The sequence below is a fragment of the Mycobacterium sp. 1081908.1 genome (assembly GCF_001673535.1).
In the GTDB taxonomy this organism is placed as follows: Bacteria; Actinomycetota; Actinomycetes; order Mycobacteriales; family Mycobacteriaceae; genus Mycobacterium.
Genome location: NZ_LZLY01000121.1, coordinates 1 through 109,886 on the forward strand (window position 1 = coordinate 1; position 109,886 = coordinate 109,886).

The window sequence follows — 109,886 nt, forward strand, 5'->3', positions numbered from 1 at the left end:
TACAGGTCCATCCCGGTCGCCCCCACCACCACCCGTCTTCCGCACCCGCGAGGAGTGCGAGCGGGTGCTCGGACTGATCTGCGCGTTCGCGCCGTAGTGTGGAGGGCTCCAAATGCGTTTCGTCGCAACGAAAATCATGGCAATCGTGGTGGCCGGGCTGGTGGCCGGCGCGCCGGCGCCGGCGGGCGCCGACGTCGCGGTTCAACCGGCACCGGGCCGCGTTTACCCGCTGCGGCCGCCGCCCGCTCAGGGGGATCCGTTCGCGGAGGCCGACGAGCTGCGGCGCCAGATCGCCGACCTCGACGCCAACTGGGAGGGCCTGACCCCGGCAGAGCGAAACCAGCGGATCAAGGGCCTGCAGGACCAGGTCACCATGGTGGATCTGGACAGCCGCAACCTGCCCCAGGACCAAAAGGCGGGGGTGGACGCGATCCTGTTGCCGTCACTCGTCCATCTGGCGGACCTGCTTAGGAAGGTTCAGACGCCGCCCACCTCGCCGTGCATCTTCCCCGCGTGCCTGCCGGGGCTGTAGGCGTCGCGCGCGCCGAGGTTGGTGGCCCCGGTGATGATCGCCCGATCGATCTGGCGAAGCGCGTGCACCGCGGTGAGGAACCGCCGGGCATCGGCGCCGAGCTCGCCCTCGCCGTCGTGCTGCCGCGCCGCGGTCTCGGCGGCGTCGAGATCGTCGGTCGCGGAGTTGACGGTCACGCCCTCGGCTCCGTCGATGACTGCGCACAGTGCGCCGATGTTGCTGCGGGTCCGCGCGGCCGCCGCAATGAAATCCGTTGCCGGCCCGTCTGATCCGATGGGATCGGAGTACTGTTCGGCGCTGCGCGCCAGGCTTCGCCCGTAACGATCGCAGGCGGCGAATATCCGCAAGGCGCGCCGGATGCTGCGCCGGCCGGCGAACCCTGCGACCCCCGCCAGCAGCGGCTTGGCGCTGACCCGGAACTGCTGCAGCGCCCGATCGAGTTGGCGCGCCTGCTCGGTCGGGCTCACCGCCTCGTCCCCGCCGAACATGGTCGCCGTGGAGATCTCGATCAGCGCGGACAGGGTCGTCAAAACGCCGCGGCTGTCCTTGCGGATGGTGGTCCGGGTGTGGGTGGGCAACACCAGGATCGCCACCGCAACGCCGATGACGGCCCCGATCGCCGTCTCTTCGATCCGCAGCATCAGCACGCCGAAGGAGAATTGGCCCAGCAAGCCATACAGCAGCGCCAGCATCGTGGTGATCCAGAAGGTCATCAGGCTGTACGTGACGGTCATGAAATAGAAGGCGCAGAACAGGCAGACGAAGATCGCAACCAGCGAGGCGGTCGTGTTCCCGGCGAACAGCGTGGCCACCAGCACGCCGCAGGGCACGCCCAGCAGCGTGCCGAGCAGCCGCTGCCAGCCCTTCGTCAGCGTTTCGCCCCACGAGTTCGTGCCCGCGAAGATCACGAACGCCGCGATCACCGCCCAGTACCACCGGGCCGGTGACACCAGCTCACCGGTGAGGATGGCCAGCGACGCGGCGACCGACACCTGGATGGCCTGCCGGGTGGTCGGGCGCAGGCCCGGCTCGGAGGTGTCGGCCGCCGGGGGCGGCGCGCTCGCCGCTTGCAGCACGCCGGCTCTGCCGGCGGCGGCGCCCTCGACGATGGCCCGGACCTCGGCCGTCGCCTTCGCGGCGTTGATGATCGCCAGCGCCAGGCGGCGCACGGCCGGGTCGTCCGCCGCCGTGTCCTGCCGGTCGAGGATCCGCTGCGCCCGGCTCGCGGCCCGGCCGAGGCCGCCGGCCCGCGGCGTGCGGATCGCCCGCGCCAGCTGCGCCAGCGCCGCGACCAGTTCGGCGCGGGTGCCGGCGGGGATGTCCGCGGCCTGGGCGGCCGCCCGGCGACCCGCGGTGGCGACCCATTCGATGGCCAGCTCGGCGTCGAACAGCCACGGCGCCAGTTGTTCGCTGGTCACCCCGGGCCACAGCACGGCGGGATCGGCCTTGTCCTCGATCTGGCCCTGCACCATCAGCGCGGTCTCGTTGAGCCGGATGGTGCGAGCGCGCATCCGGCGGCGGCGCCGTTCGTCGAGCCGGCCGGTGCGCACCGCGTCGGCGGTCGTGTCGACCACGATCGCCATCCGCGCCCGCAACGCGCGAACGGTGGCCCGCAGCACGCGTTCGGGCCGTTCGGGCAGGACGTAGGCGCTCATGACGAACGTGCACAGCGTCCCCACCACGACCGCGCCGATCATCCAGGGCAACTCCGAAATGCGCGCTCGCAGATACAGAGTGAAGAAATAGGACATGAACGCGACCATGCCCAGCGCCCGCCCGCGTGGCCCGAAGCGGCGGATGTACACGGCGGCGAAGACGATGGCCACGAACGCGGCGTCGCCGGCGATGGGGTGCGGCGCGAGCAGCGTGGCGGTGGTGATGGACGCCGCGGCCGGCAGCGGCAGCAGCGCCATGGTGACCCGGTGCCGACGCGGGTCGGGCTCGTTGACGGATCGCGCCGCGACCATGGTGATGACGACGCCGAGCAGGGCCACCGTCAATGGCTGGCCCGCCGCCCTGGTCACCAGGTACATGATCAGCAGCGAACAGCCCAGCGCCGCGGTGGTTCGCGTCGCCATTCGAAGCCGCAGCAGGCCGGGGTCGGACCCGATCCACCAGTCCCGGGCCCGTTCGTAGAGAACAGTTATGGGGTGACCCCTCTCGTCCGCCGGACATCACATGGTTACCCGAACCTCCCCGGGCGGCCCAGGCTAGTCTTCGACGTCGTGACAGCGCCTACGCGGGCAACGCTGGCCGACGGCCGCGACCTCCTGTTCTTCGCGCTGCCCGGGCACCGTCCGGCGCCGGTCGTGGACCGCAGGCCGTTGCCGCCGCGCTCCCCGGACCAGTCGCAGCTGCGGTTCGACCGGTCGACGGGGCAGTGGGTGATCGTCGCGGCGCTGCGCCAGGACCGCACCTACAAGCCGCCGGCCGACCAGTGCCCGCTGTGCCCGGGACCGACCGGCCTGACCAGCGAGGTGCCCGCCCCGGACTACGACGTGGTGGTTTTCGAAAACCGGTTCCCGAGCCTGTCCGGCGGCGGGCAGCCCGTGGGCGCGCCCGGCGGCGACGGCTTCGTGTCCGCCCCGGGGAGCGGCCGGTGCGAGGTGATCTGCTTTTCCAGCGACCACGCCGGGTCGTTCGCGCAGCTGGAACCCGCGCACGCCCGGCTGGTCGTCGAGGCGTGGCGGCACCGCACCGCCGAGCTGATGGCCGCACCGGGCATCGAGCAGGTGTTCTGTTTCGAAAACCGCGGCGAGGAAATCGGGGTGACGCTGACCCACCCGCACGGCCAGATCTACGGCTATCCCTTTCTGACGCCGCGAACCGCCGCCATGCTGGCGCAGGCGTGCGAGCATCGAATGCGCCACGGCTCCAACCTTTTCGCCGACCTGCTGGCGCGCGAGGTCGCCGACGGCTCTCGCATCGTCGCGCGCACCGAACTGTTCACGGCGTTCGTGCCGTTCGCGGCGCGCTGGCCGGTCGAGGTGCACATCTACCCGAACAGGTTCGTGCGCAACCTCGTCGAGCTCGGCGAGGACGAACTGGCTGCGTTCGCGGACATCTACCTCGACGTGCTGGGCCGGTTCGACCGGATGTATTCGACCCCGCTGCCCTACATTTCGGCGCTGCATCAGTTCGCCGACACCGACGCCCAGGCCGACGGCTACTTCCACGTCGAGTTGATGTCGATCCGGCGCAGCGCGACCAAGCTCAAGTATTTGGCGGCCTCCGAGTCGGCGATGGACGCGTTCATCAGCGACGTCACGCCCGAGGCCGTGGCCGCGCGGCTGCGGGAGCTCGGATGACGGTCCGCTACGCCGCCCCCGGGCGGGTCAACCTGATCGGGGAGCACACCGACTACAACCTCGGCTTCGCGCTGCCGATCGCGCTGCCGCAACGCACCATGGTGACGTTCGCGCCCGACCGCACCGATGCGATCACCGTGCACAGCCAGCGCGCGCAGGGCGCGGTGCGGTTTCCGATCGACACCGTGCCCGGCCAGGTGACCGGCTGGGCCGCCTACGTCGCCGGGGTGGTGTGGGCGCTGCGTCAAACCGGCCAACCGATCCCCGGCGGCACGATGTCGATCACCAGCGAGGTGGAGATGGGATCGGGCCTGTCCTCCTCGGCGGCGCTGGAATGCGCGGTCCTGGGCGCGATCGCGGCGGCCGCCGGCATGCGCATCGACGAAAAGGAGCAGGCGCGGCTGGCCCAGCGCGCCGAGAACGACTATGTCGGCGCCCCAACGGGTTTGCTCGACCAGCTGGCCTCGCTGTTCGGGGAACCGTCGACAGCGCTGTTGATCGACTTTCGCGACCTCACCGTCACGCCGGTGGCCTTCGACCCGGAATCGTGCGGTGTCGCGCTGCTGCTGATCGACTCCAGGGCCCGGCACAGTCACGCCGGCGGCGAATACGCTGCCCGCCGCAAATCGTGCGAGCGGGCGGCCGCCGACCTGCGGGCGTCGTCGCTGCGTGAGGTCTGGGATCGTGGGCGCGCGGAGTTGGACGCGGTCGGCAACCCGATCGATGCCCGCCGCGCGCGCCACGTGCTCACCGAGAACGGCAGGGTGCTGGATTTCGTTGCGGCATTGCGCGATTCGGACTTCGTCGAGGCCGGCCACATCTTGACCTCCTCGCACGTCTCGATGCGCGACGACTTTGAGATCACCACCGAACACATCGACCTGATCGCCGACACCGCGGTGCGCGCCGGCGCTCTGGGCGCCCGGATGACCGGCGGCGGCTTCGGCGGCTGCGTGATCGCGTTGGTGCCGGACCGCCGGGCGGACGCGGTCGCCGATTCGGTGCGACGGACGACGCTCGCGGCGGGCCACCCGCGGCCGATCATCACCCGGACCCGCGCGGGCGCGGGCGCGGCGGAGGAGGGCGCGTGACGCAGCCTCTCGCAACGGCCGACCACGACGGTATCCGGGTGCTGACCCTCAACCGGCCCGATGCGCGTAACGCCCTGAGCCGCAGCCTCGTTGAGGCGCTGTTCGACGCGCTGTGTGCCGCCGACGACGACGGCGGCGTGTCCGTCGTCGTCCTGACGGGTGCCGATCCCGCCTTCTGCGCGGGAGTCGATCTGAAGGAGGCCGCGCGGCGGGGCCGGGACTACTTCGAGGTGTACGAGTCACACAACTGCGTCACCCGCGTCGGCCAGATGCGCACACCCGTGATCGGCGCCGTCAACGGCCCGGCGTTTACCGGCGGTCTCGAGATCGCGCTGGGTTGCGACTTTCTGATCGCCTCCGAGCGCGCCATCTTCGGCGACACCCACGCGCACGTGGGCATCCTGCCCGCCGGTGGCATGACCGCGCGGCTGCCGCAACTCGTCGGCGCGGGGATGGCGCGCCGAATGTCGATGACGGGTGAAATCGTCGACGCCCGCCGCGCCTTACAGATCGGGCTGGTCACCGAGGTCGTCGCCCACGCCGACCTGCTCCCCCGCGCGCTCGAGCTCGCCGCGCAAGTCGCCGCCGTGCCGAGGACGACTATGCGGGGGCTCAAGGAGATCTACCGGCGCGGATCGGCGCCGGTCATCGAACCCGCGCTCGCCGCCGAACAGAGCATCGCCGGCACGCAAGCGCCCGCCGACGATCTCGACCAGGCCTATCGCCGGGTGGCCGAGCGCAATCGCCGACAGCGGTGACCCCGGCGGGGAGTCAACTGCGATTTCCCGACGTTAGCCGTAGCTCTTGGAACAGCTGTAACGTGAGGCTATGGCTCTGACGGCGTCCCGCGACCTGTGTCGCTCCTCGGAGCGCCGTCTGCGGGAACATGACGCACTCTTGCAGCTACGCGACGCTAACCAAGGGAGTCGTGGGGACGTCCGAAGCGCGTGCGATGGCCTGGGGACTAGACGGCGAAGCGGCGGCCGTCGAACAGGCGCTCGCGGCCGGCACACCGCAGCGCGCGGGCTGGTTCCGCTTCTATTTCGAAGACCAACGCTGGGAATGGTCCGAGCAGGTGCAGCGCATGCACGGCTATGAGCCCGGCACGGTGACTCCGACCACCGAGCTGGTGTTGTCGCACAAGCACCCCGACGATCGTCGACAGGTGGCGGCGACCATCGACGACATGGTCAAGAATCGTCAGCCGTTCAGCGCGCGGCATCGCATCGTGGACACCGGTGGCGCGGTCCACCAGGTGGTGGTGGTGGGCGATCAACTTTGCGACGACGGCGGCGAGGTGATCGGCACCCACGGCTTCTACATCGACGTCACGCCGGCGTCCAGCAGCAAATCCGAGGAGGCCATCACGGCGAAAGTCGCCGCGATCGCGGAGCGTCGCAGCGTGATCGACCAAGCCAAGGGCATGCTGATGCTGGTCTACGGCGTCGACGAGGACGCGGCGTTCAATCTACTCAAATCGCTGTCCCAGGCGCGCAATATGAAGCTATGGCCGCTCGCGCGGCAGATCGCCGAGGACTTCGCCGCGCTGGGCAAGGAGGTCATCACCGCGCACGCGCGATTCGACCAGCAGTTGCTCACCGCGCACCTGCGCGCGCCTAACCGGTCGCAGTGAACCGGACCGCCCCCAAGTGCATCCGGTCGACGGCTTCGGCGAACTCCTCGCGGGTCGGTATCCGCTGGTCGCGAAACTTCAGTCCGATCATTCGCTGCGCGCGCTGCACGCCGTAGGACTCGGCGCAGCGGTGGAACAGGTCGGAGACGGTGGTGCGGTCGCGGATGAGCTCGCCGCGCATGGCCGTCGTCTTGCCGTCGTACACGACGCTGGCGGCCGCGCCGCCCCGGAAGTTCTGCTTCCACGGGGCGCCGGTCAACGCATACAGATCATGGTCGATTACGTGGGCGCTCACGGGAATTGTGAACGGCCGCCCCGTCTTTCGCCCGGTGAAGCTCAACACCATCAGCTGCTTGCGTGCCGGGCCGGCAAGCGGGGTGCGGAGCAGAAACCCGAGCACCGGGTTGACGAGACGCAGTAGTGCCGACGGCGGGTGTCCGGCGTCTATCGCATGCGACTGTTCAGGCATGCCAACACCGTAAGGCCAATCGGGCGCCGCGGCGTAGAGATTTCATCGCCGCGGCGTCCCGAAGGGCGGCCGACGATCAGGGGGTGATGGTCGTCTGGTCGTCGATGATGTTGGCGGCGTCCATCAGCGGCGCCTCATCGGCCTGCAGCGCGTCGGCGTTGAGCTGCAGCACGAACACCGCGTCCTGGCTGGGGATCACCACGGTCTTCTGCGCGACGGCCCGGGTCTTGCCGTCCTTTTGGTAAGAGCCCTTCAGCTGCCAGGCCTGGAAACCCCCGAGCGTGGAGGCCCGGCCGTTGCCGGTGCCCTGATAGCCGGGCAGCCCCAACAGCTCGTTGGGGGCGTACTGGATGATCTTCGCCGGGTCGACGTCACCGGTCAGTTTCGAGTAGAGCGCCGAAATGGTCGGGGGGTCTGACGGATTGGCCGGCTGCGCCAAGACGATGCCGCCATAGGACGTGCCGGCGTTCTGGTTGATCTGCCATCCCGCGGGCACCGGCAGGTCGACGTTGGGTCCGGGATCGCCGTGATGCACGGGGGTCTCCGTGATGTGGGCGTCACGGATGTAGTCGGCGATCGTCGGGCCGCCCGCGCTCGGCGTCGCGGAGGTCTTCGAAGTTGTCGTCGAGGTCGAGGTGGACGTCGACGTGGACGTCGACGTCGACGGCGATGACTTGTTGCTAGAGCCGCACGCCACGAGCGCCAGACTCAGCGCCACGGTAACGGTTGCTGCGGTCAAGTGTTTCATCAATCAAATCTCCCAAAGATCGGGCCGGTACCAGCGCCAGCCACGCGGAATGAGACTAGCCGAAGAAGGCGTCAAACGTTGCTAGCGGATTTCCGCGAACTCCCGGCATCGCCGAAATAACCCGCTACGAGGCGGTTATGCAGTAAGAGAACAGCTATGCGGTCACGCGCCCGACTTCGGGTCCTCATCGCGGTGGTCGCGGCGGGCGCGCTCTTCCTGACCTTCGTCGCGGCGGCCCCGCCCGTCGCCTACGACGGTGAGCCGCCGCTCGTCACCAATCCCGTCGACCACGTCGACACCCTCATCGGCACCGGGACGGGCGGTGAGACGGTGGGCGAGATCAACGGTTTTCCCGGCGCGTCCGAGCCGTTCGGGATGGTGCAGTACTCGCCGGACACCGTCGGCAACTACGCCGGCTACAACTACGACAACCCGCGCTCCACCGGGTTCAGCATGACGCACGCCTCGGTGGGCTGCCCCGCCTTCGGCGACATCTCGATGCTGCCGACCACGACCGGCCTCGGCGCGCAGCCGTGGAACGCCTGGGAAAGGATCGCCCACGACGACAGCGAGCAAGGCGCGCCGGGCTACTACACCGTGCGATTTCCCGGCACCGGCGTGACCGCGGAACTCACCGCCACCACGCGCACCGGCGTCGGCCGCTTCCGTTACCCGCGCAACGGCCGGCCGGCGTTGTTCCACGTGCGCTCCGGCGCGTCGCTGGCGGGCAATTCGCGCGCCACCATCCAGATCGGCGAGGACAACACCACGATCACCGGGTGGGCGACCAGCGGCGGGTTCTGCGGCAAGAGGAACACCTACACGGTGTATTTCGCCATGAAGTTCAGCCAGCCGTTCACCTCCTACGGCACCTGGGACGGCTACGCCGTCTACCCCGGCGCCCGCGGCGCGGCGTCGCCCTACAGCGGCGGCTACGTGGAATTCCCGCCCGGGGCGGCGCTCGAGGTGCGGACGGCGATCTCCTACGTCGGCATCGACGGCGCGCGCGCGAACCTCGCGGCCGAGGGCAACGCGAGCTTCGACCACGTGCGTGCCGCCGCGGCATCCACCTGGAATGCCACGCTGTCGCGTATCGCGGTGGCCGGCAGGAACGTTGGCAATCTGGACGCCTTCTACACCTCGCTGTACCGGTCGCTGCTGCACCCCAACACGTTCAACGACGCCGACGGGCGCTACATCGGTTTCGACGGCGCCATCCACACCGTGGAGCAGGGGCGCACCCAATACGCCAACTTCTCCGACTGGGACACCTACCGGGGCGTGGCCGCCCTGCAGGGACTGCTCTTCCCCAAGCAGGCCAGCGACATGGCCCAGTCGCTGGTCAACGACGCCGAGCAGAGCGGGTCGTTTCCCCGTTGGGCGCTGGCGAATTCGGCCACCGGCGAGATGAGCGGGGACAACGTGGTGCCGCTCATCGCGAACCTGTACGCCTTCGGCGCCAAGGACTTCGACGTCCACACGGCGTTGCGCTACATGGTCAACGCGGCGACGAAGGGCGGCGCCGGGCTCGGGGGCTACCTGGAGCGGCCGGGCATCGCCACCTACCTCGGGCTGGGCTACGCGCCGCACACCGTTGAGTTCGGCGGCGGGTGGATCTCCGATGCCTCCATCACCCTGGAGTGGTCGGTCGACGACTTCGCCATCTCCCGATTCGCCGAAGCGCTGGGCGACACGGCGACCGCCGCCGAATTTCAGGTCCGGGCGCAGTACTGGCAGAACCTGTTCAATCCCACCACCCGCTACATCTCCCCGCGCAGCACGATGGGATTCTTCCGCGACGGCCCCGGATTCGTCGATTCCCCTTCGGGTTTCGGCCAGGACGGGTACGACGAGGGCAACGCCGAGCAGTACGTGTGGTGGGTGCCGCAGAACGTCGCCGGCCTGGTGACGGCCCTCGGCGGCCGCGCCGCGGTCGTCGCGCGTCTCGACCGGTTCACCGAGAAACTCAACGAGGGCCCCAACGAGCCCTACCTGTGGGCCGGCAACGAGCCGGGCTTCGGGGTGCCCTGGCTGTACAACTACGTCGGCCAGCCCTGGAAAACTCAGCTCACGGTCGACCGGGTCCGCGGTCTGTTCGGCCCGACGCCCGACGGCGCGCCGGGTAACGACGACCTCGGGGCGCTGTCCAGCTGGTACGTGTGGGCCGCCCTCGGCCTGTACCCGAGCACCCCGGGGACGCCGATCCTCACCGTTGCCACACCGCTGTTCGACCGGGCCGTAATCGCCCTTCCCCAAGGTGGATCCATCCGGATTTCGGCCCCGGGCGCATCCGGGCCGCACCATCTGCGCTACATCGGCGGGCTGTCCGTCGACGGGGAGGCGACCGACCGCACGTGGATCCCGGAGCGGGTCATCCGCGCCGGCGGCGATCTGAAGTTTTCGCTCGCCGCTTACCCGAACAAGGTCTGGGGCACCGCCGAGGACTCCGCGCCGCCGTCGTTCGGCGCGGGCAGCTCGGCGGTGACCGTCAACGTCTCGCGTCCCATCGTCGCGATCGCGCCGGGGCGGACCGGCACCGTGAAGGTCGACCTGCAACGGATGGTCGACGGCGTCGCCGGCTACCGCATCACCGGCACGTCGTCCGACGCCGGGGTCACGGTGGCACCCGCGTCCGGGACGTTCGGCGCCGACGGGTCGGCCGGCACGGACGTCGGGATCACGGTGGCGCAGTCGGTGCCCGACCGGTACTACGCGGTGTACCTCAGCACCGCGGCCGGCGAAACCGTGCGGGGCTCAATCGTTTTCGTCGCCGTGCACAGCGGTCCCGACGAGCCCTGACCCGTCAGATCATCTCGTTCTCGGTCAGCCATCGCATCACCGGCCAGCCGGCGAACACGGGCAGCCAGCAGGTGAGCACGCGATACAGCAGGACCGACGGCACGCCGACGGCCGCGGGGATGCCGAACGCGGCCAGCCCACCGATCAGGGCGGCCTCCACGGCGCCGACACCGCCGGGCGTCGGGGCGGCCGAGGCCAGCGTCCCGCCGACCATCGTCACCACCGTGCAGGTGACGAACGTCGCCCCTCCGCCGAAGGCCTGGACGCTGGACCATAGCGCCAGCGCGGCGCCGAGAGTCGTGCCGCTGCAACCGAGTACGAGCAGCCCCAAGCGTTTCGGCTCCCGGGCCACCTCGAGGAGGTCGGCGGCCACCTCCTTCAGCCTCGGGCGCAGGTCCGTCGCCAGCCACCGCCGCAGCCGCGGCACCAACAGAAACGTGCCGACGGCGCCCAGCGCCACACCCGCGATCAGGTACAGCACCGTGGCGCTCGGGACGTAGTGCGAGAGGTCCATCTGCGCGCCCGCGAAGATACTGAACAGGATCAGCAACACCAGATGCATGACCACCTGCACCGCTTGCTGCAGCGCCACCGCGGTGGTGGCCCGCACCGCGGACAGCCCCCCGCCCTTCTGCAGGTACCGCGTGCTGAGCGCGAGCCCGCCGACCCCGGCCGGTGTCGTGGTCGCGGCAAAGGTGTTGGCCACCTGGGCTATCGACAGCTTCCAGAAGACCACCGATTCGTCGGCGCTCGCCCACAGGGCGGCCGCCGCGCCCACATACGTCAGCGCCGATATCAGCAGGCCCAGCAGCGCCCACCACCAGTTGGCCCTGCTTACCTGGGAAACGAAGGTCGGCACGGTGCTGATGAACGGGTAGGCGACATAAACGAGCGCCACCAGCAGCACCAGCTGAATGACCTGCCGGCGGGTGAACCGGGTGATCGTTTCGGTCTTGATCTGATCCGCCCCGGTTTGACGCTTCACCTCGGCGCGGGCGCCGGAGATCACGGCACCGGCGTCGGCGATCGAGCGCCGGACTTGTTTGGGCATGGCCGATTTCGTGAGCCGGCGCGACGCGGTGAGCACGGTGTCCTTGCCGAACGCGTCGATCGCCGCGGCCACCGCCGACTTCGCGTCGTACAGCGCCGACGTCGTCACCAGCAGTTGGGCGATGTCGGATTGCAGCTGGGTCTCGGTGGCGCCGTACTCGGCGTTGCCGAACCCGCCGAAGAGCACCGTGCCGTCGTCGACCGTGATCGTGGTGGCGCGCAGGTCGCCGTGGGAGACCTGGTGGTCGTTGAGGGTTCGCAGCGATTCCCACGCCCGCTCGACCGGGATCGTCTTGACGCATTGGTCGAGCGTCGTCCCCCGAATGGGCCTGTGGGAGTACAACATCCAGCCCCGGTCCAGGGGGGCGACGGCGATGGCCGACGTGTTTGCCAGGCCCAGGTCGCCGACGGCGATGGCCATCAGCGCGCGGTGTTCGACGGCGCGGCGCATCGACGCGACCAGGGGCGCGGTCTCCCTGGCGCGCAGCCGAAGCTTGCGCCACAGCTGAAGCAACGCGCCGCCGCTGCGCTCGTGCGGGCCGTACAGCTCGATCAGCGCCTCGTCGGCGGGAGAATCGGAATTCATGCAGGCGGCCGACAACACCAGCGGCCCCGGGCCGGCGGGCCGGACCACCTGAAGCCCGGAGACCACGCATCCGCGTTTGGCCAGCGCGCGCACCGTGGCCTCCAGCGGCACCTCGAGGGCGGGGGTGCCGACGACCAGCACCACCAGCGCGCCGACGAACCACCCGACCGCCAGGCCCAGCAGGGAGCGCGCCGGGACTATGGCGCTGATGAACAGGTGGATCGGCACGAAGGCCAGAAGCAGCGTCCACCACCAGTGCCGCCAGCGCGCGGGCAGCCAGGGGCCCGACACGGTCAGGACGGCCGCGAGCAGCGCGATCCACCGCGGGTCGTCCAGGATCTGGGCCAGCACGGTCTGCGGCCGATCCGTGAGGTCGAAATGCCATCGCGGCGCCGAGAAGCCGTTGCCGCCGATCGAGAGGGGCAGCACCGCCAGCAGCCCCGCGGCCGCGTAGGCGCCGAGCAGCTTCCATTGCCGCGCGGCGATCAATCCGATCAGGATCGCGAACGGCAGCGCCAGGATCGCGATGCCGTACACCAGATACACGAGATCGGATTGGGTGGGCGTCAGCACCCCGACGATCTCCGATATCGACTTCTCCAGCGCCACCCACTGCGGTCGGGTGATCAGCGAGCCGGCGATCACGATCGCGAAGAACACCACGGTCGCGGCGAGCCGGAGGATGTCGTTGGTCCGCCGGGTGAGCGGTTGCAGCAAGTTGCCCGAAACGCTGATTTCGCGCCCGTCAACCCGCATGTCGAGACCTTAACCGGATACCTGGCGGCCAGCGCGCATGAACTTGGCGGACAGCTGGTTCACATCCGACGCGCGTAGGGTCGGCGGAGATATCTAGGTAGTTGAGCTATTCGAATTGGGGGACACGACGGTGGCCAGAACCGACAACGACACCTGGGAGATCACCGAGAGCGTGGGCGCCACGGCACTGGGCGTCGCGGCGGCCCGCGCGGCGGAAACCGAAAGCGAAAACCCGCTGATCAGCGACCCTTTCGCGCGGATCTTCCTCGACGCCGCGGGCGACGGGATGTGGAACTGGTTCGCCGCCCCGGACCTGCCCGCCGAGATCGCCGAGGCAGAGCCGGACCTGCAGCCGCGGATGCGGGGAATGGTCGACTACATGGCCGCCCGGACGTCGTTCTTCGATGGGTTCTTCCTCGACGCGACCCGCGCCGGCGTGTCCCAGGTGGTGATCCTGGCCGCGGGCCTGGACTCGCGGGCGTGGCGGCTGCCCTGGCCGGACGGTGTCACGGTGTACGAGCTCGACCAGCCCCGCGTGCTGGAGTTCAAGTCCTCGACGCTGGCTGAACACGGCGCGCGGCCGACGTGCAACCTGGTGCACGTCCCGATCGACCTGCGCCACGACTGGCCGGCCGCGTTGCGGCAGGCCGGCTTTGACGCCTCCGCGCCGAGCGCCTGGTCGGCCGAGGGGCTGCTGCCGTTCTTGCCGGCGGCCGCCCAGGAACTGCTCTTCGAGCGCGTCCACGCGCTGGGCGCGGCCGGCAGCCGGATCGCGGTGGAGGCGCCGGGCCCCGACTTCCTCGACGAGGCCGCGATCGCGAAACGGCGCGCGGACATGCAGCGGATCCGTGACCTGATGGCCAAGCTGCAGCCCGAACGCGACATCCCCGACGTCCACGACCTGTGGTACTTCGAGGAGCGCGAAGACGTCGGCGACTGGCTGCGCCGGCACGGCTGGGACGTGACGGTCACGCCGGCCGAGGAGCTGATGGCCCGCTACGACCGCCGGCCCGCGCAGGACATCGAGGACGCCGCCCCGAAAACCCTTTTCGTGGCCGCCGAGCGTAGCGAGAGGGAGTGAGCGTGGCCAGGACCGACAACGATAGCTGGGAGATCACCGAAAGCGTGGGGGCGACGGCCCTGGGTGTGGCCTCGGCGCGCGCCGTGGAAACCGAGAGCGACAACCCGTTGATCAGCGATCCGTTCGCGCGGGTTTTCCTCGACGCCGCCGGCGACGGGCTGTGGAACTGGTACTCCGCGTCGCAGCTGCCCGCCGAGGTCCTTCAGGCCGAACCCAGTCTGCGGCTGCAGATGACGGCGATGGTCGGCTACATGGCTTGCCGCACGGCGTTTTTCGACCAGTTCTTCACCGACGCGGGCGAGGCCGGAATCCGTCAGGCGGTGATCCTGGCGGCGGGTCTGGACTCGCGGGCGTGGCGGCTGCCCTGGCCCGACGGTGTCACGGTGTACGAACTCGACCAGCCGCGCGTGCTGGAGTTCAAATCGTCGACGCTGGACGAGCACGGGGCCCGGCCCGCCTGCGACCGCGTCGCCGTCCCGGTGGACCTGCGCCACGACTGGCCGACGGCGTTGCGGCAGGCGGGTTTTGACGACTCGGCGCCCAGCGCCTGGTCGGCCGAGGGCCTGATGCCCTACCTGCCCGCCGCGGCCCAGGACCTATTGTTCGAACGCGTTCACGGGCTCGCCGTCCCCGGCAGCCGGGTCGCCGTCGAAGCGCTGGGGCCGAAGTTTCTCGACCCGGAATTCCGCGCGAACCGTCGCGCGCGGATGGAGCGGATCCGCGCGCTCGTCACCAAGTTGGACCCGCAGCGCGAGATCCCGAACAACGAGGAGTTGTTCTACTTCGAGGAACGGGAAGAGGTCGGCGACTGGTTCGGCCGCCACGGCTGGGACGTGACGGTGAAGTCGGCCGACGAGCTGATGACCGGGTACGGCCGCATGGCGCCCGAAGAGGTCGCGGACCAGGTTCCGGGCAACCTGTTCGTCGCCGCGCACCGGGCGCCACGTCACGCCGGCGGAACGGTCTAGGTACGGAGCGGATCCCGGCCCGCGCGTAGCCGGAGTTTCGTCCGGACGAGCGCATAAATCGCGACGAGGTCGAGCCCGATGGACGCGATGTTGAACCAGTGGTAGGTCGGCACCCATACGGCGGAAATCACCAGCGACGCGACCGCCGCCAGGAGTGCGATCGCTGACGCACCCGGCGCGCGCAGGAGCAACATCGCGGCGCTGCCCGCGACGACGATTCCGGTGACGACAAACAGCCAGCCCTGCCAGTAATCAATGGTGTACAGGCCCTGTACCAACGTGTTCAGGCCGGAAATAACCAGCACGACCGCGGCGGCGAACGGCAGCCGCGACACGTCGTCCCGCCTCATTCGTTCGTCCCGCCCCTGCGGACCCTGACCGGTAGCCATCGTGGATGGGCTACCCGGGTCGCGCGGCGATAAACGGGCCATCTCCGGGCCGCCGTGGGGACCGGCGGGCTGATTCAGCTATGCCTTCTCGTCGACGGCTGCCCGGGCCTGCGCGCGCCATTTCCGGAATCCCTGCCGCGCCGCGAACGCGCCGATGACGGCGCTCACGCACCACACCGCGATCGCCGCATAAGCCAGCGGCGACGACAGGTGCTTGATGGAGGCGCCCAGCGCGGTATAAGCGAAAGCCCGTGGCGCCGAACCGATCAGCGAGCCAACCGCCATCTGCCACAACGGAACTCCGAACGCCCCGAACGCGTAGGAGGCAAGCGCATCGGAGATGCCCGGGACGAATCGCTGACCCACGACCGCCCAGAGCCCCCGCCGTTCGATCAGCGCGTCGATGCGGTCGGCGCGTTGCCGCCCCAGCAGCGCCCGGGCGCTATCCCGGCCGGCGCGGCGCCCGACGCGACTGGCGACCATCGCGGTGCCGACCGTCGCCCCCAGCGTCACGAAGACCCCCAGCAGCGGACCGAACAGCATCCCGCTGCCGGCCGCCAGGATCGAGCCCGGCACGAACAGCGCGCCAAGGACCGCGGACACCACGACATAGGCCAGCGGCGCCGCCGGGCCGGTCGCCGAGACCGCGCGCCGTATCTCTTCGATGTCGATGACCCGCGTCACGGCCACCAGGTAGAACATCGCGGTCAGGAAGGCGGCGAACACCGCGAGCCGCACGATGTGGCGGCGTCGGGATATCGGAGCGGACTCGTCGTTGTCGGCCATGTTGACCGCGAGTCTAAGGCCGCTGAGCCACGACGATCGTCTAGCCCGCCGCGTCAGGGGCGCCCATGCCGCGATGCTCGAGGAAGCCATCCAGGCGCCGATCGAGCGGCCAGTTCGCATACTCGTCGCTGCCGTAGGGGCAGTCCAGGAATCGGCGTGCGAGCTCGTCGATGTCGGTGTCGATCGGCGCCGGGGAGACCAACCGGCCCGCTGGTGCAATAGGTTTGTGCCGCACAGTCTTTCGCTTGCCGCGTGCCTCTGGCCTCGCTCCGTCTGACCGCGGCGAGCATGGGCTCGCTGAGATCCGGGCATTCCCGCTCCGCCGCGCCCCCGTCCACCGAATACCCGAGCTGGCGCACCTCGATGGCGAATTGGCGTAGGTCATCACACAGCTGTTTCACGGCAGCTTCTCCCCGAAAACGAAATCGACATGCGCCCCGGACGCCCACGTCACGCCGAGCTTTAGACCCAATCCCGGACGCTGCGTCCCGCCGAACTGGGGTGCAAACCGCAAGTTTTACCGCTGATTTGGGTGTTTGCCTAATGTTCATTTCGACGCTGCGGCCTGCAGCCGCTGGCGTAGCCCGCTCGCCCGCACCGCCCGCCGCCCGATCGCGGCGCGCACCGACTCCTCCGAACCGGCCACCCGGACCTTCGCCTTGGCGCGGGTCACCGCGGTATAGAACAGCTCGCGGGTCAGCAACCGCGAATCTTCGGGCGGCATGAGAACGGTCACCTCGGCGGCTTGGCTGCCCTGGCTCTTGTGGATCGTCATCGCGTGCATGGTCTCGATGTCCGCCAGCCGGCTGGGGGCGAAGTCCAGCGGGCCGGTGGCGCCGGCGATGACGGCCCGCAGTCCCTCCTCGCGGGCGACGACCACCCCGGTGTCGCCGTTGTAGACCTTGAGCCCATAGTCGTTGGCGGTCACCAACAATGGCCGCCCGGCATACCACGCCGAGAACGCCGGCTGGCCCGTCTCCTCGGACAGCCAGCGCTCCACCTGCCGGTTCCAGTGCGACACCCCGTACGGGCCGCGCCGGTGCGCACACAGCAGCCGGTGCTCGTCGAGCGTCGCCAGCGCCTCGCCGGCGGCGCCGAGCGCCGCGGCCTCCCGCACGCGCAGCGCGTGGGAGACCAGCACGTCGCGCAGCCGGTCGGCCGGGCGGTCGGAGTCGATCCACTCGACGTGCTCCCCGCCGGCGCGCAGCAGCCCCAGCACCCGGTCGTCGTCGCCGGCCCGGATCGCCTCGGCCAGCGCGCCGATCGACTCACCGAAGCGGTGGGGCGTGCGCAGGGCGGCCACCCGGATGTCCTGGCGGGCGGCCAGCCCCTCGACCAGGTCCGCGAGCACCGCGCCGGCTTCCACCGAGGCGAGCTGGTCGGGATCGCCCACCAGGATCAGCCGCGTGTCCGGGCGCACGGCCTCCAGCAGCCGGGCCATCATCGTCAACGACACCATCGACGTCTCGTCGACGACGATGACGTCGTGCGGCAGCCGGTTGCCGCGATTGTGCTTGAACCGCACCGACGTATCCGGCCGCGATCCCAGCAGCCGGTGCAGCGTGGTGGCCCGCAGGGCGGCCAGCCGCGCCCGGTCCGCCGTGTCGAGCTTCTCGACCTCGGCGGCCACCGCCTCGGCCAGCCGCGCCGCGGCCTTGCCGGTCGGTGCGGCCAGCGCGATCCGGGGCCGCGGGGCGCCGGCGAGTTCGGCCTGGCCCACCAGCAGCGCCAGCAGCCGCGCCACCGTGGTGGTCTTGCCGGTGCCGGGCCCGCCGGTCAGCACCGTAACCGCCTGTGACAGCGCGATTTCGGCGGCCGCCCGTTGCTCGTCATACTCCGGCCGGGGAAAAAGTCGCGCCACGGCGGGCACGTCGCCCACCGCCCCGGACACCGACAGCGCGAGCAGATCGGCGCACACCTGCTCTTCCTCGAGCCAGTACCGATCCAGGTAGAGCAGGTCACCGAGCAGCCGCAGGGCGGGCGGCGATCCGAGCAACGGGCTGGCCCGCACCGCGGCCAGCCAATCGTCGGCGGCGGGCCAGGGCAGGCCGGCCACGCCGAGCTGCGCCTGCACCGCCCGCAGGTCCACGCATACCGAACCGCCCCGCAGCGCGCGCACCGCGAGCGCGATCGCCAGCGGCACCCGCTCGTCGGGCTCGCCGGCGAGCGCGGTGAGGCGCTGCGCCACATGGACATCCGCCGCCTCGAAGACGTCGGCCTCGCCGAACGCCCGCAGCAATCCCGCGATCGCCTGCACCGTCATGCGACCGCCCTGCCCGCGTCGAGCAGATCCGACAACGCCGCGACCAAGGACGGGGGCGGGCGCCAGCTGAACACCCCGGACGGATGCCCGTCGATCGCGGGCGTGTGCGCGCCGCACATCCCGCGCACGAAGAGGTAGAGGATACCCCCGAGGTGCCGGGCCGGATCGTAGCCCGACACCCGCCACCGCAAGAACCGGTGCAGCACAACGCTGTACAACAGCGCCTGCAGCGGATAGTCCGAGTGCAGCATCGCCTCGACCAGCCGCGGCCGGTCGTAGTCGGCCGACGTCAGCGGCCGCTCCGGATCCCCCAGCCAGTTGGTCTTGTAGTCCACCACTAGATAGCGATGCCCCGGGCCGTCGGGAATGCGTAACACCGCATCGACCGAGCCGGTGAGGTAGCCGCGCAACGACTGGACGCCCAGCGCCGGGCCCGTCAACCGATCGGCGTAGGAGGCCAGCGCATCGTCGGCGGGCAGGTGCTCGCGCAACAACGTCCCCATGTCCGCCAGGAGAATCTCGGGTGTCGTCGCGCGCAGGTCGCCGCCGGCCAGCGGAAACTCGAAGTCCAACTCCCGCAATCGATCACGTAGGCCGATCCGCCGCAGCGTCAAACCGCCGGCCAGCGGGCCCAACGGGGTGTCGTGCATCGGCACCAGCGCCGCGGCCAGCACGTCGGGCGCCACGTCGACCGGCCACCATACCGAGTGCTCGCGGATCTGCGACTCCAGCTCCGCGCCCAGGTCGGCGGCCAGCGGGTCGGCGGTCTCCAGCACCGCGTGCACCAGCGTGCCGAACTTTGCGCCGGTAGGCAGGTCCGCCATCGGCGAGGGTATCGCCGGCCCGGATGCGTTCTGGATCAACGGGACCGCGCCGGATTCGTCGTCCAGCTCGGTGACCTCGGGCTCGCTGCTCACCCCGGTGGACTCGGCCACCCGGATCAGACCGGAGTACGAGGTGCGCCGCCAGCCGGTGTCGATGGTGCGGTGGAAGTGGCGGTAGTCCAGGTTCGGGGGCACCGGCTCGGGCGGCATCGAGGGCAACGCCTCGGCCACCACCGACTCCTCGATCACCGGACCGCCCGCGGCCTCCCACTCGCGCAGCCGGGCCATCGCGTCGTCGTCGGAGATCTTCGCGGGCTCGCAGCGGTCGGGCACGCACGACTCTCCCGGCCGGCGGCCGCGCAGCAGCCGTGACAGGCCGCCGTTGGGTTCGTCGTAGGCCGGCGACCACCACGCCACCACCTGCGACTGCGCGCGGGTCAACGCGACGTAGGTGAGCCGGCTGGCGTCGCCAGCGTCCTCCTGGCGTCCCAGCGCCTCGACCCTCGCGAAGTCGGGACTGTCCCTGCCGCCGACGTGCAGGCAGCGGACCCTGTCGTCGTGGTACAGCACGATGTCGCGTTTCGGCACGCTGCGGTTGAAAGCGAACGGCAGGTACACGATCGGGTACTGCAGCCCCTTGCTCACGTAGACCGTCATGATCTGAACGGCGGCCGCGTCGCTGTCGAGTCGCCGGTTGCGTTCGGTCGAGCCGCTGCGTTCGTCGCGCTGTCGGCGCAGCCAGTCGCGCAGCGCGGGCAGGCCGCAGTGCTCGCGGTGCGCGACGTCCTGTAGCAGCTGCGTGATGTGCGCCAGGTCGGTCAGGTGGCGCTCGCCGCCCTGCCAGGACAACACGCGATCACCCATGCCCCGCAACTTCGCGGCCTCGTAGATCGCCGCGACGCCGCGTTCGCGGGCGTGGCCCGCCCACTCCCGCAAGGTTTCCGCGACCCGATCGGTCAGCGCATCACCGCCGGCCGCCAGCGATTCGGCGGTCTCGCCGAAGAACATCGTCGCCGCCGCGGCGCGGACCATGCCCGGGCGATGCGGTTGGTCGAACGCCTCCAGCAGGCAGAGCCAATCCTCGGCGGCATCCGACGTGAAGACGTCGGAGTCGCCGGTGTACACCGCCGGAACGCCCGCGTCGCACAGCGCGCGAAAACATGCGCTGGCGTCCTTGTGCCGCTCCACGATCACGGCGATGTCGCGGGCCTGCAGCGGCCTACCGGCGAAGGTCGCGCCGCCGGCGAGCAGGGCGCGGATGTCGGCGGCCAGGTCCGCGCCGATGTGCCGCCGCAGATCGTCGATCGGCAGGTTGGCCAAACCCCTGCGCCCCAACGTCGTTCGCCGCACCACCCGCAACCGGAACGGATCGTTGCGCGGGGCGCCGGCGAAGCGAAGGTCCCGGTGATGCGCCTCGACCTCGTTCACCACGATCGCGGGGTCGCCGAGCTGGGCGCCGCGCAGCACCACCTGCAGCCGGTCGACCAGCGCCGCGTCGCTGCGCCAGTTGGTGCCCAGCGTCTTCTTCTCGCCCGCGGTTTCGGCGGCCCGCAGGTACGTGTCGATGTCGCCGCCGCGGAACGCGTAGATAGCCTGCTTCGGGTCGCCGATCAGGACGACGGTCGAGCACCCGCTGAACGCGCGATCGATGACCTGCCACTGCACCGGGTCGGTGTCCTGGAACTCGTCGACCATCACGATCGGCCAGCGTTGATGCATCCGCACGCGGGCGGGCGACCCGTCGGTGGCCAGCGCGTCCGCCAGCCGACTCAGCAGGTCATCATAGCTCAGGACCCCCAGTTGCCGTTTGCGGGTATCCAGCTCGGCCAGAACATGTTTCGCGAATCCGACGCACACCGCCGCCCGTGATCCGGGGGCGGGGTCGACGGGCCGCAGCTGCGCCGACGGGTTGTTGGCCACCTCGCGCGCCAGGCGCAGCGCATCGCGGTAGGCCAGCAGCGGATCGTCGCGCTGCTGACCGAAGTGGGCCAGGTACAAGTCGTCGACGATCTCGGTTACGAGCTCGTCGAGGCTCTCGATCAGGGTCACGCTCGCGGCGGTGTCGCCGGCCACACCGAGCGAGCGCAACACCAGCTGGCAGAACTGGTGGGTGGTCGCGATCGTCGCCGCATCGAACCCGGCCAGCGCGTCACGCAGGCGCTGCTTGCGCAGCTCACGCTCGTCGTCGGTGCCGTCCAGCAGGTAGGCCACCAGTTCGTTGGCGCCCGCGCCGTCATCGAAAGCGGCTACGGCGTCGACGATTTGACATCGCACCCGCTCCCGCAGCTCCTGGCTGGCGGCCCGGCCGAAGGTGATGAGCAGCATCTGGTCCAGCGTCGCCGCGCCCTCGGCGAGGTAGCGGGTCACCAGGCCGGCCAGCGCGAAGGTCTTGCCGGTGCCCGCGCTGGCCTCCAGGACCGTCGTCGAGCGGTCGGCGGGCAGCGGGCCGAGCAGGTCGAAGCGCTCCATCTAGCTCGGCCTCCGCTCGGCGCGCAGCATCGGCAGCCAGAGCCGGGCGGCGTAGGCGCCGAGCCGGTTGTCTTCGCCGTCGTACTCCTCGCCGGGGCGCGGAGCCTGCATCAGGGCCTCCAGTCGCGCGTCCCTGCCCCAGGCCCGCACGTGGGCGGGGGCCTCGTTCTCGCCCGGATAGGTACCGGATTTCCACCGGTATTCGGCCTCGCGAACGGGATCGTCTCCGCAATGCCGGGCGGCCGCCCAGGCATAGGATGTCTTGACGGGCAACGGGATCGGCTCCCGGCGCCCGGCGTCGTAGATCGCGACCAGCTCACGCAGCACCTCGACCGCGTCCCCGGGCGGCCGCCCCAGCCCCTCCGACCGCGGGGCGGCCCCGCGCCTGGCGCGGCCGATGCACACCGCCGACCAGTCGCGGCCCGGCTCACGAGCGATCAACGCCAGCAACGGAATCCACGACTCGAGCAGGTGCTTGCCGTCCAGCCGGGAATAGGTGACCGACACCAGCCGATCGCCGTACACCGGCGACACCGTGCCGGTGAGCCGCCGCCCGGAGCCGAGCTCGATGTCGACGTCGTAGGCCCGGGCGTCCGCCCGGCGGAGCCGCAGCGCCTCTTTGGCGAGCACGGCGGCCTGGTCGCGAATCTCGGTTGCCTTGCGCCACCCCAGCTGGCCCGGCGGCAGCGTGCCCCGGCGCCACTCGGCCTGCCGCGCGTCGTCGGGCGTCATGCCGCGCAGGATGTCGCCCAGCATCCGGTCGCCGACCGTCCACTCCTCGAGGGCGTTGAGGTCGACGGGCATGGCGTCCTGCACGCCGTCGACATCGCGGGGCAGCGTGAACTCCAGGGCGCGGAAGAAGCCCTTCACCGGGTCTTTGAAGAAGTCGACCAGGTCGGCGAGGATCACGTCCTCGGCGGAGGATGGCGGCAACGGCCCGGAGATGAACCGGGGCCGCTCGCCCCGTTCGGCGCCGGCCACCCGCGCCGCCCGCAGCACGGTCGGGTCGAAGCTGAACGGAACCCTCGGCACCAGCTCGCCGGGCGTGACGTTGCGAATGTCGAACGGCTGCAACGGATGTTCGACGAGGACGCGCTCGCGGGCGCCGTCCGGCACCGTCACGTCGAGCGTGTCCAGCAGTTCGGCCAGCGGCACCGCCGGCGGGCGCGGCTGACCGGAGTACTCGTTGGCGCCGGTGTAGGTGATCACCAGTTTTTCGGTGGCCGCGCCGATGGCGTCGAGGAGCAATTGCCGGTCCTCCGAACGGATGTCGCGCTCACCGGTCATCGGGTTGCGGGCCAGCACGTCGTCGCCGTCGACCACGCCCAGGCGCGGGAACACGCCGTCGTCGAGCCCGACCAGGCACACCACCCGGTGCGGCACCGAACGCATCGGCACCATCGTGCACACCGTCAGCGTGCCGGTGCGGAAGTTGGCCCGGGTCGGTCGCCCGGAGAGGTGCCCGGCGAGCAGCGCGCTGACATCGGGCAGCCGCAACGCGGTGTCCGCGCGCGCCCCGGCGTCGGCGAGCACCTGGGCGAACTCACGGTGCAGCTGGCTGGTCTGCCACAGGTCCGCATCGTCGACGCGCGCCAGCAGGGCGATGCCCTCGGCCAGGGCGGCCAGCCACTCGCGCAACGGGCGCGCGCCGGCCAGCGAGTCGACGACATGCTGGAGCCGGCAGACGAATTCGGCCAATTGTCCGGCCAACTGGACGCGGTTGCTGCTGACATCGTCGAGGGGCAGCGTCGCGTCGATCCACGCGTGCGAGTCGTCGGACATCGCGACGCCGGTCAGCACCCGGTCGATGCCGAAACGCCAAGTGTTGTGCACGAAGTCGACGTGATAGGGCCGCCGGTGCTCCTGGTCGAAGCCCCACCGGATGTTCGCCTGCCGGACCCAACGGGCGATGGCCTCGAGGTCGTCATCGGTGAAACCGAAGCGGGCGCGCACCGGCGCGGCCTCGGCGAAGTCGAGCACCTCGCTGGCGGTCACCCGGCTGCCCGCCAGCGCCAGCAGCTGCGCGGCCACGCCGAGCAGCGGATTGGTCTGGATCGGTGAGCGGTCCGCGAGCCGAACCCTCAGGCGGTGGGCGGGATGCGCGCCGTACACCACGTCGCCGAGCCCGAAGTCGGCCACGATCAGCGGCGCGTAGGTCTCGATGTCCGGACACATCACCAGGATGTCGCGCGGCTGAAGCGTCGCGTCGTCCTGCAGCAGGCCGAGCAACACCTCGCGCAGCACGTCGACCTGGCGGGCCGCGCCGTGACAGCTGTGTATCTGGACGGAGCGGTCGTCCGCGGCGAGCGTGCGCCCTTGGGGCCGAACGGCATTGGCCGCGATGTCGGACTGCAGCCAGCCGAGCAGGGTGTCGGGGCGATCGCGGCCGGGCAGGTATTCGTCGGTCCGCGGATCCGCCGGCAGGCCGCGTTGCAGTTCGCGCAGGTCTCGCCCGAGCGTCGCCAGCAGCGGATGCCGCACCTCGCGGTGGCTGAAATCGGCACGGCGTGGAACCCCGCCGCGGGCGCCGGCCAGCGCCCGCCACATGCCGTCGCTGGGGTGGGGCAGCCACAGGTGCAGGTCGTGGTGGGTCGCCAGCGCGTCGAGCAGCTGCATGTCGGTGCACGCCAGGCGGGTGTGCCCGAACAGCGACAGCCGCGCCGGCAGGTCGCTCGGCCCTTCCCGCAGCCGCTCGACCGTCTTGCGGTGACGCACGTGCGGGGGATCGCTCGGCACGCGCCCGACCAGCGCCCGCCACAGTTCCGGCTGCCAGAGCAGGTCCTCGTCGAGGTCGCCCGCGTCGCCCTCCAGCCAGTCGGTGAGCAGCTGCGGGCGCTGCCGGGCGTACGACGCGAACAACCCCGCCAGCCGGCGCGCCGTCGCATACCGCCGGGCCCGGCGCAGCTCCGACTCCTCGCCGGTGTGAAAGTGGCCCAAATGCGTTGCCAGCGTTGCACACCAAGGCTCGTCGAGGCTGCAGTCGATGACCTCCAGCAGCGGCCACGTCATTGCCCCCGGAGCCCACGGGTCGTCGGGTGTGCCGGTGACCTCCGCGATCAGCGACGCCGGGCTGCGGAACGCCACGCCCGCGCACACCCCGTCGCCGCCGGTGGGACCCGACCCGAGCACGTGCGAGAGCCGCTGGCTGAGCCAGCGCTCCACACCCCGCGCGGGCACGAGCACCAGTTCCTCGGCGAACGGGTCGGTCTGGGGGGTGTTCAGCAGGGCGCCGAGAGCGTCGGCGAGCAGATCGGTGCGTTCGGCGCGGTGGAGATGGAGGGCCATTGCGCTGCCACCATAGAACGCCGCACCGACGGGCGGGGATGATTCCGCGCCGACATGCCGTTCGACATGGCATGGAAGCTTGGGACGCGATCAGCGCGCGGCGCAATGTCCGGCAGTACCAGCCACAGCCGGTGTCCGAAGAGGACCTGAACCGCATCGCGGAGGCCGGCTGGCGGGCGCCGTCGGCGAAAAACCGGCAGCCGTGGGACTTCGTCATCGTCACGGATCGCGATCAGCTGCGCGAGCTGTCCACGGTCTGGCAGGGCGCCGGTCACATCGCCGCGGCCCCGGCCGCGATCGCGATCGTCGTGCCCGAGCCGCCGGACCGGCGCCGCCTCGTCACCGACACCTACGACATCGGCCAGGCCACGATGGCGATGATGATCGCGGCCACCGACCTGGGCATCGGGACGGGCCATTCGTCGGTGGGCGACCAGGACAAGGCCCGCGCCATCCTGGGCGTCCCCGACGACCACCAGGTGGCCTTCCTGCTCGGCATCGGGTATCCCGCCGACCGTCCGCTCACCCCGATCCGCAAGCCGAATCGGCGCCCATTCGCCGAGGTCGTTCATCGCGGGCGCTGGTGACCCCGAGGGTCGAACCGAGCCGAACATGCTTGTGCTCGTGCATGATCACCGGGCCGACTATGGAATCGATGGATCTTTCCACACCATCTCGGCGCTGGCGAAACATCAAGCGCCGCAACTTCGGATGGTGCATGCGGTATGGCGGACCGTGGCTTTCGACTCGCCTCGTCACCGCCACCAAACCGGGCTGAGGTTCGCCGCCGAATTTGATAGCGCATGCGATATCAAATTCGCGGAGCGTCTAATGATCCCGAGATCGCTGGGGCCGGCTACGGCTCTGGGCGTGCGCTGACACGAACCCACCAAACTGCAATCCTGATACGCATGACCAGAAACGAACTCACCGAACAGGTCGTCGTCGCGCGGTTGGCCAAAGGGCTGACGTGGCAGGAGCTGGCCGACGCGATCGGCAGGCCGGTGCTATGGACCACGTCGGCCTTGCTCGGTCAGCACCCGATACCCGCCGAGCTCGGCAAGGTCCTCGTCGAAATGCTCGGTCTCGACGAGTCCGCGGTGCCCGTGCTGGCGGCCCCGCCGATGCGCGGCGGCCTGCCCACCGCCGTGCCGACCGATCCGACCATCTACCGCTTCTACGAAGCCCTGCAGGTGTACGGCGGTGCCATCAAGGAAGTGATCCACGAGCAGTTCGGCGACGGCATCATGAGCGCGATCAACTTCAGCGTCGACCTGCAAAAGAGGCCGCACGCGTCCGGTGACCGGGTGGTGGTGACATTCGACGGGAAGTTCCTGCCCTACCAATGGGTCTCGGCGCAAGGGTGAAGTGACGGCACGTCGCATACGTGCCACACTTGCCGCGAGGAGGCGAGCAACGCGGTGGCCAGGTCTTTTACCTGCCACCGCGTTCGCCTCCTCAGTTCATCAGCGCCCGCGCCTCAGAGCCCGAACTCGGCCTCTATGCCGTCGATTCCGGCGCGGATGGCCGCCAGCGCGTCGGCGCGGGCGCGCAATTTGGTTGCGGCGTGGGCGTGCTGGTGCAGGCCGGCGAATTCGCGCGCGGCCTCCTCGGCGCGGCTGACCACCATCTCGGGCAGCACGATTTCGTCGACAAAGCCCGCCGCGAGGGCGGTTTCGCCGAAGAACGTCTTGGCCAGCCCGGCGGCCTGCTGATATGCGGACTGCGTCAGCCGCAGTTTCATGATCTCCAGCGCCGCGTAGGGGATGACCATGCCGATCGCGACTTCGTTGGCCTGGATGTTGTACGCGTGCGCGGCCACCCGGTGGTCGCCGGACGACAACAGGAACGCGCCCATCGCGATGGCATGGCCGGTGCAGGCCATCACCACCGGCTTGGGGTAGGACAACAGCCGGTACGCCAGCTCGAAGCCGCCTCTGAGCATGTCGATCGCGGGCTGCGCCTGGCCCGAGGTCAGGATCTTCAGGTCGAAGCCGCCGCTGAACACCCGGTCGTTGCCGGTGATCACCAGCGCCCCGGCGTTGTCGCCGTCGGCCCGGTCGATCGCCTCGTTGAGCGCCTGCTGCATGGTCGGGCCCAGCGCGTTGACCTTGCCGTCGTCCATCTTGATGACCGCGATGGAGTCCTGCTGGGTGTAGATGACCGGGCCGCTCATTGGTGCTCCTTTGATCCCGCGTCAGACGTGCTGGCTGCGGTGTTTGGCCAGATCGGCTTCGGCGTTACCCCAGCGCAGGCTGACGTCGGTGGGCTGGTCGAGCAGCCGGGTGCGCCACCGGTCCTGGGTCTCCTGCACGGCGCCGTTGATCCGCTCGATCTCGCTGCGGAACACGTCCGGGCGGGTTTCCTTGCTCGCGTAGTGGAAGTAGGTCAGCAGGCCGCGCAGCAGCTCCAGCTTCTGCTTTTCCCGTTTCGCCAGGTCGTGCGTCGTCATCAACTCGATGCGCTGAACCGGCGGCAGCGCATCCCAGTCCAGCACCACGCTCGTCTGCAGGACGGGTCGCTCGCCCTGCCAGAACCGCCAACCGCGCGGCTTGTCCGGGCGGTCGTAATAGATCACCGACCCGGCGAAGCGAGATTCGATGCCGGTTCCGATTTCGGCGCGGTCGAGCGCCGAGTCCCACACCATGCGCCATTCCTGCCCGGGCGCGAGCACCGGCAACTCGCGCGGAAGCTGCAGTTCTACGACGTCGGCGTAGCCGTCGGCGGCGTTTTCGTATTCGGCCACCGTCGGCGGATTCGGAAATGAAAAACGGATGTCGTAGGCCGCGGTCTGGCCGAAATTCCGGACTACGAGTTCGATCACGTGCCAGTCGGCCGAATGCGGCTCCATGAACATCGCGACGTGGGGGCGGGTCCGCTCCGCGGCCACCCGCCGGTTGAGCCTGAGCTGGCGATTTGTGAAGATCAGCGCGACGACACCCAGCAGAATGGCGGCCCACGCCGCCCACGCCAACCAGGTGCTGGACCCCGCATTCGTCACCCCGTGCCAGCCGTCCTGGATCCACCCCATTGAATCCACCTTCCGCTTATATCACAGTGATCTTCGGCGGGAAATTTCGCTGGAACCGATCGTAGAGGTATTCGGCACATATTGCCGACCGCGCCATCGGTGCATCGAAAATTCGCCCGGTCAATTAGCCGCCCATCAACATTCGCCACTGATCAAGATCCGCGGCGCGGTACACATAGTTGGAGCGTTTGACCTCCGACAGCGACGCGCTCGGCTCGGCCGAATACCAGTGTCCCGGAAACACTGTCGGGTCGCCCGGCAGCGCGGCGAGCCGCTGCAGACTGCGATACATCTCGTCGGAGTCGCCGCCGGGGAAGTCGGTGCGCCCGCAACCGTCCAGGAACAGCGTGTCACCGGCGACCAGGCGGTCCCCGAGCAGGAAGCACTGGCTGCCGGGCGTGTGCCCCGGGGTGTGCAGCAGCTCGATTTCGATGTCGCCGATGCTGACCTTGTCGTGGCCCTCGTGGGTGGTCAGATCGCCGAGCCCGATCCCGGTCACCCGCGAAACCCACTGGGCCTCATGGGTATTCACGTGCACCGGGACGGCCGCCCGCTCCAGCAGCTCGGCCAGGCCCTCCATTTGGAAGCCCATCATCGAACCGCCCACGTGGTCGGGATGGTGGTGGGTGACCAGCACCCCTGACAGGTGCATGCCGTCGGCCTCGAGCGCGTCGAGCAGATCGCCGGCGGCGTAGGCGGGGTCGACCACCAGGCAGTCCCCGGTCTGGCGGTCCCCGATCAGGTAGGCGAAGTTGCGCATCTGCGTCGCGAACATGTCTCCGGCGGCGAAATCGCGGCCCGAGAGCAGTTGGCGGAAGTACAGCCGGTCCTCTGACACCCGACCAGACTAGGGCTTGCCCGCGACTCGTCGCTCGGTTCAGCCAATGCTGAGTGGGTATTGTTGGCCCATGAAGAAGACGGTCGAGATCGAAGTCGACGACGATCTGGTCCAAGAGGCGATTCGTCGGTTCCATCTGGCCGACACGCGTGAGGCCGTCCATCTCGCGTTGCGGACCTTGCTCGCTGAGTCGGACCCGGCGGAAGAGGACGACGAGGAGTACGACGAGTTCAGCGACCTCAGCGCGTGGCAACCCCGCCGCGACGCGGGTAGTTGAGGAGCCGCCCCTGGGCCGCTTCGGTGGTTTGGTGACGTTGTGCGCCAGGCTGTACCCTCTTTTAGGCCCCGCGGCAGGACTGTCGCTTGGGTGAACGGCCCCCTTAGCTCAGTCGGTAGAGCGTTTCCATGGTAAGGAAAAGGTCAACGGTTCGATTCCGTTAGGGGGCTCGGCGGACGCCGAGCAGGCAGGCGGCCCACACCCCAAAACGGGGTGGCCCCGAGGCGATGTAGCTCAGTCGGTTAGAGCGAACGACTCATAATCGTTAGGTCGCCGGTTCGAGTCCGGCCATCGCTACAAGGCAAACGCGCGACTTGAGAGAGATTTGAGAGAGAACGGACATGGCTTCCAGTACCGATGTGCGGCCCAAGATCACCTTGGCATGCGAGGTGTGCAAGCACCGTAACTACATCACCAAGAAGAACCGCCGCAACGACCCCGACCGCATGGAGCTGAAGAAGTTCTGCCCGAACTGCGGCAAGCACCAGCCTCACCGCGAGACACGGTAGGGCCTGCGGCACTTATTGAGATTGACTAGGTAGGTTTTGGACCTGTGTCTTTGAGCGCAAAGATCGTCGGGATGCACTACCGCTATCCCGACCACTATGTGGTGGAGCGGGAGAAGATCCGCGAGTACGCGGTCGCGGTGCAAAACGACGACGCCATGTATCGCGAAGAGGACGCAGCGGCCGAACTCGGCTACAAGGGCCTGGTGGCCCCGCTGACGTTCATCTGCGTGTTCGGTTACCAGGCCCAGTCGGCGTTCTTCGAGCACGCCAACATCGCGGTCGAGGACGCGCAGATCGTCCAGGTCGACCAGGTGCTCAAGTTCGCCAAGCCCATCGTCGCGGGCGACAAGCTCTACTGCGACGTGTGGGTGGACTCGATGCGCGAGGCGCACGGCACCCAGATCATCGTGACCAAGAACATCATCACCGACGAAGCCGGTGACGTTGTGCAGGAGACCTACACGACCCTGGCGGGCCGTGCCGGCGAGAATGGAGAAAAGGGATTTTCTGATGCCACTGCGTGAGTTCAGTTCGGTCAAAGTCGGCGATCAGCTGCCGGAGAAGACCTACCCGCTGACCCGTCAGGACCTGGTGAACTACGCGGGGGTCTCCGGCGACTTGAACCCGATCCACTGGGACGACGAGATCGCCAAGGTGGTGGGACTGGACACCGCGATCGCCCACGGCATGTTGACCATGGGGCTGGGCGGCGGCTACGTCACCTCGTGGGTGGGTGATCCCGGCGCGGTCACCGAGTACAACGTGCGATTCACCGCGGTGGTGCCGGTGCCCAACGACGGCAAGGGCGCCGAGCTGGTGTTCAGCGGCCGGGTGAAGTCGGTCGATCCGGACAGTAAGTCGGTGACCATCGCCCTCACGGCCACCACCGGGGGCAAGAAGATCTTCGGCCGGGCCATCGCGTCGGCCAAACTAGCGTAGGCGGGCTAAGCCCATGGCTCTCAAAACCGACATCCGCGGAATGGTCTGGCGCTACCCGGACTACTTCGTCGTGGGCCGCGAGCAGCTGCGCGAGTTTGCCCGGGCCATCAAGTGCGATCACCCGGCCTACTTCGACGAGGACGCGGCCGCCGAGCACGGCTACGACGCGATCGTGGCCCCGCTGACGTTCGTGACGATCCTCGCCAAGTACGTCCAGCTGGACTTCTTCCGCAACGTCGACGTGGGCATGGAGACCATGCAGATCGTCCAGGTCGACCAGCGGTTCCTGTTCCACAAGCCGGTGCTGGCCGGCGACAAGCTGTGGGCCCGGATGGACATCCATTCGGTGGACGAGCGCTTCGGCGCCGACATCGTCGTCACCAAGAACATCTGCCATGACGACGACGGTGAACTCGTGCTGGAGTCCTACACCACGCTGATGGGCCAGCAGGGCGAGGAATCCGCCCGAATCAAATGGGACAAAGAGTCCGGCCAGGTCATCAGAACGTCGTAGTTCGCGCCGGATTTCCTGCGCTTAAGGGGTATCGAGTACACTCGAACCTCGGGGTTTTCCCAGCATCAGCGCGCTTTCCGGGATTCGAGTAATCGGGGAGCGCGCGTGTCATGTAAGCCCCGGCAGGTAAGCGCAGGTTGGCCTGCCAACCGCGAAGGGGCGTAGCTCAACTGGCAGAGCAGCGGTCTCCAAAACCGCAGGTTGCAGGTTCAAGTCCTGTCGCCCCTGCTGACGGCGATCCGTGCCATGGTGGACACTGGAAGAAGTGCCCATCATGCGGGACGGCTCGCGGGAAACTAGCAAACAAAGGAGCATGCGGTGAGCGACGAGGGCGACGCAGCCAACGACGCCGCACGCGACGGCGGCGAGACTGAGGAAAGCCGCGACAGCGGCGGTCGGACGGCCGTGGTGACAAAGCCTGCGCGACCCACCGGCAAGCGGACGCGGCAGCGCGTGGCCGACGATTCGACGTCCGTCGACGCGGAGTCGGCCGACGAGGTCGAGGTCGCCAAGGAGGGCAAGGCCAAGAAGGGCCGGACGGCCAAGGCGGCCAAGAAGAAGCCCGCCGGTCGTTCGGTCAATCCGTTCGCGTTCGTCTACAACTACCTCAAGCAGGTCGTTGCGGAGATGCGGAAGGTGATCTGGCCCAACCGCCGGCAGATGCTCACCTACACCTCCGTGGTGCTGGCGTTCTTGGCCTTCATGGTGGCGCTGGTCGGCCTGGCTGATTTCGGCCTGGCCAAGCTGGTGCTGCTGGTGTTCGGCTGAGCTTAGAGAGTTACAGGAAGGACCGAAAACCGTGACTACCTTCGACGGTGACACGTCCGCGGGTGAAGCGGTCGACGTGCAAGACGTCGCCGAGACCACCGAGACCCCCGAGACCACCGAGGCCCCCGGCGACGAGGCTCACGCCGAGCCGGCCGAGGAGGTCGAGGACGACCCCGCCGCCGCGCTCAAGGCGGATCTGCGCAGCAAGCCCGGCGACTGGTACGTCATCCACTCGTACGCGGGATACGAGAACAAGGTGAAAGCCAACCTGGAAACCCGCGTGCAGAACCTGGACGTCGGCGACTACATCTTCCAGGTCGAGGTGCCCACCGAAGAGGTCACCGAGATCAAGAACGGCCAGCGCAAGCAGGTCAACCGCAAGGTGCTGCCCGGCTACATCCTGGTGCGCATGGACCTGACCGACGACTCGTGGTCGGCGGTGCGCAACACCCCGGGCGTCACCGGGTTCGTCGGCGCGACCTCGCGCCCGTCGGCCCTCTCGCTCGACGACGTGGTGAAGTTCCTGCTGCCGCGCGGGGCGGCGAAGAAGGCCGCCAAGGGCGCGGCCAGCACCGCCACCGTCGCCGAGGCGGGTGGCCTGGAGCGTCCGACCGTCGAGGTCGACTACGAGGTCGGCGAATCGGTGACGGTCATGGACGGGCCGTTCGCGACGCTGCCGGCCACGATCAGCGAGGTCAACGGCGAACAGCAGAAGCTCAAGGTGCTGGTGTCGATCTTTGGCCGCGAAACCCCCGTCGAATTGACGTTCAGCCAAGTCTCGAAGATTTAGTCAGGAAGGAACGAACAACAACTCATGGCCCCGAAGAAGAAAGTCGTCGGGCTGATCAAGCTGCAGATCCAGGCCGGGCAGGCCAACCCCGCCCCGCCGGTCGGGCCAGCGCTCGGCCAGCACGGCGTCAACATCATGGAGTTCTGCAAGGCGTACAACGCCGCGACAGAAAACCAGCGCGGCAACGTGATCCCGGTGGAGATCACGGTCTACGAGGACCGCAGCTTCACCTTCGCGCTCAAGACACCGCCGGCCGCCAAGCTGCTGCTCAAGGCCGCCGGTGTCGGCAAGGGCTCCGCGGAGCCGCACAAGACCAAGGTCGCCAAGGTCAGCTGGGATCAGGTCAAAGAGATCGCCGAGACCAAGAAGGCGGACCTCAACGCCAACGACATCGACGCCGCCGCCAAGATCATCGCCGGTACCGCCCGGTCGATGGGGATCACCGTCGAGTAGCAACTCAAGCCGTGGGAGGGCCAGCTTCGGCCCGCCGTAACCACGACCCAACACCGGATTGGATGAATCAATGAGCAAGAACAGCAAGGCATACCGCGCCGCCGTCGAGAAGGTGGACCGCAACAACCTCTACACCCCGCTGGAGGCGGCCAAGCTCGCCAAGGAGACGTCGTCGGCCAAGCAGGACGCGACCGTCGAGGTGGCGATCCGGCTCGGCGTCGACCCGCGCAAGGCCGACCAGATGGTCCGCGGCACGGTCAACCTGCCGCATGGCACCGGTAAGACGGCCCGGGTCGCGGTGTTCGCTGTCGGCGACAAGGCCGAGCAGGCGCAGGCCGCCGGCGCCGACATCGTCGGCAGCGACGACCTGATCGAGAAGATCCAGGGCGGGTTCCTGGACTTCGACGCCGCGATCGCGACCCCCGACCAGATGGCCAAGGTCGGGCGCATCGCCCGGATCCTGGGTCCGCGCGGCCTGATGCCGAACCCCAAGACCGGCACCGTCACGCCCGACGTGGCCAAGGCCGTGTCGGACATCAAGGGCGGCAAGATCAACTTCCGCGTGGACAAACAGGCCAACCTGCACTTCGTCATCGGCAAGGCGTCGTTCGACGAGAAGAGCCTGGCGGAGAACTACGGCGCCGCCATCGACGAGGTGCTGCGGCTCAAGCCGTCGTCGTCGAAGGGTCGCTACCTGAAGAAGATCACGGTGTCGACGACCACGGGCCCGGGCATTCCGGTGGACCCGGCCGTCACCCGTAACTTCGCGGAGGCCTAGCCGCCGCACTCGGCGATGCGCCGGCGCAGGAACTCGCGGCCCGGCTCGGAGCCGTTGGACTGCAACGCCTTTCGATACCACGTCACTGCCTCGGCGGGTCGCCCCGCGCGCCGAAGCAGGTCGGCCCGCACCGTCGCGACGAGATTCGAGCGGCCCAGCCGCGGGTCGTCCGCCGCCCTGTCCAGGGCGGCCAGGCCCGCGTCGGGGCCGTCGCGGAAACCGACCGCGATCGCGCGGTTTGCGCGCGCCACCGGGGAGTCCGTCATCGACAGCAGCCGGTCATAGGCCGCGCAGATGGTGACCCAATCGGTTTGCTCCCAGGACGGCGCCGTCGCATGCAGCGCGGCGATCACCGCCTGCGGCAGGTACGGGCCCGTCGATCCCTCGGCCCGTCGCAACCGGTCCAGCCCGCGGGCGATGCGGCCGCGGTCCCAGCGCCGGCGGTCCTGCTCCTCGAGCGGCACCAGCATTCCGTCGGCGTCCACCCGGGTGGCGCGCCGCGAATCATGCAGCAGCACAAGGGCGGCCAGCGCGTGCGCCTCCAGCTCGTGGGGCATCAGCCCGCACAGCTCCAGCGCCAGCCGCACCCCTTCGTCGCACAGTTCGTCCCGGATCGCCGACGGGCCCGCGGTCGACCAATAGCCCTCGGTGAACACCGAGTAGATGCAACTGAGCACGTGCGGTGTGCGCTCGGGCAGCAGCTCGGCGGGTGGCACCCGCAGCGGGATGTTGGCGTGGCGAACCTTGTTCTTGGCCCGCGTGATTCGCTGGCCGACGGCCACCTCGCTCTGCAGCAGCGCGCGGGCGATCTCGCCGACGGTCAGCCCGGAAACCAACCGCAGCGTGAGCGACAGCTGCGACGGCCGGTCCAGCGCCGGGTGCGCGCAGGTGAACATCATCCGCAGCTCGTCGTCGACGACGGGGTGCGGGTCGGTGCGATCGGTGCGCGCCCGAATCTCGTCAACCACTGCCGCCAATTCCTTTCCGGGACGCACGGATTCGCGGCGCAGCCGGTCCCGGGCGCGGTTGCGCGCGACGGTCACCAGCCAGCCGCCGGGGCTGTCCGGCACGCCGTCGCGAGACCAGGTGCGCAGCGCCTCGGCGCAGGCTTCCTGGACGGCGTCCTCCGCGACCGTGAGGTCGCCGGACCACCGCGCGAGCGCGGCGACGGCGGGACCCCACTCCCGGCGGAAGACGCCGTCCAGGCCTGTCATCGGCGATCTACAGCGCGGAGATCCCGGCCAGCTGCCGCAACTGCACCGTCGAGGCGGGGATCATCGACGCCAGCTTGACGGCCTCGTCGCGATCCGCCGCGCTGATCAGGTAGATCCCCGTGGCGATTTCGGCGCCCTCGACGTACGGCCCGTCGGTGATCAGGACCTCGCCGTTGCGCACCCGCACGGTCGTCGCCGTGGACTGGTCGTGCAACGCGGCGCCGCCGATGATGTGATCGCCCGCCGCCGCGTGCAGGTCAACGTGCTTGGCCGCCACCGCTTCCCACTCCGGCGTGCCGGGCGTGTGTGCGGATTCGGCCGGTTCCAGCAGCAGCGCGAGCCAGTCGTTGCCGGTGAGCTTGCGGGACAGCTCAACCGAGTGGACGGTGGGCCACAGTTCCACGGCCCCGAACGTGGCGAGCGGGACGTCGCGCGCCAGCGCCAACGCCTCGTCGAGGTTTTCCGCTTCGAACAGGTAGTAGCCGCAGGCCACCTCCGCGGCCTCGGCGAACGGTCCGTCGGTGACGACCGGCGCGTCCGGGCCGCCGGTGATGACCACCGCCGCGGCTGCCGGAGCCAACGCGTCTCCGGACCTGATCGCGGGGCCGGCCTTGGCGTGGAAGTTCTCCCACGCCGCCATCGCGGATTCGGCGTCCTCGGGTGCGCGCTCTTGTTCCCTGCTGATCAACAAGGCGAAATATTGCATGTCGTCTACCTCCGGTAGTGAGCGAAACCCTGTGTTCCACTCTCTACGTACTCGACGAAAGGCGCAGCCCCGATCCGACAGTTAGGCGGCGCCCGGCTTCAGGTAGGTCACCAGGCTGCAGTCCAGCATCTCGTCGGTGAAGTAGTGCTCGCAGCCGCGCAGGTATTTCATGTACCGCTCGTAGACCTCTTCGGAGGTGACCTCGATGGCCTTGTCCTTGTTGGACTCTAGCGTGTCGCCCCAGATGCGCAGCGTCTTGATGTAGTGCGGCCGCAGCGAAAGCGGTTCCGGCACTACGAAACCCGCCTTCTCACCGTGCTCGACCATCATCTCGGTGGACGGCAGCCGGCCGCCCGGGAAGATCTCGGTGATGATGAACTTGATGAAGCGCGCCGTCTCGAAGGTCAGCTTTTTACCCCGGGCCGCCATCTCGAAGGGGTGGTAGCTGACGCTGCTCTGAATGGTCATCCGGCCGTCGTCGGGCATGATGTCGAAACACCGCTTGAAGAAGTCGTCGTAGTTCTCGTGCCCGAAGTGCTCGAAGGCCTCGATGGACACGATCCGGTCGACGGGCTCGGTGAAATCCTCCCAGCCGTGCAGGCGAACCTGGCGCGAGCGGTTCGTGTCGAGCGCCCCCAGCACCTGCTCGCTGCGGGCGTGCTGGTTCTTGGACAGCGTCAGGCCGACGACGTTGACGTCGTACTTCTCGACCGCGCGCTTCATGGTGGTGCCCCAGCCGCAGCCGATGTCCAGCAGGGTCATGCCCGGCTTGAGGTCCAGCTTGTCCAGGTTGAGGTCGATCTTGGCGTACTGGGCCTCCTCGAGCGTGATGTCCCACGGCTCGAAGTACGCGCAGCTGTAGATCCGGGACGGGTCCTGGAACAGGGCGAAGAAATCGTCGGAGACGTCGTAGTGCGCCTGAATGTCTTCGAAGCGCGTCCGCGTCTTCGTCGGGCTCGGTTGATCAGCCATTTTCTGCTTGTTCTCCTGGATGAAGTCTCGGCCCTGCCACGATACCGAAGCTCACTTCTCCAGCGTGAACTGGTTGCAGTCGATGTAGCCCATCCGGAACGCCTTGGCGCAGCCCGTCAGAAACTTCATGTAGCGCTCGTAGACCTCTTCGGACTGGATCGCGATGGCCTCGTCCCGGTGCGCCTCGAGCGCCTCGGCCCAGAAGTCGAGGGTCCGGGCGAAGTCCGACTGCAGCGACTGGATGCGGGTCACGTTGAAACCGACCTTCGCCGAGTGCTCCTCGACGGTCTCGATCATCGGCAGCCGCCCGCCCGGGAAGATCTCGGTGACGATGAACCGGATGAACTTGGCCATCTCCATCGTCAACGGGATGCCGCGCTCCATGACCTGCTTGACGTGCAGGCCGGTGATGGCGTGCAGCGCCATCACACCGTCGGCGGGCATTGCCTCGTAGGCGAACTTGAAGAAATCGTCGTAGCGGTGAAAACCGAAGTGCTCCAACGCCTCGATGATGACGATGCGGTCGACCGGGTCGGTGAACTCGGCCCAGTCGGTCAGCAGCACCCGGCGCGAGCGGCCGCTGTCGATCCCGTCGAGCAGCTGCTGGCAGTAGGCGTGCTGGTTCTTCGACAGGGTTACCCCGACGACGTTGACGTCGTAGCGCTCGACGGCCCGCTTCATCACCGAGCCCCAGCCGCAGCCGATGTCGAGCAGGGTCATCCCCGGCCGCAGGCCGAGCTTGTCCAGCGTCAGGTCGATCTTGGCGAGCTGCGCCTCCTGCAGGGTCATCCCCTCGCGCGGGAAGTACGCGCAGCTGTACGTGCGGCTCGGGTCCACGAAGAGCGCGAAGAACTCGTTCGACAGGTCGTAGTGCGACCGGACATTGTCGGAGTCAGACCGCATTCGCGTGGCCCCCACCCGATTCTCAGCCATTTGTCCTCCCGACTGGACAAGCACCTTGGCCAGGTAGCTGTCCCCGGCACCCTACACGGGGCGGGGCGCATCCCCGGCATTTAAGGTCGCATGCCCCGCTATTTCTCCAGCGTGAACTGGTTGACGTCGATGTAGCCGATCCGGAATGCATCGGCGCAGCCGGTCAGGTACCTCATGTAGCGCTCGTAGACCTCTTCGGACTGGATCGCGATGGCCTCGTCCCGGTGCGCGGCGAGGGCCTCCGCCCACAGGTCAAGGGTCCGGGCGTAGTGCGGCTGCAGCGACTGCCGGCGGGTCAGGGTGAACCCCGCCCGCGCCGAACGCTCCTGCACCATCTCGATCGACGGCAGCCGCCCGCCCGGGAAGATCTCGGTGACGATGAACTTGATGAAGCGGGCCATCTCGAACGTCAGCGGTATGCCGCGCTCGACGCACTGCGGCCCCGTCAGCCCGGTGATCGTGTGCAGCAGCATCACGCCGTCGGCGGGCAGCAGGGTGTGCGCGAGCTTGAAGAAGTCGTCGTAGCGATCGTGGCCGAAGTGCTCGAACGCGCCGATCGACACGATGCGGTCGACGGGCTCGTCGAACTGCTCCCAGCCGGCCAGCAGCACGCGCTTGCCGCGCGGGCTGTCCATGGCGTCGAACGACTCCTGCACATGGGCCGCTTGGTTTTTCGACAACGTCAGGCCGACGACGTTGACGTCATACTTTTCGATCGCCCGGCGCATGGTGGCGCCCCAGCCGCAGCCGACGTCGAGCAGCGTCATGCCCGCCCGCAGGCCCAGCTTGCCCAGCGCCAGGTCGATCTTCGCGAGCTGCGCCTCTTCCAGCGTCATGTCGTCGCGCTCGAAATAGGCGCAGCTGTACGTCTGGGTGGGGTCGAGGAACAGGCGGAAGAAGTCGTCGGACAAGTCGTAGTGCGCCTGCACATCGTCGAAATGCGGCGTCAAATCCTTGCTCATGGCGTTATCTCCCCCTCCCCCCGGGGCGGATCACCTCACTTGGTGAGGGTGAATTGGGCGACGTTGATGAGGCCCCTGCGGAACCGCACCGCGCACCCGGTGAGGTAGTGCATGAATTTGTTATAGACCTCTTCGGACTGGATGGCGATAGCCCGCTCCCGGCTGGCCTCCAGGTTGGCCGCCCACGCGTCGAGGGTCTTCGCGTAGTGCTGCTGCATCAGCTGAGTTTGCTCGACGGCGAAGCCCGCGGCGCGCGCGTTGTCGACGATGTCGGGCTCGGACGGCAGCTCGCCGCCGGGGAAAATCGACTCCCGCAGGAATTTCAAGAAGCGCAGGTCGCTCATCGTCAGCGCGATGCCCTGCTCGTGCAGCCAGCGACGGTCGTAGGTGAACAGGCTGTGCAGCAGCATCCGGCCGTCGTCGGGCATGATCTCGTACGAGCGCTCAAAAAACGCGCCGTACCGCTCCTTGTGGAAGGCGTCGAACGCCTCGAAGGAGACGATCCGGTCGACCTTCTCGTCGAATTCTTCCCAACCCTGCAGCCGTGCCTCGGCGCGCCGCGTCGTCGGGATGGCGGCCAGCCTGGCCTTGCTGCGCTCATAGTGGTTGCGGCTCAGCGTAAGTCCGACGACGTTGACGTCGTACTTCTCGACGGCGCGGACCAGCGCCCCGCCCCAGCCGCACCCGACGTCGAGCAGCGTCATGCCGGGCTGCAGCTTCAGCTTGTCCAGCGCTAGATCCAGTTTGGCGAGTTGCGCCTCTTCCAGCGTCATGTCGTCGCGCTCGAAGTATGCGCAGGTGTAGACCCAAGTGGGATCGAGGAAGAGCCCGAAGAAGTCGTCCGAAATGTCGTACGCAGCTTGCGAGTCTTCGTAGTAGGGTTTCAGCTCCGCCATTATTAGACATCCTCCCAACGACTAACCGTACAACGCGGTGAGAGTGTCCGTGAAATCACAAGGGCACTCCGAAAACCGCCCGAGCCCGGCCTCTAGCTGGCGTCGGCGAAGTTGCTAGTAAGCACGCTGATCAGCCGATCCCACAATTGCTGAGGCAGGTCGTGGCCCATGCCGTCAAACAAGACTAGTCGAGCGCCGTTGATGGCGCGCGCGACGGCACGCCCGCCGGAGGGCGGCATCAGCTTGTCGGCGCGGCCGTGGATGACCACCGTCGGCGCGACCGTGCGCCGGTTGTAGCCGAGCAGGCTGCCGCTGGCCATGATCGCGCTGAAGTGCCGGGCGACGCCCCACGGGTAATAGCTGCGCTCGTAGCCCTCGACGGCCTCGGCGCGGACCTGCTCCTCGGGGGCGCGGTAGCGCGGGCTGCCGGTGATCCGGGTGACGCGCACGACGTTGTCGACGATCACGTCGAGCGGCGAACCGGGCGGGGGCCCCTTGAGCACCGCCAGCAGGGCGCGCGGCGCGGGCGGCGGCAGGAACGGGCGATTGTTGCTGGAGAAGATGACCGCCAGGCTCCTGGTCCGCTCGGCGAAGCGCGCCGCGAAGACCTGCGCGATCATGCCGCCCATCGACGCCCCGACGATGTGGGCGCGCTCGATGCCCAGGTGGTCCAGCACGGCGGCCGCGTCGTCGGCCAGGTCCTCCAGCGCGTACGCCGCCTCGGCGCGCATCCCCAGCCAAAACCGCAGCAGCCGCGGAACCAGGGGCTGCCCGGAGCCCGCCCTCGGCGTCTTGCTGGACAGGCCGACGTCGCGGTTGTCGTACCGAATGACCCGCAGTCCCTGCCCGACGAGCCGCTCGCAGAACGCGGTCCGCCACAGCAGCAGCTGCGCGCCCAGCCCCATGATCAGCAGCACGGGCGGGTCGTCGACGTCGCCCATGTCCTCGTAGTAGAGCTTGAGGTCGCCGGATATCGCGGCGCCGGTGCGGATTTCCATCCGGGAGCCCCTAGACCTCCACGTCGGTCTGATGCTCGCGGCCGACCTCGACCATGAAGTTGGCGAAGTAGCCCGTCAGCTGTGGGTCCGACATCATCTGCCACTTCGGTGCGAGCAGCTTCATGTACCGCTCGACGTAGAGGAACTGCTTGCCGATGAGCACCAGCTCCCGGGGCAGCTTGACGTCGTAGGCGTCGGCCAGCGTCGACAGCTGGCGCCCGATGTCGGCGTAGGACATGTCGCCCAGCGTCTGCATGGTCAGCGGGGTGGCGAATTTCTCCAGGTCCTTGGCGGCCTGGGCCTCGGGCTTCATGGTGCCGACGGCGCCCATCAGCACGACGATCTTGCCGGCCGAGGCGTGGTCCTTCTTCACCAGCAGCGCGTACACCAGCTCGCGAAGCAGCCAGCGGGTGCGGGGGTCGATGCGGCCCATGATGCCGAAGTCGAAGAACACGATGCGCCCGGCGTCGTCGACGTAGAGGTTGCCGGCGTGCAGGTCGCCGTGGAACAGCCCGTGCCGCAGCCCGCCCTCGAAGAGGGAGAACAGCAGCGCCTTCACCAGCTCGGTGCCGTCGAACCCGGCCTTGCGGATGGCGGCGACGTCGTCGATGCGGATGCCGTGCACCCGTTCCATGGTCAGCACCCGGTCGCTGGTGAAGTCCCAGTGCACCTGCGGCACCCGGATGTTCTTGCCCAGCGGGGAGGCGTGCAGGTGCGACACCCAGGCCTCCATCGACTGGGCCTCGAGGCGGAAGTTCAGCTCCTCGGCCAGGTTGTCGGAGAAGTCGGCGACGACGTCCTGCGCCGAGAGCCGCCGGCCGAGCTTGGCCAGCTCGACGGCCTGGGCGAAGCGCTTGAGGATCTGCAGGTCGGCGGCGACCCGGCGGCGGATGCCCGGCCGCTGAATCTTGACGACGACGTCCTCGCCGCTGTGCAGGGTGGCGTAGTGCACCTGCGCGATGGACGCCGACGCGAACGGCGTTTCGTCCCACTTGGCGAACAGCTCGGCGGGGTCGGCGCCGAGCTCCTCGACGAAGAGCTTGTGCACCTCTTTGGCGTCGGCGGGCGGCACCCGGTCCAGCAGGCCGCGGAATTCGCGCGACAGCGACTCGCCGAACGCGCCGGGGCTGGACGCGATGATCTGCCCGAACTTCACGTAGGTGGGCCCCAGGTCGGCGAACGTGGCGGGAAGCTGCTTGATCACCTTCTGCTGCCACGGCCCCTTGGCGGGCAGCTTGGTGAGGATGCTCGCGGCGGCGCGGGTGACCTGCCAGCCGGTGGCTGCTACCCGGGCCGCTTCGACCGGCAACGGCACCCGGTCGAGCTTGGACACCTCGCGGTGTTTGGTAGTAGTCATCTCAGCAGTCTGCCAAATCGAGCGTGTCAAGTCCCAATTCCTGTGAGCGCGCTCACCGCGTGTCAGCGAGCGCGAAGTGCTCGGTAAGGGTCTCGACGATCGGCCGCCAGACCGGTTTGGGGAGGTCGTGTCCCATCCCGTCGATCACCACGAATCGCGCGCCGGGGATGGCGGCGGCGACGGCCCGCCCGTTGCGGGGCCGGACCATCGGGTCCGCCGAACCGTGCAGCACGACGGTCGGGGCGGTGATCGCCCTGCTGTAACCGAGCAGGCTGCCGGTGCCCAGCATGGCGTCGAACTGGCGCAGCATGCCCGGCGGGTAGCTGCAGCGGTCGGCGAGTTGGCGCACCCGGTCGCGCAGCTCGGCGTCGGGCGGCAGGAAGTTGGGGCCGTTGAACACCGCGACGTTGCGCACCTCGACGGCCAGTTTCTCCTCGGGCGAGGCGTCCTTGGCCGGCGGGTCGAAGGCCAGCCTGATGACGCGCCAGGCCGGCGGCGCCGCGAACGGCTTGCCGGTGCTCGACATGATGATGCCCAGCGACGCCACCCGGTGCGGCTCGGTGGCGGCCAGGATCTGCGCGATCATCCCGCCCAGCGAGGCGCCCACCACGTGCGCCCGGCCGACTTCCAGGTGGTCCAGCAACGCCACCACGTCGCCGGTCATGTCGATCAGCGTGTAGGGCACCGGGCTGGGCCGGCCCAGCAGGTAGCGCCCGACGCGCCGGTACACCGAGCCCCGGGCCCGCAGTCCGTGCATCTTGGCCGACAGCCCGGTGTCGCGGTGGTCGAAGCGGATGACGCGGTAACCGGCGTCGAGAAGCCGCGCGCAGAAGCCGTCGGGCCACATCGGCAGCTGGGCGCCCAGGCCCATGATGAGCAGCGCGGGCGGCGCGGCCGGGTCGCCGAGGTCCTCGTAGTAGAGCTCGACCGGGCCGTGCGGTGTCTCGCGGCGCGCGATGCCGCTGCGGACGTGCGCTATTTCCGCCAGGGCTGCACCCATCCTTCGATCTGCCAATTTTCCAGCCCGGCGATCAGCTCGTACATGGTGGCGCCGTCGATCGATTCCCGGACGATGTCGGCGTGCCCGGCGTGGCGGGCCAGCTCGTTGATCACGTGCAGGATCACCCAGCGCACCGACCAGGCCTTCTGGTCCTTGGGGAACCAGGGGATGTCCTGCGGCACCGGAACCGTGGCGTCCAGGTCGGCGGTTTCGACCAGGCGCAGCGATTCCGCGTTCTGGGTTTCGAACGCCTTCAGCAGCCCGGCCAGCGTCTCGTCGGGCCGCATCACGTGCTGGTCGCCGAACTCCTTGGCGATCTGCTCGAACGGCCGGGGATCCTTCGGCGGCAGCTCCGGGGCGGCGGCGACCCGCGCCATCCAGTTGCGTTGCATGGCCGTGGCGTGCTTGACCAGCCCGCCGACCGACAGGGCGCTGACCGACGGCGCCGAGCGGGCCTGTTCGTCGGTGAGGCCGTACGAGACCGCGAAATACGCGCTCTGGTGAAACGCCAGGAATTCGCGCAGGGCGTTGCGTTCGTCGGTGACCGGCGGGGCGAGTGCGGGCATGTGTCAGTCTCTCTTGTCGACGGTTCGGCTGTGCAGGTAAAGGTCGCGCAGGCATGCGATTTCGGCACCATGGTGAATCGCTTCTCGATTGATGTGCAAGACCAGCTCGCTGAGCGGGTAGTCGGCGTACGGCCCTTCGGCCGGCCCGCAGCGGCGGGTCAGGTCCGCGGCCGAAAGCGACCGCACACCGGTCATCCACGCGGCGTATGCCTCGTCGAGCTGCCCCAGCGCGGTGGCGGCGTCGGTGGCGTACTCCCAATCCTGATAGCTCGCGGGCGGCCCGCCGAAATGATTGTGGGCACGCACGGCGAACACCCCGACGATGACGTGGGCCATGCGCCACGCGATGGTGGTGAATGGTGTCGGAATGGGCGGGGGATACGCGAAGTCCACCGATCCCCCCGGATGCACGGTCCAGCAGTCGGGCACCGGCTGCCAGAGGTACTCATCGTCGGTGAGGCCGTCCAGCCGAGGGCGCAGCTGTTCGCGCCAGTGCCAGTCGAGCTGATCCGCCAGTTGAGTCGTCAGGTCGGCCATGTCCCCGAGCTTTCCACCACGGGGTGACATGCTTTTGGCATGCGGGTGGTTTCGGCGGAATCGACCGAACTGTTTGTCGGGCCACCGGACGCGCCGCTGCAGCTGGCGCGCATCGGCGTCGAAGGCTGCGCCGAGCCGACGCCGATCCGCATCGACGGCGACGGGGTGAGCGGCGAGGCGCTCGCCCGGCCCGGAACCGGCGCCGTCGAGGTCCCGGTCACGGTGGACCGGCCGGCGGTCGGTCAGCGCCGGGCCGCGCGGGTGCGCGCCGGACGCGCCGGCGAGTCGTTCGAGTTCACCGTCGCCGAGCCCGGCTGGACCATGTTCATGGTCAGTCACTTTCACTACGACCCGGTCTGGTGGAACACGCAGGGCGCCTACACCAGCGAATGGGCCGAAGACCCGCCGGGCCGGCAGGCCAACGGCTTTGAACTGGTCCGCGCGCACCTGGAGATGGCCCGCCGCGAGCCCGAGTACAAGTTCGTGCTGGCCGAGGTCGACTACCTCAAGCCGTACTGGGACACCCACCCCGAGGACCGCGCCGACCTACGCCGGTTCATCGCGCAGGGCCGCGTCGAGGTGATGGGCGGCACCTACAACGAGCCCAACACCAACCTCACCAGCCCGGAGACCACGATCCGGAACCTCGTGCACGGCATGGGGTTTCAGCGTGACGTCCTGGGCGCCGACCCGGCCACCGCGTGGCAGCTCGACGTGTTCGGCCACGACCCGCAGTTCCCCGGGCTGGCCGCCGACGCCGGCCTGACATCGAGTTCGTGGGCGCGCGGACCGCACCACCAATGGGGTCCGGGCCATGACGTCGAGGCCATGCAGTTCTGCAGCGAGTTCGAGTGGATCGCGCCGTCGGGCCGCGGCCTGCTCACCCACTACATGCCCGCGCATTACGGGGCGGGCTGGGGGATGGACGAGTCGGTGTCGCTCGCCGACGCGGAGGACGCCACCCGCGCGCTGTTCGAGCGGCTCAAGAAGGTCGCGCTGACGCGCAACGTGCTGCTGCCGGTCGGGACCGACTACACGCCGCCGAACAAGTGGGTCACCGCGATCCATCGCGACTGGGCCGCGCGCTACACGTGGCCGCGGTTCGTGTGCGCGATTCCGCGGGAGTTCTTCGCGGCGGTGCGCGCCGAGCTCGCGCAGCGCGGTTGCGAGCCGTCCCCGCAAACCCGGGACATGAACCCGATCTACACCGGCAAGGACGTCTCGTACATCGACACCAAACAGGCCAACCGGGCCGCCGAGAACGCCGTGCTCGAGGCCGAGCGCTTCGCCGTGTTCGCCGCGCTGCTGACGGGCGCCGAGTACCCGCAGGCCCCCCTGGCCAAGGCGTGGGTGCAGCTGGCGTACGGCGCGCACCACGACGCCATCACCGGCTCGGAGTCCGACCAGGTCTACCTCGACCTGCTGACCGGCTGGCGTGACGCGTGGGAGGTGGGCCGCACGACGCGCGACAGCGCGCTGGCGTTGCTGTCCGGCGCGATCGGGGGCGCCGTGGTCGTGTGGAACCCGTTGGCGCACAATCGGACCGACGTCGTCACCGCGCGGCTCGGCGCTCCTATCGGTGCCGGGGTGCGCGTGTTCGACCCCGACGGCACCGAGCTGCCGGCGCACGTGGCGGACGACGGGCGGTCGGTCACCTGGTTGGCGCGCGACGTGCCGTCGCTGGGCTGGCGGGCCTACCGGCTGGTGCCGGGGGGCGAGGCGACCGGCTGGGAACCGATGCCCGGCTTGGCGATCGCCAACGAGCACTACCGGCTCGAGGCCGACCCGGCGCGCGGCGGGGGGATCGTGTCCCTGGTTTCCGGCGGCCGGCAGCTGATCGCCGCCGGCCGGGTGGGCAACGAGCTGGCGCTCTATGAGGAATACGCGTCGCATCCCAGGCAGGGGGAGGGACCCTGGCACCTGCTGCCCAGGGGTCCGGTGCTGTGCTCGTCGGCGTCGCCGGCCCGGGTGCGGGCCTACCGCGGCCCCCTCGGTCAGCGACTGGTTGTGCGCGGCCGCATCGGCGGGCAGCTGCGCTATACCCAAACCCTCACGCTGTGGAACGGGCTGGCGCGGCTCGACTGTCGCACGGCCATCGACGAATTCATCGGGGAGGACCGCTTGTTGCGGCTGCGCTGGCCGTGCCCGGTGCCGGGCGCCATGCCGGTCAGCGAGGTCGGAGACGCCGTCGTCGGGCGCGGCTTCGCGCTGCTGCACCCCACTCCCGGTGGGGATCGCTCGGTGGACACCGCCCAACACCTGTGGACGCTGGACAACCCGGCCTACGGCTGGTTCGGCCTGTCGTCGGCGGCGCGGGTCCGGGTCGGCGCCGACGTGCGGTCGGTGTCGGTGGCCGAGGTGGTGTCGCCGGCCGCGGCGGTGTCGGGGCCGCTGGCGCGCGAGCTGATGGTGGCGCTGGTCCGCGCCGGCGTCACGGCGACCTGCAGCGGCGCCGACAAGCCGCGCTACGGCTGCCTCGACGTCGACTCGAACCTGCCCGACGTGCGCATCGCGCTGGGCGGGCCGGCTCGCAACGCGTTCACCAAAGCCGTTCTTGCGCAAGCCGGTCCGGAGTACTCCGCCGAGCTCGAGCGCCAGCTTGCCGATACCGGGCGGGCCAGAATCTGGGTGCCGGCCGAGACGCCGTTGGCCGTGGCGTGGGTCCCCGGCGCCGACCTGCGCCCGCCGCGGGCGCTGCCGGTCCTGGTGATCGATGGCCGTGACGAGGGTGGCCTGGCCGCCGCGATCGCATCGGTGGTCGACGACCTTGCGACCGCGGAGATCCCGGTCAACCAGCGGGCGCCGTCGGGCATGCAGCGCTTCGAATCCCGCACCGTCGCGCTGCTCAACCGCGGGGTGCCCAGCTTCGCCGTCGAGACCGACGGCACGCTGCACACCGCGCTGATGCGGTCCTGCACCGGCTGGCCGTCGGGAACCTGGATCGACGATCCGCGCCGCACCGCGCCCGACGGCTCGAACTTCCAACTCCAGCATTGGACCCACGCCTTCGACTACGCGCTGGTCTGCGGTGACGGCGACTGGCGCGAGGCCGAGATTCCTACGCGCAGCGCGGAGTTCGGCCATCCGCTGCTTGCCGTCGTGCCCGGTAAGCCGGGCGGCGCGCTGCCGCCGACCGGGTCGCTGCTGCGCGTCGAGCCCGCCGGCCCGGTCCAGCTGGCGGCCCTCAAGGCGGCCGGCAACCCGCTGGCGTCGGGCCGCGCCCGGCCCGTCGAACCGGGCGCGGTGGCTCTGAGGTTGGTGCAGACGACCGGGACGCGCACCCGCGTCACCCTCGGCTCCGAGCTGGCCGCGGTGCGCGGGCTTGCGTTCGCCGACCTGCTGGAAGAGCGGCACCGCCCCGCGGAAACGATCGAGCTGCACGGCTTTCAGGTGGCCACCGTGCTGGCCCGCCTCGAAACGCCATGCGCGGCAACGGGTTACACGCGACTGGCCCCGGACGCTGAGGCCGCGCAGCCCCTGTACGCGCGCTACTGGCTGCACAACCGCGGACCCGCGCCGCTCGGGGGGCTGCCGGCCGTCGCGCACCTGCACCCGCAGCGCGTGACCGCCGAGCCGGGCGGCGAGGTGGCGTTGCGGCTCACCGTCGCCGGCGACTGCAGCGACGCCACGCTGGACGGCGAAGTGACGGTGCTGTGCCCGGACGGCTGGTCGGCGACCCCGGCGGAGCTGCCGTTCACGCTGGGCGTGGGCGAACACCGCGAGGCCGACGTGACGGTGACGATCCCGGCCCGCGCGCGGGCCGGGATCTACCCGCTGCGCGCGCGGCTGTGCCTGACCGGGGACGGCGTCCCGGCGGCGTGGCGGCAGGAGGTCGAGGACGTGTGCGTGGTCGAGGTCGGGCGCGCCGGCGAGGAGAAGCTGCTGTACCTCGCCGACGCCCCCGGCGACGTGGAGCTCGCGGCGGGCGGGACCGCCCGGCTGACCGTGACGGTCGGCACCCACGCCCGCGCCGCCCTGGCGCTGGAGGCGCACCTGATCAGCCCCTGGGGCACGTGGGAGTGGATGGGCCCCGCCGCGCTCGGCGCCGTGCTGCCCGCCCGCGGCACGGTCGAGCTCGGCTTCGACCTGAGCCCGCCGGCGTGGCTGGATCCCGGTCAGTGGTGGGCGCTGGTCCGCGTGGGCTGCGCGGGCCGGCTGGTGTACTCGCCGGCGGTGCAGGTGACGGTGACGTGAGCGTCGGTGCGGTGGCGACCGTGGGCGGCGACCCGGTACCCGTCGGCGAGGTCGACGCGGCCGAGGCCCGGCTGCGCCGGGGCCCGGCCGCGGCCGCGCTGCCGGCGCCCGGCACCGGGGAGGGCCGGCAGCTGCGGCGCTGGCTCACCCAGCTGATCGTGACCGGGCGGGTGGTCGCCGCCGAGGCCGCCGCCCGGGGCCTCACCGCGGCCGGCGCGCCCACCGAGGACGAGCTGCTGCCCGACGCGACGGCGCGGCTGGAGATCGGCAGCGTGGCCGCCGCCGCGCTGGCGGATCCGTTGGCGCGGGCGCTGTTCGCCGACGTCACCGCCGCGGTCCGGGTCGGCGCCGACGAGGTGGCCGACTACCACGCCCGCAACCCGCTGCGCTTCGCCGCGCCGCACCCCGGCCCGCACGGGTGGCGGACCCCCGCGCTCGCCGCACCGCCCCTGGCCCAGGTGCGCGGGGCGATCGCGGACCACCTGCGGGGTGCCGCGCGCCGCCGCGCCTTCCGGGTGTGGCTGGACGCGCGACGGGCCGCGCTGGTCCGCCTCGCCCCCGATTATGAGCACCCGGGCGACCCCCGCCAACCCGACAACACGCACCGCCACTGATGGCCGCCCTCACGCTCAGCCTCGATATCGGCGGCACCAAGATCGCCGCCGGGCTGACCGATCCCGGTGGCGCGCTGGTGCACACCGCGATCCGGCCCACCCCCGCCGGCGGCTCCGCGGAGGAGGTCTGGGCCGAGGTCGCCGCGATCATCGCCGACACGCTGCGCGTCGCCGGCGGCGCCGTCACCGCGGTGGGCATCGCGTCGGCCGGGCCCATCGACCTGCGGGCCGGAAGCGTCAGCCCGGTCAACATCGCATCCTGGCGCGGCTTCGCGCTGCGGGACCGGGTCGCCGCCGCGGTCCCCGGCGTCCCCGTACGCCTCGGCGGGGACGGCGTGTGTATGGCGCTGGGCGAGCACTGGCTCGGGGCGGGCCGCGGCGCCCGCTTCATGCTCGGCATGGTGGTGTCCACCGGCGTGGGCGGGGGACTGGTGCTCGACGGCGTTCCGTACACCGGGCGCACCGGAAACGCCGGCCACGTCGGTCATGTGGTGGTCGAGGAGGACGGCCGGCCGTGCGCGTGCGGCGGGCGCGGCTGCGTCGAGACCGTCGCGTCGGGACCGTGGATGGTGCGCTGGGCGCGGGAAAACGGCTGGGCCGCGCCGCCCGGCGCCGGCGCCCGGGACCTGGCCACCGCGGCCGCCGCCGGGGACCCGGTGGCGCAGCGCGCGTTTCGGCGGGGGACCACCGCGCTGGCGGCGATGATCGCGTCGGTCGGGGCGGTCTGCGACCTCGACCTCGTCGTCATCGGCGGCGGCGTGGCCAAGTCCGGGGACCTGCTCTTCGACCCGCTGCGGGCGGCGCTGGCCGGCTACGCCGGACTGGAGTTCCTCGCCGGCCTGCGCGTGGTGCCCGCGGCGCTGGGCGGCGAGGCGGGCCTGGTCGGCGCCGCCAGGCTGGCCGGGCTCGGGTAGCCGCACCGTTTTGGCTGACCGCGGGGGGTCAGGCTATCCTGGTTGCCGATCCACCGAAGACCGTCGGTCACCGAGCAATCGGTTGAAGGTCCGGGAACATCCCGGCGGCCCACGCAGGAGGACGAGGCACAACGCCGGCACACGCCGGTGAATCTGTACGCCCCGGCCGCTTCCTGCGCCGGGGCGTTCGTCGTTCCCGCGGTGAATCACCGACAAACTTTGACCTCAGGAGGTATGCATGGCCAGGGCTGACAAGGCCACCGCCGTTGCAGACATCGCGGAGCAGTTCAAGGACTCGACGGCCACCCTGATCACCGAGTACCGCGGTTTGACGGTGGCCAACCTGGCCGAGCTGCGCCGCTCGCTGGCGGGATCGGCCACCTACACGGTGGCCAAGAACACGCTGATCAAGCGGGCGGCCGCCGACGCCGGCATCGAGGGCCTCGACGAGCTGTTCGCGGGCCCCACGGCCATCGCGTTCGTCAGCGGCGAGCCAGTCGACGCCGCCAAGGCGATCAAGACCTTCGCCAAGGAGAACAAGGCGCTGGTCATCAAGGGCGGCTACATGGATGGCCACCCGCTGAGCGTCTCGGAAGTCGAGCGCATCGCGGACCTGGAGTCCCGCGAGGTGCTGCTGGCGAAGCTGGCCGGCGCGATGAAGGGCAACCTGGCCAAGGCGGCCGGCCTGTTCGCCGCCCCGACCTCCCAGATGGCCCGCCTGCTGGCCGCGCTGCAGGAGAAGAAGCCCGCCGAGGCCGCCGCACCGGCCCCGGCCGCCGAGGCCCCGGCCGCGGAAGCGCCCGCCGAGACCGCTGAAACCGCTGAAGCCCCGGCCGAAGCCGAATAACAACCGACCGCAACTTAGGAAAACAAGGAAGGACCCACACCATGGCAAAGATGACTGCCGACGACCTGCTCGACGCGTTCAAGGAAATGACCCTGCTGGAGCTCTCGGACTTCGTCAAGAAGTTCGAGGAGACCTTCGAGGTCACCGCGGCCGCCCCGGTCGCCGTCGCCGCGGCCGGTCCGGCCGCCGGCGGCGCGCCCGCCGAGGCCGCCGAGGAGCAGTCGGAGTTCGACGTCATCCTCGAGGCCGCCGGTGACAAGAAGATCGGCGTGATCAAGGTGGTCCGCGAGATCGTCTCCGGCCTGGGCCTCAAGGAGGCCAAGGACCTCGTCGACGGCGCGCCCAAGCCGCTGCTGGAGAAGGTGGCCAAGGAGGCCGCCGACGACGCCAAGGCCAAGCTCGAGGCCGCTGGCGCCACCGTCACCGTCAAGTAGCACCCACTTCGCGAAAACCCCCGGAAGCGCCCTTCCGGGGGTTTCGTGCGCTCAGCGGGCGCCGAAGGCCGCCCGTTGCGAGCTTCGCACGCGTTCATGCGAATCTCCCAGAGCCACCAGGAAATTCGACGTCAGCGAGCCGAGCACCGGCGCGACGGCCGCGTCGTCGTCGCCGTAGAAGCCGGCCAGTTCGAGCATCACGAACCCGTGCACCAACGCCCAGAACTGAGCCGCGGTGGCCACCACCGCCGCGTCGTCGGCCGCGGAACCCACGGTGATCCGGCCGGCCACCATCGACCGCCGCACCGCGCGCACCACGTGCGCGAAGCTGGGGATGTGCTGCTCGATCTCGGCGACCGTCAGCTTCAGGACGTTGCCCGCGGGCGCGTTGATGCCGTGCGCGCTGGTGCTGCCGAACATCAGCCGGTACATGTGCGGACGCTCGATGGCGTAGCGCCGGTAGGCGGCGCCGACGGCGAACAGGTCGGCCACCGGGTCGTCGGTCTCGGGCACCGTCAGCGCCGCGTCGAACTGCCGCAGGCCTTCCTCGGCGACCTCCGCGATCAGGCCGCGCATTCCGCCGAAATGGGTGTACACCGCCATCGTCGAGGTCCCGGCGGCCCCGGCCACCCGGCGGGTCTGCAGCGCATCGGGTCCCTGCTCGTCGAGCAGGCCGACGGCGGCGTGCAGCATCTCATCGCGAACACCGCGAACGCTGCGCTCGGTTTCCGAAGTCATCCTTGCCATCTTCTCATCGCGGGCGTACGGTTCCCATAACGCTGAAATATCAATGTTATAGGAGCTTAGCAGTGACATCCACGCAAGCCGTCCGATCCACCAATCCGTATCTCGAGGGCTTTCTGGCGCCGGTGGCCGCCGAAGTGACCGCGACCGATCTGGAGGTCACCGGCCACATCCCCGAGCACCTCGACGGGCGCTATCTGCGCAACGGGCCGAACCCGGCCGAAGAGGTCGATCCGGCCACCTATCACTGGTTCAGCGGCGACGGCATGGTGCACGGCGTCGCGCTGCGCGACGGCAAGGCCCAGTGGTATCGCAACCGCTGGGTGCGCAGCCTCTCGGTGTGCGCCGCCCTGGGCGAGCCGGCGCCGGGCCGCCTCGACCCGCGGGCGGGCATGCTGTCCTTCGGCGCCAACACCAACGTGCTGAGCCACGCCGGGCGCACCGTGGCGCTGGTCGAGGGCGGGGCGGCCAACTACGAGCTGACCGACGACCTCGACACCGTCGGCACGTGCGACTTCGACGGCACCCTGCGGGGCGGCTACACCGCGCACCCGCACCGCGATCCGCACACCGGCGAATTGCACGCGGTGTCTTACTCTTTCGCCCGCGGGCGCACCGTGCAGTACTCGGTGATCGACACCCGCGGGCGGGCCCGCCGCACGGTCGACATCGAGGTGACCGGGTCGCCGATGATGCACGACTTCTCGCTGACCGACAAATACGTGGTGATCTACGACCTGCCGGTGACGTTCGACGCGGTGCAGGTGCTTCCCACCAACATCCCGCGCTGGCTGGGCGTGCCGGCCCGGCTGGCGCTGCAGTCGCTGGTGGGGCGCGTCCGGGTGCCCGGCCCGATCACCGCGATGATGAACCGCAACCCGAAACACGACGACCGGATGCCGTACGCCTGGAACCCCGGCTACCCGGCGCGCATCGGGGTCATGCCCCGCGAGGGCGGTAATTCCGACGTCCGCTGGTTCGACATCGAAGCCTGCTACGTCTACCACCCGCTCAACGCGTATTCCGAAATGCGGGACGGCGCAGAGGTTTTGGTGCTCGACGTGGTGCGCTACTCGCGGATGTTCGACCGCGACCGGCGCGGCCCCGGCGACACCGCGCCCAGGCTGGACCGCTGGACCGTCAACCTGGCGACCGGCGCGGTGGCCACCGAATGCCGTGACGAGCGCTCGCAGGAATTTCCGCGGATCAACGAGACGCGCCTGGGCGCGCGGCATCGCTTCGGCTACGCCGTCGGCATCGAGGGCGGGTTCCTCGCCGCGGGGGGCCCGGAGATGGCGACACCGCTGTACAAGCACGACTACGCCACCGGGTCGGCCACGGTGGCCGCGCTCGACCCCGGGCTTTTGCTCGGCGAGATGTCTTTCGTGCCCAACCCCGGTCCCGAGGATCAAGCCGAGGACGACGGCATCCTGATGGGCTACGGCTACCACCGCGGCCGCGACGAAGGGCAGCTGGTGCTGCTGGATGCGCAGACCCTCGAATCGGTGGCTACCGTGCACCTGCCGCAGCGGGTACCGATGGGCTTCCACGGAAATTGGGCGCCCGCTAGCTAACACTCGCGTCAAATAACCCCGACGCCGGCGGTCTCAGCTCGGCCAATTTTTCCCAGCGGTCCGATCCAAGCCTGATGCCGGGTGCCTGACGTGCGCTACAGTGACTGATGCCACACAAAAGGGCAGGTGGCGGGCACGAGCGTCGACGGAAGGATTCCCCATGGGCGTCGCTATCGAGGTGAGGGGACTCACGAAGTCCTTCGGTCCCTCGAGAATTTGGGAAGACGTGACGTTGGATATCCCCGCCGGGGAGGTCAGCGTCCTGCTGGGGCCGTCGGGTACCGGCAAATCGGTGTTCCTGAAGTCGCTGATCGGTCTGCTGCGTCCGGAACGCGGCTCGATCATGATCGACGGCACCGACATCCTCGAGTGCTCGGCCAAGGAGCTCTACGAGATCCGCACGCTGTTCGGCGTGATGTTTCAGGACGGCGCGCTGTTCGGTTCGATGAACCTGTTCGACAACGCGGCGTTCCCGCTGCGCGAGCACACCAAAAAGAAGGAAAGCGAGATCCGTGACATCGTCATGGAGAAGCTGACCCTGGTGGGCCTCGGCGGCGACGAGAAGAAGTTCCCCGGTGAGATCTCCGGCGGTATGCGCAAGCGCGCCAGCCTGGCCCGGGCCCTGGTGATGGACCCGCAGATCATCCTCTGCGACGAGCCCGACTCCGGTCTGGACCCGGTGCGTACCGCCTACCTGAGCCAGCTGATCCTCGACATCAACGCCCAGATCGACGCCACCGTCCTGATCGTGACGCACAACATCAACATCGCCCGGACCGTGCCGGACAACATGGGCATGCTGTTCCGCCGCAAGCTGGTCATGTTCGGCCCGCGGGAAGTGCTGCTGACCAGCGATGAGCCCGTCGTGCGGCAGTTCCTCAACGGCCGGCGCATCGGGCCGATCGGCATGTCCGAGGAAAAGGACGAGGCCACCATGGCCGAGGAGCAGGCCCTGCTCGACGCCGGTCACCACGCCGGCGGCGTCGAGGAGATCGAGGGAGTGCCCCCGCAGATCGTCGCGACGCCCGGCATGCCGGAGCGCAAGGCCGTCGCGCGGCGCCAGGCCCGGGTCCGCGAGATCCTGCACACCCTGCCCAAGAACGCCCAGGCCGCGATCCTCGACGACCTCGAAGGCACCCACAGGTTCAAGGCCAACGAGTTCGGCGGCTCGTAAAGAAATTTGCGATAACTCGGTGCAACTTGCCGCCCCGCCCTCTTGACGACCGGGCCTAAACGGGTCAGTCTGTTGGGCAGCATGAACCCACGGGAAGTCGAGATCGCGAGCCAGCGCCGATGTCCCTGGGCTGATTGTCGTGGGTAGTTGAGGAATGCGCGGTCCTGCGCTATTGTTGGACGTTGCGCTGGCTACTTCCTGCCCACCTCACCCGCCACCTGACACTGTGGTCTTAGCCTGAGCCCCTTCCCGCGGCTTAGCTATTTAGTTGTGCGCGTGAGATCTGGGCAGATCGTTCGCCGGCCGAACCGACAAAATTGATGCGGCGAACGCAGCCGGTGCCCCCGGAGCCCGTGAGTCGCACGAGGTGCTGGAAGGATGCATCTTGGCAGATTCCCGCCAGAGCAAGAGTCGCCAGAGTTCCAAAAACTCAAGTTCCACCAACGGCTCCGTGCCCGGAGCACCCAACCGAGTTTCCTTCGCCAAGCTCCGCGAACCGCTTGAGGTTCCGGGGCTTCTCGACGTGCAGACCGACTCGTTTGAGTGGCTGATCGGGTCGCCGCGCTGGCGCGAGGGCGCCGGCAAGCGCGGGGACGCCAACCCGGTGGGCGGCCTGGAAGAGGTGCTCTACGAGCTGTCGCCGATCGAGGACTTCTCGGGCTCGATGTCGCTGTCTTTCTCCGACCCCCGCTTTGACGAGGTCAAGGCGCCGGTCGACGAGTGCAAAGACAAGGACATGACCTACGCGGCCCCGCTGTTCGTCACGGCCGAGTTCATCAACAACAACACCGGCGAGATCAAGAGCCAGACGGTGTTCATGGGCGACTTCCCGATGATGACCGAGAAGGGCACCTTCATCATCAACGGGACCGAGCGCGTCGTCGTCAGCCAGCTGGTGCGCTCGCCCGGCGTCTACTTCGACGAGACGATCGACAAGTCCACCGAGAAGACGCTGCACAGCGTCAAGGTGATCCCGAGCCGCGGGGCCTGGCTCGAGTTCGACGTCGACAAGCGCGACACCGTCGGCGTGCGCATCGACCGCAAGCGCCGGCAGCCCGTCACGGTGCTGCTCAAGGCGCTGGGCTGGACCACCGAGCGGATCACCGAGCGGTTCGGCTTCTCCGAGATCATGATGTCGACGCTGGAGAAGGACAACACCGCCGGCACCGACGAGGCGCTGCTGGACATCTACCGCAAGCTGCGTCCGGGCGAGCCCCCGACCAAGGAGTCCGCGCAGACCCTGCTGGAGAACCTGTTCTTCAAGGAGAAGCGCTACGACCTGGCCCGGGTGGGCCGCTACAAGGTCAACAAGAAGCTCGGCCTGAACACCGAGAACCCGATCACGACGACCACGCTGACCGAAGAGGACGTCGTCGCCACCATCGAGTACCTGGTTCGCCTGCACGAGGGACAGTCCGTGATGACCGTTCCCGGCGGCGTCGAGGTGCCGGTGGAGACCGACGACATCGACCACTTCGGCAATCGGCGGCTGCGTACGGTCGGCGAGCTGATCCAGAACCAGATCCGGGTCGGCATGTCCAGGATGGAACGCGTCGTCCGGGAGCGGATGACCACCCAGGACGTCGAGGCCATCACGCCGCAGACGCTGATCAACATCCGGCCGGTGGTCGCCGCGATCAAGGAGTTCTTCGGCACCAGCCAGCTGTCGCAGTTCATGGACCAGAACAACCCGCTGTCGGGTCTCACCCACAAGCGCCGCCTGTCGGCGCTGGGCCCCGGCGGTCTGTCCCGTGAGCGCGCCGGCCTGGAGGTCCGGGACGTGCACCCGTCGCACTACGGCCGCATGTGCCCGATCGAGACCCCGGAGGGTCCGAACATCGGTCTGATCGGCTCGCTTTCGGTGTACGCGCGGGTCAACCCGTTCGGGTTCATCGAGACGCCCTACCGCAAGGTGGTCGACGGTGTGGTCAGCGACGAGATCGTCTACCTGACCGCCGACGAGGAGGACCGCCACGTGGTGGCGCAGGCCAACTCGCCGATCGACGCCGACGGCCGGTTCGTCGAGGGCCGCGTCCTGGTTCGCCGCAAGGCGGGCGAGGTCGAGTACGTGCCCTCGTCCGAGGTGGACTACATGGACGTGTCGCCGCGCCAGATGGTGTCGGTGGCCACCGCCATGATCCCGTTCCTCGAGCACGACGACGCCAACCGCGCCCTGATGGGCGCCAACATGCAGCGCCAGGCGGTTCCGCTGGTGCGCAGCGAGGCGCCGCTGGTGGGCACCGGCATGGAGTTGCGCGCCGCGATCGACGCCGGCGACGTCGTCGTCGCCGACAAGGCCGGGGTGATCGAGGAGGTCTCCGCGGACTACATCACCGTGATGGCCGACGACGGCACCCGGCACACCTACCGGATGCGCAAGTTCGCCCGCTCCAACCACGGCACCTGCGCCAACCAGTCGCCGATCGTCGACGCGGGCGACCGCGTCGAGGCCGGCCAGGTGATCGCCGACGGCCCCTGCACCGAAAACGGTGAGATGGCCCTGGGCAAGAACCTGCTGGTCGCGATCATGCCGTGGGAGGGCCACAACTACGAGGACGCGATCATCCTCTCCAACCGCCTGGTCGAAGAGGACGTGCTGACCTCGATCCACATCGAGGAGCACGAGATCGACGCCCGCGACACCAAGCTGGGCGCCGAGGAGATCACCCGGGACATCCCCAACGTCTCCGACGAGGTCCTCGCCGACCTGGACGAGCGCGGCATCGTGCGGATCGGGGCCGAGGTCCGCGACGGCGACATCCTGGTCGGCAAGGTCACCCCGAAGGGTGAGACCGAGCTGACCCCGGAGGAGCGGTTGCTGCGGGCGATCTTCGGTGAGAAGGCCCGCGAGGTCCGCGACACCTCGCTGAAGGTGCCGCACGGCGAGTCCGGCAAGGTCATCGGCATCCGGGTGTTCTCCCGCGAGGACGACGACGAGCTGCCGGCCGGGGTCAACGAGCTGGTCCGCGTGTACGTGGCCCAGAAGCGCAAGATCTCCGACGGCGACAAGCTCGCCGGCCGGCACGGCAACAAGGGCGTGATCGGCAAGATCCTGCCGGTCGAGGACATGCCGTTCCTGCCGGACGGCACCCCGGTGGACATCATCCTGAACACCCACGGTGTGCCGCGACGGATGAACATCGGCCAGATCCTGGAAACGCACCTCGGCTGGTGCGCGCACAGCGGCTGGAAGGTCGACACCGGCAAGGGCGTTCCCGACTGGGCCGCCAACCTGCCCGAGGACCTGCTGCACGCCGAGCCCAACGCCATCGTGTCCACGCCGGTGTTCGACGGCGCGCAGGAGGCCGAGCTGCAGGGGCTGCTGTCGGCCACGCTGCCCAACCGTGACGGCGAGGTGCTGGTCAACGACGACGGCAAGGCGGTGCTGTTCGACGGCCGCAGCGGGGAGCCGTTCCCGTACCCGGTGACGGTTGGCTTCATGTACATCATGAAGCTGCACCACCTGGTGGACGACAAGATTCACGCCCGCTCCACCGGCCCGTACTCGATGATCACCCAGCAGCCGCTGGGCGGTAAGGCGCAGTTCGGTGGCCAGCGGTTCGGTGAGATGGAGTGCTGGGCCATGCAGGCCTACGGCGCCGCGTACACGTTGCAGGAGCTGTTGACCATCAAGTCCGACGACACCGTCGGCCGGGTCAAGGTGTACGAGGCGATCGTCAAGGGCGAGAACATTCCCGAGCCGGGCATCCCCGAGTCGTTCAAGGTGCTGCTCAAGGAGCTGCAGTCGCTCTGCCTCAACGTCGAGGTGCTGTCGAGTGACGGCGCGGCCATCGAGCTGCGCGAGGGCGAGGACGAGGACCTGGAGCGGGCCGCCGCCAACCTGGGAATCAACCTGTCCCGCAACGAATCCGCCTCTGTTGAGGACTTGGCTTAATTAGTTACTAAACCCGCAAGGGGAAAGGGAGTTACGTGCTCGACGTCAACTTCTTCGATGAACTCCGTATCGGCCTGGCCACCGCGGAGGACATCCGGCAATGGTCTTACGGCGAGGTCAAGAAGCCGGAGACGATCAACTACCGCACGCTGAAGCCCGAGAAGGACGGCCTGTTCTGCGAGAAGATCTTCGGACCGACTCGGGACTGGGAGTGCTACTGCGGCAAGTACAAGCGCGTCCGCTTCAAGGGCATCATCTGTGAGCGCTGCGGCGTCGAGGTGACCCGCGCCAAGGTGCGCCGCGAGCGGATGGGCCACATCGAGCTGGCGGCGCCCGTCACCCACATCTGGTACTTCAAGGGTGTGCCGTCGCGCCTGGGCTACCTGCTCGACCTGGCGCCGAAGGACCTCGAGAAGATCATCTACTTCGCCGCGTACGTGATCACGTCCGTCGACGACGAGATGCGGCACAACGAGCTCTCGACGCTCGAGGCCGAAATGATGGTGGAGCGCAAGGGAGTTGAGGACCAGCGCGACGCCGAGCTGGAGGCCCGCGCGCAGAAGCTCGAGGCCGACCTGGCCGAGCTGGAGGCCGAGGGCGCCAAGGCCGACGCCCGCCGCAAGGTCCGCGACGGCGGCGAGCGGGAGATGCGCCAGATCCGCGACCGGGCCCAGCGCGAGCTGGACCGGCTGGAGGACATCTGGAGCACCTTCACCAAGCTCGCCCCCAAGCAGCTGATCGTCGACGAGAACCTCTACCGCGAGCTCGTCGACCGCTACGGCGAGTACTTCACCGGCGCCATGGGCGCGGAGTCGATCCAGAAGCTGATCGAGAACTTCGACATCGACGCCGAGGCCGACAACCTGCGTGACGTCATCCGAAACGGCAAGGGGCAGAAGAAGCTTCGCGCGCTCAAGCGGCTGAAGGTGGTGGCCGCCTTCCAGCAGTCGGGCAACTCGCCGATGGGCATGGTGCTCGACGCCGTGCCGGTGATCCCGCCGGAGCTGCGCCCGATGGTCCAGCTCGACGGTGGCCGGTTCGCGACCAGCGACCTCAACGACCTGTACCGCCGCGTGATCAACCGCAACAACCGGCTCAAGAGGCTGATCGACCTCGGCGCGCCCGAGATCATCGTCAACAACGAGAAGCGGATGCTGCAGGAGTCTGTGGACGCGCTGTTCGACAACGGCCGCCGCGGCCGCCCGGTCACCGGGCCGGGCAACCGCCCGCTGAAGTCGCTGTCGGATCTGCTCAAGGGCAAGCAGGGCCGGTTCCGGCAGAACCTGCTCGGTAAGCGTGTCGACTACTCCGGCCGTTCGGTCATCGTGGTCGGCCCGCAGCTCAAGCTGCACCAGTGCGGCCTGCCCAAGCTGATGGCGCTGGAGCTGTTCAAGCCGTTCGTGATGAAGCGGCTCGTCGACCTCAACCACGCGCAGAACATCAAGAGCGCCAAGCGGATGGTCGAGCGGCAGCGCCCCCAGGTGTGGGACGTCCTCGAAGAGGTCATCGCCGAGCACCCGGTGCTGTTGAACCGCGCGCCCACCCTGCACCGACTGGGCATCCAGGCCTTCGAGCCGATGCTGGTGGAGGGCAAGGCGATTCAGCTGCACCCGTTGGTGTGTGAGGCGTTCAACGCCGACTTCGACGGTGACCAGATGGCGGTGCACCTGCCTTTGAGCGCGGAGGCGCAGGCCGAGGCCCGCATCCTGATGCTGTCCTCCAACAACATCCTGTCGCCGGCGTCCGGCCGCCCGCTGGCCATGCCGCGACTGGACATGGTGACGGGGCTGTACTACCTGACCACCGAGGTCGACGGCGACACCGGCGAATACCGCCCGGCCGCCAAGGACCAACCGGAGGTCGGGGTGTACTCCTCGCCGGCCGAGGCGATCATGGCGTCGGACCGCGGTGTGCTGTCGGTGCGGGCCAAGATCAAGGTGCGGCTGACCCAGCTGCGCCCGCCCGCCGAGATCGAGGCCGAGCTGTTCGGCGAAAACGGCTGGCAGCCGGGCGACTCCTGGATGGCCGAGACCACGCTGGGCCGGGTGCTGTTCAACGAGCTGCTGCCGGTGGCCTACCCGTTCGTGAACAAGCAGATGCACAAGAAGGTGCAGGCCGCGATCATCAACGACTTGGCCGAGCGGTACCCGATGATCGTGGTGGCGCAGACCGTCGACAAGCTCAAGGACGCCGGTTTCTACTGGGCGACCCGCAGCGGTGTCACGGTCTCGATGGCCGACGTGCTGGTTCCCCCGCGCAAGAAGGAGATCCTCGACCAGTACGAGGAGCGCGCCGACAAGGTCGAAAAGCAGTTCCAGCGTGGTGCTTTGAACCACGACGAGCGCAACGAGGCGCTGGTGGAGATCTGGAAGGAAGCCACCGACGAGGTCGGTCAGGCGCTCCGCGAGCACTACCCCGCCGACAACCCGATCATCACGATCGTCGACTCGGGCGCCACCGGTAACTTCACCCAGACCCGAACGCTGGCCGGCATGAAGGGCCTGGTGACCAACCCGAAGGGTGAGTTCATCCCGCGTCCGGTCAAGTCGTCGTTCCGCGAGGGCCTGACGGTGCTGGAGTACTTCATCAACACCCACGGCGCTCGAAAGGGCTTGGCGGACACCGCGTTGCGTACGGCCGACTCCGGCTACCTGACCCGTCGTCTGGTGGACGTGAGCCAGGACGTCATCGTCCGCGAGCACGACTGCGAGACCGAGCGCGGCATCGTCGTCGAGCTGGCCGAGCGTCAGCCCGACGGCACGCTGATCCGCGACCCGTACATCGAAACCTCGGCGTACGCGCGGACTTTGGGCACCGACGCGGTCGACGAGAAGGGCAACGTCGTCGTCGCGCGCGGCGAGGACCTGGGCGACCCGGAGATCGACGCCCTGCTGGCGGCGGGCATCACGTCGGTCAAGGTGCGCTCGGTGCTGACCTGCACCACGGGCACCGGCGTGTGCGCCACCTGCTACGGGCGCTCGATGGCCACCGGCAAGCTGGTCGACATCGGCGAGGCCGTCGGCATCGTCGCGGCCCAGTCCATCGGCGAGCCCGGCACCCAGCTGACGATGCGGACCTTCCACCAGGGTGGTGTCGGTGAGGACATCACCGGCGGTCTGCCCCGGGTTCAGGAGCTGTTCGAGGCCCGCGTCCCGCGCGGCAAGGCGCCGATCGCCGACGTCACCGGGCGGGTTCGTCTCGAGGACGGCGAGCGGTTCTACAAGATCACCATCGTTCCCGACGACGGCGGCGAGGAAGTCGTCTACGACAAGCTCTCCAAGCGGCAGCGGCTGCGGGTTTACAAGCACGACGACGGGTCCGAGGGAGTGCTGTCCGACGGCGACCACGTCGAGGTGGGCCAGCAGCTGATGGAAGGCTCGGCCGACCCGCACGAGGTGCTGCGCGTGCAGGGCCCCCGCGAGGTGCAGATCCACCTGGTCCGCGAGGTCCAGGAGGTCTACCGCGCCCAGGGTGTGTCGATCCACGACAAGCACATCGAGGTGATCGTTCGCCAGATGCTGCGCCGCGTCACCATCATCGACTCGGGCTCGACGGAGTTCCTGCCCGGCTCGCTGATCGACCGTGCGGAGTTCGAGGCGGAGAACCGCCGGGTGGTGGCCGAGGGCGGCGAGCCCGCCGCCGGCCGTCCGGTGCTGATGGGTATCACGAAGGCGAGCCTCGCCACCGACTCGTGGCTGAGCGCGGCGTCGTTCCAGGAGACCACGCGGGTGCTGACCGATGCGGCGATCAATTGCCGCAGCGACAAGCTCAACGGTCTGAAGGAGAACGTGATCATCGGAAAGCTGATCCCGGCGGGTACCGGCATCAACCGGTACCGCAACATCCAGGTGCAGCCCACCGAGGAGGCCCGGGCCGCGGCGTACACGATCCCGTCCTACGAGGATCACTACTACAGCCCGGACTTCGGCCAGGCCACCGGTGCTGCGGTGCCGCTGGACGACTACGGCTACAGCGACTACCGCTAGTCATTGCTGCGAAAAGCCCCGGGTTCGCCCGGGGCTTTTTCGTGCGCGAGGGTCCCATTAACGCCGAGCGTGCGGCCAGCCGCACGTTCGGCGCCCAACGTGCGGCCAGCCGCACGTTCGCGGTCGGGTGGCGTCGGGCCCGCGCACTACACTGGCCACCGTGCTCATCGGTTCGCACGTCCACCAGGACGATCCTCTGGCCGCCGCGCAGGCGGACGGCGCCGACGCGGTGCAGTTCTTCCTCGGCAACCCGCAGAGCTGGAAGAAGCCTAAGCCGCGCGACGACGCCGAGGCGCTGAAGGCGTCCACGATCCCGCTGTACGTCCACGCGCCGTACCTGATCAACGTGGCGTCGGCCAACAACCGCATCCGCATCCCGTCGCGCAAGATCCTGCAGGACACCTGCGACGCGGCCGCGGCGATCGGCGCGACCGCGGTGATCGTGCACGGCGGTCACGCCGACGACAACGACATGGAGGCCGGCTTCGAGCGCTGGGTCAAGGCGCTGGACTACCTCGAAACCGACGTGCGGGTGTACCTGGAGAACACCGCGGGCGGCGACCACGCCATGGCCCGCTACTTCGACACCATCGGTCGGCTCTGGGATCACATCGGGGACAAGGGCATCGGATTCTGCCTGGACACCTGCCACGCGTGGGCCGCGGGCGAGGAACTGATCGACGCGGTCGACCGGATCAAGGCCCTGACCGGCCGCATCGACCTGGTGCACTGCAACGACTCGAGGGACGCGGCGGGCTCCGGCGCCGACCGGCACGCCAACTTCGGGACCGGCCAGATCGATCCCGAGCTGCTCGTCGCGGTGGTCAAGGCCGCCGACGCCCCGGTGATCTGCGAGACGGCCGACGAGGGCCGCAAGGACGACATCGCGTTCCTGCGGGAAAACACCGGCGGCTGATCCACGGGCCCATGCTCGGTCGGCTGGCGACGCTTTTCGGCGTGGTGATCCTGGTCGCCGGTTGCTCACCGTGGCCCGAGCTGCCGTCGGGATTCGTCACCGGCACCAGCGTCCACCACATCAACGTCGGCGGGCACGATCGCGACTATCGGCTCTACCAGCCCGCGGGAGTGCCGGCGTCGGCCGCGCTGGTGGTCGTCATGCACGGCTATTCCGGCAGCGCCGCCCAAGCCGAAAGAGGTTATGACTGGGACCGTTTGGCCGATTCCGCCAAGTTCCTCGTCGCCTATCCGGACGGCTTCGACCGCGCCTGGAACGTCGACGGGGAGGGCTGCTGCGGCCGGCCGGGACGGGAGGGCGTCGATGACGTCGCCTTCATCGGCGCGGCCGTCGCCGAGATCGCCAAGAACGTCGGCATCGACCGGGCCAAGGTCTACGCCACCGGGATGAGCAACGGCGCCATCATGGCCTACACGTTGGCGTGCGCCACCGAGATTTTCGCGGCGATCGGCCCGGTCGCCGGCACGCAGTTGAGCCTTTGCCGCGGCCCGCACCCCGCCTCGGTCATGCACATTCACGGCACCGCCGATCGGCTCGTCCCGTACGGCGGCGGGCAGGGCTTCAGCGTCATCAACGGCCCGTCGGCGCCCGACGTCAATGCGTTCTGGCGCAACGTGGATCAATGCGGCGCCCCCGCCGCGACCACCAGCGGCCCGGTCACCACGTCGACGGCCGCGTGCGCGGGCAACCGCGGCGTCGTCCTGATCACCGTCGACGGCGGCGACCACGAGTGGCCGCCGTTCGCGACCAAGACGCTTTGGCAATTCTTCGCGGCGCACCCGCGCTGATTATTACAGGTCTTGTGCGGCTGTCGGAAAACTGTAACATGGGTGGCATGCCTGATACCCATGTCGTGACCAACCAGGTGCCGCCCCTGGAGAACCACAACCCGGCCACGTCGGCCGTGCTCGTCGAGGCACTCATCCGCGAGGGCGGGCAGTGGGGCTTGGACGAGGTGAATGAGCTTGGGGCGCTTGCGGGCAGCCGCGAAGCGCAACGATGGGGCGAGCTCGCCGACCGCAACCGGCCGGTGCTGCACACCCACGACCAGTACGGGCACCGCGTCGACGAGATCGAGTACGACCCGGCCTACCACGAGCTGATGCGCGCGGCGATCGCCCATGGCATCCACGCGGCGCCGTGGGCCGACGGGCGGCCCGGCGCCCACGTGGTGCGCGCCGCCAAGATGTCGGTCTGGAACGTCGAGCCCGGACACACCTGCCCCGTCTCGATGACCTACGCCGTCGTCCCGGCGCTGCGTTACAACCCTGACCTGGCCGCGGTTTACGAGCCGCTGCTGACCAGTCGCGAGTACGACCCCGAGCTGAAACTGGCCACCACGAAGGCCGGCATCACCGCGGGCATGTCGATGACCGAGAAGCAGGGCGGCTCCGACGTGCGCGCCGGCACCACCCAGGCGACCCCCAACGCCGACGGCAGCTACAGCCTCACCGGCCACAAGTGGTTCACCTCGGCGCCGATGTGCGACATCTTCCTGGTGCTGGCGCAGGCGCCGGGCGGCCTGTCCTGCTTCCTGCTGCCGCGGATACTGCCCGACGGCACCCGCAACCGGATGTTCCTGCAGCGGCTCAAGGACAAGCTCGGCAACCACGCCAACGCGTCCAGCGAGGTGGAGTACGACGGCGCCACCGCGTGGCTGGTCGGCGAGGAGGGCCGCGGCGTCCCCACGATCATCGAGATGGTCAACCTCACCCGGCTGGACTGCACGCTGGGCAGCGCCACCAGCATGCGCACCGGCCTGACCCGCGCCATCCACCATGCCCAGCACCGAAAGGCGTTCGGCGCCTACCTGATCGACCAGCCGCTGATGCGCAACGTCCTGGCCGACCTGGCCGTCGAGGCGGAGGCGGCCACGATCGTCGCGATGCGGATGGCCGGCGCCACCGACAGGGCGCTCCGTGGCGACGAGACCGAGGCCCTGCTGCGCCGGATCGGCCTGGCCGCCGCCAAGTACTGGGTGTGCAAGCGCGCCACCCCGCACGCCGCCGAGGCGCTGGAATGCCTGGGCGGCAACGGCTACGTCGAGGACTCCGGCATGCCGCGACTGTTCCGTGAGGCGCCGCTGATGGGCATCTGGGAGGGCTCGGGCAACGTCAGCGCGCTGGATACGTTGCGCGCCATGGCAACCCGCCCCGAGTGCGTCGAGGTGTTGTTCGGCGAGCTGGCCCAGACCGCGGGTCAGGATCCCCGGCTGGACGGCCACGTGGAACAGGTGCGGCAGCAACTGGCCGACCTGGACAACATCGCCTACCGCGCCCGCAAGGTCGCCGAAGACATCTGCCTGGCGCTGCAGGGCTCGCTGCTGGTCCGGCACGGCCACCCCGCCGTCGCCGAGGCGTTCCTGGCCACCCGGCTGGACGGCCGATGGGGCGGCGCGTTCGGCACCATGCCGGCCGGGCTGGACCTGGCCCCCATCCTGGAGCGGTCGCTGGTAAAGGGCTGAGCCGCAACATGACTCACGCGATCAGGCCGGTCGACTTCGACAACCTGAAGACGATGACCTACGAGGTCACCGATCGGGTTGCGCGCATCACGTTCAACAGGCCGGAGAAGGGCAACGCGATCGTCGCGGACACCCCGCTCGAGCTCTCGGCGTTGGTGGAGCGCGCCGACCTCGACCCGGCCGTCCACGTCATCCTGGTGTCGGGCCGCGGCGAGGGCTTCTGCGCGGGGTTCGACCTGTCCGCCTACGCCGATCGCACCGGGTCGGCCGGGGGGACCGGCGCGTATCAGGGCACCGTGTTGGACGGCAAGGCCCAGGCGGTCAACCACCTGCCGAATCAGCCGTGGGACCCGATGATCGACTACCAGATGATGAGCCGCTTCGTGCGCGGGTTTTCCAGCCTGATGCACGCCGACAAGCCGACGGTGGTCAAGATTCACGGGTACTGCGTGGCCGGCGGCACCGACATCGCGCTGCACGCCGACCAGGTGATCGCCGCCGCCGACGCCAAGATCGGCTACCCGCCGACCCGGGTGTGGGGCGTGCCCGCGGCCGGCCTGTGGGCCCACCGGCTCGGCGACCAGCGCGCGAAACGCCTGCTGCTCACCGGCGATTGCATCACCGGCGCGCAGGCCGCCGAGTGGGGCCTGGCGGTGGAGGCGCCGGAGGCGAAGGATCTCGACGAGCGGACCGAGCGACTGGTCGAAAGGATCGCCGCGATGCCGGTCAATCAGCTGATCATGGTCAAGCTCGCGCTCAATTCGGCTCTGTTGCAACAGGGTGTGGCAACCAGCAGGATGGTCAGCACCGTGTTCGACGGCGTCGCGCGGCACACCCCCGAGGGACACGCCTTCGTGGCCGACGCGGTCGAGCACGGCTTCCGGGAGGCGGTTCGTCATCGCGACGAGCCCTTCGGTGACCACGGCCGGCGCGCGTCAGAGGTGTAGGCCATGCCAGACATGACGGCCCGGTCGGTGGTGCTCAGCGTGCTGCTCGGCGCCCACCCGGCTCACGCTCGGGCCAGCGAATTGATCCGGCTCACCGCGGATTTCGGTATCAAGGAGTCGGCGTTGCGGGTGGCGCTGACCCGCATGGTCGGTGCCGGTGACCTGATTCGCTCCGCCGACGGTTATCGGCTCTCGGATCGCCTGCTGGCCCGTCAGCGACGCCAGGACGATGCGATCGACCCCCGGGTGCGCCCGTGGGACGGGGAGTGGGTCACGCTGATCGTGACCGGCGTGGGAAAAGACGCCCGCACGCGGGCGGTGCTGCGAACTACCCTGCACCACAGCCGCTTTGGTGAACTCCGCGAAGGGGTCTGGATGCGCCCGGACAACATCGACGGGGAGCTGGGCGCCGACATCACGGCGCAGGCGCGCGTCCTGCGGGCACGCGACGACAACCCCGCCGAGCTGGCCACCCGGCTGTGGGACCTGCCGGGCTGGGCGCGGGCCGGTCACCGGTTGCTCGACGAGATGGGCGCCGCGCCAGACATTCCCGGCCGCTTCGTGGTGGCCGCGGCGACGGTGCGCCACCTGCTGACCGACCCGGTGCTGCCCAAAGAACTCCTGCCGGCCGACTGGCCCGGGGCCCGGCTGCGCGCGGCCTACCATGACTTTGCCGCCGAGCTACTCAAACGGCGTGAACCACTATTTGCGGAGGCGACATGAGCGATCCGGTGCGCATCGAGCGGAACGGCCCGGTCACCACGGTGATCCTCGATCGGCCGGGGGCGCGCAACGCCGTCAACGGCCCCACGGCCGCCGCGCTCCACGCGGCGTTCGACGAGTTCGACCGCGATGACACCGCATCGGTGGCCGTGCTCTGGGGCGACAACGGAACCTTTTGTGCCGGGGCCGATTTGAAGTCCTTCGGCACGCCCGACGCAAACGCAGTGCACCGCACCGGCCCCGGGCCGATGGGGCCGACGCGGATGGTGCTGTCCAAGCCGGTGATCGCCGCCGTCAGCGGCTACGCCGTCGCCGGGGGCCTGGAGCTGGCCCTGTGGTGCGACCTGCGGGTCGCCGAGGAGGACGCCGTGTTCGGCGTGTTCTGCCGGCGCTGGGGAGTCCCGCTCATCGATGGCGGCACCGTGCGGCTGCCCCGGCTGATCGGGCAAAGCCGCGCCATGGACATGATCCTCACCGGTCGCGGCGTCCGGGCCGACGAGGCGCTGGCGATGGGGCTGGCCAACCGCGTCGTGCCCAAAGGCCAAGCGCGCCAGGCGGCCGAGGAACTGGCGGCACAGCTCGCCGCCCTGCCGCAGCAGTGCCTGCGCTCGGATCGGCTCTCGGCGCTACATCAGTGGGGCAGGGCGGAAGCCGAGGCGATCGACTTCGAATTCGCCAGCATCTCGCGGGTCGCCGCGGAGGCCGTCGAAGGCGCCGGCAGGTTCGCCGCGGGCGCCGGGCGCCACGGCGCGCCGGCGAATTAGCCTGGCGGCCCTAGCCTTTGCTGATGGTGTTGCCCGAGCCGAGGTTGTCGACCTTGGGGGCGCCGTCCTTGTAGGTGACGGTGTTGTTGAAGCCCACCACGCTGATTCGCGTGTCGACCTTGTCGATGGTGATCTTGTTGTTGGCGCCGCCGATGGTCACCGTCGCGCAGGTGCCGGTGACAGTCAGCGTGTTGTCGGAGCCGCCGACGTTGAGCGACTTGCCGGTGGCGCAATCGAGCGTGGCCGTGGTTCCCATCGATCCGTAGTTCAGCGAGTTGCCGATCTCGATGGAGGCCGTCGTGCTCGCGCCGCTCGAGCTCGTCGGCGCGGCCGCGCCGCTCGTCGTGGTGGCGGTGCTCTTCGTCGTCGTCGTCGTCACGCCACCGGGCGGATTGGCCGTCGAACTGCACCCCGCCAGCACTAGGGCCGCGGCGGCCGGCGCGAGGGCGAGCGTGGCCAGCCTGGACGAGCGGTCGGTGATGTGGTCACGCATGGATCCTCGATTCCCGTTGGATGGTGCCGTGCCTCAGCCCGGCACCTGCTGGAGCCGGTTGGTCATGCCCAGTTCGCGCCCGCGGTCCCACAGGACCGGCGATCCGCTGTGAAAGAAGACGGTCTCGTCGTACCCGTACACGGTGATGTCGTGGGTGACCGAGTCCGCGATGACGGTGTTACCCGACCCCATGACCGTGACGGCCCAGCAGTTCCCCTTGGCGTTGACGGTGTTCGAGGTGCCGTTGACGATCAGGGTGGAGTCGTTGCAGTCCAGGGTCTGGTCGACGCCCTGCCCGGTGACGTGGGTGTCGCCGTTCTTGGCGTGCGCGTCCGGCGCCGGGGCGGCGGGGGCGGCGACGACGACGGCACAAGCGACCAGCGGCCCCGCGACGGTTGACCACTTCACTGCACGCCCCCTTTAAAAGACGGGTGAATCCGCTCGAATGAGCCTACGAGTTTCCCGGCCGCCGTCAACTAGAGTCATTAGTCAACCCACCCGGGATCAATCGAAGGGCGATCGCCATGGCAGCTCCGGAACCGCCGCCGGCGGCTGGGCGCCAGCGCGCCGGGAAGTCGGGCTCCCGCCCGGCCAAACTGAGCCGCGACGGCATCGTGGACGGCGCGCTGACCTTCCTGGACCGGGAGGGCTGGGACTCGCTGACCATCAACGCGCTGGCCACGCAGCTCGGCACCAAGGGGCCGTCGCTGTACAACCACGTGGACAGCCTGGAGGACCTCCGCCGCGCGGTGCGGATCCGGGTCATCGACGACATCATCACGATGCTGAACCGGGTCGGGGAGGGGCGCGCCCGCGACGACGCGGTGCTCGTCATGGCCGCCGCCTACCGCAGTTATGCGCATCACCACCCCGGCCGGTACTCGGCCTTCACCCGGATGCCGCTGGGTGGCGACGACCCCGAGTACGCGGCCGCCACCCGGGGCGCGGCCGCACCGGTGATCGCCGTGCTGGCCTCTTACGGCCTGGACGGTGCCGAGGCCTTCCACGCCGCGCTGGAGTTCTGGTCCGCGATGCATGGCTTCGTGTTGCTGGAAATGACCGGCGTCATGGACGACATCGACACCGACGCGCTGTTCTCCGACATGGTGTTGCGGCTGGCTCGGGGTTTGGACGGGCTGGAAAGGCGCAACGCGCACCAGCACGCCGCGCCGCAATAGCCCGATGATCGCCGCTTTGACCTGCGAGACCGGCGGCGGGTATTGTGGTAGCTCGTGCCTGGCGGCTTGCGGCGCCTGACGTAAGGAAGCGGATGCCGGGCTAATTCGCATGTCCTCGACGCACCGGATCGAACTCCGTGCTGAGCGCTTGCGACACACCCGGCCGCGGGGTACAGGAGTTAGTCCGGGGCGGGGGAAAACGGCAGTACACAGACTTAATAGCTAGCCAGAACGAAAACTTCAACACAGAAAGCCGGTAGATGCCAACCATTCAGCAGCTGGTCCGCAAGGGTCGACGGGACAAGATCGGAAAGGTCAAGACCGCGGCTCTGAAGGGCAGCCCGCAGCGCCGTGGCGTATGCACCCGCGTGTACACCACCACCCCGAAGAAGCCGAACTCGGCGCTTCGGAAGGTCGCGCGCGTCAAGCTGACGAGTCAGGTCGAGGTCACGGCGTACATCCCCGGCGAGGGCCACAACCTGCAGGAGCACTCGATGGTCCTGGTGCGTGGCGGCCGGGTTAAGGACCTGCCCGGTGTCCGGTACAAGATAATCCGCGGTTCGCTCGACACCCAGGGCGTCAAGAACCGCAAGCAGGCTCGTAGCCGTTACGGCGCCAAGAAGGAGAAGAGCTGATGCCGCGCAAGGGGCCCGCACCCAAGCGTCCGCTGGTCAACGACCCCGTCTACGGGTCGCAGCTGGTCACCCAGCTGGTGAACAAAGTTCTGCTCAAGGGGAAGAAATCGCTCGCCGAGCGCATTGTTTATGGAGCGCTCGAACAGGCCCGGGAAAAGACCGGCACGGACCCCGTGATCACGCTCAAGCGCGCGCTCGACAACGTCAAGCCCGCCCTGGAGGTGCGCAGCCGCCGCGTCGGTGGTGCGACCTACCAGGTGCCCGTCGAGGTGCGCCCGGACCGGTCCACCACGCTCGCGCTGCGCTGGCTTGTCAGCTTCTCGCGGCAGCGCCGGGAGAAGACCATGATCGAGCGGCTGGCAAACGAGCTTCTGGATGCCAGCAACGGCCTCGGGGCCTCCGTCAAGCGGCGAGAGGACACCCACAAGATGGCCGAGGCCAACCGCGCCTTCGCGCACTATCGCTGGTGAGCGCACCGGCATAGTGGCCGGGCGCAAATAAGACAGCTAACCAAGCAATCGAAAGAGTGGGAAGACTTCTGTGGCACAGAAGGACGTGCTGACCGACCTCACCAAGGTCCGCAACATCGGAATCATGGCGCACATCGACGCCGGCAAGACGACGACGACCGAGCGCATCCTCTACTACACCGGCATCAGCTACAAGATCGGTGAGGTGCACGACGGCGCCGCCACCATGGACTGGATGGAGCAGGAGCAGGAGCGCGGGATCACCATCACCTCCGCGGCCACCACCTGCTTCTGGAACGGCAACCAGATCAACATCATCGACACGCCCGGCCACGTCGATTTCACCGTCGAGGTCGAGCGCAGCCTGCGCGTGCTCGACGGCGCGGTCGCCGTCTTCGACGGCAAGGAGGGCGTCGAGCCGCAGTCCGAACAGGTCTGGCGGCAGGCCGACAAGTACGACGTGCCCCGCATCTGCTTCGTCAACAAGATGGACAAGATCGGCGCCGACTTCTACTTCTCGGTGCGCACCATGGAGGAGCGCCTCGGCGCCAACGTCATCCCGATCCAGCTGCCCGTCGGCTCGGAGGGTGACTTCGAGGGCGTCGTCGACCTGGTCGAGATGAAGGCCAAGGTGTGGCGCGGGGAGACCAAGCTCGGCGAGACCTACGACACCATCGACATCCCGGCCGAGCTCGCCGAGAAGGCCGACGAGTACCGCACCAAGCTGCTCGAGGCCGTCGCCGAGACCGACGAAGCGCTGCTGGAGAAGTACCTCGGTGGCGAGGAGCTGTCGATCGAGGAGATCAAGGGTGCGCTGCGCAAGCTCACCATCAGCTCCGAGGCCTACCTGGTGCTGTGCGGCAGCGCGTTCAAGAACAAGGGCGTGCAGCCCATGCTCGACGCGGTGATCGACTACCTGCCCTCGCCGCTGGACGTGCCGCCGGCCGTCGGGCACGCGCCGGGCAAGGAGGACGAGGAGGTCGTGCGCAACCCGTCGACCGACGAGCCCTTCTCGGCGCTGGCGTTCAAGGTCGCCACGCACCCGTTCTTCGGCAAGCTGACCTACGTCCGGGTGTACTCGGGCAAGGTCGATTCCGGCAGCCAGGTCATCAACGCCACCAAGGGCAAGAAGGAGCGGCTGGGCAAGCTGTTCCAGATGCACTCCAACAAGGAGAACCCGGTGGAGACCGCCTCGGCCGGTCACATCTACGCGGTGATCGGGCTGAAGGACACCACCACCGGCGACACCCTGAGCGACCCGAACCACCAGATCGTGCTGGAGTCGATGACCTTCCCCGACCCGGTGATCGAGGTGGCCATCGAGCCCAAGACCAAGAGCGACCAGGAGAAGCTCTCCCTGTCGATCCAGAAGCTCGCCGAGGAGGACCCGACCTTCAAGGTGCACCAGGACGTCGAGACCGGCCAGACCGTGATCGGCGGCATGGGCGAGCTGCACCTGGACATCCTCGTGGACCGCATGCGCCGCGAGTTCAAGGTCGAGGCCAACGTCGGCAAGCCCCAGGTGGCGTACAAGGAGACCATCCGCCGCGTGGTGGAGAAGGTCGAGTACACCCACAAGAAGCAGACCGGCGGCTCCGGCCAGTTCGCGAAGGTGCTGATCAGCCTCGAGCCGTTCCACGGCGAGGACGGCGCGACCTACGAGTTCGAGAACAAGGTCACCGGTGGGCGCATCCCGCGCGAGTACATCCCGTCGGTGGACGCCGGCGCCCAGGACGCCATGCAGTACGGCGTGCTGGCCGGCTACCCGCTGGTGAACCTCAAGGTCACCCTGCTCGACGGCGCCTTCCACGAGGTCGACTCGTCGGAGATGGCGTTCAAGATCGCCGGCTCGCAGGTGCTGAAAAAGGCTGCGGCGCAAGCCCAGCCGGTGATTCTGGAACCGATCATGGCCGTCGAGGTCACCACGCCCGAGGACTACATGGGTGACGTGATCGGCGACCTGAACTCCCGCCGTGGCCAGATCCAGGCCATGGAGGAGCGGGCGGGTGCGCGCGTCGTCAAGGCGCACGTGCCGCTGTCGGAGATGTTCGGCTACGTCGGCGACCTGCGGTCCAAGACTCAAGGCCGGGCGAACTACTCCATGGTGTTCGACTCGTACGCCGAAGTGCCGGCGAACGTGTCGAAGGAGATCATCGCGAAGGCGACGGGCCAGTGAGTTCGAGCTTGCGAGTAAGCTGGCCCGGTTAACACCGCGGCCGAAACCCAGAAAATCAACACTGCTTAACAAAGCACCAACAAGTCGGAGGACATAACAGTGGCGAAGGCGAAGTTCCAGCGGACCAAGCCCCACGTCAACATCGGGACCATTGGTCACGTTGACCACGGCAAGACCACCCTGACCGCGGCTATCACCAAGGTCCTGCACGACAAGTACCCGGACCTGAACGAGTCGAAGGCGTTCGACCAGATCGACAACGCCCCCGAGGAGCGTCAGCGCGGTATTACGATCAACATCGCGCACGTCGAGTACCAGACCGACAAGCGCCACTACGCGCACGTCGACGCCCCTGGCCACGCCGACTACATCAAGAACATGATCACCGGCGCCGCCCAGATGGACGGCGCGATCCTGGTGGTCGCCGCGACCGACGGCCCGATGCCGCAGACCCGCGAGCACGTGCTGCTGGCCCGCCAGGTCGGCGTGCCCTACATCCTGGTCGCGCTGAACAAGGCCGACGCGGTCGACGACGAGGAGCTGCTCGAGCTCGTCGAGATGGAGGTCCGCGAGTTGCTGGCCGCCCAGGAGTTCGACGAGGACGCCCCGGTGGTGCGGGTATCCGCGCTCAAGGCGCTCGAGGGCGACGCCAAGTGGGTCGAGTCCGTCGAGGAGCTGATGAACGCGGTCGACGAGTCGATTCCGGACCCGGTCCGCGAGACCGACAAGCCTTTCCTGATGCCCGTCGAGGACGTCTTCACCATCACCGGCCGTGGCACGGTTGTCACCGGTCGTGTGGAGCGCGGCGTCATCAACGTGAACGAGGAAGTCGAGATCGTCGGCATCCGCCCGTCCACCACCAAGACGACCGTCACCGGTGTGGAGATGTTTCGCAAGCTGCTCGACCAGGGCCAGGCCGGCGACAACGTCGGGCTGCTGCTGCGTGGTATCAAGCGCGAGGACGTCGAGCGCGGCCAGGTCGTGACCAAGCCCGGCACCACCACGCCGCACACCGACTTCGAGGGCCAGGTCTACATCCTGTCCAAGGACGAGGGCGGCCGGCACACGCCGTTCTTCAACAACTACCGCCCGCAGTTCTACTTCCGCACCACCGACGTGACCGGTGTGGTGACGCTGCCGGAGGGCACCGAGATGGTGATGCCCGGTGACAACACCAACATCACGGTCAAGCTGATCCAGCCCGTCGCCATGGACGAGGGCCTGCGGTTCGCGATCCGCGAGGGTGGCCGCACCGTCGGCGCCGGCCGGGTCGTCAAGATCATCAAGTAAATCTCGCTCACACGAAGCCCGGGCTGCCGATCGGCGGTCCGGGCTTCGTGCATTTTCATGCGTTTTCAGTTCGGACGAGGCTGGCGAAATTGCGCTGCGGGAGGCCTCGCCGCGGATACGATCTGCCCCGTAATGACCCAGTTTTCGGGGAGCCGCGCATAAGGCGGCCCCCGAACTGTGCCGGAGGTTGCGATGTCGTTCGTGTTCGCTATGCCCGAGTATGTCCAGGCCGCCGCCGCGGACTTGGCGAACATCGGCTCGACGATCAGCTCCGCCAACGCGGCGGCGCTGGCCCCGACGTCGGGCGTGCTGGCCGCCGGCGCCGACGAGGTGTCGGCCGCCATCGCGTCGCTGTTCGGCGCGCACGCGCAGGCCTATCAGGCGTTCGGCGCGCAGGCGGCGTCGTTCCACCGGCAGTTTGTGCAGCTCATGAGCGGCGGCGCGGCGCAGTACGCCGCGGCGGAGGCCGCCAACGCCTCCCCGCTGCAGACCGCCGAGCAGGAGGCGCTGGGCGCCATCAACGCTCCGTTCCAGACGTTCACCGGGCGCCCCCTGATCGGGGACGGCGCCAACGGCGGCCTCGGGCAGGCGGGCGGGGCCGGTGGCTGGCTGATGGGCAACGGCGGCAACGGCGGGGCCAGCACGACCGCCGGAGTGGCCGGTGGCAGCGGCGGCTCGGCCGGACTGATCGGCAACGGCGGGGCCGGCGGGGCTGGCTTCAGCCCGGGCGCGGTCTCCGGCGCCGTCGCCGGGACCAACGGCGGCGCCGGCGGCCACGGTGGTTGGCTGTATGGCAACGGCGGGGCCGGTGCGCCCGGCGGGGCCGGGGCCACCGGCTTGCTCGCCGGGGACAGCGGCGGCAACGGCGGCAACGGCGGCGCCGGCGGGGGCGCCGGACTGTTCGGCGGGGCGCCCGGCGCGGGCGCCAACGGCGGGGCCGGCGGCAACGCCTTCCAAAGCGCGACGGTGGCGAACGGCGGCAATGGCGGCAACGGCGGCGCCGGCGGGGCGCCCGGCCTGATCGGCAACGGCGGGCTCGGCGGGTCCGGCGCGGACGGCGGGGTCAACCAGACCGGCCTGCCGGGCAACAATAACAACGCCGGCGGCAACGGCGGCGTCGGCGGCGCGGGCGGCGCCGGCGGGCGCGGCGGGTGGCTGTACGGCGCGGGCGGTGACGGCGGAAACGGCGGCGTGACCAACGGCTTCAATGTTGGTAACGGCGGCGCAGCCGGCAACGGCGGCAACGCGGGGTTACTCGGCGTCGGCGGGACCGGCGGCGTGGGCGGAGCCGTCCCCGGCGGTGGGACCGGAGTGACCGCCGGCGCGTCGGGCACCGGCGGCAACGGCGGATTCCTGGACGGCGCCGGCGGGGTGGGCGGGGCCGCGGGCGCCCCCACCAATGGGATTGGCGGGAACGGCGGCAACGCGGGCCTCTTCGGCGCCGGCGGCGCCGGTGGTGCGGCGTCCGGGTTCTTCGGACACGGTGGTCAGGGCGGCCTGGGCGGGCGGCTGAACGGCGCCGGTGGCGCCGGTGGGGCCGTGACCGGAATTCATTCGACCGGCGGAAATGGGGGCGCGGCGGGATTGTTCGGTACCGGTGGTGGTGGCGGTGACGCGTCCGCCTCCCCCCAAGGGGTTGGCGGTAACGGCGGGACTGGCGGGTCGCTCGTTGGCGACGGAGGCGCCGGCGGAGCCGGCGGAGTCAACGGAAGCGGGGGGACGGGCGGCACCGCCGGCGCCGTCGGCAACGGCGGCAACGGCGGATCGGCTGGGGGGTTGAGCGTCGGCGGTAACGGCGGGAACGCCCAGTACATCGGCAACGGCGGCAACGGCGGCAACGGTCATACGCCCGGCACGGGCGGCACCGGCGGGACCCTCTACGGCACGGCCGGCGTAAACGGCAGCTGAAGCGCGTCCGGCCCCGCCCGATTGCCGAAACTGGAGGCGGGCCGGGCAAGTTAATATAGATTCAGCCTATTGCGTCCGTGTCTAATGACCGGGCGACTGCCTTGTCGAGTGGCCTGCCTGGAGGTTCGGATGTCGTTCGTCTTCGCGACGCCCGAATACCTGGCTGCGGCGGCGTCCGACCTGGCGAACATCGGTTCGACGATCAGCTCCGCCAACGTGGCCGCGTTGGGCCCTACGTCCGGGGTGCTGGCCGCCGGCGCCGACGAGGTGTCGGCGAGCATAGCCGCGCTTTTCGGCGCCCATGCGGAGATCTATCAGGCGCTCAGCGCCCAGGCGGCGCTGTTCCACCAGGAGTTCGTCAACCTCATGAGCAGCGGCGGGGTGGAATATGCGCTCGCCGAGGCCACCAACGCATCGCCGCTGCAGACCGTCGAGCAGGGTGCGGTGAGCGCGCTCAGCGCCCCCGCCCAGGCGGCGGGGGTGGCCATCCAGGCCGCCACCGGCGCCACCGGGTCCCCGGCGGCGGCCGCCGCCAGTGTCGGACCCGGCGCGTTCAGTGCCGGGGGCAGCGGCGCGGCCGGACAGCTGATCAGCAGCGTCGGCGCCGATCCCGCCGCCGCGGCCGCCGGCACCGGGGGATCGTTCAGTCCCGGCGGGGCCGGCCTCACGGGCAGCCTGGTCGCGGGCCAAAACTTCGGCGCTACCCCCGCGGCGGCGGGTGGAAGCGGCGCGCTGGCCGAGTCCGGCAGTGCCGTCGAGGCCGCCGCCGCCGAAGACCTCGGCATCGGCGAGGCAACCGCGGCCGCCCCGCCCATCACCCCGCTGGCGGGCCTGCCGACGACGGCATCCGCCGCCCCCGCCGCGGCCGCGCGACCCGGCACGCCGGCGTACTCTCCCGCACCCGCCGGGGCGTCCGAGCCCGCCGAGGAGTGACGGGCGCTCGCTTTGCGAGCGGGGCGCTGGCGACAGCGTTAATCTGACACGGACTTCCCAGCGAGACGAGGAGAGACACGTGTTGGCGCGCTGCCTGAAGGCACAGTTGATCGTTTTGCTGTGCGGCGGCCTGGTCGGGCCGATCTTTTTGGTCGTCTACTTCACCATCGGTTTCGATGACCTGCTGGCGTGGATGCTCTACGTCGGCCTGCTGATCACCATCGCCGACGTGGTGATCGCGATCGCGCTGGCCAACTTCGGGGCGAAGTCGTCCGCCAAGAACGCGGAGCTCGAGCAGAGCGGCGTGCTGGCGCTCGCCCAGATCACCGGGCTCACCGAGACGGGGACGTGGATCAACAATCAGCAAGTGGTGAAGGTGCACCTGCACATCTCCGGGCCGGGGTTCCTGCCGTTCGACAGCGAGGACCGCGTCATCGCCCACCTCACCCGGCTCGGCAACCTCAACGCCCGCAAGGTGGTGGTGCTGGTCAACCCCACCACCCAGGAATACCGGATCGACTGGGAGCGAAGCTCTTTGGTCAACGGGCTGGTGCCCGCGCAATTCACCGTGGCCGAGGACAACCGGACCTACGACCTCAGCGGGCAGGCCGGCCCGCTGATGGAGATCCTGCAGATCCTCAAGGCCAACAACGTTCCGGTCAACGGCATGGTCGACATTCGGTCCAACCCGGCGCTGCGCCAGCAGATCCAGGCGGTGGTGCGCCGTGCCGCCGCGCAACAGGCTCCGGCACCCCAGCCCGCGGCGGGTGGCGGTCCCGCGCCCGCCGGCGCGCCCCCGCAACCGTCGATCGCCCAGCGGCTCCAGGAGCTGGAGACGCTGCGCGCCAGCGGCGCCCTGACCGACCAGGAGTACAACAGCCGGCGGGCCCAGATCATCTCCGAAATCTGAACCCGAGCCGCATTAGAACACGTTTCAGTTCCGCTGCTAGCCTGTCTTCGTGGCTGCACAGGTTGGATCACTGCAAGGACGGGTAGCGTTCGTTACCGGCGCCGCCCGGGCGCAGGGACGGTCGCACGCGGTGCGGCTCGCCCGGGAAGGCGCGGACATCATCGCGCTCGACATCTGCGCGCGGGCTTCGGACACCCTGACCTACACGCCGGCGACGCCCGAGGACCTCAGCGAGACCGTCCACCTGGTCGAAGCCGAGGGCCGCAAGGTGCTGGCCCGTGAGGTCGACATCCGGGACGACGCCGCGCTGCGTCAGCTCGTCGCCGACGGCGTCGAACAGTTCGGGCGGCTCGACGTCCTGGTCGCCAACGCCGGGGTGCTCGGCTGGGGCCGCGTCTGGGAACTCACCGACGAGCAGTGGGACACCGTGATCGGGATCAACCTGACCGGCACCTGGCGCACCCTGCGCGCGGCGATTCCCGCGATGATCGAGGCGGGCAACGGCGGCTCGATCGTCGTCGTCAGCTCGTCGGCGGGCCTGAAGGCCACGCCCGGCAACGGCCATTACGCCGCCAGCAAATTCGGGCTCACCGGCCTGACCAACACCCTGGCGATCGAACTCGGCGAATACGGCATCCGGGTCAACTCCATCCACCCCTACTCGGTCGAAACCCCGATGATCGAGCCCGAGGCGATGATGGAAATCTTTGCCAAGCACCCCCGTTACGTGCACAGCTTCCCGCCAATGCCGATGCAGTACAAGGGATTCATGACTCCCGACGAGGTGTCCGACGTCGTCGTCTGGTTGGCCGGTGACGGCTCGGGCACACTGTCGGGCACGCAGGTCCCCGTCGACAAGGGCGCCTTGAAGTACTGACCGGCGATCGTGGTATGAACTCCACGTGACCAGTAGCGAAGGCGTCCAGCACATCGTCATCGTCGGCGGTGGGCTAGCCGCCGCCCGGACCGCCGAGCAACTGCGCCGGTCCGAATACGCCGGCCGCATCACCATCGTCAGCGACGAGGCACACCTGCCCTACGACCGCCCGCCGCTGTCCAAAGAGGTGCTGCGCAAGGAGGTCGACGACGTCGCTCTCAAACCGCGCGAGTGGTACGACGAGAAGGACATCACGCTGCGGCTGGGTTCGGCGGCCACCGCGCTCGACACCGCCAAGCAGACGGTGACGCTGGCCGACGGGACCGCGCTCGGCTACGACGAGCTCGTCATCGCCACCGGGCTGGTGCCGCGGCGCATCCCGGCGTTCCCGGACCTCGACGGCATCCGGGTGCTGCGCTCGTTCGACGAGAGCATGGCGTTGCGCGAGCACGCCTCCGCCGCGCAGCGCGCCGTCGTCGTCGGCGCCGGATTCATCGGCTGCGAGGTGGCGGCCAGCCTGCGCAGCCTCGGGGTGGACGTGGTGCTGGTCGAACCGCAGCCGACGCCGCTGGCGGCGATACTCGGCGAGCAGATCGGACATTTGGTGGCGCGGCTGCACCGCGACGAAGGCGTCGACGTCCGCCTCGGACTGGGGGTGGCGGAGGTGCGCGGCCAGGGGCATGTCGACACCGTGGTGCTCACCGACGGCACGGAGCTGGCGGCCGACCTGGTCGTGGTCGGGATCGGATCGCGCCCGGCGACCGAGTGGCTCGAGGGCAGCGGCGTCGACGTCGACAACGGCGTCATCTGCGACGAGGCCGGCCACACCAGCGCGCCGAATGTCTGGGCGCTCGGTGACGTCGCCTCCTGGCGCGACACGACGGGACACCAAGCGCGCGTGGAACATTGGAGCAACGTCGCCGACCAGGCCCGGGTGGTGGTACCCGCGATGCTCGGACAGGACGTGCCGTCGGCCGTGGTGGTGCCGTACTTCTGGAGCGACCAGTACGACGTCAAGATCCAGTGCCTGGGCGAGCCCGAGGCCACCGACACCGTGCACCTCGTCGAGGACGACGGGCGCAAGTTCCTGGCCTACTACGAGCGCGACGGGGTGCTGGTCGGCGTGGTCGGCGGCGGGATGCCCGGCAAGGTCATGAAGGTCCGCGCCAAGATCGCCGCCGCCGCACCCATCGCCGAGGTGCTGGGCTGACGCTTCCCAAGGTGGCGATACTCGACGACTACGCCGGCGTGGCGTTTGACCTCGCCGACTGGTCGCCGGTCCGGACCCGTTGCGAGGTAACGGTTTTCGACCGGCACCTATCCGAGGCGCAGGCCGCCGAGGCGTTGCGGCCCTTCGACGTGATCTGCACCATGCGCGAGCGCATGGCGCTGCCGCGCACGCTCATCGAGCGGCTGCCGAACCTCAAGCTGATCACCATCGTCGGGCGGAGCCTGCCGAACCTGGACACGGCCGCGGCCACCGAGCGCGGCGTCCTGGTCGCCCACTCGGACTTCGCCAACCCCCGATTCTCCGCGGTTCGCGACGCGACCCCGGAACTGGCCTGGGGGCTGTTGATCGCGACGGTGCGCAATCTGGCCGAAGAGCATCGGCGGATGCGCGACGGGGGATGGCAGGCGAGCACCGGGATGACGTTGTCCGGCAAGACTCTTGGGCTGCTCGGCCTGGGCCGGACGGGCAAGCGCATGGCCGAGTACGCGAAAGCCTTTGGCATGCCGGTCCTTGCGTGGAGCCAGAATCTGACCGACGAGGCCGCCGCGGCGGCCGGCGCGCGCCGGGTCGAGAAGGCGGCCCTGTTCGCCGAATCCGACGTGGTGTCGATCCACCTGGTGCTCTCCGAGCGCACCCGCGGGCTGGTCGGCCAACCGGAGCTGGCCCTCATGAGGCCGCACGCCTACCTGATCAACACCTCGCGCGGGCCGATCGTGGACGAGGCCGCGCTGATCGACGCGCTGCGGACGGGCCGCATCGCGGGGGCCGGGCTCGACGTCTACGACGCCGAACCGCCGCCGCCCGACCATCCGCTACGGGCGCTGGCGAACGTGACGCTGTCTCCCCACCTGGGCTACGTCACCCGCGAAATGCTCGGCGCCTTCTACGAAGACACCGTCGAGGCCGTCGCCGCCTGGCTGGACGGGGCGCCCGTCCGGATCGCCAACCCCGAGGCTCAGAACTCGCCGAGGTAGAAGCGGGCGCCCTGATCGTCGGCGCATTCGGCGGTCACGCCGTACGGCTGGCGGGCCGGCTCCGCGAGCACCGTGCCACCGGCCTCGCGCACGCGCGCGACGGCCGCGTCGATGTCCGGCACCGTCCACATCGGCACCGTCGTCGGACTGGCGCTGCCCCCGGCCGCGCCGGCCATCGGGTGGGTGCCCACCACCTGCCAGCCGTCGGCCACCCGGCCGGGCTCGAAGGTCCACCCCAGCACCGCGCCGTAGAAGTCGCGGAAACCCGCGGAATCGGGCACCTGGTAGGTGACGTACGACAGCTCGCCGGGCCCGGACCCGTTGAGCTCCGGGCGCTTTCGCCCGGGCGCCGGTTCGAACACCGCGAACGCGGCCCCGTGCGGGTCGGTGGCGTCGAGCAACACTCCGTAGTCGGTCTGGCGCACTTCGCCCGCGGCACCGCCCGCCTCGGTTATCGCCGCCCGGGCGGCGTGCACGTCGGCGACGGCGTAGCAGCAGAACAGGGTGGGCGGCCCGGGTTGCGCCGAAATGCCGGTCGGCAGATCGGTGTTGGTGACCCGGTGCGATGCGGGATCGTACGTCCAGCCCAGGACGTGGCCGTAGAAGGCGGCCGCGCGATCGGCGTCGGGGCACCACACCGAGACGTATCCGATGTCGCCGTGCCGGATGCCCGCCGCGGGCCCGGACATCATCCAGCGATGCCCGAACGGGTCGATCACGGTCGCGTTGCGGCTGCCGTAGCTTTCGTACGTCTCGCGCTGGACGGTGGCGCCGTGTTCCCGCGCCGTGCGCAGGGCGGCGTCGGTGTCGCCGACGCGCAGCATCAGGCTCACCGAAACCCCGTCGGGCGCGGGGGCCTTGAGCCCGAGTTCCGGATACTCGTCGGCCAGGTACAGCACCCCGTCCCCGATCGCGATCTCCGCGTGCCCGATCCGGCCGTCGTCCATCACGATCGGCTCGCCGACCACGACGGCGCCGAACGCGTCGGCGTACCAGGCGATCGCCGCGCGAGCGTTCGCGACGCTCAGGTAGGGCAGCGCAGCCGGGCGCGGGGCGTCGCGATCCGCGGACGGCTCGGTCAGTTCGGACAGGGCGGTGGCGGTGCCGCTCATGACAACTCCTTCCGGTAGGGAAATTGCGGATTCCAGCCGGCGGCGCAGCCGCGCGGCGAAGTCCGGATCTGGTTGCACCGGAAGGTCATCGGCGCGCAGCACGTCCAGCGGGTCCGAGCTCATGGCGTGCCTCCTTCCGGATACTGCCGTTTGAAGGCCCGGCGGGCCCGGACCAGGAGCGCCTCGGTGGCGTGCACGGTGCGTCCCATCAGCTCGGCGCACTCGCCGACCGAGCAGTCGTCCATGTAGCGCAGCACCAGCACGGCGCGGTGCGGCTCGGCCAGCCGGGACAGCACCGCTTCGGCGACCAGGCGATCCAGCTCGGCGTCCCAGTCGTCGACCGGGTCCGCGGGCTCGGGCGGATCGGCCACCGGCACGGTCAGCCGGTGCTGACCGCGCCGGTAGTGGTCGGCCAGCTTGTGGCGTGCCACGCCGAGCAGCCACGGGATCGACACCGGCGGCGGGTCGCTCTTGCGCGCGGCGTCCATGGCCGCGAGAAACGTCTCCGACGTCAGGTCCTCCGCCGTCACCCGATCACCGCAGCGGCGGACGAAGTACCCGTACACCACGGGCAACGCCTCGTCGTACAGCTCGAGCAACGCGCGGCGAGCGTCGGATTGAGAATCCGCTTCGGCGCTCACACCTATATCGTCGCCGCGGCGGCCCGAACTCCGACGGGCTGGGGAAAAAAAATTACTGCCAGATCACCGGCGGCCCGTGCGGATGGCACTCGGCGAGGACCGCGAACTCCCCACCGGGCCAGCTGCGGGCCCGCACCAGAAACCGGATCGGTGCGCCGGGCCCGTCGCGGGCCGGCTCCAGCGTCAGGTGCGCGAACGGGGACCCCGCGTCGGCCCGCATGCCGAGCGCCTCGATCCCGTCGCGGACCGCGGCGCGCTCTTCGTCGGACAGGTACTGCCAGGTGATCGAATGCCACAGCACGGTCAGCGCTCCGGCGGCGAGGGTCATCCCGGCGACCGCCTCGGCCGCCGTCCGGCGCTCGAGGCGCGCCGGGACGTTCCGGGCGACGGCGATGGCGCCGCGCAGCCGGCGCAACCGGTCGTCCTGGTCGGGCCAGACATAGCTCAACGCGGTCACTTCCCCCTCGGCGCCGGTGACATCAATGGGCGCGATGTCGTAGCCGTTTCGCTCGACGACGCGCAGCACCCCGTCGGGCGGCAGCGTGCCGCGCCACGCGTCGTCGATGGTGACCGGCGAGTCCGGCGGTCCCCACCGGCCTGCGTTGTGGCGGTAGTGGTAATGGTCGGCGCGCATGTTCAGCCCCGCGCTCGACCCGATCTCGAAAAGCCTTATCGGCAAGTCCAATCCGCGGTTGAGCAGCAGCAGGCCGCCGATCAGCGCGGCGGATCGGCCCACCTCGTTGGTCTGCGGCGGCTGATGAAGGGCGGCGCGCAACGGGTCGGCGTTCCGCGCCGCGGTGCGCAGGATCTCGGGCCACGCGTGCGCCGCATCCCAGCGGCCGCCGGTGCTGGGATACCAGCGGCGCAACTGCGGCGCCCGGCCGTCGAGCACCAACCGGTGCAGCCCGCCGAGCAGCCGAAGCGGCATCGCGTGGCGCGAGGGTGCGTCCTCGTGGCCGGACAGGATGGTCGCGAAGACGCCGCCCGCTTCGACGTCGCCGGCCACCAGCTCGAAGAGCTCCCCGTACATCGGGGAGCCGGAGCCCGCGCAGAACCGGCCCTGGGAGCGCAGCATGTGCAGCAGGTGCTCGGTGCCCCCGCTCATCGGTCCAGCCTTTCCAGCCCGGCCCCGACGACGTCGAACGCGTTGCCGAGCGCGGTCGGCAGCGGCACGGATTCGTCGGAGAGCCAGTGCTCGTAGGCGCTCAGCGCCACCCCGAGCATCGTCCAGGCGACGGTCTGCGGCAGCGGGTCGGTCGTCTTGACGCCCAACCGATGGGCCACGAAGCCGGCCATCACCTCGCGCCAGCCTGCATACATCGTCATCGAATAGGCCTGCAGCTCCGCGGTTTCCAGGATGACGCGCATGCGCTGCCGGTGCCGGACCGTTTCGCACTCGTCGAAGGTGTTGAACGCCAACAGGGCCCCGCGCAGCGCCTCGTCGAGGGGCACCCGAGGGTCGACGTTGTCGAGCAGCTCCCGCAGGTGCGCCAGGTGGGCGTCGAAGTCGCCCCACAGGATCGCGTTCTTGGATGCGTAATAGCGAAACACCGTGCGGCGGGCGATGCCGGCCGCGTGCGCCACGTCGTCGACGCTCACCTCGGCGAACCCCCGGGCGGCGAACAGGTCGAGGGCGACGTCGGTGATGTGCCCCGGTGTCGTCGAACGGCGTCGGCCCACCCGCGGCTGCGGCATGTTCGGACCCGCCCTTCCATTGCGGCACTCGATGCCATATTGTGTCCAGAACGATCCATCCTTGTCGAGTCCCAACGGGAGGAAAAGTTTCATGGAGCACGAAACCGAGACCGAGACCGAGCTCGTCACCGAGACCCTCGTCGAAGAGGTGTCCATCGACGGGATGTGCGGGGTCTACTGATCCGCGTGTTCGACCCCGATCGCGGGTGGCGGTTGCATCCGCAGGTGGCGGTTCGGCCGGAGCCGTTCGGCGCGCTGCTCTACCACTTCGGCACCCGCAAGCTGTCCTTTCTGAAGAACCGCACCATCCTCACGGTGGTGCGGTCGCTGGCCGACCATCCCGATGTCCGGTCGGCCTGCCGCGCCGCGGGCGTGGACGACTCGGGGCAGGGGCCCTACCTGCACGCGCTGGGCGTGCTGGCGGAGTCAAAGATGTTGGAACCTCAGGAGACCCGATGACGGTGACCGTTCCGCGGCTGATCGAGCAGTTCGAGCGCGGGCTGGACGCCCCGATCTGCCTGACGTGGGAGCTGACGTACGCGTGCAATCTGGCCTGCGTGCACTGCCTCTCGTCGTCGGGCAAGCGCGATCCACGCGAGCTGTCCACGCGCCAGTGCATGGACATCATCGACGAGCTGGAACGCATGCAGGTGTTCTACGTCAACATCGGCGGCGGCGAGCCCACGGTGCGGCCCGATTTCTGGGAGCTGGTCGACTACGCGACCGCGCACCACGTCGGCGTGAAGTTCTCGACCAACGGGGTACGGATCACCCCGGAGGTCGCGGCGCGCCTGGCGGCCAGTGACTACGTCGACGTCCAGATCTCGCTCGACGGCGCCACCGCCGAGGTCAACGACGCGGTCCGCGGCGCCGGCTCGTTCGCGATGGCGGTGCGGGCGCTGGAGAATCTCGCCGCCGCCGGCTTCAAGGATGCCAAGATCTCCGTGGTCGTGACCCGGCACAACGTCGACCAGCTCGACGAATTCGCCGCGCTGGCAAGCCGTTACGGCGCCACGCTGCGTATCACCCGCCTGCGCCCGTCGGGCCGGGGCGCGGACGTCTGGGAAGACCTGCACCCCACCGCCGCCCAGCAGGTTCAGCTCTACGACTGGCTGGTGGCCAAGGGGGAGCGGGTGCTCACCGGCGACTCCTTCTTCCACCTCGCACCGCTCGGCTCCTCCGGCGCGCTGGCCGGTCTGAACATGTGCGGCGCCGGCCGGGTCGTGTGCCTGATCGATCCGGTGGGCGACGTCTACGCCTGCCCGTTCGCCATCCACGACCGCTTCCTGGCCGGAAACGTCCTGTCCGACGGGGGATTTGACAACGTCTGGAAGAACGCACCGCTGTTTCGCGAGCTCCGCGAACCGCAGTCGGCGGGCGCGTGCGGCAGCTGCGGGCACTACGACAGCTGCCGGGGCGGATGCATGGCGGCCAAGTTCTTCACCGGCCTGCCGATGGACGGGCCCGACCCCGAATGCGTCCAGGGGCACAGCGAGCAGGCGCTGGCGCGCGACCGCAGCACGCCGAGGCCCCGCGCCGACCACTCGCGGGGCCGGCCGATCAGCGAACCGGTGCCGCTCACGCTGTCGATGCGACCGCCGGCGCGGCTCTGCAACGAAAGCCCCGTATAACCGTGGCCGACCAATGGTTCGAAACGGTCGCCATCGCACAGCAGCGCGCGAAGCGGCGGTTGCCGAAATCCGTTTATTCGGCGCTGCTTGCGGGCAGCGAAAAGGGAATCACGGTCGCAGGCAACGTCGAAGCATTTGGTGAACTCGGATTCGCGCCCCACGTCGTCGGCGCGCCGGAAAAGCGCGACCAATCGACTACCGTTATGGGACAGGATATTTCGTTGCCGGTGGTAATTTCGCCGACGGGCGTCCAGGCGGTCGATCCGGATGGCGAGGTGGCCGTCGCGCGGGCGGCCGCGGCGCGGGGAACGGCGATGGGGCTGTCCGCTTTCGCAAGCAAACCGATCGAAGAGGTCATCGCCGCCAACCCCAAACTGTTCTTCCAGGTGTACTGGCTCGGCGGGCGCGACGCCATCGCCGAGCGCGTGGAGCGCGCGCGCCAGGCCGGTGCGGTCGGCTTGATCGTCACCACCGACTGGTCGTTCTCGCACGGGCGTGACTGGGGCAGTCCCAAGATCCCCGAGGAGATGAACCTGCGGACCATCCTGCGGCAGTCTCCGGAGGCGGTCTTCAAGCCCCGCTGGTTGTGGAAGTACGGCAAGACGCTGCGCCCGCCGAACCTCAGGGTGCCCAACCAGGCTCGCCGCGGCGAGCCCGGTCCGCCGTTCTTCGCCGCCTACGGGGAGTGGATGGGCACCCCGCCGCCGACCTGGGACGACATCGCCTGGCTGCGCGAGCTGTGGGGCGGGCCGTTCATGCTCAAGGGCGTGATGCGCGTCGACGACGCCAAAAGGGCTGTGGATGCTGGTGTTTCGGCCATCTCGGTGTCGAATCACGGCGGCAACAACCTGGACGGCACGCCGGCGTCGATCCGCGCCCTGCCCGCGGTGGCCGCCGCGGTCGGGGACCAGGTCGAGGTGCTGCTCGACGGAGGCATCCGCCGCGGCAGCGACGTCGTCAAGGCGGTGGCGCTCGGGGCGCGCGCGGTGATGATCGGCCGGGCCTACCTGTGGGGCCTCGCCGCCGGCGGCCAGGCCGGCGTGGAGAACGTCCTCGACATCTTGCGTGGGGGCATCGACTCGGCGCTGATGGGTCTGGGGCGCTCCTCGGTTCACGACCTCAGCCCGGACGACCTCTTGGTGCCGGCCGGCTTCACCCGGGCGCTCGGGGTGCCGCCGGCCTAAATCGGGGCACGTCGGGCCTTTTTCCCAGGATTGAGCATGACCCGTTTTCACCAGCAGCGCGAAATGGTCCTCTAGCGTGAATCGACGGCGGCGAAAATTGTGGTGCTCGCGAGGCAACCGTGACGAACGAGCCCTCAAATTCGACCGCTTGGTGAACAGCCCAGAAAAAAAATATTTTGTAGGGTCAACAATTGGTGCACGCCAGGTGAATTCGTCCTACCATCAGCCAGTGCCCGTACTCGGCGAATTAGCAACGATGGCGTCGAGCCAGCTATTCGGCACCTCGCCGTCATTAATGGTCCCGCTCGGGTCGACCGAACAACACGGTCCGCACCTCCCGCTGGACACCGATACCCGGATCGCGACGGCGGTCGCCCGTGGGGTCAGGGCCCGCCTGGAGCAGGCCTGGCTGGTGGCCCCGGCCATCGCCTACGGGGCCAGCGGCGAGCACCAGGACTTCGCCGGAACGATCTCGATCGGCACCGAAGCCCTGACGGCGCTGCTGGTGGAGTACGGCAGGTCAGCGGCCTGCTGGGCCCCGCGGCTCGTCTTCGTCAACGGCCACGGCGGCAACGTCGGCGCGTTGCGCGGCGCGGTGAGCACGCTGCGCGCCGAGGGCCGGGACGCCGCATGGTGCCCCTGCGTTGCCGCCGGCGGCGACGCCCACGCCGGCCATACCGAAACATCGGTGTTGCTCCATATCTCGCCGGCCGACGTGCTGACCGACCGGTGGCTCACCGGCAACCGGGCGCCGTTGGGCGACTTGCTCCCCTCCATGCGCCGCGGGGGCGTCGCGGCGGTCAGCCCGGTCGGGGTGTTGGGCGACCCGACCACCGCGACGGCCGCCGAGGGCAAGCGCATCTTCGCCGAGATGGTCGACGACTGTGTCCGTCGGGTCGCCCGGTGGTCGCCCGGGCCCGACGGGATGCTGGAGCGGAGCACATGACGGCGACCCGGTTGCCGGACGGGTTCGCCGTCCAGGTCGATCGCCGCGTGCGCGTGCTCGGCGACGGTTCCGCCCTGCTGGGCGGCTCACCGACGCGCCTGCTGAAGCTCGCCCCCGCCGCCCAGAGCATGCTCTCCGACGGCCGGCTGAAGGTTCGCGACGACGTCAGCGCCCAGCTGGCCCGCACCCTGTTGGACGCCACGGTGGCGCACCCCCGGCCGGCGGGCGGCCCGTCGCACCGCGACGTGACCGTGGTTATCCCGGTGCGGGACAACGTGTCCGGGGTGCGGCGCCTGGTCAGCTGCCTGCGCGGGTTGCGCGTCATCGTGGTCGACGACGGTTCGTCCCCGCCGATCGGGCCGGAAGACTTCATCGGCGCGCACTGCGACGTCGAGGTCCTGCGCCACTCCCATAGCAAGGGTCCCTCGGCGGCGCGCAACACCGGGCTGGCGGCCTGCACGACCGACTTCGTCGCGTTTCTGGATTCCGACGTCACGCCGCGCCGGGGCTGGCTGGAGGCCCTGCTCGGCCACTTCTGTGATCCGACCGTCGCCCTGGTCGCGCCGCGCATCGTCGGTCTGTCGCACAGCGAGAACGTGGTGGCGCGCTACGAGGCGGTGCACTCGTCCCTGGACCTGGGGGAGCGCGAAGCCCCGGTACTGCCCCACAGCACGGTGTCCTACGTTCCCAGCGCGGCGATCATCTGCCGCCGCTCGGCCATCCGCGGCGTCGGCGGGTTCGACGAGACGATGCAGTCCGGCGAGGACGTCGACCTGTGCTGGCGGCTGATCGAAGCCGGCGCCCGGCTCCGATACGAGCCGATCGCGCAGGTGGCCCACGATCACCGCACCGAGCTGCGGGATTGGCTCGCGCGCAAGGCCTTTTACGGCGGCTCGGCGGCTCCGCTGTCCGTGCGTCACCCGGACAAGACGGCCCCGGTGGTGATCTCCGGCTGGGCGCTGATGGCCTGGATCCTCGTGGCTCTGGGGACCAGCCTCAGCCAGCTCGCCTCGATCGCCGTCGCGGTGCTGACGGGCCGGCGGATCGCCAAGGCGATGCGCGGCGCCGAGACCTCGCTCGTGGACGTCCTCACGATCGCGACCCGCGGCCTGTGGTCGGCGGCGCTGCAGCTGGCGTCGGCCCTGTGCCGGCACTACTGGCCGCTGGCCTTGGTCGCGGCCATCCTGTCGCGCCACTGCAGACGGGTCGTGCTGGTGGCCGCCGTGATGGACGGCGTGGTGGACTGGCTGCGCCGCCGGGACGCCACCGGCGACGAGGCCGAACCCATCGGGCTGCTGACCTACGTATTGCTCAAGCGGGTCGACGACCTGGCCTACGGCCTCGGGCTGTGGTGGGGTGTGGCGCGCGAACGCAACGTGCGGGCGCTCAAGCCGCAGATCCGCACATAGCGGTTTCGAAGCCCCCTTGACCGCAGCCGCGCCGCACAGCGATGTGCTGATCGTCGGCGCCGGCAGCGCTGGATCTGTTGTTGCCGAACGCCTTTCCGTCGACAACGCCCGTACCGTCACGGTCCTCGAAGCCGGCCCCGCGCTGGGCGATCCGGAGTTGCTGGCCCTGACCGCCAACGGGTTGCAGCTGCCGATCGGCGTCGGCAGCCCGCTGGCCCGGCGCTACCTGACCACGCTGACCGATCGGCACGCCCTCAAGCTGCCGATCGTGCGCGGGGCCACGGTCGGCGGTTCGGGCGCGATCAACGGCGGCTACTTCTGTCGCGCGCTGTCGCGTGACTTCGATGCCGCCGGGGTCCCCGGCTGGGCCTGGCCGGACGTGCTCGAGCACTTCCGCGCCATCGAGACGGACCTCGATTTCGACGGGCCCGCCCACGGCAAGGCCGGGCCGATCCCGGTGCGCCGGACGCGCGAAATGACCGGCACCACAGAAACTTTCATCGCCGCGGCGGAACACGCCGGATTCCCGTGGATCGATGATCTGAACGACGCTGGGCCGGAACTGGTTTCGGGACTGGGCGCGGTCCCGCTGAACATCGTCGACGGCGTGCGCACCGGATCCGGGGCCGCGTATCTACTGCCGGCGCTGGGGCGGCCCAACCTGACACTGCTGGAACGGACCCGCGCGGTGCGGCTGCGCTTCTCCGGCGCCGCCGCGGCGGGCGTCGACGTGATCGGACCGCAAGGCCGGGCGATGCTCTCCGCCGATCGAATCGTGCTGTGCGCCGGCGCCATTGAGTCGGCGCACCTGCTGATGCTGTCCGGCATCGGGGACGAGGCCATGCTGCGCGCCGCCGGGGTCCCGGTGGTGGCGCCGCTGCCGGTCGCGACGTCGTGCAGCGACCACCCCGAATGGGTGTTGCCGACGAACTGGGCCGTGGCTCCGGGCCGGCCCGTGGTGGAGGTCGTGCTCAGCACCGCCGACGGGATCGAGATACGGCCGTACACGGGCGGATTCGTGGCGATGACCGGCGACGGGACCGCGGGCCACCCGGACTGGCCGCACATCGGGGTCGCGCTCATGCGGCCGCGGGCGCGCGGGCGCATCACGCTGGTCTCGCCGGACCCCGACGTGCCCCCGCACATCGAACATCGCTACGACAGCGAGCCCGACGACGTCGCCGCGCTGCGCCGGGGCAGCGAGCTGGCCCGCGAATTGGCCGGTGCCGCAACCTCTGTCGGTTCGCCGGTGTGGTCGACGTCGCAGCACCTGTGCGGCACCGCACCGATGGGCGCCGTCGTCGACCCGCAATGCCGGGTCTACGGCATCGAAAACCTTTGGGTGATAGACGGTTCCATCCTGCCGGAGATCACCAGCCGTGGGCCGCACGCGACGATCGTGATGATCGGGCACCGCGCCGCGGAATTCGTCGCGTGAGTGGGCGTTAGGTGGTGAACGCCACCCCATCCTGTCCCGGTGCGCCGAACGGTATGCCAACACCGCAATGGCGTTTTCGCCAGATCGCCGGCGGCTCCGAGCGCGTGCCGGCTAATCAGGCTGGGTAGGGCGAGATCAGGCCGGGAACGGGAGTGGCCGCCGGTTGCTCCTCATGGGAGGCCGCCGCCGGGGAGTAGGCGGGCGTCGCCGGAGAATAATTCGGTGTTGCCGCGGGCGCCGCCGTCAGCGGCGTGGTGACCGGCATCGCCTGGGCCGCCGTCACCGGAGAGAAGGCCGGCGTTTCGATCGGCGCCTCCACCGGCGCCGCCGCCACCGGCGCGCTGACGGGCGCCGGAGCGGCCACCTCCGCCGGCACGGCGGCGGCCGGCGCGCCGGCCGGTGCAAGCGGCGCGGCCACCGGCGCCGCCGCGAGTGGCGTACCCGTCGGCGCCAGCGCAACCGGCGCCGTGGGAGCCGGCGTAACCGCGGCGGCCGGCGTGACCGCCGTCGCCAAGGGGGCTGCCGGTGCTGCGGGCGCCGCACCACCGGAGACGCCGGCCGCGGCCGCCGGCACCCCCGCCGCCGCGGAGCCCACCGAGGCCGCGGTGCCGGCCAGCGGTTGCGCGCTCGACAGCGCCTGGCCGGGAACGTTGGCCGCCACCATGTTCTGGACGGTTTGCAGGGGGGAGGCGTTCGCCGCCTCGGTGAGCGCGTATTGCTCGGCGCCGGCGCTCATCAGCTGGACGAACTGGGTGTGGAAGGCCTGCGCCGCCGCGCTGAGCGCCTGATAGACCTGGGCGTGCGCGTCGAACAGGCTCGAAATGCTGGCCGACACCTCGTCGGCGCCCGCGGGCAACACGCTGGATACCGGGCCCAAAGCGGCGGAGTTTGCATCGCTGATCGCGGATCCGATGTTCGCCAAATCCAATGCGGCGTTGGCCACATATTCTGGCGCTGCGATCACATACGACATTCGGCTCCCCCGGCTGTCTCGACGTCGTCCGCCTCCCCATCACGGACACCGCTTCGCGCAGACTATCGCCCACCCGGGGTCCCCCGAGGCGTTTTCAGCGGATCTTCAGCATGCGTTCGTGGGGCGGGCCACGCCGCAGCGCGACCCGCCCCGAAAAGCGGCGACATTCATGCTGCCCACGTAGATGGCCACGACAAGTGGCGGGCGCGCGGCCGGGTTTGCGCCAGGCGCGAACTCTGCGTCGCAATGTTCGTGGACGGCACGACGTCCCGGTTGCGAATATCACCTCCCTTCAGCGGAACTCGAGCGGCGACCTACGTACTGCCCCACGCCGGGGGCGACCGCTCGCGCGCCTGTTTGCTGAACGAATCGATACCCATCAACACCACACCCACCTCAACCTACGAGATGACCTGCACCTGTCGATATATATTTTCAAATACCACGACGCGCGGACGTTCGCAAGTGTCTGAACCGGCCCGGTGCGCGCCGGCAGAAAAAGCTACGTCGGGCGGGCCTCGATCGCCCACCCGCCGGTCGGCCGGCGCCGTTCTCCGGCAGCGACATTGGGCGTCAACGCACCGCTACTCGATGCCTGCCTTCGCCTTGGTGACGGCCCGGCGCACCAGGCGCAGCTGGCGTCCGTCGCGGCCGGGAGCCCACAGCCCGATCAGGATGGCGGCGACGGCCACGATCACGGCCAGCACCGTCGTCGAGGCATGCATCGCCGTCATGAACGCGGCTTTGCTGACCTCCGCCAGCTGGCCGCCCCGCGGCCCCAACTTTCCGGCCACCTCGACCGCCTTGGCCAGCGAATCGGTCGCGGGGCCGCGCACCGGGGCGGGGAAGTCCGCCAATCTGGGTGCGAGCTCGTTGGAGTAGCGCCCGGCTAGTATCGAGCCGGCCACGGCGATCCCCAGGGCCCCGCCCATCTCGCGCGACGTGTCGTTGACCGCGGACGCGACTCCCTGCTTTTCGTCGGGCACCGCACCCATGATCGCCGAAGTCGTTGGCGCGGTGCAGAATCCGATGCCGGTGCTCAGGATCAGCGTGGGCCACGCCAACTCGGGGAAAGTTGAATGCAGGTCAAGCGTCCGCATGCAGAGGAAGCCCACCGCCATCGTCAGCGTGCCCACGAATAGCACCAGCCGCAGGCCGAACTTCGGCACATACCAAAACGACAGCGCCGAGAAAATGCCCAGCGGGACCATGAACGGGCCGAACGCCACCGCCGTCATCAGGGGGGAGTAGCCCATGATCTGCTGCACGTACTGCATGCCCAGATAGAAGAAACCGAACGTCGCGCCGAACAGGATGACGATCGTCGCCACCCCGGTGGCGAAACTGGGATCGCCGAAGAGCCGCACGTCGAGAAGCGGGTGCCGCGTCCGGAATTCGACCAGTCCGAACAAAGCCGCGATGATCGCCCCGGCGACGAGCCCGCCCCAGACCAGGGGATCGCTCCAGCCGCGATCGGGCGCTTCCAGGATCGCGGCCACCGCGATCGCGACGGCCGCGCCGATCAGGACCGCTCCCAGGGCATCGATCCGCGGCGCGTTGGCCTCGCGCGACGACGCGACGGTGCACGCCAGCGCGAAGATCGCCAGCCCGGCGACGCCCAACGACCAGAAGATCGCGTGCCAGTCCCAAAAGCGAAGCAGTAGGCCGGATCCGAACATGCCCAGCACCCCGCCGGAACCGGCGGTGCCCGCCCAGACCCCGACGGCCTTGATGCGGTCCTCCTTCGGGTAGGCCACCGTCAGCAGCGACAGCGTCGCCGGCATCACGAACGCGGCGCCGACGCCGGCGAGCGCCCGTCCGGCGATGATCTGCGACGGGCTGTGCAACAGCGCCGGCGCGGCTGACCCGGCGGCGAAAATGACCAGACCGATGAGCAACGCGCCGCGCCTGCCGTACCGGTCGCCGATCGCCCCGGCGGGCAGCAACAGGCAGGCCAGCGCCACCGTGTAGCCGTCGACGATCCAGGTCAGCTGCGACTGGGTCGCCGAGGTGGCGACCGCGAGGTCCCCCAGTGCGGTGTTCAGCGCCGTCATCGACGCGACGACCAGCCCGACGCCCATGCAGGCGACGGCCAGGGTCCACGTTCGGGTCCGGGGACTACCCCCGATGCGCGCTACCTCAGTACGCTGATCAGGCCGTACCAGCGTTTCGACCATATATAAAGCGCCTCCTAACGGGGGCGTAGCAGATTTTCGAGACTCTTGGTCTTGTAGGTAAACCGATAGTCTCGGTTCCAAACGGGAGGAAGCTCACAATTACCGGCGGAAGCACCGATCCCCGCCCGGCGCGGTCCAGGGCCCGTTTGCTCGAGGCCGCGGCCGCGCTGCTGCGTGCGGGGGGTCCCAGCGCGGTGACCGTCGATGCGGTCACTCGTAGCGCCAACGTAGCGAGGGCGACCCTGTACCGCCACTTCCCGAGCGGAAATGATTTGCTGGCAGCGGCATTCAACAGCCTGATACCGCCGCCGCCGATGCCGCCGGCCGACGGCTCGCTGCGCGATCGCCTCATCGGGTTGGTGCTGGCCCAGGCCGAGGCCGTGGCGCAGGCGCCGGCCCTCCTGACGGCCATGTCGTGGCTGTCCCTGGGCCGCGACCTGGATGAGTTGCCCGAACCCCATCCCCTCGGCGCTTGCGACAGCGGCGCGATCGGCACGTTGCGCGAGCGCATCGCCCAGCAGTACGCCGCCCCGTTCGACGCGGTTTTCGACAGCCCCGAGGCGGCCGCGGAACTGGGTGAGGTGGGCCGGTCGCGCGCCATCGCGCTACTAATCGGTCCGCTGGTGCTGGGGCGGCTGTCGACCCTGCCCGACTTCGACTATCGCGAGTGTGCACGCGCCGCCGTGGACGGTTTCCTGCATGTGCAGCGGGCACAGCAGAGGGCCGACGCGGCGACCACGGAATCGGCCGGTGCCTGAGTCTCGGCGACGTTTGCCCGGGATTTGGCCAAACCCATGATCTGAGGCATACTGTTCAGGTTGCCTTGCGCCGGGTTCTGCCTGGCCGGGCATACGACCAGCGCCCAACCGGGCGCGTCCGGTCTCATCCTCGGAGCGCGACTAATTTCGCCGCGAATGAGGCTGCGTGAGGGTGACACACCCGACCGCGGGGGCCGGTGGACCACGACAGGTAAACAGCGGCGCAGTATCCGGCGCGACGCTCGACCGGCCCAAGAGTGGGCCGCCGATTGGCGCGCCGGGGGCACCAAGCCCGGGAACCGGGCTTTAAGAGGAGTGAGGGTAGGAGAAAGCGTGGCGGGACAGAAGATCCGCATCAGGCTTAAGGCCTACGACCATGAGGCCATCGACGCGTCGGCGCGCAAGATCGTCGAGACCGTCGTCCGCACGGGTGCCAGCGTCGTAGGTCCGGTGCCGCTGCCGACCGAGAAGAACGTGTATTGCGTCATCCGCTCCCCGCATAAGTACAAGGACTCGCGGGAGCACTTCGAGATGCGCACGCACAAGCGGTTGATTGACATCCTCGATCCGACGCCGAAGACGGTCGACGCGCTGATGCGCATCGACCTTCCGGCCAGTGTCGACGTCAACATCCAGTAGGAGATCCAGAACTCATGGCAAGAAAAGGCATTCTGGGCACCAAGCTGGGCATGACGCAGGTCTTCGACGAAAACAACCGCGTCGTGCCGGTGACGGTGGTCAAGGCCGGCCCCAACGTGGTGACCCGCATCCGCACGCCGGAGCGCGACGGCTACAGCGCCGTTCAGTTGGCGTACGGCGAGATCAGCCCGCGCAAGGTCAACAAGCCGGTGACCGGTCAGTACACGGCGGCGGGCGTCAACCCGCGCCGCTTCCTGGCCGAGCTGCGGCTGGACAACCCCGACGCCGCCGCCGAATACGAGGTCGGCCAGGAGCTGACGGCGGAGATCTTCGCCGACGGCGCCTACGTCGACGTGACCGGCACGTCCAAGGGGAAGGGCTTCGCCGGCACCATGAAGCGGCACGGCTTCCGCGGCCAGGGCGCCAGCCACGGCGCCCAGGCGGTGCACCGCCGGCCGGGTTCCATCGGGGGCTGCGCCACCCCGGCGCGGGTCTTCAAGGGCACCCGGATGGCCGGCCGGATGGGCAACGACCGCGTGACCGTGCAGAACCTGTTGGTGCACAAGGTCGATACCGAGAACGGCGTGCTGTTGATCAAGGGTGCGGTCCCCGGCCGCACCGGCGGGCTCGTGATGGTTCGCAGCGCGATCAAACGAGGTGAGAACTGATGGCTGACGCGAAGTCAGTGAAAATCGACGTGAAGACGCCGGACGGCAAGACCGACGGCTCCATCGAGCTGCCCGCCGAATTGTTCGACGCCCCGGCCAATATCGCGCTGATGCACCAGGTGGTCACCGCGCAACGGGCGGCCGCCCGACAGGGCACGCACTCGACCAAGACGCGCGGCGACGTCAGCGGCGGCGGCCGCAAGCCCTACCGGCAGAAGGGCACCGGACGCGCCCGGCAGGGTTCGACGCGGGCCCCGCAGTTCACCGGCGGTGGCACCGTGCACGGCCCGAAGCCGCGCGACTACAGCCAGCGCACGCCCAAGAAGATGATCGCCGCGGCGTTGCGCGGGGCGCTGTCGGACCGCGCGCGCAACGGACGCATCCACGCGATCACCGAGTTGGTCGCGGGCCAGACCCCTTCCACCAAGAGCGCCAAGGCATTTCTGGGCACGCTGACCGATCGCAAGCAGGTGCTGCTGGTCATCGGCCGCGCCGACGAGACCGGTGCGAAGAGCGTGCGCAACCTGCCGGGCGTGCACATCCTGGCGCCCGACCAGCTGAACACCTACGACGTGCTGCGCTCCGATGACGTGGTGTTCAGCGTCGAGGCGCTCAACGCCTACATCTCCGCCAACACCAGTTCCGCCGAGGAGGTTTCGGCCTGATGGCGACCATCGCTGACCCCCGGGACATCATCCTGGCGCCGGTCATCTCCGAGAAGTCCTACTCACTGTTGGACGACAACGTGTACACGTTTGTGGTGCACCCCGACTCGAACAAGACGCAGATCAAGATCGCCATCGAGAAGATCTTTTCCGTCAAGGTCGCGTCGGTGAACACCGCGAATCGGCAGGGCAAGCGCAAGCGCACCCGGACCGGATACGGCAAGCGCAAGGGCACCAAGCGCGCCATCGTCACCCTGGCCCCGGGCAGCAAGCCGATCGACCTCTTCGGCGCACCGAGCTAGCCGAGCGCGAGAGAAAGACCTGATTAGACATGGCAATTCGTAAGTACAAGCCGACGACCCCGGGTCGCCGCGGCGCCAGCGTGTCCGACTTCGCCGAGATCACCCGTTCGGAGCCGGAGAAGTCTTTGGTCCGCCCGCTGCACGGTCACGGTGGACGCAACGCGCACGGCCGGATCACCACCCGCCACAAGGGTGGCGGCCACAAGCGCGCCTACCGGGTGATCGACTTCCGTCGCAACGACAAGGACGGCGTCAACGCGAAGGTCGCGCACATCGAGTACGACCCGAACCGCACCGCCAACATCGCGCTGCTGCACTTCCTGGACGGCGAGAAGCGCTACATCATTGCCCCGCTTGGGCTCTCGCAGGGCGACGTGGTGGAGTCGGGCGCCAACGCCGACATCAAGCCGGGCAACAACCTGCCGCTGCGCAACATCCCCGCCGGTACCTTGGTGCACGCCGTGGAGCTGCGCCCGGGTGGCGGCGCCAAGCTCGCGCGCTCGGCCGGGTCGAGCATCCAGCTGCTCGGCAAGGAGGGCAGCTACGCGTCGCTGCGGATGCCCAGCGGCGAGATCCGCCGCGTCGACGTGCGCTGCCGCGCCACGGTCGGCGAGGTGGGCAACGCCGAGCAGGCGAACATCAACTGGGGCAAGGCCGGCCGCATGCGGTGGAAGGGCAAGCGCCCGTCCGTCCGTGGCGTCGTGATGAACCCGGTGGACCACCCGCACGGCGGTGGTGAGGGTAAGACCTCCGGTGGCCGCCACCCGGTCAGCCCGTGGGGCAAGCCGGAGGGCCGCACCCGTCACCCGAACAAGCAGAGCAACAAGCTCATCGTCCGACGCCGGCGCACCGGCAAGAAGCATTCGCGGTAGGAGTAGCGAGCCATGCCACGCAGCCTGAAAAAGGGTCCGTTCGTCGACGACCACCTGCTCAAGAAGGTGGACGTGCAGAACGAGAAGAACAGCAAGCAGGTCATCAAGACCTGGTCTCGTCGTTCGACGATCATTCCGGACTTCATCGGCCACACGTTCGCCGTGCACGACGGGCGCAAGCACGTCCCGGTGTTCGTCACCGAGGCGATGGTGGGCCACAAGCTGGGCGAGTTCGCCCCGACGCGCACCTTCAAGGGGCACATCAAGGATGATCGGAAGGCCAAGCGGCGATGACCACAACTGAGTTTCCGTCGGCGGTCGCCAAAGCACGGTTCGTGCGGGTGTCGCCGAGAAAGGCGCGCCGGGTGATCGACCTGGTGCGTGGCCGGTCGGTGGAGGACGCGCTCGACATCCTGCGCTGGGCGCCGCAGGCCGCCAGCGAGCCGGTGGCCAAAGTGATCGCCAGTGCCGCGGCCAACGCGCAGAACAACAACGGGCTGGACCCGGCGACGCTGGTGGTCGCCACCGTGTACGCCGACGAGGGACCGACCGCCAAGCGCATCCGCCCGCGCGCCCAGGGCCGCGCGTTCCGGATTCGCCGGCGCACCAGCCACATCACCGTGGTGGTGGAAAGCCGGCCGGCCAAGGACGAGCGGTCGGCGAAGTCCACGCGGGCCCGTCGCGCCGAGGCCAGCAAGGCGGCGGCGAAGGCGCCGGCCAAGAAGGCGCCGGCCAAGAAGGCTCCCGCGAAGAAGGCGCCGGCCGCCAAGAAGGCCCCGGCAAAAAAGGCCCCGGCCAAGGCTTCTGAGGCTTCTGAAGCGAAGGGAGGCTCAGACTAGTGGGCCAGAAGATCAATCCGCACGGCTTCCGGCTCGGCATCACCACGGACTGGAAGTCCCGCTGGTACGCCGACAAGCAGTACGCCGACTACGTCAAGGAAGACGTGGCGATCCGGCGGCTGCTGTCCACCGGCCTGGAGCGCGCCGGCATCGCCGACGTGGAGATCGAGCGCACCCGCGACCGCGTCCGGGTCGACATCCACACCGCGCGTCCCGGCATCGTCATCGGTCGCCGCGGCACCGAGGCCGACCGGATCCGGGCCGACCTGGAGAAGCTGACCGGCAAGCAGGTCCAGCTCAACATCCTCGAGGTCAAAAACCCCGAATCGCAAGCACAATTGGTGGCGCAGGGCGTCGCGGAGCAGTTGAGCAACCGCGTGGCGTTCCGCCGCGCCATGCGCAAGGCCATTCAGTCGGCGATGCGGCAGCCCAACGTCAAGGGCATCCGGGTGCAGTGCTCCGGCCGCCTCGGCGGCGCGGAGATGAGCCGCTCGGAGTTCTACCGCGAGGGCCGGGTGCCGCTGCACACCCTGCGCGCCGACATCGACTACGGCCTGTACGAGGCCAAGACCACCTTCGGCCGCATCGGCGTGAAGGTGTGGATCTACAAGGGCGACATCGTCGGCGGCAAGCGCGAATTGACCGCCGCCGCCCCGGCGGGCGCCGACCGTCCGCGTCGCGAGCGGCCGTCGGGCACGCGTCCGCGGCGCAGTGGCGCGTCGGGCACCACGGCGACCAGCACCGAGGCCGGCCGGGCCGCGGGTGCGGAGGAGCAAGCCACGGCGCCCCCGGCCGAGGCGGCGCCGGCCCCCGAACCGCAGAGTACGGAGAGCTGAATCATGTTGATTCCCCGCAAGGTTAAGCACCGCAAGCAGCACCACCCGCGCCAGCGTGGCATCGCCAGCGGCGGCACCCAGGTGAACTTCGGTGACTACGGCATCCAGGCGCTCGAGCACGCCTATGTGACCAACCGGCAGATCGAGTCGGCCCGTATCGCGATCAACCGGCACATCAAGCGTGGCGGCAAGGTGTGGATCAACGTCTTCCCCGACCGCCCGCTGACCAAGAAGCCCGCCGAAACCCGGATGGGTTCGGGTAAGGGCTCCCCGGAGTGGTGGGTCGTCAACGTCAAGCCGGGCCGGGTGCTGTTCGAGCTCAGCTACCCCAACGAGCAGACCGCCCGGGCGGCGCTCACCCGCGCAATCCACAAGCTGCCGATCAAGGCACGCATCGTGACCCGAGAGGATCAGTTCTGATGGCACTGGGCATTTCGCCGGGCGAACTGCGCGAGCTCACCGAAGAGGAGCTCACCGAGCGCCTGCGCGAATCCAAGGAGGAGCTGTTCAACCTGCGCTTCCAGATGGCGACCGGACAGCTCAACAACAACCGCCGGCTCCGCACGGTGCGTCACGAGATCGCGCGCGTCTACACCGTGCTGCGCGAACGAGAACTGGGCCTCGCTAGCGGACCCGACGGAACCGACGGAACTAAGGATTCGTGATGGCAGAAGCTAACAGGGCGCCTGCAAAGGCCGCCGCCAAGAAGGCCGCTCCCAAGGACGCCGCGTCGAAAGACAAGGGCCCCAAGCACACTCCGGCCAACCCCAAGACCCGCGGGCGGCGCAAGGTGCGCATCGGCTATGTCGTCAGCGACAAGATGCAGAAGACCATCGTGGTCGAGCTGGAAGACCGCATGCGCCACCCGTTGTACGGCAAGATCATCCGGACCACCAAGAAGGTCAAGGCGCACGACGAGAACAGCACCGCCGGCATCGGCGACCGCGTCTCGTTGATGGAGACGCGCCCGACGTCGGCCACCAAGCGCTGGCGGCTCGTCGAGATCCTCGAGAAGGCCAAGTAGGCCGAGCGGGTCTTAACCCGCGGCCCTGACGGCGATGCCGTCGAGGAGCTGTCCCAAACCGGACCGGAACTCGGCGCGGTGGTCGTCGTCCTCGTCGTCGAAGGCGCCCGCATCGAGCGCGGCCGACAACGCGGGGAATCGGTCTGCGTCGATCACCCGGCGCAGCAGGGCGGGGTAGTCGGGACCGTCGACGGGCGCGGCCTCGATGGCCAGCGCCGCGGCGCCGCGGACGAAATGCAGCACCGCCATGACCGCGGCCAGCTTGTCGCGTTCGGCCAACTTGGTGTCACCGAGCGTCGCGAGCCCGGCGTCCAGCCACGCCAACTGGCCCGGATCGGCCGGAGGCCCGGCCGAGGTCGCCTGCAGCACCCACGGATGCCGATGGTACACGTCCCATATCGCCATGGCCCAATCGGCAAGAGCGCCACGCCAATCCGCCGGGTCCGACGGCGCGGGGGGCGGCCCCGGCGCCGCCGACAGCATGAACGTGACGAGTTCATCCTTGTTGGCCACGTGGCGGTACAGCGACATCGTGCCGCAGCCCAGCCGCTCGGCCAGCCGGGCCATCGACAGGGCGCCCAGGCCGTCGGCGTCGGCCAGCTCCACGGCCGCGGCGACGATGCGCTCCCGGCTCAGTCCCCGGGGCCGACGGTCGCGGGTGGGCTCGCGCCAGAGCACCTCTAGGGCGCGGGGCAGATCCTCGTCAGACATCACCGCCAGCGTAATCGAGATGGACCGCCCTGTGCGTATGGCGTACGCTATGCGTATGGCATACGCGAAACGCAGTACAGGCCTGGCCGTGGTCGTCGTCGCCTTCCTCGCCTACTCGCTGCCGCCGTACTTCACCGGGGGGACGCGCGTGCCGTCCACGTTCGCGCTGCACTACCCGCTGCTCGTGGGTCATGTGATGTTCGGCGGCGTCGCGATGGCGGCCGCCGTGCTGCAGATCTGGCCCGGGCTGCGGACCCGCCGGCCCGCGCTGCACCGGCGCGTGGGGCGGATCTATGTCGTGACCGCCGTGGCGGCCGGCGTGTGCGCGCTGGCCATCGGGGCGGCGACGCCGTTCGGCCCACTCTTGGCGGTCAGCAACGTCTTCCTGGCGTCGCTGTGGTTGTGGCTAACGATCAACGGCTACCTCGCGGCGCGGCAGCGCAGGTACGCCGACCACCGTCGCCACATGGTCGGCAGCGCGACGCTTGCGCTGTCGGTGATCACCAACCGGATCTGGACCCCGATCCTGTTCATCACGCTGCAGCCGTTGCGCGACAGCGCCTTTAGTGGCAACGCGGAGCATTACCTATGGCTCGTGGCCGGTCTGGGCGCGTGGCTGGGGTGGACGATTCCGTTTGTGAGTGTGCAGTGGTGGCTGCGTCGCGAATCGGTAACGCCGCCGATTCCTCAGCCAACGGACACATCGCGGGTGTAGTCTCCGGGCGACCTTCAATCGAGCGTTATCCACCCGGGGCGAGGCTGGCATGACAACGGAATTCAACGGCAGGATCGAGCTGGATATCCGCGATTCGGAGCCGGATTGGGGTCCGTACGCGGCGCCGACGGCGCCGGAGAACTCGCCGAACATTCTTTATCTGGTGTGGGATGACACCGGGATCGCGACGTGGGACTGCTTTGGCGGGCTGGTCGAGATGCCGGCGATGTCGCGCATCGCCGAGCGCGGGGTGCGGTTGTCGCAGTTTCACACCACCGCGCTGTGTTCGCCGACGCGCGCGTCGCTGTTGACCGGGCGCAACGCGACCACGGTGGGCATGGCCACCATCGAGGAGTTCACCGACGGGTTTCCCAACTGCAACGGACGGATACCCGCGGACACCGCCTTGCTGTCCGAGGTGCTCGCCGAGCGGGGCTACAACACCTACTGCGTGGGCAAGTGGCACCTGACGCCGCTGGAAGAGTCGAATCTGGCGTCGACCAAACGGCATTGGCCGCTATCGCGCGGCTTCGAACGCTTCTACGGGTTCATGGGCGGCGAGACCGACCAGTGGTACCCCGATCTGGTGTACGACAACCACCCGGTGAACCCACCCGGCACACCCGAGGATGGCTACCACCTGTCGAAGGACCTCGCGGACAAGACGATCGAATTCATCCGCGACGCGAAGGTGATCGCGCCCGACAAGCCGTGGTTCAGCTACGTGTGCCCCGGCGCGGGCCACGCTCCGCATCACGTGTTCAAGGAGTGGGCGGACAAGTACGCCGGCAAGTTCGACATGGGCTACGAAAAGTATCGCGAGATCGCGCTGGAAAAGCAGAAGGCGATGGGCATCGTCCCGCCGGACACCGAACTGTCGCCCATCAACCCCTACCTGGATGTGAAGGGGCCCAACGGCGAGGCCTGGCCGCTGCAGGACACGGTGCGGCCGTGGGACTCGCTGAACGACGAGGAGAAGAAGCTGTTCAGCAGGATGGCCGAGGTATTCGCTGGCTTCCTGAGCTACACCGACGCCCAGATCGGCCGAATCCTGGACTACCTCGAGGAGTCGGGCCAGTTGGACGACACCATCATCGTGGTGATCTCCGATAACGGCGCCAGCGGTGAGGGCGGCCCGAACGGGTCGGTGAACGAGGGCAAGTTCTTCAACGGCTACATCGACACCGTCGAGGAGAGCATGAAGCTCTTCGAGCACCTGGGCGGGCCGGAGACCTACAACCACTACCCGATCGGCTGGGCGATGGCGTTCAACACGCCGTACAAGCTGTTCAAGCGCTACGCCTCGCACGAGGGCGGCATCGCCGACACCGCAATCGTCTCCTGGCCCAACGGCATTGCGGCGCACGGCGAGGTGCGCGACAACTACGTCAACGTCTGCGACATCACCCCGACCGTCTACGACCTGCTCGGCATGACGCCGCCCGAGACGGTCAAGGGCATCACGCAGAAACCCCTGGACGGCGTGAGTTTCAAAGCGGCCCTGGATGATCCGAGCGCCGACACCGGCAAACAGACCCAGTTCTACACCATGCTGGGCACCCGCGGGATCTGGCACCAAGGCTGGTTCGCCAACACCGTCCACGCCGCCACACCGGCGGGCTGGTCGCACTTCGACGCCGATCGCTGGGAGCTGTTCCACATCGAAAAGGACCGCAGCCAATGCCACGACCTGGCCGGCGAACAACCCGAGAAGCTCGACGAGCTCAAGGCGCTGTGGTATTCCGAGGCCGCCAAGTACAACGGCCTGCCCCTGGCCGACCTGAACATCTTCGAGACGCTGGGGCGCTCGCGGCCCTACCTGGTCGGCGAACTGCCCAGTTACACCTACTATCCCAACTGCGCCGACGTCGGCATCGGCGCCGCCGCCGAGCTCCGCGGGCGCTCGTTCGCGGTGCTGGCCGACGTGACGGTGGACACCACCGGCGCCGAGGGCGTGCTGTTCAAGCAGGGCGGCGCCCACGGCGGGCACGTGCTGTTCATTCAGGACGGCCGGCTGCACTACGTCTACAACTTCCTCGGCGAACGCCAGCAGCTGGTCTCGTCGTCGACGGCGGTGCCGCTGGGCCGGCACCTGTTCGGCGTGCGCTACGAGGGGAAGGGAACGGTGGAGAACAGCCACACCCCCCTGGGCGACCTCACGCTCTTCGTCGACGACGAGGTCGTCGGCACCCTGGCGGGCGTGTGGACGCACCCCGGGACATTCGGGCTGGCCGGCGCGGGGATCACCGTCGGCCGCAACGGCGGCTCGGGGGTGTCCAGCCGCTACAAGGCGCCGTTCACGTTCACCGGCGGCACCATCGCCGAGGTCACCATCGACTTGTCGGGGAGACCGTACGAGGACGTGGAAAGGGAACTGGCGCTTGCGTTTTCGCGGGACTGAGCTGGCCGTCGGCCTGTTCTGTCCGACAACGGGTGTCGCGGTCGGTTGCGAGAAGACCATCGGCGGCACCGCCATGCGGGCGAGTGCATCGAGACCGTCCGACCCGGCCGAGCCGGTGCCCGGCGTCCAGGTCACGGTGCCCGCCGCCGCCCACCAGCGGGACCATGGTCAGTGCCTGAGTGCCGGATCCGGTGGCGCCGGTGATCGTCCTGCCGCCGCCGGACGGCTGGAACTCGGCCCCCGGCGCCGGCGACGTCGGTTTCGACGCGGCGAAATCCACGCTGATGCGGCAATTTGCGGTCGTCATCCCCTGAAAAGGAGCGGTTTCAGGGCACGCGGCCGGTAGCATCTGGCCCCGTGATGCCCCAATGACCACCGAAGCACCCCAGCCGCCGGCGCCACCCCAGGCGCGAGGACCGCGCCTCGCGATCGCGTTCGGGATCATCGTCTTTCTCATCGTCATCTACGTGCTGTCGCTGATCGCCGTGCACCTGCTGGCGAAATCGGCGCCCCCGCTGCCCGCGGTGGACCTGAGCAAGGTCGAGGCCGAGGACAGCGTCGTGCAGGTCCGCCTCGAGAAACTGGATACCGTCGCCAACCGCTTGACGGTGAATGTCCTTGTCTACCCGAAGGATTCGCTGTACGACAAGAACTTCGGGGTGCTCACCACCGACGCGGCCGTGCGCCTGTACCCGGAGAACGACCTCGGCGACCTGCAGTACCCGGTCGGCAAGGCGCCGGCGCAGGTCAGCACCACCATTGAGGCGCACGGCGATCCCGGTAACTGGCCGTTCGACACCTACAAGACCGAGGTCATCGCGGCCGACGTGTTCACCGGCTCCGGTCAGAACCGCGAAAAGTCACCCGCGCGCGTCGAGGCGTCCGGCAAGCTGGACGGCTGGGACGCCACCGTCACCCGCGTGCACGACCCCGCCGACGCCAGCCCGGACGTCCAGGACGACGTGATCATCACCCTCAAGCGCGCCAAGGGCCCGCTCATCTTCGACATCGGAATCTGCCTCGTCCTCATCGCCCTGCCCGTGTTGGCGTTGTGGGTGGCCATTCCGGTGGCGCTGGGCAAGACCTCGTTCCTACCGCCGATGGTGACGTGGTACGGCGCGATGCTGTTCGCCATCGTCCCGCTGCGCAATATCCTGCCGGGCAGCCCGCCGTACGGTTCGTGGATCGACCAGGCCGTCGTGCTCTGGGTGCTGATCGGACTGGTCACCGCGATGGCCCTGTTCCTCTCCGGCTGGTGGCAGCAACGCGATCGAAGATCGCCGAAGAAGGGCTGAACGCCTACTCCGCGACCGCCGACCCCGCCGAGCTGATCGCGTCGACGGCGCTGGAGACCCGCGATTGGAAGTCGGGTGGCAGCGGGATGTAGCCGTTGCGGGCCAGCTCCACCTGGCCCGGGCCGATCGCCGCCTGCAGGAACGCCTTGACCGCCCTGGCATCGTCCGCGTTGGGGTACTTCGAGCAGACGATCTCGTAGGTGGCCAGGACGATCGGGTAGACGTCGGGTTGGGCGGGGTTGTAGAACGACGAGATGTCGAGCACCAGATTGTTGCCGGCGCCCGTGATTTTGGCGCCCAAGATCGTCTTGCCGACCGTGTCGGTGCCGATCCGCACCGGGCGCAGGGACCTGCGGCTCGCGGGGGTCTTGATCTCGGCGGCGAAGAGGCCTTGCTGGAGCGCGAATGACAACTCGTTGTAGCTGATCGCGCCCTCGGTGTTTTTCACAAGCTCCGAGGTGCCCTTGTTGCCGGCGGCGCCGACGCCGACCCCGCCCTTGAATGTCTTGCCGGTGCCCTGTTTCCACGCTCCGCCGGACGCGGACTGCAGGTAGGACTGGAAGTTGTCGGTGGTGCCGGAGGCGTCGCTGCGGTAGATGACGCGGATGTCCTCCGCCGGCATGGAAGTGTTGAACGCGGTAAGGGCCGGGTCGTCCCAGCGCGTGATGGTGCCGTTGAAGATCTTCGCCAGAGTGGGCGCGTCCAGCACCAGGGAGTCGACGGCGCCGAGGTTGTAGGTGATGGCCAGCGGGCCGAACACCACGGGCAGGTTCCAGGCGTCCGCGCCGCCGCAGCGCTGTTTGGCGGCGGCGTATTGATCGTCGGCGAGCGGTGTGTCAGATCCGCCGAAATCGGTCTTGCCCGAAAGGAATTCGCTGATCCCGGCGCCCGACCCGTTGGCGGTGTAGTTGAGGTTCTGCCCCGGGCAGGCCCGGTGGTACGCCTCGACGAACTTCGTCATCGCATTCTGCTGCGCGGTCGAGCCGCTCGCGACCAGGGTCTGTTTGCCACCGCAGTCGACCTTGGCGCCCGCGGCGTACGCCAGGGTGGCGTGGGAGTTGGTGCAAGCCGAGCTCACCATCGCGGCCGTGGCCAGCAAGCTGATGGCGGCGGCTGATCGCTTGCGTTTCACGGTCATTGCCTCCAGACGGGGGATACACCTCAGACTTCTACAGCCACCGAATTAACAGGCAAACCAACAACGGATGAACGGGTCATCAATGAGGCCGGCGGCCGGTTTCGCTGGGTAGCGCACAACCTTTCCGCGGGTTGACGGAAACTACCTGATTGATGAAGTAAATTTCGATTCGCCGCACGGGCGCGACCGGTTCGCTACGATCAATCCGCGCATGGCCCGCCGAGTTGCCGCAATCCAACGGAGGTGTCGACCGATGACCCATCAAGCCCCACCGGCTCCGCCCCCTTCGACTCCTCCCACACCACCGGAGCAACCGGCCGCGACGCCCCCCGAGGCGCAACCCACCAAAGGCAGACGGCGCACGCTGTTGGTGATCGGCATCCTCGTCGCTTTCCTAATCGTCTACGGCCTGTCGCTGTTCGGGGTCCATTTGCTGGCCAAATCGGCGGCACCGATCAAGCCGCCGGACTTGAACGCGACCAACGACACGGTCGTGCTGGTGCGTCTGGAAAAACTGGAAACCGTCGCGAACCGCCTCACGGTGAAGGTGCTCGTGATTCCCGAAGATTCCATGTTCGACAAACGCCTCGATGTGCTGAAGACCGACACCGCGGTGCGGATGGACCCCGCGAACGACCTGGGCGACCTGCAATACCCGGCGGGGAAGTCGCCGGCGCAGGTCGCCACCACGATCGAGGCCCACGGCGATCCCAACAACTGGCCGTTCGACTCCTACAGCACCGACACCCTGTCGGCGGAGGTGCTCGTCGGGCAGGGTGACGCCCGCCAGTACATCCCGGCGCGGGTGGAAGTGACCGGGGCGTTGGACGGTTGGGACGTCAGCGTCCAGCGGGTGGGTGAAGCAAGCCAGGAGGCCGATCGCCCCGACAACGTGATCATCACGCTGCACCGGGCCAAGGGGCCGCTGATCTTCGACTTGGGCATCTGCCTGGTGCTGTTCGCCCTGCCCACCCTGGCGTTTGCCGTGGCCATCCAAATCGCATTGGGCAGACGGAAATTCGTGCCACCCTTCGTGACGTGGTTCGCCGCCATGCTGTTCGCCGTGATCCCGATACGCAATTTCCTTCCGGGGTCGCCGCCGCCGGGTGCCTGGATCGACCAGGTGCTGGTGATCTGGGTGCTGATGGCGCTCGTCGCCGCGATGGCCCTGTACATGCTCACCTGGTACCGACAATCGGACTGACGCCCCGTCCTACCCTGAAGGGGTGCTTACCGAGCTTGTCGACCTGCCGGGCGGATCGTTCCGCATGGGCTCGACGAGCTTCTATCCCGAAGAGGCGCCGATCCACACCGTGACGGTGGGGCCGTTCGCGGTGGAGCGGCACCCGGTGACCAACGCGCAGTTCGCCGAGTTCGTTTCAGCCACAGGCCATGTCACGGTGGCCGAGCAACCGATCGACCCGGCGCTCTACCCCGGGGCGGATCCGGCGGACCTGGTTCCGGGCGCCATGGTCTTCCGGCCGACGCCGGGGCCGGTCGACCTGCGTGACTGGCGCCAGTGGTGGGCCTGGGTGCCGGGCGCCAACTGGCGAAATCCATTCGGTCCGGACAGCGATCTGACGGACCGGGCGGACCATCCGGTGGTGCAGGTGGCGTATCCCGACGCCGCGGCGTACGCGCGTTGGGCCGGCCGGCGGCTGCCCACCGAGGCCGAATGGGAGTACGCGGCCCGCGGCGGCAGTTCGTGGACCTACTCCTGGGGCGAGGAAGCGAACCCCGATGGCCGGCTGATGGCCAACACGTGGCAGGGCAGTTTCCCGTACCGCAATGACGGCGCCCTGGGCTGGGTGGGCACCTCCCCGGTGGGGACGTTCCCGCCCAACGGATTTGGGCTGCTCGACATGATCGGCAACGTGTGGGAGTGGACCGCCACCGAGTTTTCCGCGCACCACCGGCTCGATCAGCCGCCGAAGGCCTGTTGCGCACCGTCGGGTCCCGCGGACCCGAGCGTCAGCCAGGCGTTGAAGGGCGGATCGCATTTGTGCGCGCCGGAATACTGCCACCGCTACCGGCCGGCCGCGCGGTCGCCGCAGTCGCAGGACACCGCGACGACCCACATCGGGTTTCGCTGCGTGGCGGATCCGGCGTCAGCATAGGCTGTCTCGCGCCGGCCGGGCAGCAAACCGGGCGCTGCTCTGCGTCGCACCTCAAGCGGGAAAAGCGACCGGCGGGTTACCGCCGGATGGACGGTAAGTGACGGACCTTCCGTCGTCGCGCACGCTCGCCTCGAATTCGCTAGCATCGCCACGTGTCGGCCGTCGACGAGCCAGATGTCACCAGCACAGTGGCAGTGACCACCGAGCCCTCGACGACACAGGCCCCGCCACCGTCACCTTCACGCCGACGCCGACGACGACGGCGCCGCCGAGCACCACCACGCCGCCGCCCGTCACCAC

Annotated in this window: 105 protein-coding genes and 3 tRNA genes; 73 read left to right on the forward strand and 35 right to left on the reverse strand. The window is 69.2% G+C overall.

Translation table 11 applies throughout. The annotated features are described in order from the left end of the window. The first annotated feature begins 136 nt into the window (after positions 1-136). Positions 137-532, forward strand: coding sequence for a hypothetical protein (locus tag A5655_RS19425; protein ID WP_156764942.1), 396 nt, complete (start codon positions 137-139; stop codon positions 530-532). Here A5655_RS19425 and A5655_RS19430 read toward each other — a convergent pair. Further along, the gene (locus tag A5655_RS19430) at positions 478-2,610 is read right to left on the reverse strand and encodes an FUSC family protein (protein ID WP_067012773.1); all 2,133 of its coding nucleotides are present in this window, start codon (positions 2,608-2,610) and stop codon (positions 478-480) included. The genes A5655_RS19425 and A5655_RS19430 overlap by 55 nt on opposite strands. A gap of 147 nt (positions 2,611-2,757) precedes the next feature. Between A5655_RS19430 and galT the strand changes: the two genes are divergently transcribed. The 4 genes from galT (at position 2,758) to A5655_RS19450 (ending at position 6,564) form a co-directional block, all read left to right on the forward strand. Continuing rightward, positions 2,758-3,840: a galactose-1-phosphate uridylyltransferase gene (gene galT, locus A5655_RS19435; protein ID WP_067012775.1), complete on the forward strand. Its 1,083-nt coding sequence runs from the start codon at positions 2,758-2,760 to the stop codon at positions 3,838-3,840. After that, positions 3,837-4,931, forward strand: a complete 1,095-nt coding sequence (locus A5655_RS19440; protein WP_067012777.1) for a galactokinase — start codon at positions 3,837-3,839, stop codon at positions 4,929-4,931. The genes galT and A5655_RS19440 overlap by 4 nt, the downstream gene beginning before the upstream one ends. Next, entirely contained in the window at positions 4,928-5,689 is a 762-nt protein-coding gene (locus A5655_RS19445; protein ID WP_067012779.1) for an enoyl-CoA hydratase, read from the forward strand. Before A5655_RS19440 ends, A5655_RS19445 begins: the two co-directional genes overlap by 4 nt. Before the next feature lie 194 nt (positions 5,690-5,883). Next, a complete protein-coding gene (locus A5655_RS19450; RefSeq protein ID WP_067012781.1) occupies positions 5,884-6,564 on the forward strand; it encodes a PAS and ANTAR domain-containing protein in 681 nt (226 codons plus the stop codon). On the opposite strand, the gene A5655_RS19455 is transcribed toward A5655_RS19450, so the two are convergent. Together A5655_RS19455 and A5655_RS19460 are read right to left on the reverse strand one after the other, a co-directional pair. Then, on the reverse strand, positions 6,548-7,033 hold the full coding sequence (locus A5655_RS19455) for a hypothetical protein (protein ID WP_067012783.1): 486 nt from the start codon (positions 7,031-7,033) through the stop codon (positions 6,548-6,550). The two genes, A5655_RS19450 and A5655_RS19455, sit on opposite strands and share 17 nt — an antisense overlap. Positions 7,034-7,109: 76 nt before the next feature. Then, positions 7,110-7,781 (reverse strand): LpqN/LpqT family lipoprotein, encoded by a 672-nt coding sequence (locus A5655_RS19460; RefSeq protein WP_067012785.1) that lies wholly within the window; start codon positions 7,779-7,781, stop codon positions 7,110-7,112. Between the two features lie 156 nt (positions 7,782-7,937). Between A5655_RS19460 and A5655_RS19465 the strand changes: the two genes are divergently transcribed. Then, entirely contained in the window at positions 7,938-10,580 is a 2,643-nt protein-coding gene (locus A5655_RS19465) for a GH92 family glycosyl hydrolase (RefSeq protein ID WP_067012788.1), read from the forward strand. 4 nt (positions 10,581-10,584) lie between these two features. Here A5655_RS19465 and A5655_RS19470 read toward each other — a convergent pair whose 3' ends face one another. Then, on the reverse strand, positions 10,585-12,972 hold the full coding sequence (locus A5655_RS19470) for a lysylphosphatidylglycerol synthase transmembrane domain-containing protein (protein ID WP_067012790.1): 2,388 nt from the start codon (positions 12,970-12,972) through the stop codon (positions 10,585-10,587). A gap of 130 nt (positions 12,973-13,102) precedes the next feature. On the opposite strand from A5655_RS19470, the gene A5655_RS19475 reads away from it, so the two are divergent. Further along, positions 13,103-14,053 carry a class I SAM-dependent methyltransferase gene (locus A5655_RS19475; protein WP_067012956.1) on the forward strand — a complete coding sequence of 317 codons (951 nt, stop codon included), beginning with the start codon at positions 13,103-13,105 and terminating at the stop codon, positions 14,051-14,053. 2 nt (positions 14,054-14,055) lie between these two features. Beyond that, positions 14,056-15,021 (forward strand): class I SAM-dependent methyltransferase, encoded by a 966-nt coding sequence (locus A5655_RS19480; protein WP_067012792.1) that lies wholly within the window; start codon positions 14,056-14,058, stop codon positions 15,019-15,021. Here the strand turns inward: A5655_RS19480 and A5655_RS19485 are convergent. The 6 genes from A5655_RS19485 to recC form a co-directional block, all read right to left on the reverse strand. After that, a complete protein-coding gene (locus A5655_RS19485; RefSeq protein ID WP_156764943.1) occupies positions 15,018-15,356 on the reverse strand; it encodes a hypothetical protein in 339 nt (112 codons plus the stop codon). The genes A5655_RS19480 and A5655_RS19485 overlap by 4 nt on opposite strands. A gap of 132 nt (positions 15,357-15,488) precedes the next feature. Beyond that, positions 15,489-16,196: a TVP38/TMEM64 family protein gene (locus A5655_RS19490; protein ID WP_067012796.1), complete on the reverse strand. Its 708-nt coding sequence runs from the start codon at positions 16,194-16,196 to the stop codon at positions 15,489-15,491. A 40-nt stretch (positions 16,197-16,236) separates the two neighbouring features. Next, the gene (locus tag A5655_RS27990; RefSeq protein WP_156764944.1) at positions 16,237-16,398 is read right to left on the reverse strand and encodes a hypothetical protein; all 162 of its coding nucleotides are present in this window, start codon (positions 16,396-16,398) and stop codon (positions 16,237-16,239) included. 345 nt (positions 16,399-16,743) lie between these two features. Next, positions 16,744-18,459, reverse strand: a complete 1,716-nt coding sequence (gene recD / locus A5655_RS19495; RefSeq protein WP_067012798.1) for an exodeoxyribonuclease V subunit alpha — start codon at positions 18,457-18,459, stop codon at positions 16,744-16,746. Further along, positions 18,456-21,752 carry an exodeoxyribonuclease V subunit beta gene (gene recB / locus A5655_RS19500; RefSeq protein ID WP_067012800.1) on the reverse strand — a complete coding sequence of 1,099 codons (3,297 nt, stop codon included), beginning with the start codon at positions 21,750-21,752 and terminating at the stop codon, positions 18,456-18,458. Before recB ends, recD begins: the two co-directional genes overlap by 4 nt. Beyond that, positions 21,753-25,037, reverse strand: coding sequence for an exodeoxyribonuclease V subunit gamma (recC, locus tag A5655_RS19505; protein WP_067012802.1), 3,285 nt, complete (start codon positions 25,035-25,037; stop codon positions 21,753-21,755). It abuts the gene before it with no gap. 71 nt (positions 25,038-25,108) lie between these two features. Between recC and A5655_RS19510 the strand changes: the two genes are divergently transcribed. Then, the gene (locus A5655_RS19510; protein ID WP_067012804.1) at positions 25,109-25,624 is read left to right on the forward strand and encodes a nitroreductase family protein; all 516 of its coding nucleotides are present in this window, start codon (positions 25,109-25,111) and stop codon (positions 25,622-25,624) included. A 312-nt stretch (positions 25,625-25,936) separates the two neighbouring features. After that, the gene (cynS, locus tag A5655_RS19515) at positions 25,937-26,404 is read left to right on the forward strand and encodes a cyanase (RefSeq protein ID WP_067012958.1); all 468 of its coding nucleotides are present in this window, start codon (positions 25,937-25,939) and stop codon (positions 26,402-26,404) included. Positions 26,405-26,517: 113 nt separating this feature from the next. On the opposite strand, the gene A5655_RS19520 is transcribed toward cynS, so the two are convergent. The 3 genes from A5655_RS19520 to A5655_RS19530 all read right to left on the reverse strand — a co-directional run bounded on the left by A5655_RS19520 (position 26,518) and on the right by A5655_RS19530 (position 28,906). Continuing rightward, complete coding sequence (locus A5655_RS19520; protein ID WP_067012806.1) at positions 26,518-27,213, reverse strand: crotonase/enoyl-CoA hydratase family protein; 696 nt, start codon at positions 27,211-27,213, stop codon at positions 26,518-26,520. A gap of 21 nt (positions 27,214-27,234) precedes the next feature. Then, a complete protein-coding gene (locus A5655_RS19525) occupies positions 27,235-28,068 on the reverse strand; it encodes a hypothetical protein (protein WP_067012808.1) in 834 nt (277 codons plus the stop codon). A gap of 124 nt (positions 28,069-28,192) precedes the next feature. Beyond that, positions 28,193-28,906, reverse strand: coding sequence for an MBL fold metallo-hydrolase (locus tag A5655_RS19530; RefSeq protein ID WP_067012810.1), 714 nt, complete (start codon positions 28,904-28,906; stop codon positions 28,193-28,195). Positions 28,907-28,976: 70 nt separating this feature from the next. On the opposite strand from A5655_RS19530, the gene A5655_RS19535 reads away from it, so the two are divergent. The 12 genes from A5655_RS19535 to rplA all read left to right on the forward strand — a co-directional run bounded on the left by A5655_RS19535 (position 28,977) and on the right by rplA (position 33,934). After that, positions 28,977-29,183 carry a type II toxin-antitoxin system VapB family antitoxin gene (locus A5655_RS19535; protein WP_067012814.1) on the forward strand — a complete coding sequence of 69 codons (207 nt, stop codon included), beginning with the start codon at positions 28,977-28,979 and terminating at the stop codon, positions 29,181-29,183. A 97-nt stretch (positions 29,184-29,280) separates the two neighbouring features. Next, positions 29,281-29,353, forward strand: a tRNA-Thr gene (locus A5655_RS19540). A 53-nt stretch (positions 29,354-29,406) separates the two neighbouring features. Then, positions 29,407-29,480: transfer RNA gene (locus tag A5655_RS19545), tRNA-Met, on the forward strand. A 44-nt stretch (positions 29,481-29,524) separates the two neighbouring features. After that, the gene (rpmG, locus tag A5655_RS19550) at positions 29,525-29,692 is read left to right on the forward strand and encodes a 50S ribosomal protein L33 (RefSeq protein ID WP_066907182.1); all 168 of its coding nucleotides are present in this window, start codon (positions 29,525-29,527) and stop codon (positions 29,690-29,692) included. Between the two features lie 44 nt (positions 29,693-29,736). Further along, entirely contained in the window at positions 29,737-30,216 is a 480-nt protein-coding gene (gene hadA, locus A5655_RS19555) for a (3R)-hydroxyacyl-ACP dehydratase subunit HadA (protein WP_067012816.1), read from the forward strand. Further along, entirely contained in the window at positions 30,203-30,631 is a 429-nt protein-coding gene (hadB, locus tag A5655_RS19560) for a (3R)-hydroxyacyl-ACP dehydratase subunit HadB (RefSeq protein ID WP_067012817.1), read from the forward strand. Before hadA ends, hadB begins: the two co-directional genes overlap by 14 nt. Positions 30,632-30,644: 13 nt before the next feature. Next, the gene (gene hadC, locus A5655_RS19565) at positions 30,645-31,145 is read left to right on the forward strand and encodes a (3R)-hydroxyacyl-ACP dehydratase subunit HadC (RefSeq protein WP_067012819.1); all 501 of its coding nucleotides are present in this window, start codon (positions 30,645-30,647) and stop codon (positions 31,143-31,145) included. 155 nt (positions 31,146-31,300) lie between these two features. Further along, positions 31,301-31,373 (forward strand) — tRNA-Trp (locus A5655_RS19570). A 90-nt stretch (positions 31,374-31,463) separates the two neighbouring features. Next, positions 31,464-31,913, forward strand: coding sequence for a preprotein translocase subunit SecE (secE, locus tag A5655_RS19575; protein WP_067012821.1), 450 nt, complete (start codon positions 31,464-31,466; stop codon positions 31,911-31,913). 31 nt (positions 31,914-31,944) lie between these two features. Next, on the forward strand, positions 31,945-32,703 hold the full coding sequence (nusG, locus tag A5655_RS19580) for a transcription termination/antitermination protein NusG (protein ID WP_067012823.1): 759 nt from the start codon (positions 31,945-31,947) through the stop codon (positions 32,701-32,703). A 24-nt stretch (positions 32,704-32,727) separates the two neighbouring features. Continuing rightward, positions 32,728-33,156: a 50S ribosomal protein L11 gene (gene rplK / locus A5655_RS19585; protein ID WP_066907205.1), complete on the forward strand. Its 429-nt coding sequence runs from the start codon at positions 32,728-32,730 to the stop codon at positions 33,154-33,156. Between the two features lie 70 nt (positions 33,157-33,226). Continuing rightward, positions 33,227-33,934: a 50S ribosomal protein L1 gene (gene rplA / locus A5655_RS19590; protein ID WP_067012825.1), complete on the forward strand. Its 708-nt coding sequence runs from the start codon at positions 33,227-33,229 to the stop codon at positions 33,932-33,934. On the opposite strand, the gene A5655_RS19595 is transcribed toward rplA, so the two are convergent. The 11 genes from A5655_RS19595 to A5655_RS19645 form a co-directional block, all read right to left on the reverse strand. Next, positions 33,931-35,148: an RNA polymerase sigma factor gene (locus A5655_RS19595; RefSeq protein WP_067012827.1), complete on the reverse strand. Its 1,218-nt coding sequence runs from the start codon at positions 35,146-35,148 to the stop codon at positions 33,931-33,933. The genes rplA and A5655_RS19595 overlap by 4 nt on opposite strands. 7 nt (positions 35,149-35,155) lie before the next feature. Further along, entirely contained in the window at positions 35,156-35,854 is a 699-nt protein-coding gene (locus tag A5655_RS19600; RefSeq protein WP_067012829.1) for a YciI family protein, read from the reverse strand. Positions 35,855-35,935: 81 nt separating this feature from the next. Further along, positions 35,936-36,826 carry a hydroxymycolate synthase MmaA4 gene (mmaA4, locus tag A5655_RS19605; RefSeq protein WP_067012831.1) on the reverse strand — a complete coding sequence of 297 codons (891 nt, stop codon included), beginning with the start codon at positions 36,824-36,826 and terminating at the stop codon, positions 35,936-35,938. Between the two features lie 51 nt (positions 36,827-36,877). Beyond that, positions 36,878-37,759, reverse strand: a complete 882-nt coding sequence (locus A5655_RS19610) for a cyclopropane mycolic acid synthase family methyltransferase (protein WP_067012832.1) — start codon at positions 37,757-37,759, stop codon at positions 36,878-36,880. A 98-nt stretch (positions 37,760-37,857) separates the two neighbouring features. Continuing rightward, positions 37,858-38,721: a cyclopropane mycolic acid synthase MmaA2 gene (mmaA2, locus tag A5655_RS19615; protein ID WP_067012834.1), complete on the reverse strand. Its 864-nt coding sequence runs from the start codon at positions 38,719-38,721 to the stop codon at positions 37,858-37,860. Positions 38,722-38,756: 35 nt separating this feature from the next. Beyond that, positions 38,757-39,617 carry a mycolic acid methyltransferase MmaA1 gene (gene mmaA1, locus A5655_RS19620; RefSeq protein ID WP_067012836.1) on the reverse strand — a complete coding sequence of 287 codons (861 nt, stop codon included), beginning with the start codon at positions 39,615-39,617 and terminating at the stop codon, positions 38,757-38,759. A 92-nt stretch (positions 39,618-39,709) separates the two neighbouring features. Next, positions 39,710-40,615 (reverse strand): alpha/beta fold hydrolase, encoded by a 906-nt coding sequence (locus A5655_RS19625; protein WP_067012837.1) that lies wholly within the window; start codon positions 40,613-40,615, stop codon positions 39,710-39,712. Positions 40,616-40,625: 10 nt separating this feature from the next. Beyond that, positions 40,626-41,972, reverse strand: a complete 1,347-nt coding sequence (locus A5655_RS19630) for an AarF/ABC1/UbiB kinase family protein (RefSeq protein WP_197508747.1) — start codon at positions 41,970-41,972, stop codon at positions 40,626-40,628. 52 nt (positions 41,973-42,024) lie between these two features. Beyond that, positions 42,025-42,972, reverse strand: coding sequence for an alpha/beta fold hydrolase (locus A5655_RS19635; protein ID WP_067012840.1), 948 nt, complete (start codon positions 42,970-42,972; stop codon positions 42,025-42,027). Continuing rightward, positions 42,948-43,538 carry a DinB family protein gene (locus tag A5655_RS19640; RefSeq protein WP_067012841.1) on the reverse strand — a complete coding sequence of 197 codons (591 nt, stop codon included), beginning with the start codon at positions 43,536-43,538 and terminating at the stop codon, positions 42,948-42,950. Before A5655_RS19640 ends, A5655_RS19635 begins: the two co-directional genes overlap by 25 nt. Before the next feature lie 3 nt (positions 43,539-43,541). Next, complete coding sequence (locus A5655_RS19645; RefSeq protein ID WP_067012842.1) at positions 43,542-44,075, reverse strand: DinB family protein; 534 nt, start codon at positions 44,073-44,075, stop codon at positions 43,542-43,544. Between the two features lie 39 nt (positions 44,076-44,114). Between A5655_RS19645 and A5655_RS19650 the strand changes: the two genes are divergently transcribed. From A5655_RS19650 to rplL, 5 genes are all read left to right on the forward strand, one after another. Beyond that, positions 44,115-48,269 carry an NEW3 domain-containing protein gene (locus A5655_RS19650; protein WP_067012843.1) on the forward strand — a complete coding sequence of 1,385 codons (4,155 nt, stop codon included), beginning with the start codon at positions 44,115-44,117 and terminating at the stop codon, positions 48,267-48,269. Then, positions 48,218-48,883, forward strand: coding sequence for a malonyl CoA-ACP transacylase (locus A5655_RS19655; RefSeq protein WP_369807236.1), 666 nt, complete (start codon positions 48,218-48,220; stop codon positions 48,881-48,883). Before A5655_RS19650 ends, A5655_RS19655 begins: the two co-directional genes overlap by 52 nt. Next, complete coding sequence (locus A5655_RS19660) at positions 48,883-49,797, forward strand: ROK family protein (RefSeq protein ID WP_067012846.1); 915 nt, start codon at positions 48,883-48,885, stop codon at positions 49,795-49,797. The genes A5655_RS19655 and A5655_RS19660 overlap by 1 nt, the downstream gene beginning before the upstream one ends. 238 nt (positions 49,798-50,035) lie before the next feature. Next, a complete protein-coding gene (gene rplJ / locus A5655_RS19665; protein WP_067012847.1) occupies positions 50,036-50,644 on the forward strand; it encodes a 50S ribosomal protein L10 in 609 nt (202 codons plus the stop codon). 41 nt (positions 50,645-50,685) lie between these two features. Continuing rightward, positions 50,686-51,078, forward strand: a complete 393-nt coding sequence (gene rplL / locus A5655_RS19670) for a 50S ribosomal protein L7/L12 (protein ID WP_067012853.1) — start codon at positions 50,686-50,688, stop codon at positions 51,076-51,078. A gap of 51 nt (positions 51,079-51,129) precedes the next feature. Here rplL and A5655_RS19675 read toward each other — a convergent pair whose 3' ends face one another. Then, positions 51,130-51,816 carry a TetR/AcrR family transcriptional regulator gene (locus tag A5655_RS19675; protein WP_067012855.1) on the reverse strand — a complete coding sequence of 229 codons (687 nt, stop codon included), beginning with the start codon at positions 51,814-51,816 and terminating at the stop codon, positions 51,130-51,132. A 71-nt stretch (positions 51,817-51,887) separates the two neighbouring features. Between A5655_RS19675 and A5655_RS19680 the strand changes: the two genes are divergently transcribed. The 10 genes from A5655_RS19680 (at position 51,888) to A5655_RS19725 (ending at position 68,325) form a co-directional block, all read left to right on the forward strand. Continuing rightward, positions 51,888-53,396: a carotenoid oxygenase family protein gene (locus A5655_RS19680; protein ID WP_067012858.1), complete on the forward strand. Its 1,509-nt coding sequence runs from the start codon at positions 51,888-51,890 to the stop codon at positions 53,394-53,396. Positions 53,397-53,556: 160 nt separating this feature from the next. Beyond that, on the forward strand, positions 53,557-54,570 hold the full coding sequence (locus tag A5655_RS19685) for an ABC transporter ATP-binding protein (RefSeq protein ID WP_067012860.1): 1,014 nt from the start codon (positions 53,557-53,559) through the stop codon (positions 54,568-54,570). A gap of 385 nt (positions 54,571-54,955) precedes the next feature. After that, a complete protein-coding gene (locus A5655_RS19690) occupies positions 54,956-58,465 on the forward strand; it encodes a DNA-directed RNA polymerase subunit beta (RefSeq protein WP_156764946.1) in 3,510 nt (1,169 codons plus the stop codon). 35 nt (positions 58,466-58,500) lie between these two features. After that, a complete protein-coding gene (locus tag A5655_RS19695; RefSeq protein ID WP_067012864.1) occupies positions 58,501-62,451 on the forward strand; it encodes a DNA-directed RNA polymerase subunit beta' in 3,951 nt (1,316 codons plus the stop codon). 160 nt (positions 62,452-62,611) lie between these two features. Then, positions 62,612-63,367: a deoxyribonuclease IV gene (locus A5655_RS19700; RefSeq protein ID WP_067012960.1), complete on the forward strand. Its 756-nt coding sequence runs from the start codon at positions 62,612-62,614 to the stop codon at positions 63,365-63,367. A gap of 11 nt (positions 63,368-63,378) precedes the next feature. Further along, positions 63,379-64,215 (forward strand): PHB depolymerase family esterase, encoded by an 837-nt coding sequence (locus tag A5655_RS19705; RefSeq protein ID WP_067012865.1) that lies wholly within the window; start codon positions 63,379-63,381, stop codon positions 64,213-64,215. Between the two features lie 47 nt (positions 64,216-64,262). Further along, positions 64,263-65,891: an acyl-CoA dehydrogenase family protein gene (locus A5655_RS19710; protein ID WP_067012961.1), complete on the forward strand. Its 1,629-nt coding sequence runs from the start codon at positions 64,263-64,265 to the stop codon at positions 65,889-65,891. A gap of 8 nt (positions 65,892-65,899) precedes the next feature. After that, complete coding sequence (locus tag A5655_RS19715; protein ID WP_067012866.1) at positions 65,900-66,838, forward strand: crotonase/enoyl-CoA hydratase family protein; 939 nt, start codon at positions 65,900-65,902, stop codon at positions 66,836-66,838. Between the two features lie 3 nt (positions 66,839-66,841). Then, positions 66,842-67,561: a PaaX family transcriptional regulator C-terminal domain-containing protein gene (locus A5655_RS19720; RefSeq protein ID WP_067012867.1), complete on the forward strand. Its 720-nt coding sequence runs from the start codon at positions 66,842-66,844 to the stop codon at positions 67,559-67,561. Next, positions 67,558-68,325: a crotonase/enoyl-CoA hydratase family protein gene (locus A5655_RS19725; RefSeq protein WP_067012869.1), complete on the forward strand. Its 768-nt coding sequence runs from the start codon at positions 67,558-67,560 to the stop codon at positions 68,323-68,325. The genes A5655_RS19720 and A5655_RS19725 overlap by 4 nt, the downstream gene beginning before the upstream one ends. 10 nt (positions 68,326-68,335) lie before the next feature. Here the strand turns inward: A5655_RS19725 and A5655_RS19730 are convergent, their stop codons facing one another. Together A5655_RS19730 and A5655_RS19735 are read right to left on the reverse strand one after the other, a co-directional pair. Next, complete coding sequence (locus tag A5655_RS19730) at positions 68,336-68,818, reverse strand: DUF3060 domain-containing protein (protein ID WP_067012871.1); 483 nt, start codon at positions 68,816-68,818, stop codon at positions 68,336-68,338. Between the two features lie 33 nt (positions 68,819-68,851). Beyond that, positions 68,852-69,226, reverse strand: a complete 375-nt coding sequence (locus tag A5655_RS19735; protein ID WP_067012873.1) for a DUF3060 domain-containing protein — start codon at positions 69,224-69,226, stop codon at positions 68,852-68,854. A gap of 116 nt (positions 69,227-69,342) precedes the next feature. On the opposite strand from A5655_RS19735, the gene A5655_RS19740 reads away from it, so the two are divergent. The 11 genes from A5655_RS19740 (at position 69,343) to A5655_RS19790 (ending at position 81,400) form a co-directional block, all read left to right on the forward strand. Continuing rightward, positions 69,343-69,996, forward strand: a complete 654-nt coding sequence (locus A5655_RS19740) for a TetR/AcrR family transcriptional regulator (protein ID WP_067012876.1) — start codon at positions 69,343-69,345, stop codon at positions 69,994-69,996. Between the two features lie 260 nt (positions 69,997-70,256). Beyond that, positions 70,257-70,631 carry a 30S ribosomal protein S12 gene (gene rpsL / locus A5655_RS19745; protein WP_003879423.1) on the forward strand — a complete coding sequence of 125 codons (375 nt, stop codon included), beginning with the start codon at positions 70,257-70,259 and terminating at the stop codon, positions 70,629-70,631. Further along, complete coding sequence (gene rpsG / locus A5655_RS19750; protein ID WP_067012878.1) at positions 70,631-71,101, forward strand: 30S ribosomal protein S7; 471 nt, start codon at positions 70,631-70,633, stop codon at positions 71,099-71,101. Before rpsL ends, rpsG begins: the two co-directional genes overlap by 1 nt. A 70-nt stretch (positions 71,102-71,171) precedes the next feature. Then, the gene (gene fusA / locus A5655_RS19755) at positions 71,172-73,277 is read left to right on the forward strand and encodes an elongation factor G (RefSeq protein WP_082978755.1); all 2,106 of its coding nucleotides are present in this window, start codon (positions 71,172-71,174) and stop codon (positions 73,275-73,277) included. A gap of 99 nt (positions 73,278-73,376) precedes the next feature. Further along, a complete protein-coding gene (gene tuf, locus A5655_RS19760; protein ID WP_067012880.1) occupies positions 73,377-74,567 on the forward strand; it encodes an elongation factor Tu in 1,191 nt (396 codons plus the stop codon). Between the two features lie 192 nt (positions 74,568-74,759). Continuing rightward, complete coding sequence (locus tag A5655_RS19765; protein WP_067012881.1) at positions 74,760-76,475, forward strand: PE family protein; 1,716 nt, start codon at positions 74,760-74,762, stop codon at positions 76,473-76,475. A gap of 129 nt (positions 76,476-76,604) precedes the next feature. After that, positions 76,605-77,408 (forward strand): PE family protein, encoded by an 804-nt coding sequence (locus A5655_RS29280; protein WP_067012883.1) that lies wholly within the window; start codon positions 76,605-76,607, stop codon positions 77,406-77,408. A 79-nt stretch (positions 77,409-77,487) separates the two neighbouring features. Continuing rightward, on the forward strand, positions 77,488-78,318 hold the full coding sequence (locus A5655_RS19775; protein WP_067012885.1) for an SHOCT domain-containing protein: 831 nt from the start codon (positions 77,488-77,490) through the stop codon (positions 78,316-78,318). A 49-nt stretch (positions 78,319-78,367) separates the two neighbouring features. Beyond that, on the forward strand, positions 78,368-79,195 hold the full coding sequence (locus A5655_RS19780; RefSeq protein ID WP_067012887.1) for a mycofactocin-coupled SDR family oxidoreductase: 828 nt from the start codon (positions 78,368-78,370) through the stop codon (positions 79,193-79,195). A 25-nt stretch (positions 79,196-79,220) separates the two neighbouring features. Next, positions 79,221-80,405 carry an NAD(P)/FAD-dependent oxidoreductase gene (locus tag A5655_RS19785; RefSeq protein WP_067012889.1) on the forward strand — a complete coding sequence of 395 codons (1,185 nt, stop codon included), beginning with the start codon at positions 79,221-79,223 and terminating at the stop codon, positions 80,403-80,405. Next, positions 80,402-81,400 (forward strand): D-2-hydroxyacid dehydrogenase family protein, encoded by a 999-nt coding sequence (locus A5655_RS19790; RefSeq protein WP_067012965.1) that lies wholly within the window; start codon positions 80,402-80,404, stop codon positions 81,398-81,400. The genes A5655_RS19785 and A5655_RS19790 overlap by 4 nt, the downstream gene beginning before the upstream one ends. Here the strand turns inward: A5655_RS19790 and A5655_RS19795 are convergent. From A5655_RS19795 to mftR, 4 genes are read right to left on the reverse strand one after another with little or no spacing between them, the layout of a single operon-like run. Next, positions 81,382-82,635, reverse strand: coding sequence for a VOC family protein (locus A5655_RS19795; RefSeq protein ID WP_067012890.1), 1,254 nt, complete (start codon positions 82,633-82,635; stop codon positions 81,382-81,384). The two genes, A5655_RS19790 and A5655_RS19795, sit on opposite strands and share 19 nt — an antisense overlap. Beyond that, on the reverse strand, positions 82,632-83,153 hold the full coding sequence (locus tag A5655_RS19800; RefSeq protein WP_067012892.1) for an RNA polymerase sigma factor: 522 nt from the start codon (positions 83,151-83,153) through the stop codon (positions 82,632-82,634). The genes A5655_RS19795 and A5655_RS19800 overlap by 4 nt, the downstream gene beginning before the upstream one ends. Before the next feature lie 52 nt (positions 83,154-83,205). Continuing rightward, positions 83,206-84,258: a DUF2332 domain-containing protein gene (locus tag A5655_RS19805; protein ID WP_067012898.1), complete on the reverse strand. Its 1,053-nt coding sequence runs from the start codon at positions 84,256-84,258 to the stop codon at positions 83,206-83,208. Further along, entirely contained in the window at positions 84,255-84,848 is a 594-nt protein-coding gene (mftR, locus tag A5655_RS19810) for a mycofactocin system transcriptional regulator (protein ID WP_067012901.1), read from the reverse strand. The genes A5655_RS19805 and mftR overlap by 4 nt, the downstream gene beginning before the upstream one ends. A 91-nt stretch (positions 84,849-84,939) precedes the next feature. Between mftR and mftA the strand changes: the two genes are divergently transcribed. From mftA to mftG, 7 genes are all read left to right on the forward strand, one after another. Continuing rightward, complete coding sequence (mftA, locus tag A5655_RS19815) at positions 84,940-85,029, forward strand: mycofactocin precursor MftA (RefSeq protein WP_067012903.1); 90 nt, start codon at positions 84,940-84,942, stop codon at positions 85,027-85,029. 5 nt (positions 85,030-85,034) lie between these two features. Continuing rightward, positions 85,035-85,307: a mycofactocin biosynthesis chaperone MftB gene (mftB, locus tag A5655_RS19820; RefSeq protein WP_231999207.1), complete on the forward strand. Its 273-nt coding sequence runs from the start codon at positions 85,035-85,037 to the stop codon at positions 85,305-85,307. Further along, complete coding sequence (gene mftC / locus A5655_RS19825; RefSeq protein ID WP_067012907.1) at positions 85,304-86,479, forward strand: mycofactocin radical SAM maturase; 1,176 nt, start codon at positions 85,304-85,306, stop codon at positions 86,477-86,479. The genes mftB and mftC overlap by 4 nt, the downstream gene beginning before the upstream one ends. Positions 86,480-86,481: 2 nt before the next feature. Then, positions 86,482-87,663, forward strand: a complete 1,182-nt coding sequence (gene mftD, locus A5655_RS19830; protein WP_067012909.1) for a pre-mycofactocin synthase MftD — start codon at positions 86,482-86,484, stop codon at positions 87,661-87,663. Between the two features lie 205 nt (positions 87,664-87,868). Continuing rightward, positions 87,869-88,609 carry a mycofactocin biosynthesis peptidyl-dipeptidase MftE gene (gene mftE, locus A5655_RS19835; protein WP_067012911.1) on the forward strand — a complete coding sequence of 247 codons (741 nt, stop codon included), beginning with the start codon at positions 87,869-87,871 and terminating at the stop codon, positions 88,607-88,609. Beyond that, a complete protein-coding gene (gene mftF / locus A5655_RS19840; protein WP_067012913.1) occupies positions 88,606-90,018 on the forward strand; it encodes a mycofactocin biosynthesis glycosyltransferase MftF in 1,413 nt (470 codons plus the stop codon). Before mftE ends, mftF begins: the two co-directional genes overlap by 4 nt. A 16-nt stretch (positions 90,019-90,034) precedes the next feature. Further along, the gene (gene mftG / locus A5655_RS19845; protein WP_067012915.1) at positions 90,035-91,456 is read left to right on the forward strand and encodes a mycofactocin system GMC family oxidoreductase MftG; all 1,422 of its coding nucleotides are present in this window, start codon (positions 90,035-90,037) and stop codon (positions 91,454-91,456) included. Between the two features lie 115 nt (positions 91,457-91,571). Here mftG and A5655_RS19850 read toward each other — a convergent pair whose 3' ends face one another. Both A5655_RS19850 and A5655_RS19855 read right to left on the reverse strand, forming a co-directional pair. Next, entirely contained in the window at positions 91,572-92,429 is an 858-nt protein-coding gene (locus A5655_RS19850; protein WP_067012917.1) for a PE family protein, read from the reverse strand. Positions 92,430-93,013: 584 nt separating this feature from the next. Beyond that, positions 93,014-94,510 (reverse strand): MFS transporter, encoded by a 1,497-nt coding sequence (locus tag A5655_RS19855; RefSeq protein WP_231999208.1) that lies wholly within the window; start codon positions 94,508-94,510, stop codon positions 93,014-93,016. A gap of 242 nt (positions 94,511-94,752) precedes the next feature. Here A5655_RS19855 and A5655_RS19860 point away from each other — a divergent pair, with 242 nt between their 5' ends. The 12 genes from A5655_RS19860 (at position 94,753) to rpsQ (ending at position 101,209) form a co-directional block, all read left to right on the forward strand. Then, positions 94,753-95,364 carry a TetR/AcrR family transcriptional regulator gene (locus A5655_RS19860; protein ID WP_255362015.1) on the forward strand — a complete coding sequence of 204 codons (612 nt, stop codon included), beginning with the start codon at positions 94,753-94,755 and terminating at the stop codon, positions 95,362-95,364. A gap of 333 nt (positions 95,365-95,697) precedes the next feature. Then, the gene (rpsJ, locus tag A5655_RS19865) at positions 95,698-96,003 is read left to right on the forward strand and encodes a 30S ribosomal protein S10 (RefSeq protein WP_003873519.1); all 306 of its coding nucleotides are present in this window, start codon (positions 95,698-95,700) and stop codon (positions 96,001-96,003) included. 14 nt (positions 96,004-96,017) lie between these two features. Continuing rightward, on the forward strand, positions 96,018-96,671 hold the full coding sequence (gene rplC, locus A5655_RS19870) for a 50S ribosomal protein L3 (protein ID WP_067012928.1): 654 nt from the start codon (positions 96,018-96,020) through the stop codon (positions 96,669-96,671). Then, positions 96,671-97,336 carry a 50S ribosomal protein L4 gene (rplD, locus tag A5655_RS19875; RefSeq protein ID WP_067012929.1) on the forward strand — a complete coding sequence of 222 codons (666 nt, stop codon included), beginning with the start codon at positions 96,671-96,673 and terminating at the stop codon, positions 97,334-97,336. The genes rplC and rplD overlap by 1 nt, the downstream gene beginning before the upstream one ends. Continuing rightward, positions 97,336-97,638 carry a 50S ribosomal protein L23 gene (rplW, locus tag A5655_RS19880; protein ID WP_067012931.1) on the forward strand — a complete coding sequence of 101 codons (303 nt, stop codon included), beginning with the start codon at positions 97,336-97,338 and terminating at the stop codon, positions 97,636-97,638. The genes rplD and rplW overlap by 1 nt, the downstream gene beginning before the upstream one ends. Before the next feature lie 29 nt (positions 97,639-97,667). After that, positions 97,668-98,510, forward strand: coding sequence for a 50S ribosomal protein L2 (gene rplB / locus A5655_RS19885; protein ID WP_066934867.1), 843 nt, complete (start codon positions 97,668-97,670; stop codon positions 98,508-98,510). A gap of 12 nt (positions 98,511-98,522) precedes the next feature. Further along, positions 98,523-98,804 carry a 30S ribosomal protein S19 gene (gene rpsS / locus A5655_RS19890; protein WP_025738376.1) on the forward strand — a complete coding sequence of 94 codons (282 nt, stop codon included), beginning with the start codon at positions 98,523-98,525 and terminating at the stop codon, positions 98,802-98,804. Continuing rightward, entirely contained in the window at positions 98,801-99,349 is a 549-nt protein-coding gene (gene rplV, locus A5655_RS19895) for a 50S ribosomal protein L22 (protein ID WP_067012933.1), read from the forward strand. Before rpsS ends, rplV begins: the two co-directional genes overlap by 4 nt. Next, positions 99,349-100,185, forward strand: coding sequence for a 30S ribosomal protein S3 (gene rpsC / locus A5655_RS19900; RefSeq protein WP_067012935.1), 837 nt, complete (start codon positions 99,349-99,351; stop codon positions 100,183-100,185). Before rplV ends, rpsC begins: the two co-directional genes overlap by 1 nt. A 3-nt stretch (positions 100,186-100,188) precedes the next feature. Continuing rightward, on the forward strand, positions 100,189-100,605 hold the full coding sequence (rplP, locus tag A5655_RS19905; RefSeq protein WP_067012938.1) for a 50S ribosomal protein L16: 417 nt from the start codon (positions 100,189-100,191) through the stop codon (positions 100,603-100,605). Further along, positions 100,605-100,850 (forward strand): 50S ribosomal protein L29, encoded by a 246-nt coding sequence (gene rpmC / locus A5655_RS19910; RefSeq protein ID WP_067012940.1) that lies wholly within the window; start codon positions 100,605-100,607, stop codon positions 100,848-100,850. Before rplP ends, rpmC begins: the two co-directional genes overlap by 1 nt. Further along, positions 100,850-101,209, forward strand: coding sequence for a 30S ribosomal protein S17 (rpsQ, locus tag A5655_RS19915; RefSeq protein WP_067012942.1), 360 nt, complete (start codon positions 100,850-100,852; stop codon positions 101,207-101,209). The genes rpmC and rpsQ overlap by 1 nt, the downstream gene beginning before the upstream one ends. A gap of 12 nt (positions 101,210-101,221) precedes the next feature. On the opposite strand, the gene A5655_RS19920 is transcribed toward rpsQ, so the two are convergent. Beyond that, positions 101,222-101,920, reverse strand: a complete 699-nt coding sequence (locus A5655_RS19920) for a TetR/AcrR family transcriptional regulator (protein ID WP_067012944.1) — start codon at positions 101,918-101,920, stop codon at positions 101,222-101,224. Positions 101,921-101,969: 49 nt separating this feature from the next. Between A5655_RS19920 and A5655_RS19925 the strand changes: the two genes are divergently transcribed. The 4 genes from A5655_RS19925 to A5655_RS19935 all read left to right on the forward strand — a co-directional run bounded on the left by A5655_RS19925 (position 101,970) and on the right by A5655_RS19935 (position 106,331). Next, a complete protein-coding gene (locus A5655_RS19925) occupies positions 101,970-102,635 on the forward strand; it encodes a DUF2306 domain-containing protein (protein ID WP_067012946.1) in 666 nt (221 codons plus the stop codon). A gap of 49 nt (positions 102,636-102,684) precedes the next feature. After that, positions 102,685-105,036 carry an arylsulfatase gene (locus A5655_RS19930; RefSeq protein ID WP_067012948.1) on the forward strand — a complete coding sequence of 784 codons (2,352 nt, stop codon included), beginning with the start codon at positions 102,685-102,687 and terminating at the stop codon, positions 105,034-105,036. Positions 105,037-105,215: 179 nt separating this feature from the next. Next, positions 105,216-105,350 (forward strand): hypothetical protein, encoded by a 135-nt coding sequence (locus tag A5655_RS29150; protein ID WP_255362016.1) that lies wholly within the window; start codon positions 105,216-105,218, stop codon positions 105,348-105,350. Positions 105,351-105,404: 54 nt separating this feature from the next. Further along, positions 105,405-106,331, forward strand: coding sequence for a DUF4436 domain-containing protein (locus tag A5655_RS19935; RefSeq protein WP_067012950.1), 927 nt, complete (start codon positions 105,405-105,407; stop codon positions 106,329-106,331). Between the two features lie 4 nt (positions 106,332-106,335). On the opposite strand, the gene pstS is transcribed toward A5655_RS19935, so the two are convergent. Then, entirely contained in the window at positions 106,336-107,463 is a 1,128-nt protein-coding gene (gene pstS / locus A5655_RS19940) for a phosphate ABC transporter substrate-binding protein PstS (protein ID WP_067012967.1), read from the reverse strand. A 259-nt stretch (positions 107,464-107,722) separates the two neighbouring features. On the opposite strand from pstS, the gene A5655_RS19945 reads away from it, so the two are divergent. Then, on the forward strand, positions 107,723-108,673 hold the full coding sequence (locus A5655_RS19945; protein ID WP_067012952.1) for a DUF4436 domain-containing protein: 951 nt from the start codon (positions 107,723-107,725) through the stop codon (positions 108,671-108,673). 22 nt (positions 108,674-108,695) lie between these two features. Continuing rightward, positions 108,696-109,586, forward strand: a complete 891-nt coding sequence (locus A5655_RS19950; RefSeq protein ID WP_067012954.1) for a formylglycine-generating enzyme family protein — start codon at positions 108,696-108,698, stop codon at positions 109,584-109,586. Positions 109,587-109,886: the final 300 nt, after the last annotated feature.

What these genes read in the sequence shown, in the direction of transcription:
- A5655_RS19465 (WP_067012788.1), top strand. Translation starts at nt 7,938, where the DNA reads ATGCGGTCACGCGCCCGACTTCGGGTCCTCATCGCGGTGGTCGCGGCG.
- A5655_RS19710 (WP_067012961.1), top strand. Translation starts at nt 64,263, where the DNA reads ATGCCTGATACCCATGTCGTGACCAACCAGGTGCCGCCCCTGGAGAAC.
- A5655_RS19490 (WP_067012796.1), bottom strand. Translation starts at nt 16,196, where the DNA reads ATGGCCGACAACGACGAGTCCGCTCCGATATCCCGACGCCGCCACATC.
- A5655_RS19740 (WP_067012876.1), top strand. Translation starts at nt 69,343, where the DNA reads ATGGCAGCTCCGGAACCGCCGCCGGCGGCTGGGCGCCAGCGCGCCGGG.
- A5655_RS19630 (WP_197508747.1), bottom strand. Translation starts at nt 41,972, where the DNA reads ATGACTACTACCAAACACCGCGAGGTGTCCAAGCTCGACCGGGTGCCG.
- rplJ (WP_067012847.1), top strand. Translation starts at nt 50,036, where the DNA reads ATGGCCAGGGCTGACAAGGCCACCGCCGTTGCAGACATCGCGGAGCAG.
- recD (WP_067012798.1), bottom strand. Translation starts at nt 18,459, where the DNA reads ATGACGGTGCAGGCGATCGCGGGATTGCTGCGGGCGTTCGGCGAGGCC.
- rplB (WP_066934867.1), top strand. Translation starts at nt 97,668, where the DNA reads ATGGCAATTCGTAAGTACAAGCCGACGACCCCGGGTCGCCGCGGCGCC.
- A5655_RS19660 (WP_067012846.1), top strand. Translation starts at nt 48,883, where the DNA reads ATGGCCGCCCTCACGCTCAGCCTCGATATCGGCGGCACCAAGATCGCC.
- A5655_RS19795 (WP_067012890.1), bottom strand. Translation starts at nt 82,635, where the DNA reads ATGAGCTCGGACCCGCTGGACGTGCTGCGCGCCGATGACCTTCCGGTG.
- A5655_RS19535 (WP_067012814.1), top strand. Translation starts at nt 28,977, where the DNA reads ATGAAGAAGACGGTCGAGATCGAAGTCGACGACGATCTGGTCCAAGAG.
- rpsS (WP_025738376.1), top strand. Translation starts at nt 98,523, where the DNA reads ATGCCACGCAGCCTGAAAAAGGGTCCGTTCGTCGACGACCACCTGCTC.
- A5655_RS19730 (WP_067012871.1), bottom strand. Translation starts at nt 68,818, where the DNA reads ATGCGTGACCACATCACCGACCGCTCGTCCAGGCTGGCCACGCTCGCC.
- A5655_RS19930 (WP_067012948.1), top strand. Translation starts at nt 102,685, where the DNA reads ATGACAACGGAATTCAACGGCAGGATCGAGCTGGATATCCGCGATTCG.
- mftF (WP_067012913.1), top strand. Translation starts at nt 88,606, where the DNA reads ATGACGGCGACCCGGTTGCCGGACGGGTTCGCCGTCCAGGTCGATCGC.
- A5655_RS19600 (WP_067012829.1), bottom strand. Translation starts at nt 35,854, where the DNA reads ATGCAATATTTCGCCTTGTTGATCAGCAGGGAACAAGAGCGCGCACCC.
- rplW (WP_067012931.1), top strand. Translation starts at nt 97,336, where the DNA reads ATGGCGACCATCGCTGACCCCCGGGACATCATCCTGGCGCCGGTCATC.
- rpmC (WP_067012940.1), top strand. Translation starts at nt 100,605, where the DNA reads ATGGCACTGGGCATTTCGCCGGGCGAACTGCGCGAGCTCACCGAAGAG.
- A5655_RS19455 (WP_067012783.1), bottom strand. Translation starts at nt 7,033, where the DNA reads ATGCCTGAACAGTCGCATGCGATAGACGCCGGACACCCGCCGTCGGCA.
- A5655_RS19945 (WP_067012952.1), top strand. Translation starts at nt 107,723, where the DNA reads ATGACCCATCAAGCCCCACCGGCTCCGCCCCCTTCGACTCCTCCCACA.
- A5655_RS19595 (WP_067012827.1), bottom strand. Translation starts at nt 35,148, where the DNA reads ATGACAGGCCTGGACGGCGTCTTCCGCCGGGAGTGGGGTCCCGCCGTC.
- A5655_RS19720 (WP_067012867.1), top strand. Translation starts at nt 66,842, where the DNA reads ATGCCAGACATGACGGCCCGGTCGGTGGTGCTCAGCGTGCTGCTCGGC.
- A5655_RS19645 (WP_067012842.1), bottom strand. Translation starts at nt 44,075, where the DNA reads ATGGCCGACCTGACGACTCAACTGGCGGATCAGCTCGACTGGCACTGG.
- A5655_RS19430 (WP_067012773.1), bottom strand. Translation starts at nt 2,610, where the DNA reads ATGGCGACGCGAACCACCGCGGCGCTGGGCTGTTCGCTGCTGATCATG.
- A5655_RS19425 (WP_156764942.1), top strand. Translation starts at nt 137, where the DNA reads ATGGCAATCGTGGTGGCCGGGCTGGTGGCCGGCGCGCCGGCGCCGGCG.
- rplP (WP_067012938.1), top strand. Translation starts at nt 100,189, where the DNA reads ATGTTGATTCCCCGCAAGGTTAAGCACCGCAAGCAGCACCACCCGCGC.
- A5655_RS29280 (WP_067012883.1), top strand. Translation starts at nt 76,605, where the DNA reads ATGTCGTTCGTCTTCGCGACGCCCGAATACCTGGCTGCGGCGGCGTCC.
- A5655_RS19625 (WP_067012837.1), bottom strand. Translation starts at nt 40,615, where the DNA reads ATGGAAATCCGCACCGGCGCCGCGATATCCGGCGACCTCAAGCTCTAC.
- A5655_RS19935 (WP_067012950.1), top strand. Translation starts at nt 105,405, where the DNA reads ATGACCACCGAAGCACCCCAGCCGCCGGCGCCACCCCAGGCGCGAGGA.
- recB (WP_067012800.1), bottom strand. Translation starts at nt 21,752, where the DNA reads ATGGAGCGCTTCGACCTGCTCGGCCCGCTGCCCGCCGACCGCTCGACG.
- A5655_RS19460 (WP_067012785.1), bottom strand. Translation starts at nt 7,781, where the DNA reads ATGAAACACTTGACCGCAGCAACCGTTACCGTGGCGCTGAGTCTGGCG.
- A5655_RS19525 (WP_067012808.1), bottom strand. Translation starts at nt 28,068, where the DNA reads ATGGGGTGGATCCAGGACGGCTGGCACGGGGTGACGAATGCGGGGTCC.
- hadC (WP_067012819.1), top strand. Translation starts at nt 30,645, where the DNA reads ATGGCTCTCAAAACCGACATCCGCGGAATGGTCTGGCGCTACCCGGAC.
- rpsQ (WP_067012942.1), top strand. Translation starts at nt 100,850, where the DNA reads ATGGCAGAAGCTAACAGGGCGCCTGCAAAGGCCGCCGCCAAGAAGGCC.
- A5655_RS19470 (WP_067012790.1), bottom strand. Translation starts at nt 12,972, where the DNA reads ATGCGGGTTGACGGGCGCGAAATCAGCGTTTCGGGCAACTTGCTGCAA.
- A5655_RS19520 (WP_067012806.1), bottom strand. Translation starts at nt 27,213, where the DNA reads ATGAGCGGCCCGGTCATCTACACCCAGCAGGACTCCATCGCGGTCATC.
- rplV (WP_067012933.1), top strand. Translation starts at nt 98,801, where the DNA reads ATGACCACAACTGAGTTTCCGTCGGCGGTCGCCAAAGCACGGTTCGTG.
- mmaA4 (WP_067012831.1), bottom strand. Translation starts at nt 36,826, where the DNA reads ATGGCTGATCAACCGAGCCCGACGAAGACGCGGACGCGCTTCGAAGAC.
- A5655_RS19640 (WP_067012841.1), bottom strand. Translation starts at nt 43,538, where the DNA reads ATGCCCGCACTCGCCCCGCCGGTCACCGACGAACGCAACGCCCTGCGC.
- rplL (WP_067012853.1), top strand. Translation starts at nt 50,686, where the DNA reads ATGGCAAAGATGACTGCCGACGACCTGCTCGACGCGTTCAAGGAAATG.
- recC (WP_067012802.1), bottom strand. Translation starts at nt 25,037, where the DNA reads ATGGCCCTCCATCTCCACCGCGCCGAACGCACCGATCTGCTCGCCGAC.
- mftR (WP_067012901.1), bottom strand. Translation starts at nt 84,848, where the DNA reads ATGCCGCAGCCGCGGGTGGGCCGACGCCGTTCGACGACACCGGGGCAC.
- A5655_RS19715 (WP_067012866.1), top strand. Translation starts at nt 65,900, where the DNA reads ATGACTCACGCGATCAGGCCGGTCGACTTCGACAACCTGAAGACGATG.
- rpsG (WP_067012878.1), top strand. Translation starts at nt 70,631, where the DNA reads ATGCCGCGCAAGGGGCCCGCACCCAAGCGTCCGCTGGTCAACGACCCC.
- A5655_RS19855 (WP_231999208.1), bottom strand. Translation starts at nt 94,510, where the DNA reads ATGGGCGTCGGGCTGGTCGTCGCGTCGATGACGGCGCTGAACACCGCA.
- A5655_RS19705 (WP_067012865.1), top strand. Translation starts at nt 63,379, where the DNA reads ATGCTCGGTCGGCTGGCGACGCTTTTCGGCGTGGTGATCCTGGTCGCC.
- A5655_RS19510 (WP_067012804.1), top strand. Translation starts at nt 25,109, where the DNA reads ATGGAAGCTTGGGACGCGATCAGCGCGCGGCGCAATGTCCGGCAGTAC.
- A5655_RS19725 (WP_067012869.1), top strand. Translation starts at nt 67,558, where the DNA reads ATGAGCGATCCGGTGCGCATCGAGCGGAACGGCCCGGTCACCACGGTG.
- A5655_RS19685 (WP_067012860.1), top strand. Translation starts at nt 53,557, where the DNA reads ATGGGCGTCGCTATCGAGGTGAGGGGACTCACGAAGTCCTTCGGTCCC.
- hadB (WP_067012817.1), top strand. Translation starts at nt 30,203, where the DNA reads ATGCCACTGCGTGAGTTCAGTTCGGTCAAAGTCGGCGATCAGCTGCCG.
- mmaA2 (WP_067012834.1), bottom strand. Translation starts at nt 38,721, where the DNA reads ATGAGCAAGGATTTGACGCCGCATTTCGACGATGTGCAGGCGCACTAC.
- A5655_RS19440 (WP_067012777.1), top strand. Translation starts at nt 3,837, where the DNA reads ATGACGGTCCGCTACGCCGCCCCCGGGCGGGTCAACCTGATCGGGGAG.
- rplA (WP_067012825.1), top strand. Translation starts at nt 33,227, where the DNA reads ATGAGCAAGAACAGCAAGGCATACCGCGCCGCCGTCGAGAAGGTGGAC.
- A5655_RS19805 (WP_067012898.1), bottom strand. Translation starts at nt 84,258, where the DNA reads ATGAGCGGGGGCACCGAGCACCTGCTGCACATGCTGCGCTCCCAGGGC.
- rpmG (WP_066907182.1), top strand. Translation starts at nt 29,525, where the DNA reads ATGGCTTCCAGTACCGATGTGCGGCCCAAGATCACCTTGGCATGCGAG.
- A5655_RS19610 (WP_067012832.1), bottom strand. Translation starts at nt 37,759, where the DNA reads ATGGCTGAGAATCGGGTGGGGGCCACGCGAATGCGGTCTGACTCCGAC.
- rplK (WP_066907205.1), top strand. Translation starts at nt 32,728, where the DNA reads ATGGCCCCGAAGAAGAAAGTCGTCGGGCTGATCAAGCTGCAGATCCAG.
- A5655_RS19850 (WP_067012917.1), bottom strand. Translation starts at nt 92,429, where the DNA reads ATGTCGTATGTGATCGCAGCGCCAGAATATGTGGCCAACGCCGCATTG.
- A5655_RS19925 (WP_067012946.1), top strand. Translation starts at nt 101,970, where the DNA reads ATGCGTATGGCATACGCGAAACGCAGTACAGGCCTGGCCGTGGTCGTC.
- A5655_RS19920 (WP_067012944.1), bottom strand. Translation starts at nt 101,920, where the DNA reads ATGTCTGACGAGGATCTGCCCCGCGCCCTAGAGGTGCTCTGGCGCGAG.
- A5655_RS19765 (WP_067012881.1), top strand. Translation starts at nt 74,760, where the DNA reads ATGTCGTTCGTGTTCGCTATGCCCGAGTATGTCCAGGCCGCCGCCGCG.
- A5655_RS19650 (WP_067012843.1), top strand. Translation starts at nt 44,115, where the DNA reads ATGCGGGTGGTTTCGGCGGAATCGACCGAACTGTTTGTCGGGCCACCG.
- A5655_RS19450 (WP_067012781.1), top strand. Translation starts at nt 5,884, where the DNA reads ATGGCCTGGGGACTAGACGGCGAAGCGGCGGCCGTCGAACAGGCGCTC.
- A5655_RS19675 (WP_067012855.1), bottom strand. Translation starts at nt 51,816, where the DNA reads ATGACTTCGGAAACCGAGCGCAGCGTTCGCGGTGTTCGCGATGAGATG.
- rplD (WP_067012929.1), top strand. Translation starts at nt 96,671, where the DNA reads ATGGCTGACGCGAAGTCAGTGAAAATCGACGTGAAGACGCCGGACGGC.
- mmaA1 (WP_067012836.1), bottom strand. Translation starts at nt 39,617, where the DNA reads ATGGCGGAGCTGAAACCCTACTACGAAGACTCGCAAGCTGCGTACGAC.
- rplC (WP_067012928.1), top strand. Translation starts at nt 96,018, where the DNA reads ATGGCAAGAAAAGGCATTCTGGGCACCAAGCTGGGCATGACGCAGGTC.
- mftC (WP_067012907.1), top strand. Translation starts at nt 85,304, where the DNA reads ATGACGGTGACCGTTCCGCGGCTGATCGAGCAGTTCGAGCGCGGGCTG.
- rpsL (WP_003879423.1), top strand. Translation starts at nt 70,257, where the DNA reads ATGCCAACCATTCAGCAGCTGGTCCGCAAGGGTCGACGGGACAAGATC.
- mftA (WP_067012903.1), top strand. Translation starts at nt 84,940, where the DNA reads ATGGAGCACGAAACCGAGACCGAGACCGAGCTCGTCACCGAGACCCTC.
- A5655_RS19635 (WP_067012840.1), bottom strand. Translation starts at nt 42,972, where the DNA reads ATGGGTGCAGCCCTGGCGGAAATAGCGCACGTCCGCAGCGGCATCGCG.